Below are 114,557 nucleotides of genomic sequence, written 5' to 3' on the forward strand. Positions count from 1 at the left end.
CCGGCGAGCGCATGTACCGCACGGGCGATCTCGCGCGTTATCGTGCCGATGGCAACATCGAGTTCCTCGGCCGCAACGATCACCAGGTGAAGGTGCGCGGCTTCCGTATCGAACTCGGCGAGATCGAAGCGCAACTCGTGGATCATGCCGCCGTGCGTGAAGCGGTGGTCATCGCGCGGGCCCGAAGCGAAGCCTCGCAGGATCAGCAACTCATCGCTTATGTCACGCTGCTTGCCGATGTCGATGCCAGTGTCTTGCGCGAGCATCTCGCGGAGCGCCTGCCCGATTACATGGTGCCATCGGCGATCGTCATGCTCGATGCACTGCCGCTCACGCCTAACGGCAAGCTCGACCGTCACGCGCTGCCCGATCCGCACGCCGATGCCTTTGCGCTGCGTCCCTTCGAAGCGCCTTTGGGTGAGACCGAATCATCGCTCGCCGATCTGTGGGCCGAGTTGCTGGGCCTCGATCGCGTGGGCCGGCAGGATAACTTCTTCGCGCTCGGCGGCCATTCGCTGCTGGCCGTGACGCTCATCGAACGCATGCGCCGCATCGGCCTGCACGCCAACGTGCGCGATCTCTTCGCGACGCCCGTCCTCAGTACGCTCGCGGCATCGATCGAGCGCGGTGCGATTCCGGACGATATCGTCGTGCCGCCCAATGTCATCACGCGCGACACGACTGCGCTCACGCCTGCCATGCTGCCGCTCATCGCCTTGACGCAAGCGGATATCGATCACATCGTCGGGCAAGTGCCTGGTGGTCTCGCCAACGTGCAAGACATTTACGCGCTTGCACCGCTTCAGGAAGGCATTCTGTTCCATCACATGCTGACCACCGAGGGCGACCCGTATCTGCAAACCGCGCGTATCGCCTTCGATAGCCGCGCGCGTCTCGATGCCTGGCTCGATGCGCTGCAACGGATCATCGCACGGCACGACATCCTGCGCACCGCCTTCATTCACGATGGCATCAGCACGCCCGCGCAAGTCGTCTGTCGCGAAGCGCCTGTCACCATCGACGAGATCGAGCTCGATCCCGCGCACGGTCCGGCAGCCGATCAACTCGCGCGTCTGTTCGATGCGCGCTCTCAACGCCTGCCTTTGCATCAGGCGCCCCTGCTTCGGCTCACCATCGCGAAGGAGCACGATTCGCCGCGCTGGCTCGCGCTGCTCGTGTGGCATCACCTGATCGGCGACCACGTTACGCTCGAAGTAATTCAGAAGGAGATCAGCGCACTGCTCGAGGGTCGTGCGGATGCTCTCAATGTGGCGCAACCGTTTCGCGATCTGGTTGCGCAGGCTCGGCTCGGCGCCACTCAGCAGGAGCATGAAGCGTTCTTCCGCGACATGCTCGCCGATGTCAGCGAGCCCACGCTGCCCTTTGGCTTCACCGATGTACATCACGACGGCTCCGCTGTTGCCGAAGCTCGCGTGACGTTGCCCGCGGCGTTGAACACGCGTCTGCGCACGCAGGCGCGAGAACTCGGCGTCAGTCTCGCCAGTCTCTGTCATCTCGCATGGGCGCGTGTGCTCGACGCGGCAAGCGCCAGCGATGGCCGCATCGTCTTCGGCACCGTGCTGCTCGGACGCATGCAGGCAGGTGTCGATCAGGCGCTCGGGCTGCTCATCAACACCTTGCCGATTCGTCTCGATGTGAACGATGCCTCTGTTGTCGATAGCGTGCGTGACACGCACCGACGTCTGGCGGCCTTGCTGCAGCATCAGCATGCCCCGCTCGCGCTCGCTCAGCGATGCAGTGGCGTGGCCGCGCCCGCGCCGCTCTTTAGCGCGCTGCTGAACTATCGGCACAATCAGGCCGTCGCCGATGAACAGTACGCCTTCGAGGGCATCGAACTGCTCGGCGCCGAAGAGCGCACCAACTATCCGCTCATGCTCGCTGTCGAAGACAACGGCGAGAGCCTTGGTTTGACCGCGCAAACGCTCGCGCCGCTGTCGCCCGATCAGTTGTGCGGGTACATGGAGCAAGCGTTATCGAGTCTCGTGCAGGCGCTCGAGCAGGCACCGCAGACGCCCGTCGATCAACTCGATGTGCTGCCGCCCGACACGCGTCAGTTACTGGTCCAGACGTGGAACGATACCGCCGCGCCTTACCCTGTCGAGCTGTGCATTCATCAGTTGTTCGAGCAGCAGGTCGAGCGCACACCCGATGCGATCGCGCTCGTCTTCGACGATCAAACGCTCACGTACGCGCAACTCAATGCGCGTGCCAATCGGCTCGCGCGTCGTCTGCTCGCGCTCGGGGTCGAGCCGGAAGATCGCGTGGCGCTGTGCGTGGAGCGTGGCATCGGCATGGTGGTGTCATTGCTCGCGATACTCAAAGCGGGCGGCGCCTATGTGCCGCTCGATCCGGCCTATCCCGGCGAGCGCCTGACTCACATCCTCACCGACTCGACACCTCGGCTGCTAATCGCCGATGCCACCGGCCGCGAAGCGCTCGGTGATACGGGTACGTTGAGCGTGCTCGATCCGAACGCATCGCTCGATGAATCGGCAGGCAATCCGCAAACAAGGCTCGCGCCGCATCATCTCGCTTACGTGCTCTTCACTTCGGGCTCCACAGGCAAGCCCAAAGGCGTGATGGTCGAGCATCGCGAGATGCTGAACTTCCTGTGCTCGATGCGCGATATCACCTCGATGAGCGCCGCCGACAAACTGCTCGCCGTCACGACGATATCCTTCGATATCGCGGGGCTGGAGTTGTATTTGCCCTTGAGCACCGGCGCGTGCATCGTGCTCGCGTCCCGCAGCGACGCGGCCGATCCGCTCGCGTTGCAAGCGCTCATCGATGCGCACGCCATCAGCTTCATGCAGGCGACGCCGGCCACCTGGCGCATGCTGCTCGATACGCAGTGGAGCGGCAGCGCGAAGCTTACCGCGCTGTGCGGCGGCGAAGCGTTGTCCGCGAACCTCGCGGCGCGTCTGAACGAGAAGGTCAAGGCGCTGTGGAATCTCTACGGTCCGACTGAAACAACGGTCTGGTCGTCGTGCTATCGCACGGGCCCCGAAGCGCATAGGTCATCGACGATATCGGTCGGTCGGCCGATCGCCAACACGCGTCTGTACGTGCTCGATGCGCACTACCGGCTCGTGCCGCCCGGTGCCGTGGGCGAGTTGTATATCGGTGGCGCGGGTGTGGCGCGCGGTTATCTCAATCGTCCCGATCTCACCGCCGAACGCTTCCTCGACGATCCATTCATTGCCGATGCCCGCATCTATCGCACGGGCGATCTCGCGCGTTATCGCGCCGATGGCAATCTCGAGTTCCTCGGACGCAACGATCATCAGGTCAAGATTCGCGGCTTCCGCATCGAACTCGGCGAGATCGAAGCGCAGCTCGCCAGTCATCCGGCCGTGCGCGAAGCCGTCGTAATCGCACGGGCACGGCGTGAAGCGACACAAGACCAGCAACTCATCGCCTATGTCACGGGACTTGCCGATGTCGATACGAACGCGCTTCGCGAGCATGTGAGTGCGCGCTTGCCCGATTACATGGTGCCATCTGCGTTCGTGACGCTCGATGCGCTGCCGCTCACGCCCAACGGCAAGCTCGATCGCCGCGCATTGCCCGATCCGCAGTGGCAGGATCTTGGCGCTTATGTCGCGCCGCGCACCTCGCTCGAACACACGCTCGCGCAGTGCTTCGCCAGCGTCCTCGGCCTCGAGCGCGTGAGTGTCTTCGACAACTTCTTCGCGCTTGGGGGGCATTCGCTGCTGGCCACGCAACTCGTATCGCGCTTGCGTCAGGCGCTTTCCATCGAATTGCCCTTGCGAACGTTGTTCGATGCGCCGACCGTGGCTTCGCTCGCCGAAACGTTGCAGCAGGAAACGGGTCACGTCAGCGCAATCCCGACACTGCAAGCGCGCACGCGGCCGCGGCATTTACCGCTGTCTTTCGCGCAGGAACGATTGTGGTTCCTCGAACAGCTCAACCCCGGACAATCCACCTATAACATTCCGGTAGCCGTGCGCCTGAGCGGGTCGCTCGATGTTCGGTCGCTCGAAACTGCTTTGAATGCCCTCCTGGAGCGTCACGAAAGCCTGCGTACTTCTTTCGTGCAACAAGGTGGTCAGGCCGTTCAATGCATCGCGGCGCAATTGCAAATCGCACTGCCCCTCGTCGAACTCGACACGCTCGCCACCGATGCGCAAGCCGCCGAAGTCCGCCGGATCACGCAAGCCGAAGCCACGCGAGCGTTCGATCTTCAGCACGGGCCGCTTCTTCGCGCGCAACTGCTTCGCCTCGCGCAAGACGAGCATATGCTGCTCTTCACGATGCATCACATCATCTCCGATGGCTGGTCCATCGGCGTGCTCGTGCGGGAACTCGGCGCCTGCTATAAGGCCATGTTGCATGACGAACCGCTCGCTTTGCCGCGCCTGGTCGTGCAGTATGCCGACTTCACATTGTGGCAGCGGGATTGGCTCGCCGGTGCGGAACTCGATCGACAGACGCAATACTGGTGCACTCAGCTCGCCGAACTCGCACCGCTCGATCTGCCGACCGATCGTCCTCGCCCTGCACGAATCAGCGGACGTGGCGCGACGTTGCCCTTTTCGCTGAGTCCTGACTTGTCGGAGCGCGTGAACACGCTCGCGCATCGCGAAGGCGTAACGCCGTACATGGTGGTGCTCGCCGCGTTCCAGACGCTTCTTGCTCGCCTGTCCGGGCAATCGCAAGTGGCAGTCGGCTCGCCGATCGCCAATCGCACGCATGCGCAGATCGAACCGCTCATCGGGCTGTTCGTTAATACGCTCGTATTGCGTGCGGATCTCTCGGGCGAGCCCTGCTTGCGTGAATTGCTCGCGCAAGTGCGCGATACGACGCTCGCCGCTTACGCGCATCAGGACCTGCCCTTCGAAAAACTCGTCGAAGCGCTCGCGCCGGTGCGTGACATGAGCCGCACGCCGCTGTTTCAAGTGATGCTCGTCTTGCAGAACGCGCCGCTCGAGGCACTTGCTTTGCCGGGCCTCACGCTGGAACTCCTGCCTCCGGCCGAAGCCGGCGCCAAGTTCGACCTCACGCTGAACCTGACTCATACGCACGACCGCTTCACAGGCAGCATCAGCTACGCGACCGATCTTTTCGATAAGCACACTATCGTTCGTTTCGGTGAACGCTTCACGCGATTGCTCGATCAGGCGCTCGCGCGGCCGGATGCACCGCTGCATGCGCTCGAGCTCGTGTTGCCTGAAGAGCATGCGCTGTTCAATCAATGGAACGATACGGCGTGCGCCTACCCCGACCACCTCTGCATGCATCAGCTCTTCGAGCAACAGGTTCGACGCACGCCCGATGCGACGGCGCTCGTCTTCGAAGACGAATCCCTTACGTATGCGGAGCTGAATGCGCGTGCGAATCGGCTTGCGCATCGACTGATCGCGCTGCGCGTGCAGCCGGAAGATCGCGTCGCGTTATGCATGGAGCGGCGCATCGGCATGATCGTCTCGTTGATAGCAACGCTCAAGGCGGGCGGCGCATACATGCCGCTCGATCCTGCCTATCCCGGTGAACGGCTGAATCACATTCTTGCCGATGCCGAGCCGCGACTGCTGATCGCCGATGCAGTCGGCCGTGATGCGTTGGGCGACACAGGCCCGCTAACGGTACTCGATCTTCATGCATCCGACGAGGAAGCGCTCTCGCCGGCCGATCCGCAGGCACCTGTCGCGCCGCATAACCTCGCGTATGTGATCTATACGTCGGGATCGACGGGCAAGCCGAAGGGCGTCGCCATCGAACATCGAAATGCCGTCAACTTCCTCAGCTGGGCGCTGAACGCCTTCACATCGAAAGAGCTTTCACACACGCTGTTTGCCACATCGGTCAACTTCGATCTTTCGGTCTATGAATGCTTCGCACCGTTGACCTGCGGGGCCACAGTGCATCTCGTCGACAACGTCCTGGCACTTTCTAGAAAGCCGCACGATGTGAGCCTCGTCAACACGGTGCCATCGGCGATCACTTCGCTACTCGATGCGGGCGCATCGCTGGCGTCTGTCAAGACGATCAACCTTGCCGGCGAGCCGCTCAAGCTCGCACTGATGAAACGCATCTTCGCCGAGACCGATATCGAACGATTGTGCAATCTGTATGGGCCGTCCGAGACGACCACTTACTCGACGTGGATCGAGATGCATAAGGGCGATCGCGTGACGGAGACCATCGGCAAGCCGATCGGCAACACGCGCGTCTATCTGCTCGATGCTCGATGCAAGCCGGTGCCGCTCGGCACGGTGGGCGAAGTGTATATCGGCGGCGCGGGCGTGGCGCGTGGTTATCTCAACCGGCCTGAACTCACCGCCGAACGCTTCCTCGACGATCCGTTCATGCCCGGCGAGCGCATGTACCGCACGGGCGATCTCGCGCGTTATCGTGCCGATGGCAACATCGAGTTCCTCGGCCGCAACGATCACCAGGTGAAGGTGCGCGGCTTCCGTATCGAACTCGGCGAGATCGAAGCGCAACTCGTGGATCATGCCGCCGTGCGTGAAGCGGTGGTCATCGCGCGGGCCCGAAGCGAAGCCTCGCAGGATCAGCAACTCATCGCTTATGTCACGCTGCTTGCCGATGTCGATGCCAGTGTCTTGCGCGAGCATCTCGCGGAGCGCCTGCCCGATTACATGGTGCCATCGGCGATCGTCATGCTCGATGCACTGCCGCTCACGCCTAACGGCAAGCTCGACCGTCACGCGCTGCCCGATCCGCACGCCGATGCCTTTGCGCTGCGTCCCTTCGAAGCGCCTTTGGGTGAGACCGAATCATCGCTCGCCGATCTGTGGGCCGAGTTGCTGGGCCTCGATCGCGTGGGCCGGCAGGATAACTTCTTCGCGCTCGGCGGCCATTCGCTGCTGGCCGTGACGCTCATCGAACGCATGCGCCGCATCGGCCTGCACGCCAACGTGCGCGATCTCTTCGCGACGCCCGTCCTCAGTACGCTCGCGGCATCGATCGAGCGCGGTGCGATTCCGGACGATATCGTCGTGCCGCCCAATGTCATCACGCGCGACACGACTGCGCTCACGCCTGCCATGCTGCCGCTCATCGCCTTGACGCAAGCGGATATCGATCACATCGTCGGGCAAGTGCCTGGTGGTCTCGCCAACGTGCAAGACATTTACGCGCTTGCACCGCTTCAGGAAGGCATTCTGTTCCATCACATGCTGACCACCGAGGGCGACCCGTATCTGCAAACCGCGCGTATCGCCTTCGATAGCCGCGCGCGTCTCGATGCCTGGCTCGATGCGCTGCAACGGATCATCGCACGGCACGACATCCTGCGCACCGCCTTCATTCACGATGGCATCAGCACGCCCGCGCAAGTCGTCTGTCGCGAAGCGCCTGTCACCATCGACGAGATCGAGCTCGATCCCGCGCACGGTCCGGCAGCCGATCAACTCGCGCGTCTGTTCGATGCGCGCTCTCAACGCCTGCCTTTGCATCAGGCGCCCCTGCTTCGGCTCACCATCGCGAAGGAGCACGATTCGCCGCGCTGGCTCGCGCTGCTCGTGTGGCATCACCTGATCGGCGACCACGTTACGCTCGAAGTAATTCAGAAGGAGATCAGCGCACTGCTCGAGGGTCGTGCGGATGCTCTCAATGTGGCGCAACCGTTTCGCGATCTGGTTGCGCAGGCTCGGCTCGGCGCCACTCAGCAGGAGCATGAAGCGTTCTTCCGCGACATGCTCGCCGATGTCAGCGAGCCCACGCTGCCCTTTGGCTTCACCGATGTACATCACGACGGCTCCGCTGTTGCCGAAGCTCGCGTGACGTTGCCCGCGGCGTTGAACACGCGTCTGCGCACGCAGGCGCGAGAACTCGGCGTCAGTCTCGCCAGTCTCTGTCATCTCGCATGGGCGCGTGTGCTCGACGCGGCAAGCGCCAGCGATGGCCGCATCGTCTTCGGCACCGTGCTGCTCGGACGCATGCAGGCAGGTGTCGATCAGGCGCTCGGGCTGCTCATCAACACCTTGCCGATTCGTCTCGATGTGAACGATGCCTCTGTTGTCGATAGCGTGCGTGACACGCACCGACGTCTGGCGGCCTTGCTGCAGCATCAGCATGCCCCGCTCGCGCTCGCTCAGCGATGCAGTGGCGTGGCCGCGCCCGCGCCGCTCTTTAGCGCGCTGCTGAACTATCGGCACAATCAGGCCGTCGCCGATGAACAGTACGCCTTCGAGGGCATCGAACTGCTCGGCGCCGAAGAGCGCACCAACTATCCGCTCATGCTCGCTGTCGAAGACAACGGCGAGAGCCTTGGTTTGACCGCGCAAACGCTCGCGCCGCTGTCGCCCGATCAGTTGTGCGGGTACATGGAGCAAGCGTTATCGAGTCTCGTGCAGGCGCTCGAGCAGGCACCGCAGACGCCCGTCGATCAACTCGATGTGCTGCCGCCCGACACGCGTCAGTTACTGGTCCAGACGTGGAACGATACCGCCGCGCCTTACCCTGTCGAGCTGTGCATTCATCAGTTGTTCGAGCAGCAGGTCGAGCGCACACCCGATGCGATCGCGCTCGTCTTCGACGATCAAACGCTCACGTACGCGCAACTCAATGCGCGTGCCAATCGGCTCGCGCGTCGTCTGCTCGCGCTCGGGGTCGAGCCGGAAGATCGCGTGGCGCTGTGCGTGGAGCGTGGCATCGGCATGGTGGTGTCATTGCTCGCGATACTCAAAGCGGGCGGCGCCTATGTGCCGCTCGATCCGGCCTATCCCGGCGAGCGCCTGACTCACATCCTCACCGACTCGACACCTCGGCTGCTAATCGCCGATGCCACCGGCCGCGAAGCGCTCGGTGATACGGGTACGTTGAGCGTGCTCGATCCGAACGCATCGCTCGATGAATCGGCAGGCAATCCGCAAACAAGGCTCGCGCCGCATCATCTCGCTTACGTGCTCTTCACTTCGGGCTCCACAGGCAAGCCCAAAGGCGTGATGGTCGAGCATCGCGAGATGCTGAACTTCCTGTGCTCGATGCGCGATATCACCTCGATGAGCGCCGCCGACAAACTGCTCGCCGTCACGACGATATCCTTCGATATCGCGGGGCTGGAGTTGTATTTGCCCTTGAGCACCGGCGCGTGCATCGTGCTCGCGTCCCGCAGCGACGCGGCCGATCCGCTCGCGTTGCAAGCGCTCATCGATGCGCACGCCATCAGCTTCATGCAGGCGACGCCGGCCACCTGGCGCATGCTGCTCGATACGCAGTGGAGCGGCAGCGCGAAGCTTACCGCGCTGTGCGGCGGCGAAGCGTTGTCCGCGAACCTCGCGGCGCGTCTGAACGAGAAGGTCAAGGCGCTGTGGAATCTCTACGGTCCGACTGAAACAACGGTCTGGTCGTCGTGCTATCGCACGGGCCCCGAAGCGCATAGGTCATCGACGATATCGGTCGGTCGGCCGATCGCCAACACGCGTCTGTACGTGCTCGATGCGCACTACCGGCTCGTGCCGCCCGGTGCCGTGGGCGAGTTGTATATCGGTGGCGCGGGTGTGGCGCGCGGTTATCTCAATCGTCCCGATCTCACCGCCGAACGCTTCCTCGACGATCCATTCATTGCCGATGCCCGCATCTATCGCACGGGCGATCTCGCGCGTTATCGCGCCGATGGCAATCTCGAGTTCCTCGGACGCAACGATCATCAGGTCAAGATTCGCGGCTTCCGCATCGAACTCGGCGAGATCGAAGCGCAGCTCGCCAGTCATCCGGCCGTGCGCGAAGCCGTCGTAATCGCACGGGCACGGCGTGAAGCGACACAAGACCAGCAACTCATCGCCTATGTCACGGGACTTGCCGATGTCGATACGAACGCGCTTCGCGAGCATGTGAGTGCGCGCTTGCCCGATTACATGGTGCCATCTGCGTTCGTGACGCTCGATGCGCTGCCGCTCACGCCCAACGGCAAGCTCGATCGCCGCGCATTGCCCGATCCGCAGTGGCAGGATCTTGGCGCTTATGTCGCGCCGCGCACCTCGCTCGAACACACGCTCGCGCAGTGCTTCGCCAGCGTGCTCGGCCTCGAGCGCGTGAGTGTCTTCGACAACTTCTTCGCGCTTGGGGGGCATTCATTGCTGGCCGTTCAGTTGATGGCATCGATTCACGCGAAGCTCGGCCAGGACATTTCGATTCGCGTTCTCTTCAATGCGCCATCGGTGGCGGAACTGGCAAATCAACTGAACGCCGCACCTTCAAACAACGAATTCGATCCGATTCTGCCGATCCGCACACCGGGCGATGGCGCACCGCTCTTCTGCATTCATCCGGTCGGCGGATTGGCGTGGAGTTATGCGGGTCTCGCGAAGATCATCGATGGCGACCGGCCGATCTATGCGGTCCAGACGCCGGCGTTAAAGCACCCCGGTTACGGTCCCGCTAGCATCGCCGAGATGGCGGCCGACTACATCGCGCGCATCCGCACGATCCAGCCTCACGGTCCGTATCACCTCCTCGGCTGGTCATTTGGCGGACTGCTTGCGTACGAAATGGCGACGCAACTGCAAAGCCTCGGCGAGAAGGTCGGCGAACTCGTATTGCTGGATTCGCGTCTGCCTGACGGACTCGCTGCACCCGAAGTCGATGAATGCGCGCTGTTCGCAGCCACGTTCCCGAGCATGTCGCCCGATCTGATGCTCACGCTTCAGGCGATGCGATCGACCAACGAGCGCGTGGTCGCGCTGCGTGAGCATCGGCTGATACCCGCGTATATCACGGACGACCACATTACGACGCTGATAGGTACAACGCAGCGGAACATGCAGTTGCAATCGATGTTCACGCCCAAGTCGTTCCATGGCGATATCGTCTATTTCACGGCGACGCGCTCCGAAGCGCCCGGACAACCCCGACGTATCGCGCAATGGCGAGACTGCGTGAATGGTTCGATAGCGAATTACGACATCGATTGCATGCATACCGAGATGTGCCTGCCATCGTCGCTCGCGATGATCGGACAGAACCTTGCATCGATGAATGTGATCGGCGCGTCGGCGAAGTAGAGAACCAGCATCGCCACCGCTCAAGAGGCCGTGGCGATGCTATCGAACGAAGGCATGGAAGGAGTCAAACGAGTGCGCCGAGCCCGCCAATATGACGATCGCTCAACCTTCGCGCCGCTGCTTGCGATCGCTGTGCTTGCGCACGTTGCTGGCGAGTTCAGAAATGATTTCGGTGGCCGCGCCGATGATCTGATTGAAGTCGAATCCCGCGCGCGTCATCTCTCGATAGAACGATCGTGCAAGCATCTTGGAGAGCTGGCTCGGGTTCTGGACGGATTGCGCGACGATGTCGCCGATCGTCTGATCCGACGATCGCCTGATCGTTGCCTGGGCGAACGGCGAGGCGACGAGCTTCTCCAGCCGGTCCGCCTCGACGGATCGCGTGACGAACGTACCGAGAATCTGGAGCAGCTTCAGATCATGTTCATCGAATTGCCGTCCGAGCCGCGGTCCCGATACTTGCACGACGCCTATCGTCTTTCCATTCAGCGCGAGGACGGCGAACATCTTGTCGTGCGCGTCCGAGTATTCGACGATGGCCGTCTTCTCGCCAATATGGACTTCGCCGAATGCCTCGGTGTGCGCGGAGCACAACTCGGCGACGCGATCATCGACGGGTATCGAAACGACGCATCGCTTCACGTGCATTGCCTCGGCGACCATCGCTGCGAGGGCTTCCGGCGAGACGTCGACCCTCTCGGTGTCTGCAAACTCGACGAGCTGAGAATCCTGCTCTTCATAGGCATGTTCGGCGCTTTTCATGAGGACTCCACCGGTAGGTTGCGATGTGCGTCAGGTTATGCGTCGAAAGTTAGTTCGCCCTTAGCCCATGACCACGATTCGAAACGACCCGCGCCCTCATCGCCCGCTAACTTTCGAAAGACACACTAAGCCTGGTTCCAGATAGGTGCTCAAGATGAAACGTCCCTTATTCATGCAGCGGCGCAGTATCAAGGTTCGCGACGGCCGTTTTGATATCTCCGTTGAAGAGTCCGGAAGTATCGGCACGCCCTGCGTCTTGCTGCACGGCCGCGGCGAGTGCAGCGGCGTATGGCGAACGTTGACCGACGTAGCGTCGGCCGAACATCGCTTCGTGTCGATCGATTTAAGGGGCCACGGCGATTCGAGCTGGGACCCGGAGCGCGCTTACGATTCACCAACCCTTGCTGGCGACGTGTTACAGGTTCTGCTTGCAATGAACATAAGAAAGCCCGTTCTTATCGGTCATTCGCTCGGCGGCAGTGTCGCGTTGCAATTGGATGCCCTGCTCGGGCACCATGTTTCCGGACTGGTCATGGTGGACTTTGGACCGGAATCCGACGCATCGGGTTCACAACGCGTTCGTGCCGACATACGCGAGACGCCGGCTACGTTCGACACGATCGACGGATACGTATCGTGGTTGCTCGACCGGCGTCCGCTGGCGAACGGCCGTGCACTTCGCAATCTCGCCCTGCATGCGTTGCGCCGAACGCCGGCCGGCATGTTCGAGCCGAAGCTAGACCGGCGCGTCGCTGATGAGTCGCCGCAAAACATGGAGCCGCGCGCGGAACAGCTGTGGCAGATGATGGCGTCCGTGCGCTGCCCGACGCTCGTCGTGAGAGGCGTCGGGTCAGCGGTGCTCAAACCGCAGGATGCACAGCGCATGGCGCATCACGCGCTGCGCGAAGGACAGCTCGCCACGATATCCCGCGCCGGCCATGCGGTGATGACCGATAACCCCGATGAATTCAATCGCACGATCGAGGCATTCCTTGCTTCCCTGCCGCATGCCGCAAGCGGAGGTCAGTGATGTTCTCCATCATTCCCGCGCAGCTTCGCCGACAGTCCATGCCGCGACTGGTCATCGCAGTCATCGCCGGGTTCGCCGGGGCGCTGTGCAGTGCGGAGATCGCGCGTCTAATCAGCAAAGTCGCCGCCGGTCAGATCGAAACGCGCGGACTGGTGATCGTTTTCTTCGCGGTGTGCGCGGCGCAACTGCTGTTCAGAACGAGTTCGCAGATCATCGTGCTGGATTTCGGTCAGCAGGTGATATGCAGTCTTCGAATCGAGCTATGCCGCAAGATTCTGCGCACGCCCTACAAGAAGCTGCAAACGCTTGGCAAGCCGCGCCTGCTCGCCATTCTTACCACAGACATCAACACGTTCGCGCAAGCTTCGCAAATGCTGCCGCTCGCGTTCGGCAACGTGGTGCTCATCGCCGTATGCCTCGTGTATATGGCGTGGCTTTCGTGGCAGGCGTTCGCGTGCTTTTTCGTCTTTCTCGTCGTCGGAGGGGCGATTTATCATGTTATCGAGCGCTGGCCCTTGCGCGAAATGCAAGCGGTGAGAGATCAGCTCGATGTCATCTTCAGGCACTTTCGTTCCTTGCTGGAAGGCACGCGGGAATTGCAACTCAACGACGCGCGAGCCCGATACTTCACCGAGCACGTCGTTCATTCGACCGCACACGCATTCCGCCGATCGTTCACCCGCGCGATGCTCGTCTATTCGCTCGTCGCCAACGCGGGTGGCATGCTCTTCTATGTGGCGATCGGCCTGATTCTGCTCGTCGTGCCGCATTGGTTTCCACAATCGCACGGCGTGCTCGTGACGCTCACCCTCTTGCTTCTCTTCCTGATCCAGCCGGTCAGCGAAGTCATGACGACTTTGCCGATTCTTCGTCAGGCGTCGATTGCGCTGGGGCGCATCCGCATTCTCGATGCCGAGCTCACGCAGCAACCGGATGATGATGCTCATGTCACGCCAGACGATCCCTTCGGGGACGCAGCCGAAGGCGTGCCGCTGATCCGGTTCTCCGCCGTATCGCATCGATATCCGGGGCTGACGGAAGATCATCCGTTCACATTGGGGCCGATTGATCTATCGATTCGTCAGGGCGAAGTGGTCTACTTGATCGGCGGCAACGGCAGCGGCAAGACTACGCTCGCGATGCTGCTGCTCGGACTGTACGAACCCGAGCAAGGGCATATGGAATTGAACGGCGTAAGAGTCGAGCGGGAGAACCTTGCGCATTATCGCGAGCGCTTCTCGGCCGTGTTCGCCGACTTTCATCTGTTCGATGAGGTGCTGTGTGAAGACCAGTCGCAGATTGCGAAGCAGGCGGCGCAGTATCTTCACAAGCTCGAACTCGATCACAAGGTCAGCATGAAGGGCAACCGGTTCAGCACGGTCAATCTCTCTTCCGGACAACGCAAGCGCATGGCGCTCATAGCGTCGTATCTGGAAGATCGCCCAATCTATCTGTTCGACGAATGGGCCGCCGATCAGGATCCCGTATTCAGGCGCGTGTTCTACACGCAGTTGATTCCCGAGCTCAAGCGCAAGGGGAAGACAGTCATCGTCATCTCTCACGACGATGCCTATTTCGAATGCGCCGATCGTCTCGTTCAGGTTGCGAACGGGCGCCTTACCGACGTATCCTCGGAAGCACTGAAAGAAGGCCTGTTCGCCGGACGCGGTGGCTCGGCAGTGGCGGAATGAGCTTGCCGTTCACTCGAACACCGCGTCTCCGCCCACGGCGTTGTGTCGCGACGCCTGCTGAATGCGGTGGCTACTAACGACACCGTGAGCCGCCCAGGCGGTGATGAGTTCACGGTACTGCTCGACGGCGTCGGTCACGCCAGCGAAGTCTGGAATAGCGGGATCGATGACGGGCTATGCCGACAAACTCGAACGCGCGAAACATGTCGGCGTGACGATTCTTTCCAAGCCGTTCAATATCGGCGACTTGCAGGCGCTGCTGCAGAGCGTGAAACTGTCGCGGCCGGCGGGTGCATAGCGTTGCGATCGTCCGTTATGGAATGCTGTGCTCGGAACCACATGGCTAAAGGAAGCGAATATGGACTTTGATGTAATGGTGCTCGGCGCGGGTATCGTCGGAACCTCGATAGCCGTTCACTTGCAGCGCCGTGGAGCGAAGGTCGCGCTGATCGACCGAAAGGCGCCCGGTAACGAGACATCGCTGGGCAATGCCGGCATCATCCAGCGAGAAGGCGTCTACCCGTATGCCTTTCCGCGCGACCTTGCCACGATCTCGCGATACGCGTCGAACCGCGCAACCGACGTCAGATACCATGCGGCCGCCATGCCGAAGCTGCTGCCGTTCCTGCTTCGCTACTGGCATCATTCCCGACCCGACCGTCACGCGAAGATCGCGCGTGCTTATTCGGCGCTGATCGGACATAGCGTTTCCGAACATCGGGAACTGATCGACGCAGCCGGTGCTGACGCGCTGCTGAGAACCGGAGGATGGATCAACGCTTTCCGGACAACCAAAGCGTTCGACATTGCCGTGAACGAGGCTTCGCGCTGGAAAGACGAATATGGCATTCCGTTCGATGCCCTTTCCTACGAGGCCCTGCATGACGCGGAGCCTTCGCTCGGCCGCGCACTCAAAGCGGCTCTCCGATACACATCCGCAGATTCGGTGAGCGATCCGTCGGGCCTCGTGCGGGCGTATGCGAAGCTGTTCGAGACGCTTGGCGGCACCGTATTGATCGGCGATGCATCGACGCTCGAAACCGGATGGCGGTTGACTACCGCATCAGGCGTCGTATCGGCGAAACAGGCCGTCGTCGCGCTGGGACCGTGGTCGACTGATGCGATTGCGAAGCTGGGCTATCGCTTTCCGCTCGAGGTCAAACGCGGCTATCACATGCACTACGCGGCGAAGCCCGGTGCAACGCTTAATCAACCTGTGCTCGATGCGGAAGTCGGCTATGTCATCACGCCCATGACACGCGGCATCCGCTTGACGACAGGCGTCGAGCTCGGCCTCAGGGATTCGCCGAAGACGCCCGTGCAACTGGCGGCGGTGGAGCCTTTCGCTCGCGAAACGTTTCCGCTCGGCGAGCGCCTCGATGCGCAACCCTGGCTCGGGCGCCGACCGTGCACGCCCGACATGATGCCCGTGATCGGCCCGGCGCCGCGCCATGCAAATCTGTGGTTCGCCTTCGGTCATGCGCATCATGGGCTCACGCTCGGCCCGGTCACCGGACGCATCATCGCCGAGATGATGACCGGCGAGACTCCGCTCGTGGACCCTCGCCCGTTTCGTGCGGACCGGTTCTGATCGAGCGATGCGCTAAGCGCGATTCGCCATCAGCAACAGCGTTTGCCCGTCCTGCAGCACAGCTCCGTGCTGGTTCAGCACGGTCAGCCTCAACGTCGCGATGCCGCGGTCGGTTCGTTTGGTGACGCGCTTCTCCACGACTTCGATACGCACCTGGATTCGATCGCCGATCATCAGCGGCGCGCGAAACGCCCAGTTCCAGCTCAACGTCGCGAGTGCGCTGAAGCGGACGTCGCTGCGCGTCTTGAGGCCGTCGGCCAGCGCGAGTCCCAGAAGTCCATGCGCGATGCGCCCGGGAAAGCCCGCCTCCTGCGCGGCGACATCGTCCATATGCAGGTCGTACAGATCGCCCGAGACGCCCGCGTAGTTGACGACGTGCGACTCCGTGACCGTCATCCCCGAGGTGACGTAGTGATCGCCGGGTTCGATGTCGTTGAGGTCGTATTTGCCCGCCGGAAGCAGACGTCCCGTGCGCGCGTCTTCGTTGATTGCCTGGCTCATGTCCTGTCTCTTGTCTCTGTTGTCTCTGTTGCGTCAGCAAACCGATTGCAGGCGCTGCGCGCATACGGCCAGCACTTCGTCCGGCGCGACCTTCCACCACCGGTCGCGCGAAAAGATTTCCACTTCCATCATGCCGGCGTAGCCCGCGTCTTCCATCTCGCGCCGAAAGCCCGCCAGATCGATGACGCCATCGCCCATCATGCCGCGATCCATCAGCATGTCCTTCGTGTCGGCGTGCCAGTCGCACACGTGATACGCGAGAATCCGCCGCGCGCGGCCCGCCGCCGCGATGGATGCCGACAGCAGCGGGTCCCACCAGCAGTGATACACGTCGATGGCGATGCCCAGCATCGACGGATCGTCCGGCGCGATGCGTTCGCACATCGCGAGCGCCTGCCCGATCGTGTTGACGACGGAACGGTCCGCCGCGTACATCGGATGCAAAGGCTCGATGGCAAGCGGCACCTTCAGCTTGCGCGCCTCTTCGAGCAGGCGCGCGATGCTCTCGTCGACCCGAGCGCGCGCGCCCGCCAGATCGCGGCCGTTCGCATTCACGCCGCCCACGACGAGCACGAAACAGCGCGCGTCGAGCTCGGCGGCATCGTGCAGCGCCGCGATATTGCCGTCGATGCTCGCGCGCCGGTCCGCTGGCGTCGCGCCGGTCAGATACGCCGAACGGCAATAGCCGGTGACCGTGAGTTGCAGCGCGCGAAGCCGGCGCGCGACCGCTTGCGCGCCGATCGCCTCGACCTCGTGCCGCCACGGCGCGACGCCGCCGAAGCCCGCGCGCGCGATCCGCTCCAGCGTCACATCGAGCGATTCGCGATGCCCGAGCGTCGCGGTATTGATGGCGCATCGTTTCAGTGAATCCATCTCGCGCTCCCTTGCATCGTTCACAAGCCGAAGGTCTGCATGACGAGCCGCATCCGGTGCACCGCGAGTTCCGGATCGCGCAGAAGGTTGGCGGCATCGGCGAGACGGAACACGTCCGCGAGATAGAGCGGCGGACGCGCGCCGTGATGGCCGCCCGGCATGAAGAAGTGCGGCTGGAATCCGTTCAGGTACGCGAGAAAGACGACGCCCGTCTTGTAGTACTGCGTCGGCGCGCGGAAGATGTGCCGCGAGAGCGCGACCGTGGGTTCGAGCACGCGCTCGTATCGCCCGATATCGCCGCTGGCGAGCGCGGCGAGCGCCTTCGACGCGGCGGGCGCGATCGCATCGAAGATGCCGAGCAGCGCGTGCGAGAAGCCCGCTTCGTCGCCCTTGATGAGCGACGGATAGTTGAAGTCGTCGCCCGTGTACATCTTCACGCCTTCGGGCAGACGGCGGCGGAACGCGATCTCGCGCGCGTCGTCGAGCAGCGAAATCTTGATGCCGTCGATTTTGTGCGCGTTCTCCGCGATCACCGCGAGGCAGGCATCGGCGGCTTCGTCGAGATTGTCGCTGCCCCAGTAGCCTTTCAGCTCGGGATCGAACATGTCACCGAGCCAGTGCAGGATCACGGGCCGTTCGCACATCGCGAGCACTTCGCGGTAAACGCGCCGATAGTCGTCGCGATGCCGCGCGACGCGTGCGAGCGCGCGGCTCGCCATCAGGATCACGCGGCTGCCGGTGCGCTGGATGGCGTCGAGCTGCATCGCATAGGCGCGAATCACGTCATCGCACGATGTCACCGCGTGCGCGCTCAGATGGTCGGTGCCGCAGCCCGACGCGATGAGCGCCTGAGGCATGTCGCGCGTTTCGGCCATCGTGCGTTGCACGAGTTCGAGCGCGATTTCCCACGACAGACCCATGCCGCGCTGCGCGGTGTCCATCGCTTCGGCAATGCCGAGGCCCTGCCCGATCAGATAACGCCGGTACTCGATGGTGCGCGGCCAGTCGAGCGCGGCGGGCTGATTCAGTTCGCCGCTGCGATGCGGATCGGCGACGACGTGCGCCGCCGAATACGCGATGCGGTTGAACGTTGCGCCCGCCGGCGCACCGCTGATCGGATCGCCTGTGAGCGTGTAGGTGTCGAACTGGCCGGAAGCGGCCGGAAGAACGATTTGCATGATGGTGGTTGCGCGCTCAGGCGTGCTCGTCGGAGAAACATGAAAACGAGGCGGGCATTTCGATGCCGAAGAACGTCGCGAACGCCGCGAGTTGCCCTTCGATCATCGGCCGGCCGTTGGTCGCGCGGCAGCCGCACTGCCGCGCATGTTCGAGCAGCGGGGTTTCGGCGGGCGTCATGATGATGTCGACCACCTGAAGCGCCGGCGCAAACGCGCCGAACGCCGCGGGCATGCCGTCACCCGGCCGCATGCCGACCGGCGAGCAGTTGACGAGCAGATCGATGCCCGCGAGATTCGCCGGATCGATATCGACGCTCGCCGGGCAGTCCGGATAGAACCGGTTCAGCCGCGCCGCCAGTTGCTCGGGCAACTCGCGCTGCGGATCGGCAAGCGCGATGCTCGCCGCGCCCGCTTCCGCCAGCGCATGCGCCACCGCCGCGCCCGCGCCGCCCGCGCCGAGCTGCTTCACATGCTTGCCGCGCACCTCGAAACCGATGCGCTTTAAGCCCAGCACGAGGCCGGTGCCGTCGAACATGTCGCCGAACCAGCTTCCGTCGGGACGCTCACGCATGACGTTGATCGCGCCGACACGGCGGGCGGTGTCGGAGACTTCATCGACCATCGACATGGCGCGCACCTTGTGCGGCACCGTGACGACGAGCCCGTCGACGTTGCCGAGCGCCTGAAGCCCGGCCATGACCGGCTGGAACACGTTGACGGGGACATCGAACGGCAGGCAGACCGCATCGATGCCGCCCGCTTCGAACAGCGCGTTCATCAGTTGCGGCGTTTTCACCTGCGTCACCGGATTGCCGACAATGCCGAACAAGCGCGTCGCCCCGCCGATGCGATATCTGCGCGTGGCTGGCTGCGTCACCGCTGTCCCTCCGCCAAACCAGCGAGGCGCGCATGACGCGGCCACGGTTGCGTGTCCATCGCGGCATCGAGGCCTATCGGCTCGGGGCGGAACAGGCGTTCGTCCATCAGCTTGAGATCGGGCGAGATGACTGGCCTGAACGCCATGTGCGCGAGCACGTCGCGTTCGAGATCGATGCCCGGCGCGATCTCGATCAGTTCCAGCGCACCCTCGATGGCGCGAAACACCGCGCGCTCGGTGACGAAGAGCGTCGTCTGATTGCGTTCCTGCGCGTACGGCCCGCTGTACGACACCTGCTGGAGCTTCGACACGAACTTGCGGTGCGCGCCTTCCTTGAGAATCTGCAACTGCCCGCCTTCGCACGACACTTGCAGGCTGCCCGCCGTGAACGTGCCGCCGAATACCATCTTGCGCGCGTTCTGGCTGATGTTGATGAACCCGCCCACGCCGATCAGCTTGTTCGCGAAGCGGCTGATGTTCACGCTGCCCTGCGAATCGATTTCCACGGCCGAAAGAAACGCGATGTCGATGCCGCCGCCATCGTAGAAATCGAACTGTGACGGCATGTCCACGATGGCGCTGTAGTTGCGCGCCGCGCCCGCGTCGAGACCCGCGGCAGGCGCGCCGCCGATCAGCCCTTGCTCGTTGGTCAGAACGATGTGATGCAGCACGTCCTCTTCCGCCGCGACGAGCCCGATGCCCGTGCATACGCCCGAACCCACGTTGCACACCACGCCGACGCGCAGTTCCATCGCGAGACGCCGCGCGATGATCTTGCGTTCGTCGAGCGGCAGCCGCGGAAAACCGCCGAGCGGAATGCGCAGTTCGCCGCTGAACGCGGGATCGTAGGCGGTCTGGTAGGTCACCGGCTGATCCGGCTCGACGACCACCGCATCCACCAACATGCCGGGAATCTTCACCGTCTTGGCGGGCAGCGTACCGCGCCGCGCGAGCCGCTTGACCTGCACGATCACGAGGCCGCCGTTGCGCCGGGTCGCCTGCGCCATCGAAAGCATGTCGCCGAACACGGCTTCGCCTTCCATCGATACATTGCCATCTTCGTCGGCCGTCGTGCCGCGCAGGAACGCGACATCGACTTCGAAAGGCTTGTAGAACAGCCACTCGCGCCCTTCGATTTCGATCAGGCTCACGAGCTTGTCGTCGCTCGGCGCACCTTGCAGGCCGCCGCCGTTACGCGGATCGACGAAGGTATGCAGGCCGACGTGGCTGACGAGTCCCGGCCTACCCGCCGCCATTTCGCGCGTGAGTTGCGACAGCGCGCCCTGCGGCAACGTCCACGCTTCGAGTTCCTTGTTCAGCGCCATCTGCGCGAGCGGGGGCGAATCGACCAGCGTGCCGCACACGACGCGCTTGAGCAGCCCAGGATGCGCGAGCCGCGATGCGCCGCGCTCGCCGCGATCGCCGAGACCGACCGGATGCACGGACGTAATCCGGCGCGGCGCGCCCTGCGCGAGAAAGCGGCGCTCGAGCGCCTCGATGAGCGATTCGGGCACGGCATGTCCGCTTCCCGATCCTCCGATCATCAACGTGTCGCCGTCCTTCAGTAGGGATGCAGCCTGGTCGGCGGTCAAAATTTGCATGTTCTGTGCTCCGGTGTTTTCTGTGTCTGTCGATGCGTGCCTCTGCTACGCCGCCGAGCGCGATTCCGCAAATACCTGCTCGTCATCGCGGTGACGCGAAAGATGCTTGCCGAGCAGCGCGGCGATCAGCGTGAACAGGCAAAACGCGGCGAGGTACAGCATCACGTAGGTCGGCTTGCCGTCGGCATAGGCGACCAGCGCCGTGGCGATGAACGGCGTCGGCCCGCCGATGAACGCGCCCGAAAACTCGCGGCACATGGCGATGCCGGAGAAGCGGTACTGCGTCGGAAAGAGGTTGGAGAGGAACGCGCCCTGCGCGCCGCACGTGCAGCCCCAGCTGATGCCGTAGACCGCGCTCATCGCGATCGTGGCGAGCACGACGTCCTTCGAATCGATCGCATGAAAGAGCGGCCACACGAGCGCGAGCGCGATCATCGCGCCGGCGGCGAACACGTTGCCGCTGCCGTACTTGTCCGCGAGCATGCCGCCGACTGGCGCGCAGAAGAGCGAAAAGCCGAGCGCGATGATGAGCACGACCAGACTGTCCGCCTTCGCCATGCCGACGGTGTTCGTCATGTAGCTCAGCGCGAAGGTGTTGAGCACGTACGACAGCGCCTGATGGCCGCCCATCGCGAAGAAGCCGCACAGCAGTTCGCGCCGGCTCTTGCGAAACAGTTCGGCCACGGGCACTTTCGCGCCCTTGGCCTTTTCGCTCGCCTTCTCCATCGCCGCTACGTATTCGGGCGTCTCGTCGAGTTTCGAACGGATGTAGATGGCGACGCCGAACAGCGCGAGCGACAGCAGGAACGGCACGCGCCACACCCACGAGAAGAGGATGTCCTCGGGCACGTACGAAATCATCAGGAAGGTGGCGATGGCGATCATCACGCCGAAGTTGGTTGCGGCGTTCGGAATCGACGTGAAGAATGCGCGGCGGCTCGGCGGCGTGTATTCGGCGATCAGCGTGATCGCGCCCGCGAGTTCCGCGCCCGCGCCGAAGCCCTGCATCATGCGCAGGAGCACGAGCAGAATCGGCGCGAGGATGCCCGCCTGCTGCCAGGTCGGCAACAAACCGAGGCCGACGGTCGCCGCGCCCATGATCGTCACGCAGAAGACGAGCGCGGGCTTGCGGCCGTATTTATCGCCGATGTGGGAAATGACGATGCCGCCCAGCGGCCGGATGATGAAGCCCACGGCAAACGTCGCGAACGCGGCGAGCGTGCCCGCCAGCGACGACAAATGCGGAAAAAACAGCTTGTTGATGATGAGGCCCGATGCCGCCGCGTAAAGCCCATAGTCGTACCATTCGATGATGGTTCCGAGCGTGGACGCGAATACGGCGCGCCGGATGTTCCTGCGGTCTGCCCGCGCGAGTGCTGGTTGCATGGCGCCGTCTCCTGCTTCTCTTGTCTGATCTCGTGTGCGATGCCGCGCGCCTGAAGGTCGCGGCATCCGTTGACGGTTTCGCTGCTGATCGTGTCGATCGTGTCGATCTCGTGAATCAGGTCCGGCCGCGATTGCCGAACGCGTTGGCGCCCTCCTCGTAATTGCCCGAGGCGAAGCAGAGCGAGGTCAGCTCGTTCTCGTAGCGGATGCCTTCGTCCACGCTCATCGAGAGCGCCGCGCGCACCGCCGCCTTCACCGACTGCGTGGCGATCGGGCTGAAACCGGCCATCTTGCGGCACAGCGCCATGGCGTGATCGACGACGGCCTCGTCGTCCACCACCATCTCGACCAGGCCGATGCTGCGCGCCTCGTCCGCATCGATGGTGTCGCCGGTCAACAGAAGGCGCATCGCCTGTCCGTAGCCGACCAGACGCGGCAGCATCTGCGAGGCGCCGCCGCCGCCCACCCATCCGCGCAGCACTTCGGGCGCGCCGAACTTCGCGCTCCGGCCGGCCACGCGGATATCGGCGCCGAGCATCATTTCCAGTCCGCCTCCGAGCACCCAGCCCTTCAATGCGGCGACGACGGGCTTGCTGAAATCGCGCACGACCATCGCGTAATCGGTGCGCGCGCGGAACTCCCACGCGGTCCGGTACGTCTTGAGCGAATGCAAGTCGCTGCCCGCGCTGAACGCGCGCTCGCCTTCGCCGCGCAGCAGCACCACGTGAACCGTCTCGTCGCGCTCGATGTCCTGCCGGATGCCGACGAGCGCCTGCGTCATCTCGGGTGTGATCGCGTTCATCTTTTCCGGCCGGTTGATGACGATCTCCGCCACCGCGCCGTGCTTGCGCATCAGTATCTGTTCCTGCATCGCGCCTCCTTTTTGCCGACTGCCGGAGCAGTCATGTCCCTTTGCGTTTTCCCTTATACTTACTTACTAGTAAGTAGCTTGAGCGGACATTAACATCTATCCCGAACGTCGCGCAACGGGAATTTCGAGGACGGAGAAATGGAGGCTACACAGTGGATGCGAAGACGCTCGAAGCACACGGAGGAACGCGGCCGGCCGATAGGGGTCGTGTAAAATCAGCCGTTGCTTCGCCCCGTATGAGGCTTAGTCACCACACCGATCCTCACCGAGGGAAAACCTTGAGTCAGACCGAGAAGACCGCAAGAACCGACAAGACGGCTCCAGCTACCCGGCAGCGGTCGTCCATGTACGACAGCATCAAGGACGTGGCCAAACGGCTTCTGATCGCGCACGGTTATCACAAGACGACGTTCGGCGTGATCGCGAAGGAGCTCGGCATCACGACGACCAACATCCACTATCACTTCGGCAACAAGAACAGTCTCGTCGAGGAGGTGGTGAAGGATTACGTGGCAGGCGCAACGGAAGGTCAGAAGAATATCTGGCTCGACGAAACCATGTCCTTGCAGGAAAAGGTGCAGGCGGAAATCGCCTTCAACCGCAATCTCTTTCGCAAGTACAACCCCAACGGCAAGACGCGCAAGCCGTGGAGCCTGATCGGCCGGCTGCGCCTCGAAAGCGACGTCCTCACCGACGAAGCGCGCGCCGCGCTCGCGGGCTTCACTACCGAAATCCACGGCGCGGTGGAGTTCGCGGTAGCGCATGCGAGCCGCAGCGGCGAGCTTAAGCGCGACACGCCCAAGGAAGACCTGATCTTCCTGCTCACGCATCTGATCGACAGCCTGTCGGTGTTCGCACAGGACGCGGGCGGCTTCGAGCGTGTCGAGCAGTTCATGAACTCGTTCTCGCGCGTCGTCCTCGCGAAATACACGAAGTAATGTTCGGGCATAGCAAGCATCTGCAGTACACAGTCCGCGTCGCCGCTCCCAATCCGGGTCTGGCGAATCTGCGGCTCGAGCAATTCGGCGGTCCGCAGGAGTTGCATAACAACCGCGTATGATCGGAAGGTTGACACGACTCTCGACTTTCTTGTCATCGGATTAATCGAGTTCACTCACAGTATCGAACAAGGATGAACCTGATTGAACGCGTTCCGCTGATCGGGTCCGCGCTTTGCTCTACATCGTGACACCTGACAATCCGAAATGGAGAACACGATGCCCCGCCCGACCCCCACCCAGGACACGACTGCCGCGACTTCCGCCGTCACGCAAAGTCAGGATGCCATTCAATTGCTGACGGATGATCATCGCGCCGTCGAAAAGCTGTTCGATGCGTTCGAGAAAACCCAGAAGGACGATCTGGATGCCAAGTCCACACTCGTGCGACGCGCCTGTGAAGAGCTCACGGTTCACGCGATGATCGAGGAAGAACTGCTTTATCCCGCAGCGCAGGAAGCGCTAGAAGAAGACGACCGCCCCGATGTCGAGGAAGCCTATGTCGAACACTTTCTCGTGAAGGTGCTGATCGACAAATTCACGAAGCTCAAAGCAGGCGAACCCGGTTTCGATGCCACCTTCAAGGTGATGAGCGAGATGGTGCGTCATCACATCGAAGAAGAAGAGTCAGACTTGTTTCCCAAGCTGCGAAAGTCCGGCGCCGATCTCGGTGCGCTCGGCAAGAAGCTGATTCAGCGCAAGGAAAAGCTGGAGGCGAAGATCCCGAAAGATGCTGGCGATAACACGATGCGCCTGCATTGATTCTGGCCAATATAAAGAAGAAGCGGCGCGCCCGACGTTGGGCGCGCGCATCCGCTGGTCATCCGCGCAGCGCGTCGAGCACATCGGAGAACGCACGATGTGTCGATGCGCTCAATCCCGCGCCGACCGCCGTCTGCACCGTTCGGCGCACACCGAGAATGGTGATGCCGACGAGCGCGAGTGCAATCAACTCGGCGTTGGGAGAGCGCAGAAACCACGGCACGGGGCGCGTCGTCGGCAGCGCACGCGGAACGCGCGTGACACGCAAGGGTCCGTCCGCAGTGTGCGCGGCAATCAGCTCCGCGCGCGATTCCGCCATGCGCGCGAGCACGGCTCCCTGAGCTTCGGCATGCTTCATTGCGCTGCCTCCCTGATGGCATCCGCGTCGCGTTGCAATTGTTCGCGCAGCATTTGAAACGGCTGCGCCGGCTTGCGCGACATCATCACAATGACGGCGATCACCGCAACCGCGAACCAGGCGCCCGCGACGCACCACGCCGTCAGCACGAGATACGGCGTGCTCGCCGCGGTCACGATTACGGCGATCGACACGAAAGACAACGTGAACAGCGCACCGATCGTGAGCGCCACGAGCGCGACCACTTCGTGCAATACGCGCTTCTTGGTTTCAGCGAGTTCGATCGGAATCAGCTCGCCATAGTCGACGAGGCGTCTCGTGCAGAAGTGGCCGATCCTGCGCCAGTTGGCGATCTTTCTCTGGATTGTCATCGTTGCTGCTCCAGCGAGGTTTCAGTCGAGACGGAGTGTCCTGTCACCACCTGGAGCACCGCGCATGCCTGCGATACCCACCCGCGCAACGTGAACGCATTGGCCCGAGAGCTGCGGCCGAAATGAGAATCGGTGGCACAGCCGTTGCTGAAATGTGATGCGCCGACCTCGCTTTTCGTCGACGATTTTTTTGGCCCTTTAGCACTTTATCCACGACGTGGTCGATTCAGGCCGCGTCTTCGCCAGCGCAAGACCTCGCGCTGAGACTCGCGGTACCAGACTGCAAGTGACGTAATCCCGCTCCTCTCAGTCGCTGCGAGCCCAACGACATGTGCAACCCAGACGAGCGCTGGTTCAAGGCAGGGACCCCGCTCGCCTTACACAAGGAAACGTCATCATGTTTGTTCATAACAAGCGCCTGCAATACACCGTGCGCGTCGCCGGTCCGAATCCCGGCCTCGCCAATCTCATGCTGGAACAGTTCGGCGGCCCGCAAGGCGAACTCGCCGCGGCCTGTCGTTATTTCACTCAGGCAGTTGCGGAAGACGATCCGGGCCGCAAGGACCTGCTTTTCGATATCGCCACCGAGGAGTTGAGCCATCTCGAAGTGATCGGCTCCATCGTCGCGATGCTGAACAAGGGCGCGAAGGGTCAGCTCGCGGAAGCGGTGGAATCGGAAGCGGAGTTGTACCGGTCACTCACGGGCGGCGGCAACGACTCGCACACCACCGCGCTGCTTTACGGCGGCGGCCCCGCGCTCACCAACTCCGCGGGCGTGCCGTGGACCGCAGCCTACATCGACACCATCGGTGAACCGACCGCCGATCTGCGCTCGAACATCGCGGCCGAGGCCCGCGCGAAGATCGTCTATGAGCGTCTCATCAATGTGACCGACGATCCCGGCATCAGGGACGCGCTCGGCTTTCTGATGACGCGCGAGATCGCACATCAGAAGTCGTTCGAGAAGGCCTTGCACGCCATTCAGCCAAACTTCCCGCAAGGCAAGTTGCCGGGCAATCCGGAGTTCACGAGCGTCTACTTCAACATGTCGAAGGACGGCGATGCACGCGGTCCGTGGAATGAAGGCGGCGACTGGAAGTTCGTCGAAGATCCGCAGCCGGCCGTGGATGGCGGCGACGGCACCGCGACGGTGAGCGTATCGGAGCAGGACGTAGAGACGCTCCAGGCGATGGTCTCGCGCACCGCATCCGATCCGTCGAGCGATCCGACAACGGGCGCGGATCTCGGCGCAGGCAAGGCGAGCTGACGCGCGACCCGCGCCTTGCGCGGCGATGGCGAACCATCGTTCGGTTTGCCATCGCCGCGATGCGGGACTGTTACTTCAAATCATCAGGTACTTTGCCGCCGTTTTCCGCGAGCTTCTGCATGACCTGCTTGTGAAGCCATATATTCATCGCGGCCGAGTCCTCCGTATTTCCCGTGTAATGCAATTCCGCCGCGAGTTCCTTGCGCGCAGACAGGCTGCTGTCGAGGCCGAGCAGCTTCATCAGATCGACGATCGACGTTCGCCAGTTGAGTCGTTCGCCGTGACTTGCCTGCATCTTGGTCAGCACCGCTTCGACATCGACTTCCTGCATAGGCGCGGCGGCCTGCGTCGGCGCGGACTGCGCAGGCGCGGAACCAGGCGCGGCAGCGGGCGTTGATGAAGCCGGCGCGGCCGGCGCGGCCGGCTGTCCGGCGGCTGGGCTCGCGTTGGCGGGCGCGCTGTCGTGGTGAAAGATCTTGTTCAGGATATTGGAAAAGATACTCATGACGTCTCCTTTGGAAGTGAGCCCTCGGTACGTGCAAGTGTCATGCCGCAGCGCTGCCGACACATCCGTCATTCGACGCAGCGATAATCCGACGCGGAATAACGCTTGCTGTATGAGTGTCGTGCCGTAAAAGCACGGTAGCGCGAATTCCCCACAATAAAGTAGCCCCGCAATGCGGCGAGGAGTCATCGTGGACATGTCATCCTGTTCCCCTTCCATCACGACCATGATCCGCATGGATCACACGCACGTGATGGCGGCCTTTCATCGCTATCACGCGCAAACGCCTTGGTGGAGAAAACGCGCCATCGTCGAGCTTGCCTGCACGGCACTGGAAATTCATGCACAACTGGAAGAAGAAATCTTCTATCCCGCGCTCAGCGAGGTCATGGCCGGCGACGAGCGTCTCACGAAGAGCAAGCCCGAGCACGACGCGATGAGGGAAGAGATCGCCAAGCTGCGTGCAATGGGTCCGCAAGACGCCGCGTACGATGCGCGCTTCATGCAGCTCATGCGCGAAGTGATGCATCACGTCGCGGACGAAGAAACTGTCTTGCTGCCGACCGCCGAGCGCGCGCTCGCGTCACAGCTATCCGAACTCGGCATGCGCATGACGAAGCGCCGCATGCAACTCGTCGCTCAACATCATCCGTCTGCGATCGCGGCGAATACGGCCGGCACGTTTCCGCTCGCGTCGCTTGCCGTCATCTCGCTGGGCGCGCTCGCTATCGCGCGTTGTCTGCGGCCCGCAGGCGCGCGCCGCATCGCACGTGATGCGTGATTCACGTCACGCTTCGCGGCGTGCCGTTGACCTCGACGATCAACACCGGAATCGACTTGGCCGCCGGCACTTTGCTTTCCTTCGCGTGATGCCATAGCGGCAGCAGCGGGTTGCACTCCGGGTAATAACCCGCGATGCATCCCTGCGGTATGTCGTAGGGCTGTATGCGCAAGCCTGCGACGCGTCGCTCGAAACCATCGTCGGAAATCGTGCGCAACGTCACGCGGTCGTCTTTCTTGAGCCCGTGGCGCGTCATGTCGGCCTCGCACATGAAGATCACCATGCGCTCGCCGCGGATGCCGCGAAATCGGTCGTCGAGACTATAGATCGTCGTGTTGAACTGGCTGTCGCTGCGCAGCGTCATGAGACGCAACGATTGCGGCTCGCGCTCGGGCATGTCGGGATCTTCGATAAGAGTCTCGGGCACGAAGAACTCCGCCTTGCCGCTCTTCGTCTTCCACTTGCGTTCGCGCGCCGGCAGATCGCGCGGGAAGCCACCCGGCGTCCACATTCTTTCGTTGAAGTCGTGAAAGGTCTCGGGATAGGTCTTCGCGATCTCGTCGCGCACCAGCGCATAGTCGTTGCGCCACCGGTCCCAGTCCACGGTCGAGCGTGCGCCGAGCGTGTGCTTTGCCAGTTCCGCGACGATATACGGCTCCGAGCGCGCATCGTGCGATGCAGGTTCTGCCACACCGCGCGAGCCATGAATGCAGCCAGTGCTGTCTTCCATCGACACGGCCTGCGCCCCGCTTGCCTGCGTGTCGATTTCGATGCGGCTCAGGCAAGGCAAGATGTACGACTTCTCGCCGTGCACGAGATGACTTCGATTCAGTTTCGTCGCAACATTGACCGTGAGCTTCAGGTTGCGCCAGGCCGGTTCGATCCGCATGCGGTCCGGAACCGAACGCACGAGATTGCCGCCGAGATTGATGATCGCGCTGACTTTGCCGTCGAGCATCGCCTCGAAAGTTTCAACGATGTTCATGCCCTTCTCGCGCGGCGGCTCGAATCCGAACTGGCTTGCGAGCTTGTCGAGCGGCGCGAGTTCTGGCTTCTCGGTAATGCCCACTGTGCGTTGCCCCTGCACGTTCGAATGTCCGCGCACCGGCGACGGCCCCGCGCCCGGCTTGCCGATGTTGCCGCGCAAAAACAGGAGATTGCACAGCATGCGCACGTTCTGCACGCCCTCTCTGTGTTGCGTGATCCCCATGCCGTAGTGCGCCATCACCGCGTTCGCACGCATGTATTCCGCGGCCGCGGCTTCGAGGTCCGCACGCGGCAGTCCCGCCACGCGCTCGATCTCGCTCCACGACGCGGCGCGCACATAGTCCGCGAAGGCTTCGAACCCCACGGTGTGCGTATCGATGAAATCGACATCGAGCACGCGCGGCTCGCCGCGTTCCTTCGCGCGATCGTCGGCATCGATGACGGTCTTGCAGATGCCCAGCAACGCCGCCGTGTCGCCGCCCGTCTTCACCTGATGGTATTGCGTGCTGATCTGCGTATGCGCAGGCGTCATCATCTCGAGCGGCGATTGCGGATTGGCGAACTTCAAAAGGCCCGGCTCGCGCAACGGGTTGAACGTGATGATCGGCACGCCGCGTTTTCTGGCGTCTTGAAGCTGATGCAGCATGCGCGGGCTATTGGTCCCGACGTTCTGCCCGAAAAAGAACATGAGATCGGTCTTCTCGAAGTCGTCGAGCGTAACCGTGCCGACGCCCACGCCAATGGCTTCCTTCAGTCCGACGCTCGTGCTTTCGTGACACATGTTCGAGCTGTCCGGCAGATTGTTGGTGCCGTACATGCGTGCGAAAAGCTGGTACATGTACGACGTTTCCAGCGATGCGCGCCCCGACGCATAGAACGCGACGCCCTTCGGATCGAACGCGCGCAACTCGCGGCCGATATCCTCGAACGCTTCTTCCCAGGTGACGCTCACGTACTTGTCCGTAGTGGCGTAATAGCGCAATGGCGCGGTCAGACGTCCTGCGTCTTCGAGATCGTGGTCATGCCACGCGCACAGCTCCGCGACGGTGTGAAGCTCGAAGAACTGCGGCGTCATGCGCTTCGCCGTGAGATCCCACGCAGTCGCCTTCGCGCCGCTTTCGCAGAACTCGAACGTGTGCGGATCGGCCGGCTTCGCCCATGAGCAGCTCACGCACGCGAAGCCTTCGGGCTTGTTCTGCTTGAGCAGCACAGTGCTGAGTTTGAGCGGCACCTTCTCGTGAATGAGCGCACCCGTGACCGCCCTGAGCGATCCCCATCCGCCCGACGAATACGGGTATGCGCCGTTCTTGCGAGCGGCATTGTCTGATTCGGCCATGTCTTTGCCTCGAGCGTCGTCTTAATGCTTCTATGCGAGGCTCAAGCAAACCGCATTCCCTTTCCGATAGCCTTCGCTTTCGTGGCACAGCGATTGCTCCCTAGTCTGAACGTCCGCCTTCTGTCCAGCGAGCGATCATGCAGAGCGCACTGAGCCCGGCAGGCATTCAGGCCAGCCGTATCCTAGATCTTTGGCATCTGACACTGGCCGTCTGCTGCATCGTTTTCGCAGCGATCCTGCTCGCCTGCCTGATCGCAATGATCCGCGCGCCACGTGCCGATCACGCGACGCCTGCGGACCTGTCCGCCATCGGCCGCCGCGAGCCGCAGGTGCGCTTCTGGGTCGTCGCTTCGACAGCCGTTTCCACATTTCTCCTCTTCGGGCTGGTGCTCGCGGACGTACTTACGGATCGAGCGCTCTCGCGCCTTCCGGTCGACAACGCGCTGCGTATAGAGATGACGGGTTATCAATGGTGGTGGCAGGCGCGCTATCTTCCCGATGGCGAGGCGCCCGGTTTCGTGCTCGCAAACGAGCTGCACGTCCCGGTCGGGCGGCCAGTCGTCGTATCGTTAAAGGCCGCCGATGTCATCCACACGTTCTGGGTGCCGAACCTGCACGGCAAGAGGGACATGATTCCCGGGCGCGATGCGACCATCGAATTCCGCGCCGATAAAGCAGGCGTTTATCGCGGGCAATGCGCCGAGTTCTGCGGCTACGAACACGCGCTGATGGCCTTCTCGATCACAGCCGATCCACCCGCGCAGTACGAAGCATGGGCCGCGCAACAGCGCAAGGCTGCGCAAACGCCTTCGGACGAAATCGCCGTGCGTGGCCGCGACGTGTTCATGAGCCAGGATTGCGCGCGCTGTCACACCGTCCGCGGCAGCGGAGCGCAAGGCACGCTCGGCCCGGATCTTACGCACATCGCGAGCCGCCGGACGCTCGCCGCCGGCACGCTGGCGAACAATCGCGACAACCTGACTGGATGGATAGTCGATCCGCGCGCGCTCAAGCCCGGCACGGTCATGCCGCCCACGCGCCTGCCGCCCGCCGACCTGAATGCGCTGCTCACGTGGATGGAGACGCTCAAATGAGCAACGAGCCGAACGCCCCCAGTCTCGTCGACGGCCCGCACGCATCGCCCGAAGTGCGCGCGGCGCTCGCGGCGACGTGGAGCGACCCGCCCGGGTTCATCGGCATGTTGTGCGCGGTCAATCACAAGACGATCGCAAGGCGCTTCATCGTCACGACATTTGTGTTCTTCCTGCTTGCGGGACTGCTCGCGCTCGTCATGCGCGCGCAGCTCGCGCGTGCCGATCAGCGCCTGATCGGGCCGAATCTCTATAACGAACTCTTCACGATGCACGGCACGACGATGATGTTCCTCTTCGCCGTGCCCGTGATGCAGGCGGTCGCCACATTCCTCGTGCCGCTGATGATCGGCGCGCGCAGCATCGCCTTTCCGCGCGTGAACGCCTATGCCTACTGGGTTTTTCTGTTCGGCGGGCTGCTGCTCTTCGCGTCGCTCGCCGTGAACACCGCGCCGAACGCGGGCTGGTTCAGCTATGTGCCGCTTGCCGGTCCCGATTACTCGCCGAACAAGGGCGCCGATATCTGGGCGCAGATGATCACGTTCACCGAGTTGTCGGGCCTGCTCGAAGCGGTCGTGCTCATCACGACGATCTTCAAGCTGCGCGCGCCCGGCATGTCGCTTAACCGCATGCCGCTGTTCGTGTGGGCCACGCTCGTCACGCAGTTCATGGTCATCTTCGCGATGCCTGCTGTCATGTTGTGCAGCACCGCGCTGATTCTCGACCGCCTCGTCGGCACGCATTTCTATAACCCGGCCAAGGGCGGCGACGTGCTCTTGTGGCAACACCTTTTCTGGTTCTTCGGTCATCCCGAGGTCTATCTGATCTTCATTCCGCCGCTCGGCTTCATCTCGTCGATCATTCCGACTTTCGCGCGCCGCCCGATGTTCGGCTATCCCGCGATGGTGCTGTCACTCATAGCCACTGCGTTTCTTGCGTTCGGACTGTGGGTGCACCACATGTTCGCGACCAACATCCCGGAGCTGGGCAAGAGCTTCTTCACCGCCGCGAGCCTGATGATCGCGATTCCATCGGCCATTCAGATCTTTTGCTGGATCGGCACACTGTGGACAGGAAAGCTCAATCTGCGCGTGCCGTTGCTCTTCGTGCTCGCATTCTTCTTCATCCTCGTGATGGGCGGGATGACCGGCATTATGGTGGCATCCGTGCCGCTCGACCTGCAGGTGCATGACACGTACTTCGTCGTCGCGCATCTGCATTATGTGTTGCTGGGCGGCGCCGTGTTTCCGTTGTTCGGCGCGTTCTATTACTGGTTCCCGAAGTTCGCGGGCCGCATGCTCGGCGAGCGGCTCGGCAAATGGCAGTTCTGGCTGTTCTTCATCGGCTTCAACGTAACGTTCTTTCCGATGCATCTGCTCGGCCTCGAAGGCATGCCGCGGCGCGTGTGGACTTATCCGCACGGGCTCGGCTGGGACGCCATGAACATGACGGCGACCATCGGCGCATATGTGATCGCGTTGAGCGTGCTGCTTTTCATCGTCAATGTCGTGCAGAGCGCGCGCAGTCAAGTGCCGGCGAGGGCCGATCCTTGGGGCGCGGGCACGCTCGAATGGAGCGTGCCGTCTCCGCCGCCGCCCCATAACTTCGATGCGATTCCCGTCGTGCATGGCCGCGATCCGCTGTGGGAGCCTTCCGCGCAACCGAGGTTCGTCGCGGGCCTCGCCGCCGATGCGCGCGAAGTGCTCGTGACGAGCGTGCTCGATGCGCAGCCCGATCATCGGCCGCTGTTTCCGAGGCCGTCGATCTGGCCATTCGTCAGCGCCGTCGCGACGACCGTGCTCTTCATCGGCTCGATCTATACGCCGTGGGCGATCGTGTGGGCGTCGCTGCCGGTCGCGGTCGCCATGATCCTCTGGTTCTGGCCGAGCCGCAGCGAGAACCGCGTGGCGCTCGAGCGGGAGCAAAGTCCATGAATCACACTCGCCCCGACGATATCGACACGAGCGATCTCGTGCTCGACGTGCGTACGCTGCCGACCTTCGCGTTCAGCCATCGCAGCCTGATGTGGTGGAGCACGACGGGCCTGATGCTGATCGAAGGCACGGTCTTCGCGATCGCAGTCATCATGTACTTCTATCTGCGCACGCGCGCCCCGGCCTGGCCAATGGCCGCCGATGCGCCCGGCCTGCTCTGGGGCTCACTCAATACGGCTGTGCTGATCGCGAGCCTGTGGCCGAATCAGCTTGCAAAAAACGCTGCGGAACGTGGCGAGCGCCGCAAGGCTGCGATATGGCTCGTCGTTTGCCTTGTGGCATCGCTCGCGTTTCTCGTGATACGCGGGTTCGAGTTCGCCTCGCTGAACGTGAGCTGGTACGCCAATGCGTATGGCTCCGTCGTCTGGCTGCTGCTCGGGCTGCATACGACGCACCTGATCACCGACACCATCGATACCGCCGTGCTCACCGTGCTGCTTTTCACGGGGCCATTCGAAGGCAAACGTCTCGTCGATGTCAGCGAGAACGCGCTCTATTGGTACTTCGTCGTGTTGACCTGGCTGCCGATCTACGCCGTGATCTATTGGGCCGCTCGCTTATGAAAACCTGGCTTGCGCTGCTCGGCGCGCCTTCGATCGTGCTCGGATGCCTCAGCGTGAACTACGCGCTGGTGACGCCCGCGTGCCGCCTGGGCGGCCATGCCTTGCTCGACGGCGTGAGCGGCGCGAGCCTGCTCGTCTGCGTCGCCGCGACGCTCCTCGCGTGGCAGCGCTGGCGCGACGCGCGGCGCACGCTCGGCCTGCCGACGCCCGATGCCGGCGATCGTCCCGCGCGCGCAGGATTCATCGCGGCGGTGGCGGCGGGCGTGGGCGCGCTGTCGGTCTTGTCCGTGATCGCGATTTCGATACCGCAATGGCTACTGTCCGCCTGTTGAAACGCGCGCTGCCTTGCGCCCTCGCCGCATGCGCCGATGTCCATGCCCATGGCGTGACGACGGACGCTTCGCCGCTCGCGTGGACGTTCGAGCCGTGGGTCGTCGGCGTGCTGGTGCTAAGCGCGGCGCTCTACATCGCCGGATACCTGAGGCTGCGCACGCGAGGCGCGCAAGGTCGCTCGCAACGCACCGGCAGACTCCTTGCGTTTTTAGCGGGCTGGCTCACGCTCGTCGGTGCGCTCGTATCGCCGCTGCATGCGCTGAGCGACTGGCTTTTCTCGGCGCATATGCTTCAGCACGAGCTTCTGATGCTCGTGGCCGCGCCGCTTCTCGTGATCGGCCGGCCGCTCGCGGTGTGGCTTTGGGCTTTTCCTGCGAATGCGCGAACGCGCATCGGCGTGGCGACGCGCTCGCGCTGGATCAGACATCCATGGCGCTTGCTCACGCTGCCCGCCGTCGCCTGGACCCTGCACGCCGCAGCGCTCTGGTGCTGGCATGCGCCGCGCTTTTTCGAAGCGGCGCTCGCGCGCCCCGGCATCCACACGCTTCAGCATGCGAGCTTTCTCGCGAGCGCGCTGCTTTTCTGGTGGTCGGTGTTCGGCCGCGCATCGGAGGCGCATGGCGCGCCCAATGCACACGCGATGCTTTCGCTCTTCACGACGATGGTCCATACCGGCGCGCTCGGCGCACTGCTCACGCTCGCGCCGGGCGTCTGGTATCCGTCGTGCATCGAGACGACGCTCGCGCTCGGCTTCGATCCGCTTCAGGATCAGCAACTCGGCGGCCTCGTGATGTGGGTGCCGGGCGGGCTCGCGTATCTGGTGGGCGCACTGCTCGTCGGCGCCCGCTGGCTCGCGCGGCGGCCGCCACGCATCGGGAGCGGCGCGCGATGACGATGAAATCCATGCGTGCGCTTGCGCACTTCGCCATGCTCGCGCTGCTATCGCCTGTTGCGGTCATGGCAAACGATGCGGCGCCATCGCCCGACTTAATCGCGCGCGGCGCGTATCTCGCGAAAGCGGCCGACTGCGCGGGCTGCCATACTGCGACGCCGGACGGCGCGCCCTATGCGGGCGGGCTCGAAATGACCTCGCCGTTCGGCACTATCGTAAGCAGCAACATCACCCCGGATCGCGAGACGGGCATCGGTGCTTATAGCTATGAGGATTTCGCGAAGGCGCTGCGGGAAGGCGTCGCGCGCGGCGGCAAGGGACTGTATCCCGCGATGCCCTATCCCGCCTTCGTCAAGATCACCGACGCCGACATGCGTGCGCTCTACGCCTACATGATGCACGGCGTGCCGCCCATTAGGTATCGGCCGCCGGAAAGCAAGGTGCCGTTTCCGTTCAATCAGCGCTGGGCGCTGCGCGTGTGGCGGATGGCGTTCGCGCCGAAGGACACGTTCGAGCCGAACGCCGCGCGGGATGCGTCATGGAATCGCGGGGCGTATCTGGTGCAGTCGCTCGGACACTGCGGGTCGTGTCATACGCCGCGCGGTATCGCCTATCAGGAACGGGGCTATGACGAGTCATCGAAGACGTATCTGTCGGGCGGCATCAATGACAACTGGTTTGCGCCGAACCTGCGCGCGGACATGGGCTCGGGGCTCGGGCGCCTGTCCGCGGAGGATATCGCCGCGTTTCTCGGGACCGGCCACGGCGCGGGCATCGTCGCGTATGGAAGCATGGTCCAGACGGTGGAAGACAGCCTGCAATATCTCAGCGATGACGACTTGCGCGCGATCGCCGTCTATCTCAAGAGCCTGCCCGCGACGGGCGCCGCAGATGGCGCATATGATCCCGCGCTCGCAGCGAGGGGCCGTCTCAAGACGCGCGCACCCGATGTCCCGCCCGAGCAAGGCGCCGCAGTATACGCGGGTTTCTGCGCGCAATGCCATCGCGATGACGGCAAAGGCGTCCCGAAAGCGTTCCCTTCGCTCGCGGGCAATCCCTCGGTCCTCAGTGAGGACACGACTTCGCTGATACGGCTCGTCGTCGAAGGCGGTAACAGCCCGGCGACGATCCACGGTCCGCCGCGCCAGCCGATGCCCGCCTTCGCCGGCCGCCTGACCGACGTGCAGATCGCGCAAGTGCTGACCTACGTGCGTGCATCGTGGGGCAACGACGCGCGCCCCGTTACGACGAATGACGTCGCCTCGATGCGCAGCAAGTTGCACAAATAACGCAGGCAATCATCGGGCGGCGTGCCGCGGGAGATCGAGCTTCAACGCGCCGTGCACAGAGGCGCATTGACCTGAATGGGCGGCGCCTTGTCATCGAATGGCGGCTGACGCACGAAGCTTTCGATCACGCCGGGCCTGAAAATCAGGCAGTAAGTAGAGCCGCCATATTGAAAGTAGCCGAGCTCTTCGCCCTTGCGCACACGCTGTCCGGGCAGCGCATCGATCATGCATGACGAGACTTCCGCCATGCCGCCGAAGACGCACGCCACTTCGCCGATGGCCGGATCGTCGCAATCGATGACGATCACCGCACGCGCGGCAACCGCCGTGATATAGCCTTGCGAATCGTTGAGGCTGCTCGGGTCGTAACCTTCGGCATCGGCGTCGGAGTAATACGTGCCATCGACGAGATACGCCTTCACGATCGTTCCGCTCACCGGCGCATGCCAGCGATGATAGAAAAAGGCACTGAGAAAGGCCTGATACACCGTTCCGCCGACGAAGCGACGCGCGAGATCCGCTACATGCCTTGCCGCTGCCGCGCGATTACTTCTGCACGCCCGGTTGCAGCGCCGCTGCATCGCGCCCCGCGCGCGGCGTCATGCGCGCGAAAAACACGACACCCGCAGCCACGACCGACATCACCGCGAGCCCCGTCAAGCCGCCCTGAATCGAACCCGTCTTCTGTTCGAGGAAGCCGAACGTGGCCGGCGCGACGAAGCCGCCGAGATTGCCGATCGAGTTGATCAGCGCGAGCACGGGCGCCGCGATGCGCGCATCGAGATAACCTTGTGGAATCGGCCAGAAGCATGACGATGCAGCCTTGAAACCGATCGCCGCGAAGCAGATCGCGACAAACGAGAAGACCGGACTGCCGAGACCCGCGGCATACATGCCGGCCGCCGCGATCAGCAGTACGCACGCGACCCACGCCTGCTGAAACTTGAAGCGTGCCGCGAGCGCCGCGAACAGATACATCGCGACGATGGAGATAAGCCACGGAATCGAGTTGAAGAGGCCGACCTGGAAATCGTTGAGATGCCCCATCTTGCGGATGATGCTCGGCAGCCAGAACGTCGCGCCGTAGATCGTCAGCGAGACCGAGAAATAGATCAGGCAGAAGATCAGGATCTGCGGATCGCGCAGCAGACTCCACGACGATGGCTTCTTCGTGTGCGCGGCATCGCGACGGCGCTGCTCGTCCTCGATTTCGGCGACGACCGCATCCTGCTCGGCGGGCGTGAGCCATTTCGCGTCGCGCGGCTTCGAATCGAGCCAGAACCATACGAAGCCGGCGAGCACGACCGACGCCATGCCTTCGATGATGAACATCCACTGCCAGCCGCGCAGCCCCACGCCCTCGATCAGCATCAGCCCGCCCGAGATCGGGCCGGAGAATACCGAAGCCAGCGCCGAGCCGCTCAGAAAGACGGCCATCGCCTTGCCGCGTTCATCGCGCGGCAGCCATTGCGTGAAATAGAGCACGACGCCCGGGAAGAAGCCCGCTTCGGCCGCGCCGAGCAGAAGCCGCATCGCATAGAAGGAGGTCTCGCCCTTCACGAAGGCCATGCCCACGGCCGCGAGCCCCCACGTGATCATGATGCGTGTGAGCCACGCCTTCGCGCCGAAGCGCTGCATCAGCATGTTCGACGGCACCTCGAACACCGCGTAGCTCACGAAGAACAAGCCCGCGCCGAGTCCATAGGCCGCCGCGCCGATGCCGAGATCCGCGCTCAGATGCTGGCGCACGAAACCAATGTTCACGCGGTCGATGTAATTGACGATGAACATCACGACGAAAAGCGGCAGCACATGCCACTTGATCTTGCGGACGGCGCTCGACAGCGCGCTGGAACTGCTCATGAAGTTGTCTCCTGGAATGCGCGTGTACTTGTTCTATGACTCAGAAGCGCGGGTTCTTGCCGGTGAAGTCCGGCTGATACTTGCGCATCTGCGAGAGGTCGTCGCGATTGCGCACGCCGCACGTCAGGTATTGCTCGTGCAATGCGGCGAGCTGCTCGCGATCGAGCTCGACACCGAGACCCGGCGTCGTCGGCACGCGCACCGCGCCGTTATCGAATTTGACGCGGCCGCCCTTGATCACTTCTTCCTCCTGCCACGGGTAATGTGTGTCGCACGCATACGTGAGGTTCGGCACGCTCGCCGCGACATGCGTCATCGCCATCAGGCTGATGCCGAGGTGCGAGTTCGAATGCATCGACATGCCGAAGCCCCACAGCCGGGCCATGCGCGCGAGGGTCTGCGTTGCGCGCAGCCCGCCCCAGTAGTGGTGATCGGAGAGCAGCACCTTGATCGAGCCCATGTTGCAGCCGCGACGGAAGTCGTCCATCGTGGTGATGACCATGTTGGTCGCGAGCGGCAGCTTCGTGTGCTTTTGCAGTTCGGCCATGCCTTCGAGGCCGGGGCATGGGTCCTCGTAGTATTCGAGAATCTCGTCGAGCTCGGGCGCGGCCGCGATGCTCGTCTCGAGTGTCCAGTTCGCGTTCGGATCGAGGCGCAGCGGCACGCCGGGAAACGCCTTCGCGAGCGCCTGCATGCAGGCGATTTCATGCGCGGGCTCGAACACGCCGCCCTTTAGCTTGATGCTCTGGAAACCGTACAGGTCGATCATGCGCTGCGCCTGCGCGACGATCTGCTCCGGGCTGATGCCCTCGCCCCACGCGTCGGGTGCATAGGGCTCGCCGATATGTTCCGCGTACTTGAAAAACAGATATGCGCTGTACGGCACGGCGTCGCGGACCTTGCCGCCGAGGAGATCGACGACCGGCGCACCGACGATCTGCCCTTGCAGATCGAGCATCGCCACTTCGAACGTGCTGATGACCTTCGGCGCATTTTTCGCGGCATGCGAGCCGGGGGCGAGTTCGAACTCGACGGCGCCGGGCGTCGCCTTGATCGTCGCGCGCACACGCTCTTCCATCCGGTTCAGGTCGAACGGCGACAGGCCGATCACAAGCTCTCTGGCCTGATCGAGCACGCGCAGCATCGGCTCGTCGCCATACGTTTCGGAGATGCCGACACGCCCGTCGCTCGTCTCCAGCTCGACGATAGCGCGCAACGCCCAAGGCTCATGGATGCCCGCGGCGTTAAGCAACGGGCCGTCGCGAAAGGCGATCGGCGTGATTCGAACCTGGGTGATGGCGATATCGCGGGTCATGTCGGGCATCTTCGAAAGTTGCAGGAGTTCCGGCATCGTAAAGCACTAATACATTAGTGTGTCAGTCGGGTATACGCTCATCGTCCTTTTCGAAGTTGCCCCGCCACATGCCGCCGAGCGCGGCTATAGTACTAATGTTTCAGTCGCGAACCGCTTTCCCTCTGACATGAAAAACGCCGCTTCCGCCACGGTCCATCGCCTCGACCGCTCCCGCCATGCCGCGCCGCAGGTTTTCGAGCGGCTGCGCGAAATGATCCTTTCGCTCGAACTGGAGCCCGGTACGGTGCTGTCGCGCACAGAACTCGCAACGCGCTACGGCCTCAGCCAGACGCCTGTGCGCGATGCGCTGATGAAGCTCGGCGAAGAAGGACTCGTCGACATCTTTCCGCAACACGCGACGGTCGTAAGCCAGATCAGCGTGGCGTCGGCGATGCAGGCGCATTTTCTGCGCCGCTCGATCGAACTCGAAGTCGTGCGCACGCTGGCGCGGGACCACAGGGCGTCGCTGGTCGCGCGGCTGCGCGCGACGATCGCGGAACAGACGGAGTGGCTCGATCCGAAGGACGTCGAGCAGTTTTCAGCGCTCGACCAGGCTTTCCATCGGCAAATGTATGAGGCCGCGGGCGTACCGCAACTCTGGGACCTCGTGCGCAGACTGAGCGGCCATATCGACCGCCTGCGCCGTCTGCATTTGCCGGTCGAGGGCAAGACGATGGCCGTGGTGCGAGATCACACGGAAATCGTCGATGCCATTGAAAAAGGCGATGCCGACGCAGCCGATGCCGCGCTGCGCAGGCATTTATCCGGCACGCTCAGTCAGGTGGACGAGATTCGCACACGCCACCCGACTTTCGTGACCGATCACTGAGCGGGGGCGTCATTCAGACGCCGTGGGCGCGCAGGCGAGCCGAGTACCAGCGCGAAAACTGCTCCACATAGCTCTCCGTGAACGGCGAGAACACAGCGGGCCGATAGGCGGGATCCTGCGTGCCTTCATGCGTGATCTCGACCAGATGCTTGTCCTGCGCGTTGGTCGCGACCCACACTTCCGTCAGATCCTGAATCTGATAATCGACGCCCTCGACCGCATCCGCGTGCACGAGCCATTTCGAGCGCACGAGCGTTTTATCCGGCGCGAGCGGGATGATGTACGAGATGACCGCGTGGTCGCTCATCACGTGCGTCCATGCGTTGTGCGTCCAGAGATGCGTGTCGCCCAGATCGCGCCGCTGCAGATTGCCGAGCAGCTTTTGACTCGCGACCTTCGTGCTGATGGTCTGCGATTCGCCGTGTCCCGCGATGACGAGTTGCTGCGTTCTGAACTGCGTGATGGCATCCTCGTCCAGCCATTCGACGGTCGCGCTCGTGAAGCCGTCGCGCTCCCAGCTTGCCTGACATGCCGCGTTCCGGGCCTTGTAGGCCTCGATTTCCCCGAGCGCTTCCTCCGTGAGATTTTCCGTGCTGAAGCCGAAATCCTCGGGCAGAAACGAAGCGGTCAGTTCCGGATGCGTCGCCGCGCAGTGATAGCACTCGCGGTTGTTCTCGATCACGAGCTTCCAGTTGCCGTTCTCGATGATCTCAGATTCGAACGCGATCTTCGTGTTGCGCAGGTCGAACGGCGCGAACCGCGGCGCCATCGTGTCTTCGAGCTTCGCGATGTCCGTCGGCGGTTCGTCGGCAAGGCACACGAAGATATGCGTGCCGACGATGCGCGTATGCACCGGCAGCAGGCTGCGGCACTTCGGATCGAAATCTCGGCCCATGTGCGCGGCGTGGCGCAGGCTGCCGTCGAGATCGTAGGTCCACTGGTGATACGGGCACACCAGCATGCCGACCGTCGATTTCCCGGCCTCCTTCAGGCGCGCGCCGCGATGACGGCAGACGTTGCGATAAGTGCGGATGTTCTCCTCGTCGTCGCGAACGATGATGATCGAAGCCCGGCCGATATCCACCGTGGAGACATCACCCGGTTCCGGCACGTCCGCCGTCACGCCGACCAGAATCCAGTGCTTATGGAAAAAGACCTCGACATCCTTCTCGAACACGTCCTGCCGCCCGAACAGCTCGCCGGGCAATCCGTGGCCGGGCTCGCGGCTGCGGATCAGTTCGCCAAGAGTCTTGCATTGCACTTCGGACATCGTCGCTCTCCATCGTTCAGGGATCGGGACTTCGAGTGGTCCCGCGATAACCCGAGTATTGGATCGCTGAAAAATAGCGTCAATACGCTTTATTTTCCGTGACAGATGACTTTGGGTTATGCGTGCGCATCGCCGCGCAGCCACTTGATCAGAGCGTCGATAGCGGGCGTGATGGCGCGGCCGTGCGGCACCACGGCGAAGTAGCAATCGTCCGGCTTGAACGACGCCACTTGCAGCCTGACCAGTTCGCCGCTTTCGAGGAAATCGTGAACGAGCCGGCCCCATCCGAGCGCGACGCCCTGGCCGTAACGCGCGGCCTGGATCGCGTCCGTGTAGAGGCTGCAACGCAGCGCGAAATTCAGGCGCATCGGCCTGAAGCCGACCGCGTGAAACCATTCTTCCCAGCCCATCCAGCCTTCCGAAGTCGAATCCGATTCGACGAGCACGGTGCCCGCGAGCGCTTCCAGCGACATCGGCTCTGCCTGCGCCTCGAGCCATGATGGCGAACAGACCGGAAATACCTCCTCGTCGAAGAGCAGCGTCGCCGTGCCGTCCGGCCAGACGCCGTTGCCGAAGCGCACCGCGACATCGATCTCCTTGTGCCGCAGATCCGCCGTGAACATTTGCGTGGACAGGCGCAGTTGCAGATCGGGCTGCGCGGCCTTGAGCGACGCGAGCCGCGGCAAGAGACGGAAGTGCGAGAACGCGGAAGTAGCGGCCAGCACGAGCTCCTGCTGCACGGGGCCGCGCGCGATGCGGTCGAACACGCTCGCGATCTTCTGCATGGATTCGGCGACGACGCGATACAGCGCCTCGCCTTCGCCGGTCAGTTCGATCGCGCGATGCAGGCGGCGAAACAGCCGCGTGCCCAGGGTTTCTTCGAGGAACCGCACCTGCCGGCTCACGGCGGCCTGCGTGACGCCCAGTTCGTGCGCCGCGAGTGTGAAGCTGCCGAGCCGCGCGACAGCTTCGAACTCGACCAGCGCAGTCACCGACGGAATGAGCCGCCGATACCCTTTCGTTTTTTCGGTTGCAGGTTTCATGCGTCGCTCAGAGAACGGCCTTCGATTCGGCCGCGGGCCATTGCTGCATCATCGTGCCGATTTCCTCGTCGAGCCATTCGCGAAACTGCATGTATTCCGGGCGCGATTTCGCGTTGCGATGCGTGATCAGATAGTGATGACGGTCATGGAACACGAGCGCGTCGTCGACGGGACGGACCAGCTTCTTTTGTTCGACCTGACGATGCACGAGATGATGCCAGCCGAGCAACGTCCCTTCGCCTGCTTCGGCCTGCGCGACGAGCAGCCGATAGTCGTTGCTTTCGAAATTGTCGTGCTGATCGAGGCGTTCGGAACCGTCGCCTTGCTGATACCAGTTCTTCCACACGCGCCAGTCGACGTGCTCGCACACTTGCGCGCGACCGAGCAGCGAAAGGCTCAGCGTGGGATGCGCGAGCAGATCGAGCGGCTTGAGCGTGCGCCCACGGAAATAGCGCTCATGAAAAGGCGCGCTGCACACCGGATACACGATGTCGTGAAAGAGCGGTTCGACTTCATACTCCGCCTCGCGCGGCGGATTCTTCGTGATGATGACATCGGGCTGCATGAGCTCGTCGAGCTCCATGAAGTGCTCGGTCACCATCACATGCAGGCGGATGTCCGGAAAGCGCTGGCGAAACGCGGGCAGCCTGAACGAAAGCCAGAGCGCCGAAAAGGTATGAGAGATGCAGAGCGTCAACGCGTGGCGATCGACGCGCCGCACCGCCTGCGCCGCCTCCGCGATGTTCATGATCGAGAGATACGACGCGTTGTAGAGAATGCGGCCCGCGTCGGTCAGCGCGATGTGCCGGCCAGTGCGCTCGAAAAGCGCCACTTCGAGCGTGTCTTCGAGTTCCTTGATCTGCCGGCTTACCGCCGCCTGCGTGACGCACAGCACTTCCGCGGCTTGCGTGAAGCTTTCGTAGCGCGCCGCGGTGACGAAACACCGGAGCGCGCGCAGCGACGGCATCTGGGCGAGTAGCCGGTCCGCGAACTGCTGTTTCTTCTGCATGTGAATCACCTTCGAGGGGCGCGATGATCGCCTGACCTCGTTATCCACGCCCTTTCACGCGGCGCATGATGTTGTCGAGCGCCTCCGCATAATGCGCGTACGTGCCCCGCTCCGACAACTCACGGTTGAACTGCTCGTTGAGGCCGCCGGGCGTGCTCGCGTGCCCGATCATCGCGGAGAAAGGCTCGGTGCCAGAGGTCGCTTCATGTGCAAGCCCCACATGATAGCCCGACAAAAACGAACGGGCCGACGCATACGGCACGCCTTGCGCCACGAGCCACGACGCCTGTTCCTCGAGCAGCGCGAAGAAGGCGGCCATCGTCGCGGTCGCGGCGGACAGGGCATCGAACTGATGCTCGTCGTCGACTTCGACCGCTTCGCCGAGCGGCGCGAACAGCGTCCGTGCGATGTCGTCGTGCGGGCAGATCGCCGTGCTGCCCTTGCCCGCCGCTACGGCGGGCAGCGGCACCGCGCGCACGATTCTCGCCGAACGGCGCACCAAAGCCCGGATCTGATCGAGGGATTTCCCCGCGATAAAGCTGATGACGTGATGCCGCGCATCGAATGTAAGCTCGCTCAAAACGTCCTGTGCGATCTGCGGCACGACCGCAAGACAGACGACGTCCGACGTATCGAGCACGCGCTGATTGCTTTCGCAGACTTCGATACGCGCGTCGAGCGCGGCCAAGCGCGCCGCAGTTTTCGCATTGCGTGGCGACAGCGCCACGCGCTCGAAAGAAACGCCGAAGCGGATCATGCCGGTCACGACCGCGCCGTGATCGTGCCGGTGCCGATGAAGCCAATGCGCATGTTGCCTCGTCCGATGATCAGTCGAGCTTCAGCCAGGTCGTCTTCAGCTCGCAATATTGGTCGTGCGCGTAGACCGACTTGTCGCGTCCGCCGAAACCGGACTGCTTGAAGCCGCCGAAGGGTGTCGAGAGATCGCCCTCGCCGAAGCAGTTCACGGTCACGGTGCCCGCGCGGATGCGCGCCGCGACTTTATGCGCCTGGTTCACGTTGTCGGTCCATAGCGATGCCGCGAGTCCGTAGCACGTATCGTTCGCGATGCGCACGGCCTCGTCGACGTCAGCATATTCGATAAAGCAGACGACCGGGCCGAAGACCTCGTCGCGCGCGATGCTCATTTCCGGCGTGACGTTGTCGAAGATCGTCGGCTCGACGAACCAGCCGCCCGTTTCAATCAGCGTCGCGTTTCCGCCGCTCGCGACACGCGCACCCTCGGCCTTCGCCTTCTCGATGTGGCCAAGCACCTTGCGATAATGCGCCTCCTCGATGAGCGAGCCGAGCTTGACATCGGGATCGAGCGGATCGCCGGTTTTCCAGCCTTCGAGCACGGCCTGCACCTTTTGCAGCAGTTCGGCCTTCTGGCTCGTGTGAACAAGAATGCGCGAGCCCGCGCTGCAGTTCTCGCCCATGTTCCAGAACGCGGCGGCGACAGCCTGCTCCGCGACGGCATCGAGATTCGCGACGTCGGGCAATACGACTTGCGGATTCTTTCCGCCGCATTCGAGCACGACGCGCTTCAGGTTCGTATCGGCGGAATAGCGCAGGAAGCGCTTGCCCGTTTCGGTCGAGCCCGTGAAGGCGATGAGATCGACATCCGCGTGCGTGCCGAGCGCCTGACCCGCGCTTTCGCCGAAGCCCGTCACGACGCTGAACACGCCGGGCGGCACGCCCGCTTCCAGTGCGAGATCGGCGATGCGCAGCGTCGAGAGCGAGGTCTGCTCCGCAGGCTTCACGATGACGCTGTTGCCCACGGACAGCGCCGGCCCGATCTTCCACGCCAGCATCAGCGCCGGAAAATTCCACGGCAGCACTGCGCCGACGACACCGATCGGCTCACGCGTGATCATGCTCACGACGTTCGGACCGGACGGCGACAGCGCGTCGTAACGCTTGTCCGTCACCTCGGCATGCCAGCGGATGCACGCCGCCGACTCGGGAATGTCGAGCCCCATGCATTCGCTGATCGGCTTGCCGGCTTCGAGCGCTTCGAGGAGCGCGAGCTCTTCGGCGTTTTCATCGATCAGTTGCGCAAGGCGCCGCAGGACCGCCTTTCTCTGCGATGGCGCGGCCTTCGACCACACGCCCGATTCGAACGCCTCACGCGCCGCGACGACCGCGCGGTCGATGTCCTTGGCGTCGCACTTCGCGACCTCCGCGAGCACCTTGCCGGTCGAAGGATTCAGCGTGCCGAACGTTTCATTCGATGCGGCATTGCAGCGTGCTCCCGCGATGAATGCGCGGCCGTCGAGCGACAGGTGTTCCGCCTGACGTTTCCATTCCTGATACGTCGTCATGTCATGTCCTCAGAGATTCAAAGCTCGGCGCCCGCCGAGAATTCCTTCATCCAGATCGCCGCCGATACCGCGACGTCCGCGATCGGCCGCATCGGCAGCGAACGCGGATGCGGCTGTTTCAGCAGTTGATCGATCAGTTCGTTCGATTGCCCGAGCGCGTGTTCGGCGATGAGCTTGCCCGCCGCCGATCCGCGACTCAGGCCGAGCCCGTTGCAGCCGACGGCCTCGTACACGCCGTCGTCGCGTTGCCCGAATAGCGCGCCGTTATTTGCCGAAAGGCACAACGCGCCGCCCCATGTGTATTGCAGCTCGACGTCCGCGAGCATCGGAAAGCGCCGGTCGAACGAGCGTTGATGCAGATGTTTCGCTTTCGCGAGGTCGCCTTCCGACACCGAAAGATTGGGCCGGAACGCGAAATGGTTGCGCACGCAAATACGGTTCGTGGCGAGACGGCGCACGGTGGTGCCCATCGGATCGGCCGGAATGAGCGCCCAGGAATTCGTGCCGCCGAGTTTTGCGATCTCGTCGTCGGTCATGACACGCGACATCGACGCGAACGTATAGACCGGCAGCAAGCCGTTCGGATGGCCGCCAAAGGTGGCTGCATACGCATTGGTGCACAGCACGACGCGCTTCGCCTCGATACTGCCGTTCGCGAAGCTCAGCAGCTTCGTCTGGCCGCGCGTATCCATGCCCTTTACCGCGCTCATTTCGAACACGGTTACGTTCGACGGTTGCGTCGCAGCGAGGCCGCGCATAAGCGCCGCCGGCTGAACCGTGCTGCATCCCGGCGTGAAGAGCGCGCTCTGATAGAAGCGCGTGCCCGTCACGCCGGCGATCGCGGCCTCGTCGAGCCACTCGCATGGCTCGTCGATACGCGCGAGCCCATCCGCGAAATGAGTCAGCGCCGCATGGCCCTTCTTGTTCACCGAGGCGTGATACTTTCCGTCGTCGCGCCAGTCGCAATCGATACCGTTCGCCTTGACCGTGCTGCGCACATAGCCGATGCCATGCCGTTGCAGGCGCACGTCCGCCTTGTCGGCCTCGACACTGCGCGAATAACTCTCGCTGCTGATGTCATGCGGCAAATCGACGAAAAAGCCGGAATTGCGCCCCGCTGTCGAACGCCCGATGCGATCAGCCTCCACGAGCGCGATCGAGGCATCCGGTGCAAGTTCGGCAAGCCGGCGCGCCGCACACAAACCGGTGATACCCCCGCCGACCACGACGAAGTCGAAGCGCGCTTCGCCCGTCACACTTCTGGCGGGCGCGACGGGTGGCAGGCTCTCCCACCAGCCGTTCACGCCGTCAGGCGCGGGAAACCGCATGAAGTCCAGTTTCGAGGCCATTCACGTTACTGAGCGTTGCGCAGCAAGGGTTGAACGATCTTGGCGAAGGCACTGCGCTCTTCGTCGTTGAGCGTGCCGAGCGGCGCACGTGCGTTGCCGACGCGCGTGCCCGCGAGTTCGCATCCGTAACGCACATACTGGATGAATTTCCCGCTGCGCTCGAGCAGTTCGAGCACGGGGAGCAATTGCGCCATCAGCTTGCGGCCAGCATTGAAATCACCGCGCTTCACGCATGCTTCGAGCAACTCGCCATGCGCTTCAGGCAGAAAGTTCGATGCCCCCGCGACCCAGCTTCGCGCGCCCCATGCGAAGAACTCGAGCGCCTGATCGTCCATGCCGCAACTGAGAACGAAGCGCTCGGGCAGATGCGTGGCGAGATGATGCAGATGCGCAATATCGCCCGTGCTCTCCTTCATCGCCGCGAAGTTGGGGCGCGCGAGCAGCTTGTCGAGGACTTCATCGCCGATAGCCGTGCCGGTGCGTGCCGGGAAGTTGTAGAGCATGATCGGCATGTCGAGCGCGTCATCGACCTTCAGCAGATGATCGAGCAACTCTTCCTGCGTCGGCTGCACGTAATACGGCGCTGCGATGAGCAACGCGTCATAGCCCGCGCGTTTCGCCTCCTGTCCGATACGCAGGACTTCTTTCGTCGTGGTCGCGTTGATGCCCGCCGTGAGATACGTCTTTCCGCCGACGGTGGAGGCCACCGTATCGAACGTCTTTACGCGCTCGTCGAAGCTGAGCGCGTAGTACTCGCCGGTAGTGCCGCCGACGCCCATGCCCGATACGCGGCCCACGAGACTGGCGGCGTGCTGACCGAGCATTTCATGATCGATTTCGCCGTCGTCCTTGAACGGGGTGACGAGCGGAGTGTGTACGCCTTCGAAGCTCATGTTTGTCTCTCGATGAATGGAGGGTGTGTGCTCATGCGCGGTGCGCGTCAGGCGTCACTGCGCGAGCCACGCCTTTACCTTGTCCGGATGCGCGTCGACGAACTTCTTCGCGGCGGTTGCGTAATCGTTGGTCGAATTGCCTTCGAACTCGATCGCCTCGACATCCGCGAGCGTCAGCTTGTAGTGTTTGAAGAATACATCCGCGCGTGGAAACTTGGTCGCGAACTGCTTCGATGCGAAGGCGTGAATCTGTTCCTCGCCGCCGAGCGTGCCCTTCGGGTCCTTCAGATAGCGCATCTGCCACTTCTGAAACAGCCAGTGCGGGCTCCATACGGTCGCGACGATCCATTGCTTCGATCCATACGCACGCTGCACCGATGCGAGCATGCCCGCCTCGCTCGACGATTGCAGCTTGTAGCCGGACAGGTCATAAGCCTTGATTGTCCGCTCCGACGCCTGCATGAGACCGCCGCCCGGTTCGATGCCCTGGATCACGCCGTTGAGTTGCTTCTGCACCTCGGGCTTCTTCAGGTCTTCGATCGACGAAAGCTGCGACTCGGGCACATACGCTGGCACCGCCCAGCCGTTCTTGCCGCCCGTGTAAATGATGCCGACATCATCGAGCGTGTCCTTGTAGCGCGCCACATACTGACCGTGCGTCACCGGCAGCCATCCGCCGACCATGATGTCGAGATCGCCGCGCGACACGCCCTGATACTGGATGCCGATATCCGCCTGGACGAACTGCACCGGCTGCTGGAGCTTCGTTTCGAGCACGTACTTCGCGACATTCGCGACCGCGAGCACATCGGCCCAGTTCGTGACGGCGATCTTGATCGGCTCGGCCGAGATCGCCGGGCTCGAGCCGGCCCCGAACGCCACGATGGCCGGCGTCACGATCTTGACGATGAGGGATTTGATGAAGCTGTTTTTCATTTCGGACTCCGTAACTGACAATGCAGTATTAATGTGTAGTCGACGCTGTGATGCTCAGGTCTGAGCGGTGCTTCCGGCCGCGGCGGGCTTGGCCGGCGTGGAGATGACTTTCTTCTTCGACTTCTTCGACTTCACGCCGAAACTCTCCGTCAAACGATCCAGAATGATTGCGAGCAGAACTACGCCGAGCCCGCCTTCGAAGCCGATGCCGATATCGAGCCGCTGAATCCCGCTCAGGACGTATTCGCCGAGGCCGCCCGCGCCGATCATCGAAGCGACCACCACCATCGACAACGCCATCATGATCGTCTGGTTCACGCCCGCCATGATCGAAGGCAATGCATTCGGCAACTGGATCTTCCAAAGCAGTTGCGCATCCGTGCTGCCGAAGGACCGGCCCGCTTCGAGCAGTTCCTCCCGCACCTGGCGAATGCCGAGCGTGGTCAGACGCACGACCGGCGGCATTGCGAACACGATCGTCGCGATCACCGCGGGCACGCGCCCGAGACCGAACAGAATGACCGCGGGAATCAGATAGACGAACGCGGGCATCGTCTGCATGAAATCGAGCAAGGAACGCAGCACGACTTCCACACGTCTGTTGCGTGCGCCCCAGATGCCGAGCGGCACGCCGATCACGAGGCTGAAGAACGTCGCCGCGATGACGAGCGCGAGCGTCGAAACCGTCTGCGCCCAGAGGCCCATGTAATTGATCACGTAGAGCGCCGCGCCGACGAACACCGCGAATACGACACCCCTTCTCCACAGCGCAAGTCCCATGAGAATCACGAGCATCGCGATGAACGGCACCGCGCCCAGGCCATCTTCGAGCAGCTTGATGACCGCGCCGAGCGCGGCCGAGAACGCGTCGAAGCCGCCGCGAAAGTGCGAGAAGAGAAAGTTGACTGCGTCGTCGGCGAACTTTCCAAAGATCGAGGAATTCATGCTGCCCTCCGCTCCATGACCTGCTTGAGAATCGTGCGGCACGACACCACGCCCGCGAGTCTGCCCTGTTCATCGGTGACCGGCACGTCGTGCTCCTGACCGAGCGCGATGGTCGCGAGTTGATGCAAATCGGCTGTCAGCGGGACCGCCGCGACGTCGCGGAGCAAGGCGTCGGCGATGGGCCGTTTGCCGCTCTTGTGCAGCGATGCAGGCGTCACGCAGCCCTGATAGCGCCCCGCCTCGTCGCAGACGTATCCGCACTCGGCGCCGCTGTCGATCAGGCTGTTCAGATAGCGCTCCGACGGCGCGCTCGTGCTGCACGCGATGAGACCGCGTTCGACCTTCGTCATCAGACTCGATGCTTCGAGGAAGCGCGATACATCGACATTGCGGAAGAAGTCGCGCACGTAATCGTCGGCGGGCGACTGGATGAGCTCGGCCGGCGTGCCAACCTGAATCAGGCGGCCGTCCTTCATGATGCCGATGCGCCCGCCGATCTTCACCGCTTCTTCGATATCGTGCGAGATGAAGACAATCGTGCGCTGTTCTTCCTTTTGCAAGCGCAGCAGTTCGTTCTGCATTTCGAAGCGGATGAGCGGATCGAGCGCAGAGAATGCCTCGTCCATCAACAGTACCGAAGGGTTCACCGCGAGCGCGCGAGCAAGGCCGACGCGCTGCTGCATGCCGCCGGACAGTTCGCTCGGCAACAGCTTTTCGTAGGAAGCGAGGCCGACGCGCGTCAGTGCCGCGCGTGCGATGTCATAACGATCCGCCTTCTTCCTGCCCGCGACTTCGAGGCCGTAGGCAATGTTGTCGATGACGGAGCGATTCGGCAGCAGCGCGAAAGACTGGAACACCATCGCCATTTTTTCGCGGCGCACGGCGCGCAGTTCGGGCGTGCTCATCGGCGCGATGTCGCGGCCTTCGAGGATCACTTGTCCCGACGTCGGCTCGATCAGGCGGTTGAGCAGACGCACGAGCGTCGACTTGCCCGAGCCCGACAAGCCCATGATGACAAAGATCTCGCCCGCGTTGACGGCGAGGCTGACATCATCGACGGCGACCATGTTGCCTGTTTGCGCGAAGATTTCGTTGCGGCCGAGGCCTTGCTTCAACAGCGCCTGAGCGCGCTCCGGCTTCGCGCCGAAGATCTTCGAAAGATTCTTGACCGTGAGGATCTCGGTCTGGGATGCCGCAACCGTTCGGGCCGGCGAAGCGATTCCCGGCTGCGAGGAAATCGGATTCGTGACGTCGTTCGGTGCGAGCGTCAGGTTGGGAATCATCGGGTCATTCCACCTAGCAAGTTCGAAAAAGGGATATGTCGCTGCCGGAACTTCCCGGCGTTCTTTGCGTTGAATGAAGCGTACATGGCCAATTTCGATCACCCACCGACATTTTGTGAGCACTTTCCGATACTTCTGGTAATGCATCGGCGCATCGCACAAGGTGCCCGAGAATGGTGCAGCGTTGCGCGAATATCGCAGCGCCATGGCGGACGCGGCTTTGCGGGCGAAAGCCCTACGCGTGGACGATGAGCGCCACGCGGCCGTTCGCAAAAGACGCTAGGGAATGTCCCTAGCCTGGGTCGTCTGGATAACTTTTTCTGCTGGTAAAGGCGATAACGCCGCGCATCGGGCGCGGCGTCGAAGGAGAAAGTCAGCAAGCGAATTACCCGAAGGTAAAGCTATACGCCTGCGCACCCGGGTCGAGAAACTCGATTTCGAAAGTGCGATCAACGATCGGACCCGTCTGACGCACGAGCTGATAAAGACGCGCGCTCGTCACGACGCCGCTGCCATCGGCGGCGATGTCCGCGCCATGCGATGCGCCCGGCGCCGCACCATCGATCGTCACGCGAAATCGGACTGGCTTGCCATCCGGCGACGGTCCGAGCACGAGATGCAGATCGCGCGCATGAAAGCGATACGCGATGCGCGCGTGCGGCGCGGCCGGCGCCGCAGCCTCTTCTCCCACGTTCCACTGTCCTTCGAGCGCCCAGTCGTTAAGCGATAGTCGCGCGGGCAGCGTGTAGGTCTCGATGCCATCGGGCATCACGCGTTGCGGCGATGCGAAGCCTTGCGCCTGTTTGTAGCCCACATAGGTCTCGCCTGAGCCGATGTTCGCCGGATCGGCCGCGGCCTGCGCCCCGTTGGCCTGCACGGTGTGTACATCGCGCACGTTCATCGTCGCGCCGCTATCGGCGAGCAACTCGCGAATCGCGTTCTCGGCCTCGCGGTATCCGCCTTCGCCGAAATGATGAAAGCGCACGCGCCCTTGCGCATCGACGATATAGAACGCCGGCCAGTACTGATTGCCGAACGCGCGCCAGATGGCGTAATCGTTGTCGATAGCAACCGGGTACGTGATGTTCAGGTTCGCGAGCGCGCGCTTCACGTTGCCGGTGTCGCGCTCGAAGCCGAACTCGGGCGTATGCACGCCGACGACGACGAGCCCGTCATCGCCATAACGTTGCGCCCACGTCTTGAGATACGGCAAGGTGCGCAGGCAGTTGATGCACGAGTACGTCCAGAAGTTGACCACGACGACCTTGCCGCGCAATGCGTCGGTGGAAAGCGGCTTGGCGTTGAGCCAGGTCGTCGCGCCGTCGAGCGATGGCAGTCTGCCCTGAACCGGCAGCGCGGCCGGCATCGATACGCGCATGACGCGCGCACCTTGCTGTGCATCGCGCGAAGTCTGCTTCGCCTTCAGCATGCCGACGAGCTTGCTCTCGATGCCGGTCGTCGGCGCGCCGGGGATATGCGCGAGCAAGCGCGTGTCGAAGCCCGTTGCTATCGCGGCCACGGTCAATACGACGAGCGCGCCCATTGCACGCCGCAGATGCTCGCCCACGCCGAGCGAGCGCTTGACGACATCCAGCGCGCGCTTGCCGAGGCTCGACGCGATCGCAAGCGAACTGGCCGCGCCGACGCCATAGGCAACGAGTGCCGCAGCCGTGTGCCAGCTCGCGCCATGCAAGGCGGCGCCCGTGAGGATCACGCCGAGAATCGGCCCTGCGCACGGCGCCCACAGCAGCCCGGTCGCCGCGCCGAGCAGCATGGACGACGCGACACGGCGCGTCGTCCCCTGGGTTTGCGAACGCGCGACGAGGCGATCCGCAAGCGCCGACAACGGACGCGTGAGCCGCGCGGCAATCGACGGAAACAGGAGCGCTGCGCCGAACAGCGCGAGCGTCGCGAGCGCGATCCAGCGGCCGTACTGATTCAGTTGCGCGGCGCCCGCGAGACCCGCGACGCCGAGGCCGGTCACGAGCGCGAACGTGCCCGCGAGTCCGATGAGAAGCGGCAGGCGGTCGGTGATGAAGGGCCTGTCCGAACGCGCGAATACGAACGGAACGACCGGCAGAATGCATGGGCTCAATACGGTGAACACGCCGCCGAGCAATGCGATGACGATGAGTGACATGAGATCGGTGTTCCGTGAAAAGCGGTTGGACGGACCGGCATCGAACGCCGGGAATACGGCACAACAAGCATGTGTCGTATTCCAGCGCCTTCATGTATCGCGGGAATGTCAGAAACGGCGCGCCGTGCAACGCCGTGTATCGGCCGCGCCGCCGGATACATGGCGATACAAACGGGACACGCGCCCGATACATCGGCGCGCTTCAATACGCTTTAACGCATCACCGAAAAGGAGAACCGTCATGTTCGCTCGACTCAAGATCGCCGCCGTCGCCACCGCGATGGTCGCAGCGCTCGGCGCCGTCGCGGCGCTCGCCGCTTTCTCATCGACCGGCTCCGCGGCCGGCATGAAAACGACGCAGCAGACCGGCGCGCAGGCGCCCGACTTCACCGGCATCGATAACTGGTTCAACAGCGCGCCGCTCGATCTCGCGCAGTTGCGCGGCAAAGTCGTGCTCGTCGATTTCTGGACTTTCGATTGCATCAACTGCGCACATACGCTGCCGCACGTGAAGGACTGGTACGCGCGCTATCGGGACAAAGGACTCGTCGTGGTCGGCGTGCATACGCCCGAGTATTCCTTCGAGCGCGATGCCGGCAACCTCAGGAAAGCGATCGCCAAATATGGAATCGAATATCCCGTCGCGCAGGACAATCGATACGCAACCTGGAATGCGTATGACAACCAGTACTGGCCCGCGCTCTATCTGATCGATCAGAACGGCAAGATCGTGTACACGCACTTCGGGGAAGGGCGCTATGCGCAGACCGAAGAAACGATTCGCAAGCTGCTCGGCTTGAGCTAAAAAAAACGCGCCAGCAAAGGCGCGTTTTTTCATTCGATTGCGCGCGAACGCTCAACCCTGTCGCGCAACGACGCCCTCTGCATCGGTATCGCGCGTCGAGCCTTTCGCCGGGCGCCCTGCCCAATAGCCCGCGAGCATCGATCCCGACAGGTTGTGCCACACCGAGAACAGCGCGCCGGGCAACGCTGCAATCGGCGTGAAATACAGCTTGCCGAGCGTCGCCGCGAGCCCCGAGTTCTGCATGCCGACTTCGATTGCAAGCGTGCGGCAGACGGCTTCGTCGAAGCCGAGCAGGCGGCCGCCCCAGTAGCCGCCCAGTAAGCCGATGCCGTTGTGCAGCACCACGCCCACCGCGACGACCATGCCCACCGACGCGATGCTCTTCTGCGTGCCGCCGACGACCGCCGCGATGATCAGCAGAATCGACACCATCGACACGAGCGGCAGCGCCCATTCGATCTTGCGCACGAGCTTGCCGAACAGATGATTCACGACGAGGCCGATGACGATCGGCAACGCGACGATCTGCACGATGCTCATCAGCATCCCGTACACGTCGACGGAAATCGATGCATCGACATAAAAACGCGTGAGTCAACTGGTCTGAAGGAGATGAACATGACACCGATCGCCATCATTCAAGGCACGCCGACATGGGTCTGGGTGCTGCTCGCGTTTCTGCTGTATCGCGGCATCAAGGCAATGCAGGCCAGCACTACGCCGCTTTCGAAGCTCGCGATCATCCCGCTGGTTTTTGCGGGCATGGGTATCGCGCATCTGATTTCGTCGCCGCTCACGGGCGTGGCCGCCGTCGCCGCGTGGATCCTCGCGCTTGCCGCGGGCGTCATCGCTGGCGTGTTCAACGCGAGCCGGAGCCGCTTCATTGTCGATCCGATCGCTCGCACCGTGATGCTGCCGGGGTCGATCGTGCCCTTGCTGCTGATCGCCACTACGTTTATCGCGAAGTTCTGGCTCGGCTTCGAGATGGCGACCGCGACGAATCTCTCCGCGCTCGCGACGTATGGGGTCATCGATGCCGCCGTGTCGGGTGTCGTCGCGGGCATGTTCGCCGGACGCTTCTTCACGTACTGGAAAACGATGCACGCTCTGGGCGCGTCGTGGGCCTGATCGATGCTGGCTCGCCGAACGTGGAACGCACGAGGTCCGCAGCATGAGCGTCAAATGCAGCCTCCAAGGAAATGCCGTCACACTTGTTACTCCCGGCCATTCGCTTTCGAGTTCAGACTGATTTCACGGACAACAACTCAAGAGGTTGCACAAGCCATGACTACATCAGACGAAAAAGGAACAGCGGGCGCACGCACTGAAATGCGTACGCCACCCGTCGTGTCGGAGCAAGCGTGGGAAGCGGCGCGACAGCAGTTGCTCGTGAAGGAAAAAGCTCACACGCGCGCCCGCGATGCGCTCGCTGCCGAGCGGCGCCGCATGCCGTGGATGGCCGTGAAAACGGACTATATGTTCGAGGGCCCCGACGGCAAAATCGGCTTTGTCGATCTGTTCGACGGACGGCGTCAGTTGATTGTGTATCGCGCGTTTTATGAGCCCGGCGTGTTCGGCTGGCCCGAGCATGCGTGCCGTGGCTGCTCGCTCGTCGCCGATCAGGTCGCTCATCTTGCGCATCTGAATGCACGCGATACGACATTGGTATTCGTATCGCGTGCGCCGCAAGAGGACATCGCTCGGCTGAAGCAACGCATGGGCTGGAACATTCCGTGGTTCACGCTGACGGATCGTTTCGATGCCGATTTCGGGGTCGACGAATGGCACGGCACGAACGTGTTTTTCCGTGATGGAGATAACGTATTCCGCACGTATTTCCTCAACAATCGCGGCGACGAGCAGATGGGCAATACGTGGAACTATCTCGACATCACGCCGCTTGGACGTCAGGAGCTGTGGGAAGACTCGCCTGAAGGCTATCCGCAGACACCGACCTACAAGTGGTGGAACTGGCACGATAGCTATATCGACGATGCGCCGCCCGACAAGAAATGGGTCGAGGTATCCGACGCGGGCGAAGCGGCATTTCGCGCCGAGAGCGCTAAAAACAAGGGGTGAAATCAGTCACGGTTCGATCGCGCCCACGAACGTCAGCCATTCGCCGACGATCGCCTCGGGCGCGTCTTCCTGCATCAGATGTCCTGATCCGGGCACACGCGTGAAGCGCGCCTTTGGAATCAGCGATGCGAGTTCGATACCGCGCTCGACCGGTATCCATGCGTCTTCTTCGCCCCAAAGAATCGACACGGGACACGTCAATTCACGGTAGCGCGATTGCACTTCATCCGTGTAACGCTGATCCATCTGCGCGATCTGCCGATAGAACGCGGCCTGCCCCTTCTCGCCCGTCCACGGCTGCGTATAAACGCACAACGTCTCTTCGGATAACTTTCGATGCGCCGCGCCTTGCAGATACGCATCGAGCATCGCTTGATGCATGTACGGCGGCACGCCTGCGAACGCGGCTTCATGTTGCCGCACATGAGCCACGAAAGGCGATCCCCAGGGCGCGACGGCAACGGGATCGACGAGCATCAACGAGCGATACGCGCAACCGTTCAGCAACGCTGCCCTGAGCGATGTCGCACCGCCAAAGTCGTGCGCGAGCACATCGGGTAATGCGCCATTCCAGTCGGCGCTCCAGTACCCGATGAGCGCCGCGAGCACGCGATTCTGCACGCCGAGCGAAACGTCCTGTCCATCGCGCATTTCCGAAGCGCCGTAACCGAGCAGATCGAAGTAATGCACGCGGCGCGAACGGGCCGCAATCGGCGCGATACGCCGCCATACCTGGGATGAAAACGGCGTCCCATGCACGAGCACGAGCGGCGCACCCTCGCCGATCACGCCGTAGTGCACAGCCTGCCCTTCGAAGTCGAACACATGATCGACCGGCAGGCGATCTTTCGTTTCGCTCATGACGCTGTCTCGCTCAACGCAGGTTCGTGCGCGCGAGTTCGACGATTTCATCGCCGCGCCCGCTCAGAATCGCTCGCAACATGTAGAGGCTGAAGCCTTTTGCCTGCGACAACTCGATGGTCGGCGGCATTGCGAGTTCGTGCTTCGACGTGACGACATCGACGACCGCCGGTCCCTTGTGCGCGAACGCTTCCCGCAACGCGTTTTCGAGTTGCTCCGACTCTTCCACGCGTACCGACCAGATGCCCGCGCCCTTCGCGATCTGCGAGAAATCGGTCTTGCTCAGATCGACGTTGGTGTCGAGATAGCCGCCCGCCTTCAACTCCATCGACACGAAGCCGAGCAGACTGTTGTTGAACACGACGACCTTGATCGGCAACTCGAGCTGCACGGCGGAGAGCAGATCGCCCAGCAACATCGACAAGCCGCCGTCGCCCGATAGCGACACGACTTGCCGTTGCGGTTGCGCGGCCTGCGCGCCGAGCGCCTGCGGCATCGCGTTGGCCATCGAGCCGTGATTGAACGAGCCGTGCAACTGGCGCTTGCCGTTCATCGTCAGATAGCGCGCGGCCCATAGCGTCGGCGTGCCGACATCGACGGTGAAGATCGCATCCTCGGCGGCGATTTCATCGACGAGCTTCGTGAGGTATTGCGGATGGATCGGACGTCCCGGCGCGGACGGCGTCGCGAGATCGTCGAGGTCCTTGCGCGCGGTGGCATAGTGCCTGAGCGCGTTCTCAAGAAAACGCCGCTCGTCCTTGCGCTTAAGCTTGGGCAAAAGTGCCGCGAGCGTTTCCTTGATGGTGCCGACGAGCCCCATTTCCAGCGGCGCGCGGCGTCCCAGTTGCGAGCCGCGCCAGTCGATCTGCACGATCTTCGCCTGCGGGGGATAGAACGGGCGATACGGAAAATCGCAACCGAGCAGGAGCAGCGTGTCGCAGGACATCATCGCGTGATAGCCCGAGCTGAAGCCGATGAGCCCGGTCATGCCGACATCGAATGGATTGTCGTACTCGATGAACTGCTTGCCGCGCAGCGCATGCACAATGGGCGCGCCGAGCGTGTCGGCAAGCGCGATGACTTCGTCATGCGAGCCGGCGACGCCGCTGCCGCACATGATCGTCACCGCTTCGCAGCCGTTCAGAAGGTCGGCGAGTCTGCCGAGGTCCGCATCGGCCGGCACGATCGCGCCCGGGGCGCTCGCGGTCCAGCGCGGCTCGACACCCGGGCCGTCGCTCAATGCAACATCGCCCGGCAGCACGATGACCGCGACGCCGCGCTGATCGAGCGCCGCGCGCATCGCGCGTTCGAGCACGCGTGGAAACTGCGATGCATTGGACACCAGTTCCACGAAGTGACTGCATTCCTTGAACAAGTCCTGCGGATGCGTTTCCTGAAAGTAGTTCAGGCCGATTTCGGTCGACGGAATATGCGCGGCGATGGCGAGCACGGGTTGATGATTGCGATGGCAGTCGTAGAGCCCGTTGATGAGATGCAGATTGCCCGGTCCGCAACTCCCGGCGCATACGGCGAGCTTGCCCGTAGCGGCTGCATCCGCGCCCGCTGCGAAAGCGGCCGCTTCTTCATGACGCGTATGCATCCAGCGGATCGAGCCCACGCGATCGAGGCTGAATGCAAGTCCGTTCAGGCTGTCGCCCGTGACCCCCCAGATGCGTTCCACGCCCGCTGCCGCAAGCGTCTTCGCGAGATAGTCCGCTACCGTGTTCCTGGCCATGATGGTTCCTGTGACGAAGAGAGGGAGTCCAATGAGTGGCGGATCGCGGGCAGAGCGGCGCCGCGCATCCGCTATGGCTCAATGCATGCTGGATTCAAAACGCAAAGCGAGTGTACGCCGGGTTACTGTGGATTGTCTTGAACGGGGGGCGAGGCCGCATGGCGCGGCTGTGACATGGCTTACCCAGGCTTTCCGGTACGGCAATACCGGCATTTCGAATGCATTATTCGCCGGTGAATTTCGTATGCGGAATGCAAATAGAAACGGGGCCCAGTCGCGATCTACGTCGAATCTGTTGCTTACGAGGCGCAGCATTGAAGCAGGGCCGGCGTCATCGAAGGAGACCGACGCCGGCCATAGCTCAGCCCTTGCGCACGGTCTCCGGCAAATCGCGCCCGTGGTACTTCTTATAGATCGTATTCAGGTTCCCGTTCTTCATGTTCGTGCCGACCCAGTTGTTCACCCATTCCTTCAGTCGCGGCTGGTCTTTGTTCATCGCAATGCCGAGATCGAAGGTCTTCTGCTCGAACTTCATCTCGATGTTGCGTTGCGGCGCGCGGTCCTGCATTTCCTTCAGGTTCGAAGGCGTGCTCGAAAAGAGCTCGACCTGACCCGTGACCATCGACGTAATGAGCGTCGCGTCGTCCTCATAGCGCTGGATCTGCGCGCCCTTCGCCTGTTGCGTCGTGAGCGTGTCGTTCACGGTGGCACGCGTGAGACCGATGGTCTTGCCGTCGAGGTCCGCGTAATCCTTCACCTTGATCGTCTTTACGCCGCCGACGATGATCGAGATCACCGCATACGGGTTCGAGAAATCGACCACTTTGGCGCGCTCCGGCGTGACCGACAGCGACGAGATGACGAGGTCCGCGCGCTTCGCCTGCAGCGTCGGAATGCGTGCGGCATTGGTGATCTGCACGAGTTCGAGCTTTACGCCGAGATCTTTTGCGAGTGCGGTGGCGGTATCGACGTCCGATCCCGCGGGCTTCAGGTTCTGATCCGCGTAGCTGAAGAGCGGCGTGCCGATCGCGATCGCGACGCGCACGACGCCCGCTTTCTTGATGTCGTCAAGCTGATCGGCCATCGCGCTGTGCACGGCGGCCGCCATCATCAGGGTTGCCACGGCCGCGCGTGCAATGATTGTCTTTGCTTTCAAGTCGAGTCTCCGTCGTTATTGATGTTGCTGGATGGGATGCTGCGGATATCAAAGTCCGTTATCGAGAAATGCGCGCAATTCGGGCGTGCGCGGCGCATCGAGCATGCTGCCGTCGCCCACTTCCCACACCTTGCCCTGATGCATGTAGATGATGCGATCCGCGACGCGCTTGGCGAACGCCATCTCGTGCGTGACGAGTAGCATCGTCATGCCGTCCGCCGCGAGGTCTTCCATCACGCGCAGTACTTCGCCCGTCAGTTGCGGATCGAGCGCCGACGTCACTTCGTCGAAGAGCATTACCTTCGGCGACATCGCGAGCGAGCGCGCAATCGCCACGCGCTGCTGCTGTCCGCCTGACAATTGTTCGGGGTACGCGTCGGCCTTCTGTGCCAGACCGACCTGCTCCAGCACATTCATCGCGATACGACGTGCTTCGTCGCTCGACATCTTCTTCACGTGACGCAGTGCGAGCATGATGTTCTCTTCCACCGTCAGATGCGGAAAGAGGTTATAGCTTTGAAACACGATGCCCACTTCGCGGCGCAACAGATGCAGATCGACTTTCGGATCGTCGACGCGAATGCCGCACACTTCGATCTGCCCCTGGTCGATCGTCTCGAGCCTGTCGATGCAGCGCAGCGCCGTGCTCTTGCCCGAGCCGCTCGCGCCGATCACGGCGATCATCTCGCCCTTGTTGACTTCGAACGACACGCCCTTGAGAACATGATTGGAGCCGAAGCTCTTGTGAATATCGCCGACCTTAACGATTGCTGACATTGAGCTTGTTCTCCATCGATTGGCTCCAGCGCGAAAGCGGATAGCACAGGACGAAATAGAAGGCGCCGACCAGCCCGAAGATGAGGAACGGCTGGAAGATCGAGTTGTTGATGATCTGCCCCGCGCGCGTCAGCTCGACGAAGCCGATCACCGAAGCAAGCGACGTCATCTTGATGAGCTGTACGAGAAAGCCGACCGTCGGTGGCAGCGCGAGACGCATCGCCTGCGGGATGATCACGAGGCGCAGCGTCTGCCAGCGCGTGAGCGACAGACACTCCGACGCTTCCCATTGCGGCTTCGGCATGGCTTCGATGCAGCCGCGCCAGATGTCGCCGAGATATGCACTCGAATAGACCATCAGCGCAAGGCCGGCCGCGACGAGCGCGGGCACCTGATAGCCATAAACCGACAAGCCGAAGTACACGATGAAAAGCAGGATCAGCAGCGGAATGCCCTGAATCGCTTCGATATAGACGAGCGCAGCACGCGAAAGCCACGCGCGCGGCGAAATGCGCGCGAGCATCACGCAGAAGCCGCCGATGCCGCCGAGCACGAACGCGAGCACGGAGAGCACGAGCGTCCAGCCGATCGATTGCACCAGATAGACGAGGTGCGATGACGTGAATCCGCCGCTCATGCCGCACCTCCGGGAATGACGGTATCGATGCGTTGCGAGTCGGGCGGGGTCGTGCCCGCGCGCTTCGCGGCGAGACGGATCGCCCGGCGGCGCTTGAAGAGATGCTCGCCCACTGCCCACGCAATCAGCTTGATGATCAGCGACAACACGAGATACAGCCCCGCCACCACGATGTACGTTTCGAGTGAGCGGAATGTATCGGACTGCACGGTATTGGCGACCGCCGCGAGTTCTTCAGCGGAAATCTGCGACGCTATCGCCGAGGCCTGCATCATCAGCAGGAACTGGCTCGTCAGGGCGGGATAGACCTTTTCGATCGACGGCTGCAGCATCACGTGCCAGCCGATGCGCCACTTCGAAAGCCCAAGGCATTCGGCCGCTTCGATCTGTCCGCGCGGCACCGATTCCAGACCGGCGCGAATGATCTCGGCTGCATAGGCGCCGATGTTGATCGTCATGGCGAGCGCGGCGGCCGCGAAGGTCGGCATGCGCAAGCCGATGCTCGCAAGACCGAAGTACAGAAGAAAGATCTGCACCAGAAACGGCGTGTTGCGCACGGCCTCGATATAGAGGATGCAGACGCGCGTGAGCACCGGCACCTTCGCGCGCTTGGCGAACGCGACGAGCATGCCGAGGATCAGGCCGAAGAACACGGCCACGCACGTCATCTTGAGCGTGAGCCAGGCGCCCAGCAGGAACGTCGGCCAGTACGGCAACAGCGGGGTGAAATCGAGAGAAAACATGGCGGCAAATGTTCCTGTGATGCCCGGGTGCCTGCTCCATGACGCCCGTGCTGGATGTATGACGACATACTACGAATGTCGTGATACCGCATGCTGCATGCATTAAACCGGGTCGAACGGGCCCGTCGTGGTGAACGTGCCGCCTTGCAGTACGGCCACGGGATCGGTGGGCGCGGGCGGCGGCGTCGCTTCGATCTTTTGGCGGAACTGCTCGGACGAGTCGCGCGGCTCGAAGCGCAGATGCGCAGCGCAGCGGTTGTCCCACCATGTGTGCGCGTTCGCGGACATGCCGAACACGATCGTATGGCCGACGTCCTCCGTGAACAGGCTGCGGCGCAGCAATTCATGGAAGTCGTCGTAGCTCATCCAGCTCGCCATCATGCGGCGATCCTTCGGCTCCGGAAACACGGAGCCGATGCGGATGCTGACGGTTTCGATGCCGTAGCGATCGAAATACATCTGCGCCATGTCTTCGCCGAACGATTTCGACAACCCGTAGTAGCCGTCAGGACGCTTGCGCGCGGTGGCGTCGATTCGTTCGTCCTGCCGATAGAAACCCGTGACGTGATTCGAGCTCGCGAACACGATGCGCCTGACACCCTGACGGCGAGCCGCTTCATAGAGGTTGAACACGCCCTTGATGTTGGCTTCGAGAATCTCCTCGAAGGGTCGCTCCACCGACACGCCGCCGAGGTGGATGATCGCATCGCAGTCGGCCGCGAGCGCATCGACGGCCTGGCGGTCGGCCAGATCACAAGGAACGAGTTCCTCGTGAGGCGCCGAATCGCCCGGCAGCACACCGGGCAAGTCGGAAATGCGCACATGTTGCGCGAATTCCGCGACGCGATGACGGATCGCCCGTCCGATACCGCCTGCGGCACCCGTCAGCAGCAGCCGATCGAATCGCGCGACGTCGTTGGTTTGTTGTTCCATCAACCTTGTCTCCTGAAGGCTGTCGTGGCTAGGAATTACCCTGCACGCGTCTTATTGTACGTTGTCATATCACTACATGACGCATATCATCATTTGCCGACCGATTTGTCAATGTGTGTAAAACCCACGCCAACGAGAACGCCGTGACGCTATCGCCCGATCCGCATGCCGAGTCGCTCCATGCTTCTTCGACAGATCCATCCATTGCGCTGCCTGCCGCGCGACGCAGCCTCACCGCGCAACTGGTCGATGCGTTGCGCGCGCAAATCGATGCGAGGACATTGAAGGCCGGCGCCCGCCTCGCGACCGAAGCGGAGATGGTGCAGCGTTTCGGCGTGAGCCGTACTGTCGTGCGTGAGGCGCTATCGCGTCTGCAGGCTGCGGGGCTCGTGGAGACGCGGCATGGCATCGGCACCTTCGTGTGCGAAGCGGGTATGTCGCCGTTGTTGCAGCTCGATCCAGCCGATGTCGCGGGCTCCATCGACGCGCTCGCGATCCTCGAATTGCGCATCAGCCTCGAAACGGAGAGCGCGGGACTCGCGGCCATGCGATGCGATGCCGCCCGCCTCGCGACGATGCGCTCGGCGCTCGCCGATTTTTCACGAAGCGTCGGCGCGGCATCGGATACGGTCTCGCCCGATTTGCGTTTTCACATGGAGATAGCGCACGCGACGGGCAATCGATATTTCGTCGAGATCATGGAGCATCTCGGCACGCGGATGATTCCGCGCACGCGTATCACGGCCACGCCCATTCCGCGCGAACAATACGCGGAGTATCTGATGCGCGTGAACCGAGAGCATGAACAGATCGCGGATGCCATCGAACGCGGCGATGCGGATTCCGCGCGCACCGCCATGCGCCTGCATTTGATCAATAGCCGCGAGAGATTGCGGCGCGCGCAGGCTGCTTCGGCGTGAATGCGCGGCAAGGACCGCATATCACGCGATCCTTGCCGCCGATACGACGGCTGGCGTTAGCGAGCCGCCATGTTCGGCTCGCCGTCCTCGATATCGTGCTCGCCGGAAATCGTCTCCAGCGCCGCATCGTGATGCAGCAGCAACACGGCAGCCACACCGACCATGCCCGCCCCTGCAAGACACAGCAAGCCCGCGCCGAAGCCGCCCGTGCTGTCCTTGATCCAGCCCATCGCATAGGGACCGAAGAAGCCCGCGAGGTTGCCGAGCGAGTTGATCGCAGCGATACCGCCGGCAGCGGCCGCGCCCGACAGGAACGAAGCCGGCAGCGTCCAGATCACGGGCAGGCAACCGAAGATGCCGAAGCCCGCGATCGAGAGCGCGATCATCTTCATCACCGGGTTATCGAGCCCCGCCGAAGCCGCGATGCCGCCCGCCGCCACCATCAAGGCAATCGCAACGTGCCAGCGGCGTTCGAGCTTGCGATCCGAATGCCGACTCCACAACACCATACTGATCGCGCCCACGGCATAAGGCAACGACGTCACGAAGCCCGTCTGCAGGTTGGTCAGGCCGAACGCCTTGACGATCTGTGGCAGAAAGAAGCTCAGGCCATAGTTGGTCGCATTCGCGCCGAAGTAGATCAACGCAATGGCCAGCACGCGCGGATTGAAAATGGCCTCCTTCACGCTGAACGCATGCACCGATTCACGATGCGCCCGCTCCTGCGCCTGACGATTGACGAGCCAGTCGCGTTCGTCCTTCGCGAGCCAGTGCGCATCGGCGGGCTTGTCCGTCAGATAGAAGAACACGACGAACGCGAGCAACAGCGCGGGCAATGCCTCGATCAGATAGAGCCATTGCCAGCCTTGCATGCCGCCGATGCCGTCCATCTGCAGCAGCGCGCCGGAAATGGGTCCGCCGATTACGGTGGACAGCGGAATCGCCGCCATGAAGTACCCGACGACACGGCCCCGATACTTCGCGGGAAACCACAATGTCAGCAAAAAGATGATGCCGGGAAAGAACCCTGCTTCCGCGATGCCGAGCAGAATGCGCAAGCCATAGAACACATAAGCGTTCGACAAGCCCGTCGCTTGCGCGATGTGCGGAATGTAGGCCATCGCCGCTGCGAGGATGCCCCACGTGAACATGATCCGCGCGATCCAGCGGCGCGCGCCGAATCGTTCGAGCAGCAGGTTGGACGGAACCTCGAAAAAGAAATACGCGATAAAGAAAATGCCGGCACCGAAGCCGAACATGCTGGCGGTAAAGCCGAGCGCCTTGTTCATCTGCAACGCGGCGAAGCCGACGTTGACGCGGTCCAGATACGCGATGAAGTAACACAAGATCAGGAACGGCACGAGGCGAACCATCACGCGTTTCATGGTACGAGCTTCAAGGTCCATCAAGGTCTCCTCCGGATTAGAGAATCGGTAGATCGCTGAGTACTTGAGATACCTGCGGAGACTACTCTTTACGGAGGAACAACAGCATTGGTGTTTGTTCTTGGTATCGGTTCCGGAGCGGGACGTGTTGTTGATTTGATCGCGCCAATGCGGTGCACCGAATCGTTTGCGTCCCGAAGAATGCGAAAAAAAATGCGAACGGGGCGTGCAATCCGCCCCGTTTGGTCACTGTTATGCGACCGGTAACAGACCGGCATAATCCGGTTCCGGTAAGCCTTGCACACCGGGAACCACTGCGAACACGTAACCGTCGTCGTCAGTGGCATTCTTTGCCGGACGAATCGTCGTGACATAGAGCGTTCTCAGATCGCCCCCGCCGAACGCGCACATCGACGGCTTGCTCGCGGGCAATGCAATCTCCCGATCCAGCTTCCCCTGGGGCGTGAAGCGCAACAAGCGCCCCCCGTCGTTCGCGCAGGTCCAGTAGCAGCCGTCCGCGTCGACCGCGGCGCCATCCGGGCGTCCCGCGTAGTGGTGCAGATCGGCGAATACGCGCTGCGCACGGGGCGTGCCCGTGTCGGGGTCGAAGTCGAACGCCCACACGAGGCGGCGCTGCGGATGCGAGTCGGACAGATACATCGTTCTGCCATCCGGCGACCACGCGAGACCGTTCTGGGTGATCAGACCATCGACAACGGGGGCCGAGAGCGTGCCGTGCTCGTCATAGCGATACAGCGCGCCGGCAGTACTCGCGAGTGACATGTCCTGCACCATCGTCCCCGCCCAAAACCGCCCTTGCCTGTCGCAGCGGCCATCGTTGAAGCGCATGCCCGGCGCGGGAAACGCCGGCGCGGCGAGCTTCACGACGCGTCCTTCATTCACTTCGCTCGCACCGGAGAGCGTCACGCCGAAGATGCCGCTCTCCATGCCCGCGACGACACGCCCCGCCGCATCGAACGCAAAGCATGCGACCTGTTCGCCAAACGCCCATTCCGTACGACGCGCGCTTTCGATCTCGAGGCGAACGATGCGGCGCGCCGGAATATCGACCCAGTAAAGCGCGCCCTCTTGCGCGCGCCATACCGGACATTCGCCGACAGCCGCGCGGCCGCCCGCATCCAACCGTTCGGCACGCACGACGGCGCTCATCGCTTGCGCTCCATCGGCTCGCCCAGGACGAACGCGCCGCCCTGGAAGCGCTGCGCGGGGTCGTCGCGCTCGGCGGTCGGTCGGGTCACCGGAAAGAGCCCGTCGAACTTCGCGGAGCTGTCCTTCGGATTGAAGCCGAGGAAACCGGCCTTCGAGTTGTCCCACCACTTCACCGGATTGTCGGACGCGCCATACACCACGGCATGTCCGACGCGGTTCGTGAACAGCGAGCAGCGCACGAGCTCGATGAAATCGCGGTAGCTCAAATAAGTGACGAGCATGCGCGGATTCTTCGGCTCCTCGAACGACGAACCGATGCGCAGGTTCACCGTCTCGATGCCGAAGCGGTCGAAGTAATAGCGCGACAGCGATTCGCCGAAGCACTTCGTCACGCCGTAGAGGCTGTCCGGACGATGCGGCGCATCCGCGTCGAGCACTTCGGTGACCGGATGAAAGCCGATTGCATGGTTCGAGCTCGCGAACACGATGCGCTTCACGCCATGACGGCGCGCCGCTTCATAGATGTTGTACGTGCCGCGGATATTCGCCTCGATCAGATCATCGAACGGTGCGTCGATCGAAATGCCGCCGAGATGCACGACCGCATCCACGCCTTCGACGAGTTGCATCACCTTCTCGCGATCCGCGAGATCGACGGCGCTGATTTCTTCATGGCTCGCCGCGTCGTCGAGCGGCGCGATGTCGGAGAGCCGCACGATGTCGGCCCATTGCGCAAGCGCTGCGCGCAACTGACGACCCAGATTGCCGGCGGCGCCGGTCAAAAGCAGGCGCTTGAACGGTTTGCCCGCTGCGTTTGGCTGATTCATCGAGACTCCTGTTTGATACGTTTAATGCGTCGAAGGAAATATTTGAGAAAACGTTTTCTGGACTATAGCGGCGGCATGGAGCGGGCGTCAATTGACGCTTGGCATCAAAACTCCGCATGCAAAATGCAGAAGCAACGTCATTGTTTCCCAAATTTCTGCGACAATCCGTAAACATTGCGAAAACGTTACCTTCCGAATGAAAAAAATTTCCCCGACCATTCGCGACGTCGCCGCCGCAGCCGGCGTATCCGTCGCGACGGTGTCCAAGTACATCAACGGCGCACAACGCTTTTCCGCGCCGGTCGAAGCCCGGCTCAAGGAAGCGATCGATACGCTCGGCTACCGGTCGAACCCGCTCGCGCGCTCGATGATCACGGGCAAGACACGCACCATCGGCATCACGATCCTCGACATCAGCAACCCGCACTTCACCAACGTCGTTAAGGGCGCGAACCGGATCGCGCTCCGGCACGACTACACGCTGCTGCTCGTCGATATCGACGAGAACCAGGCGCGCGAGCGTCCGCTCATCGAAGCCCTCGCGCAGCGCGTCGACGGGCTGCTCGTGAGCTCGCGTCTCGCCGATGAAAACGCGCAATGGATGCTCGATCTCGACAAGCCCGTCGTACTGCTGCGCAATGCCGAGCTGCCGATTCCGAGCGTCGGCATCAACAGCCGCCTCGCAACCTATATGCTCGCGCGCCATCTGCTCGATCTCGGGCATCGGCGTATCGCGTATCTCGGTTTCGAGCATGCGCGCATCAACGATGAGCGGATTCGCGGCGCACGCGAATGTCTCGCCGAAGCGGGCCTCGAACTCGACATCTACGAGGCGCACGCGCCGACTTCGCTCGCGGGCGAACAGGCCTGCTCGCGCGTGATGCTCGGACCGAAGCGGCCGCAGGCGGTGATCTGCTACAACGACCTGATCGCGCTCGGCTTCATGAAGGAAGCCGCGTCGCTCGGCATTCGCGTGCCGCAGGACGTGTCCGTGACCGGCATCGACAACGTGCCTTACGGCGCGTACGCCGCTCCGGGTCTCACCACTGTCGACATTCAAAGCGAAAAGATGGGCGAACTCGCGATGCAGAAGCTCATCGACGCCCTCGCCGGTCATCCCGATCCCGGCAACTCCATGTTCGAGCCGCGGCTCATCGTGCGTGAATCGACCGCCGCGGTTGCCGCAGTTGCGTAAAGCGCGCCGCGCCGCCTGCAGGTCGTGAGCGCTGGCGGCGCGGCGCATGGTGATGCGTTTGCGGTCGACGCGTATTACGCTTCGAGCTTCGCCGGCGTCATCTTCGGCGTGAGCATGTGCATGATCGCGAAGGCGATCAGATACGCCGATGCGCCGATCGCGAACAGCACCCAGTAGTGACCCGTGCGTTGCAGAACCTGGCCGATCACTTCCGAGAACAGCACGCCGCCGATCGAACCGGCCATGCCGCCGATACCGACCACCGCGCCCACCGCACGACGCGGGAACAGGTCCGATGCCGTCGTGAAGAGGTTCGCCGACCAGCCCTGATGCGCGGCCGCCGCGAGACCGACGATCGCCACTGCGACCCACAAATTATCGGCCTGCGATACGAACGCGATCGGCAGCACGGCGCATGCGCAGATCAGCATCGCGGTCTTGCGCGCCGCATTCACGGTCCAGCCCGCACGCAGCAGCGCCGATGAAATCCACCCGCCGCCGATACTGCCGACCGTGGTGATCGCGTAGATCACGACGAGCGGCAAGCCGATGTGCTGCATATCCATGCCGCGCGACTCGTTGAGCCACTTCGGCAGCCAGAACAGATAGAACCACCATACCGGGTCCGTCAGGAACTTGCCGACGATGAACGCCCACGTCTCGCGCTTCTTGATGAGCACCTTGAAGCCGGGCGCGCCTGCCTTCGCGTGGGCGGCATCGGCGGCACGGGTTTCATCGCCTTCGTTCGCGAGATCGTCCTCATGCGCGCTGCCGTCCGGCTGGCGGTACATGAAGAACCACACGACGAGCCACACAAGACCAATTGCGCCGACGATCACGAATGCCGCGCGCCAGCCGAAGGCCACCGCGATGGCCGGAATGAGCGCCGGTGCGAACACCGCACCGATATTCGCGCCTGAATTAAAAATGCCCGTTGCGAGCGCGCGTTCACGGCGCGGGAACCACTCGGCGGTCGTCTTGATGGCGGCCGGGAAGTTGCCGCCCTCGCCGATGCCGAGCAGCGCACGGACCATCGCGAAGCCCATCACGGAGCCGACGGCCGCATGCAGCATCGCGGCGATGCTCCATACGAACATCGCGAGCGCGTAGGAGATGCGCGTGCCGAGCCAGTCGACGATGCGCCCGAAGCAAAGCAGACCGACCGCGTAGAACGCCGAGAACGCGATCACGATGCGGCCGTACTGCACCTGCGTCCAGCCGATGTCGTGCTGCAGCATCGGGGCAAGCAGACCGAGGATCTGCCGGTCCATGTAGTTGATGACCGTGGCAAAGAAGAGCAGCGCGCACACGGTCCAGCGATAGCGGCTGGCGGTACGCACGACGCCGGCAACGACAGTGTTCATGAATGTCTCCGGACGCGGCGGCGCTCGTCGTGCCGCGTTCTTTGTTGGATGAGCGGCGACGAGCGCCGGGGCGATGGCCTGCATCGGTGGTCGAGCAGTACGCTAGCCTTGGATTGGGAAAACGTTTTTCGAAGGATAGTGGTTTGGTGCGCGTCTGGCTATCCTGGTATTTGCCCTAGTTCGCTCTGAAACGCCGTTATTCCGCCGCTCAGTGGACCATTCCGGCGCATGAATTCATAACCAACCAGCAGTTAATCGTTTTCTGCGGCGTCGTCCTAACCTCCCGCGGCCCGCGTTTCGTGCGAGCGGCATGCAGCGTTCTGAATGCACCTCTGCGTTTTGCATGTCGCCTCATGCATTCAAAATGCCGCCGCCGGCTCCTGCACTTGTACCGATACTGCTGATGGCATCGGCGATCGTCGCGGCAGCGCGCCCGCTCGGCGATCTGCTCGGCGATCTGCTCGGCGAACCGCTCGGCGCGCGCGAAGCTATCGCGATGGCGCTCGCGCTGTCGGGTGTCGCGCTCGCCATGAGGCAACGCCGCTAGCGCACGGCGCAATCGACAATTAAAGAATTGGCAAGAATGTGCCGATAAGGGTTATTACAACTCTTATCGTTCTGTCATTCCCCATGCTTCGCAAAACGCTGGCCCGCATGAACGTCGGGACCAAATTCGCCGTGCTCGCCTGCGCGCTCACGGCAGTCGTCGTTGCCTTTTTTACTGTCGCCGTCACCCGAAGCGCGGGCGAGCAAGTCGACGCGCACGCGCTCGCACGCGTCGAAAGCGAGAATCGCTCGATCGCGACGATGATCGGACTGTTCGACAAAGCCGTGAGCGCCGAAGTCACGCGCTTCATGACGATCTTCGCGCACCGCCTGCCCGCAACGTTCACGCTCGATGAAACGCGTACCGTGGACATCGGCGGTGTCGCGACGCCGGTCTTCCTCGCGGGCGACAAGCCGCTGAACAACGACTTCGCGATCCCCGACGCTTTCCTCGAGGAAAGCGGCGCGATCGCGACGATCTTCGCCCGCACCGGCGACGATTTCGTGCGCGTGACGACGTCGCTCAAGAAGCAGGACGGCACCCGCGCGATCGGCACGCTGCTCGACCGCAAGGGCCCCGCGTACGCACCGATGATCGCGGGCAAACCGTATATCGGCGTGGCGACGCTCTTCGGCAAGCAGTACATCACCGAGTACAAGCCCGTCACCGATGCATCGGGCAGCGTGATCGGCGCGCTCTTCGTGGGTGTGGACGTGACATCCGAATTCGCCGCGTTGCAGGACACGATCGCGAAGCTCGTGATCGGCACGAGCGGCTATCACTTCGTCGTGGATGCCTCGAATGGAGCGACTCGCGGCAAGCTGCTCGTGCATCCCGGCGCGAAAGGCGAACTGGCCGATGAGCGCCTCGCACCCTTCAGGCAGATGCTCGATTCGCACGAAGGCAGGCTCATATTCGACGGCGCCGACATCGCGGGCGCGGATGCGCGCGTGCACGCCGGCACGAAGGAAATCGTCTACATGACGGTGCCGCAGTGGCAATGGATGATCGGCGGCATCGCATATCGCGACGAACTGCTCGCGGATGTACACGCTAGCCGCAACCACTTCCTGATGCTCGGTCTCGTCGTGGTGGCGCTGCTCGTCGGCGTGCTGCTCCATGCGGTCGCCAAGCTCGTGGGCAGGCCCATCGACGACGTGACGCGCGCCTCTGAGCGCATCGCCGCGGGTGATCTCACCGTGCGCATCGACAGCACACGCGAGGACGATATCGGCCGCCTGATGCGTGCGATCGATGGCATTGCGCGCGGCCTCGCGGGGATCGTCGCGCAAGTGCGCAGCGCATCGGCGGACATGAACGAAGGCACGGCGCGCATCGCGTCGGGCAGCAGCGATATCGCGACGCGCATCGCCACACAAGCGGCGAGTGTCGAAGAAACCGCCGCGAGCATGGAAGAAATCACGAGCACCGTGCAGCAGAATGCGGCAAACACGGCGCAGGCGGGCGCGCTCGTCGCATCGGCTTCCGATGCGGCGCGCGCCGGCGGTCATGCGGTAGGACGCGTCGTGGAAACGATGGGCGAGATCGATGCATCGGCACGACGCATCGCCGATATCACCGCGACCATTGAAGGCATCGCGTTCCAGACGAACATCCTGGCTTTGAACGCCGCCGTCGAAGCGGCGCGCGCGGGCGAGCATGGAAAGGGCTTTGCGGTCGTCGCATCGGAAGTGCGCGCGCTCGCTCAACGCAGTGCGGGCGCCGTGAAGGAGATCGAAGTGCTGATCGCCGAATCGGCCGAGAAGGTCTCGCGCGGTTACAAGATCGCCGAGGAAGCCAGCAGCACGATGGGCGGCATCGTCGAGCGCGTCTCGCGCGTGAACGCGATCGTCGATGAAATCGGCGTGGCGTCGCGCGAACAGGCGTCGGGCATCGAGCAGGTGAACAGCGCGGTCATGCTGATCGGCGAAGCGACGCAGCAGAACGCCGCGCTCGTGGGCGAAGCGGAACACTCCACGGCCGAACTGCGCGATCAGGCCGAGCGCCTCGCGCACGCCGTCAGCATGTTTCGTGTCTGAGTCATCGACGATTGAAAGCGGCTTATGAGGATGTGGCGCGTCGTCCCGCACTCGCATGCTTACCGCAATCGCGGCGTCAGATCTCGATGAAAATGCGCCCGCCCTCGACTTTCGCGGGATACGTCTGCAATTTTTCGCAAACGGGCGCGCACAGCGGCCGGCCATCGCGGATATCGAAGCGTCCGTTGTGCTTCGGACATTCGATGACGTGGTCCATCACGAAACCTTCGCTCAGATGGACGTGCTCGTGCGTGCATAGGCCGTCGCTGGCGTACACGGCATCGTTCACGCGATAGATTGCGAAGGTGCGGCCATCGTGATCGAAGCGCATCACGTCTTCATCTTCGATATCGTCCATCGCGGCTGCATCGATCCATTGGGGCATGGCGAGTCGTCTCCTTTCTCTTGAAGTCGCTTATGTCTGCGTCGCGGCGGGCACGGGCCGCTCGACGTGATACGACGGGTCGCGCCGCTGGCGCGCGAGCGCCGGAATGATCTCCGCGTAGGCCGCGATCGTGCTCGTATAGGGTGGCGGCATGTCGTGCTTCACCGTCTCGTGCAGTCGCGGCAGCGCGTGATAAGGCACCATCGGAAACATGTGATGTTCGACGTGATAGTTCATGTTCAGATATAGGAACCGGAACACGGGATTCATCATCACTGTGCGACAGTTCTTGCGATGATCGAGCACGTTCTCGGGCATGCCCGCATGCTGCGTGAGACCGAAGAAGAGATAAAGCCATGCGCCGTAGAGGCTCGGCAAGCCGATATAGAGCAGCGGCAAGATGGAATGGAACACGAGGCAAGCACCTGTTACCACGGCATAGATTGCGAGCGTGATACGCGCCTCCAGAATCGCCTTCGCCCATTCCGACTTCGGCACGTAGGTCTTTTCTTCTTCACCGATATTGCCGAACGCGGACGAGATGATCTTCGGCACTTCGGACGCAGCATGCTTCAGCGCAAACACATTCAACGCGAGACTTAGCCAGTCCGTGGGTAGCGGCACTGCAATCTCTCGATCGCGCCCGACGACGAGCGTATCCGTGTGATGCCGCGCGTGGCTCCACCGCCAGATCGTCGGGCGGCGAAACACCTGAAACGACGCGACCTGATAAAGAATCTTGTTCATCCACGATGTCTTGAATGCGGTGCCGTGACCGCTTTCGTGCCAGCGCGAATCCGCGGGACTGCAGTACAGCGTGCCGTAGAGCAAAAACGCCGGAATCGCCCAGAGCGAATGCGCGCGCCACGCGAACCATGCAAGGACGCCGCTCGCGATGATCGCGGCATACCAGAGCAACGTATCGCGGATAGCGCGCGCGTCACCGCGCTGCATGAGGCTTTTCATCACGGATCGAGGCACCGCGCACTTGTACCACTCCGCATTGACGAGACCCGCCGCTCTAGCACGCTCGCCAGCGCCGCCGATCAACCGGTAATCGCGATAGTCGTTCCGCGCGCCTGCGCAATCCGATTGCCCGGTTTCCATCATGTCACCTCATCCGATGATTGAAACTACATCATTCATTATTTTCGAGTCGATGATAGGAGCGGACGCGTTCATTGTGCAACGTTCAGGCGCATTTGCTATCTTTACGCATCATCGCGCGATTTTGAAATCCATCATTTCCATCAAAGATGAGCAAGCGTCCCACTCTTCAGTCCGTGGCCGACGCTGCGGGCGTGAGCCCCGCAACGGTCGATCGCGTGTTCAATGGCCGCATCAGCGTGCGCGAGGGTACTGCGTTACGTGTGATCGAAGCGGCCGAGCGCATCGGCTATCACGGCGCGGGATTGATGCGCGAGCGCCTGCGCGCGAAGCGCGGCGAGCGTCATGAACGCTACACGTTAGGTTTTTGCCTGCAAAAACGTGCCGATCCGTTCTATCAGACGTTCGCGCGCATTCTCAACGATGCGGCCGCGCGTCACGAACCCGAGCATTGCACCGCCATCATCGAGTACATGGATGAACTGGACCCGGCTTCCATCGCGCGCACGCTGCTTTCGCTCGGCGAGCAGGCACACGCGCTCGGCGTGGTAGCGGTGGATCATCCGCATGTGACAGCCGCCATCGAAACGCTCCACGAACAGGGAAAACCCACGGTCACGTTGTTGTCGGACCTGAGCGCGCCCTTGCGAGCGGGCTATATCGGCGTCGATCCGCGCAAGAGCGGACGCACGGCAGCGTGGGCGGTGAGTCGTCTCACGCGTCGCGACGAAGGCACGGTCGGTGTATTCGTCGGCACACCGCGTTATCTGGGTCAGGAAAGCTGCGAGATCAGCTTTCGCTCGTATCTGCGTGAGCACGCGCCCGGATTGCGCGTGCTCGACACGCAAATCAATCTCGAAGACAAGCAACTCGCCTATGAAGCGACACTCGCGATGCTCGCGCGCCATGCCGATCTCGCCGGCCTCTATATTCCCGGCGGGGGTGTAGGTGGCGTGATTCGCGCGCTGCGCGAAGAAGCCGCAGGACGGCGCATCGTGACGGTATGCAGCGACCTGATGCCCGACCGGTACGAAGCGCTCGTCGAAGGTGTCATCGATCTCGTGATCGATACACCGCTTCAGCGCATCGCTCAGACCGCCGTTCAGACGATGCTGCGCAGTTTGCAGGCGCTGCCGGGGGAAGCCGCGCAAGCGAGCCAGTATCCGCTGCCGGCGCAGCTCTATACGCCGGAGAATGTCTGAGCGCGGCCGACGCACTCACGATGGACCCAGCACGAAGCGTGGCACCGCGGTGTACGCCGATGCGAACTTTTTTCGTCTCGGCCCGTTCTTATGCGCAAAGGGGAAGAAAAATTTGCTGATATCACCCCGGCACGAAGCGGTTGTCACGCTTCATAGCTCTCCATGAACCTTGCATGTGGCCGAGCGCACCGAAATTACTGTCACAAGCCTGGACGATAACGTTGTGAGACTTCGTCTGTCACCGATGTGGCGAGCGCCAATGATCACTTCAAATCGGGAGCTCGCATCTTTGTTTTTCTATTAGTATGTCGCGGAGGAGTCGGCTTCGCCGTTCCAATCGCATATCACGCGCAGATGCGGCGTCATTGTTCCGTTGTTTTTATCGGCTAACATGCAGGCCGCCGGGGAACGACACCCTGCGAAGCTGCTCTATTGAAGTTTGTTCCATCGACATGCACGTCAGGCTGGGGCATCCGGGGCCCGCCATATGATGTGGCATGCTCCAACAACAATAACGTCACGCGGTATTCGAATGGCCGTTCCCCGTCTTGTACGGTCGTCGAGCCAACCGCATCCATCAGACCAACTGCGTGTCTTGCTGTGCCGCGATTCTCGTGATTGCGCACCATCGCGTGTGGCACATCCAGACATCGACCAAGGCTCTTCGCATCGAGCGTGCGGAGAGACACAGCCCAATCATCCGATGGAGAGCGTCATCCATGCCGTTTGAGAGTGACTCATTGCGAGACACCGGTCCGCTGCTCAGCATCGTCGTGGCGGCGTATAACATCGAGGGATATATCGAGGAAGCGCTCGATTCCCTCCTGTCCCAACCTCATATCGATGCGATGAAAATCATCGTCGTCGATGACGGTTCTCGCGACGAGACCTATGCGGCAGCGCGCGCCATCGTGGAGCGCGATCGAGGCGTACACGTCGAACTGCTGCACCAGGAAAATCGCGGCCTGAGCGCCGCGCGCAATACGGGCCTGGCGGCAGTGCGCACGCCTTATGTCGGCTTCCTGGACGGCGACGATATTTATCTGAAGGGTTTCACCGACGCGGTCATTCCGGTCCTCGCCGAGCGCAAGTGGGATGTGGTCGAATACAACGTCAAGATCATCGACGATAACGGGCGAGAGCTCGATGAAATCGAAATCGCCGACGAAGCGACGAGCGGCGGCCACCCGATGGACCGCGCAGCGTTGCAGCAATTCGCCGATCGATTCCACACGTTCGCGTGGGCGCGTATCTATCGCACCGACCTCTTCGACGAAGCGCCGTTTCCCGTGGGACGAAATTACGAGGACATGGCGCTCGTGCCCGCGACCTATCTTCGCGCAAACAGCATCTACCGTATTGCGAGGCCGCTGATCGGCTATCGCCGGCGCTTCGGCAGCATCACGCAAACCGCCAAGCTGAGCGACATGCACGATCTTCGCGTCTCCGGTCAGGAAGCGCTCGCGCGTTGCGACGGCAGCGAGATCGACGATTACTGGCTCACCGTGTTCGACAAGCTATTTCATCGCGCACGTCATGTTTGCGCGCGCGTCGATCGCGCATCGTTCAGGCAGGCATCGGAGACGCTCACGGCCATGGCCGTCGATCATCGCAAGATGCGCGAGAAACGCACCGAGGACGGCGGGCGTAAGGTCGTCGAGCTTGCGCCTTTCGATCTGAACGTGCGCGCGGATCGCTCGATTCACTTCCTCAAAGGTCTTGTGAAGAAAGTATTGCGGCGCAGTCTCGATCATCATCAGCGCGAGCGGCGACCGAGCACTTCAAACCAAATGAGCGGCTGAACAGTACGGACCGCGGCAAGGACGTCTGACGCGCGTGAGGTGAACGGAGGCACGCAAAACCCGGCATTGTTTCGCGGTAGACTTTGAGGATGGAAAAATGTCCCTACTGTGAGCGAATCCGTGACGAATGGGATTGTCACGGTCAGGAGTGCCGCACCGCCATCGCCCGCGCGCTGCGCAGACAGCGCATGGGTTTGCCGATGGTACCGAAGGTCATCCGCAATGAAATTCCGCCGGGCGCGTCGACGGGCGAAGTGATCGCCCAGTTGTCGCGCCAGCGCTTGCGCGCGCGCCGCGCGAACGAGGAACGCCGCGCGCGCAAGGAAGCCGACGACCTCGATCTCTAGCGGCACTCCACTCATCGAGCGCGCGCCGGAGGATCTACGTTCGATCCGCCGCTCTGCGCAAGCGACCCTTCCTCGTTCCATGCACGCCGCGATTCGCGCATCTTCGCGAGCGCCATGCGGGCGACCTTGAGCCACCCATAAGAACGGGGATCGGCGACCCTGCTGAGCGCGCGCGTGCATAGTCGAGCGTGAGGCCAAGCGTCCAGGCCATGGTCACCGCGCGCTTGCACCGCATCAAGATCGCCGCGCGGGACATACTTTGCACTGCCCATCCCTCAAGCGACGGAGACGCCATGTTCGAGCAATGCCGATGGATCAACGAGCCTGCGCAATGGCGCATCGAGCACGACACGCTCATCGTCACCACTGACACGAACACGGACTTCTGGCGCAAAACCCACTACGGTTTCGTCCGCGACAACGGCCACGTTTTCGCGGCGACCGTAAACGGCGACTTCTCGGCCGAAGTCGCCGTCGATGGCGATTTCTCCGCGCTATACGACCAGGCGGGCCTGATGGTGCGTGAAAGCGCCGAGCGCTGGATCAAGGCCGGCGCCGAATACAACGACGGTGCGCTCACTTTTAGCACCGTTCTCACGAACGATCTCTCCGACTGGTCGCTCAGCTCACGCGCCGATACGAACCGCTTCCGGCTGCGCATGACGATCGCGCAAGGCGTGCTGAAAGTGCAATGCAGCGCCGATGAACGCAGCTGGACCCTCATGCGCCTCGCGCCTTTCGCGCCGAGCGGTGCGAACGCGCAGTGGCTCGTCGGCCCGATGTGCTGCACGCCTGAGCGCGGCGGTCTCGACGTGCGCTTCTCAGACTTCACGATAGGGCCGCCCATCGCGAAAGACTTGCACGACATCTCGATGTGAAGCGACGCAGGGCGGCTCGGTAAAAACACTCACTTGCTCCGTTCGCGTGGGCTCTCTTATTAGCTGGGGCTCATCGTGCTGCTCGTGGTCGGCGCGCTGGAGCTCGCCGCACGCGGCGAACGGCGGCAACATCTTTCTGTCGAGTGCCAATATCTTCGACGTGTTTCGTCAGGTGGCGAACGTCGGCGTGATTTCCATCGGCATGACGCTCGTGATCATCACGGGGGGCATCGATCTGTCGGTCGGCGCGATCATGGGTCTCGGCAGCGTGCTCACCGCAATGCTGCTCACGACCGATGGCTTCAATCGCGCGACATACGCATCGCTCGTGCTCGATGCGGTCGCCGTGTTCGCGATCGTGTTCGCCGCGCTCGGCGTCATGCGCGGCATCATGCGTGCCCGCGACACGCAGACCGTGCGCGTCGCGGACCGTTCATCGTTTGCGATACGTGCGGTCGTTGCGTTGCTCTTCGCGCCGTTGGCTTGTGGATATATCTTTCGGGTGGCGTCGGACGCGTGTCGGGCACGGTGGCCGGCGTGCTGATCTTCGGCTTTCTGAGCAATATCCTGCTGCTCAACGATATCGACAGTAATACGCAGCTCGTGCTGAAGGGATTGATCATCGTTATTGCCGTACTCCTGCAGCAGACCGACATGGCCAAGCGCGCATGGCTCAAGCGCTTCGGTGCGCGGAAGTAATCACGACTCGAAATCGATCCCTCGCGCGCGCAACTGCCGCATGCCGCTTGCGAGATGCGCCCGCGCGCTCTCGGCGTCGCCCGCGCGCATCTGCTCGTACGTGCGCTGCGCGATGTCGTGCGGCACCGGCTTGAGCGGACGGTTCGCGCTCATCGCCCGCAATTGCACTTGCGCCGCGCGCTCCAGATAGTAGAGATCGTCCCACGCCTGCGCGATAGTTGCGCCTGCAACCATCACGCCGTGATTCTTGAGGAAGAGGATATCGGCCTCGCCCATCGCGCCGGCGATGCGATCGCCTTCGGCATCGTCGAGCGCAAGACCATTGTAATGCTCGTCGACCGCAGTGCGTCCGTAGAACTTCAGCGAGGTCTGCCCCAGCCAAAGGAGCGGCGGGCCGTCGAGCAGGCATAGCGCGGTCGCGTTCGGCATATGCGTGTGAAAAGCGGCCTTCACGCGCGGCAGCAGCTTGTGCACGCGCGCGTGAATGTAGAACGCGGTCGCCTCGGGCTCGCCGTCACCGTCGACGACATTGCCGTCGAAATCGCAGATCAGCAGACGCGACGCCGTGATCTCGCCGAACGCGTAGCCGTAGGGGTTCACGAAGAACAGATCGTCGCGGCCCGGCACCATCGCCGAGAAGTGGTTGCAGACACCTTCTTCGAAGCCGTGCAGCGCAGCGAGCCGGAAACACGCCGCGAGCTGACGGCGCGCCTCGGCAATCGCGGGCGCATCGAGCGCGGCTAAAACCGACGCGGACCGCCGCGCGGCACTGGAGAGCGTGTGAGCCATATGAAGTCTGCCTTGGGGTCGTCTGCCCGATCGGAATGTCGAGGATAATCGAACAGGCGGGCGAATTACGTCCGAACAAAAAAATTTCCGCGGTAACGGCGCTGGCGGCGCGAAGTATGACGCGCTTATGTCGTGTCTCTTAGCAGAAACGCTTATTTGAACTCCGCATTCTGGCATGGTAAAACTCAATGCCGCTCGAAAATTCGAAGCGCAAACTTCAACGTAATTCGTCTCAATAGGGTTTGGAAAAATGGCAACAGGTACTGTGAAGTGGTTCAACGATGCGAAGGGTTTCGGTTTCATCACGCCGGACGACGGTGGTGAAGACCTGTTTGCACATTTCTCCGAAATCCAGTCAAAGGGTTTCAAATCGCTCCAGGAGAACCAGAAGGTGAGCTTCGAAGTCAAGCAAGGCCCGAAGGGCAAGCAAGCTTCGACGATCCAGCCGCTGTAAGTAACTTCAGCGCTGTCGCCTCAGGCACGAAACGGCCCATCCGGGCCGTTTTGTATTGGCGCGCCCGGGCATTCATCACTCTCTCCAATGACCGAGTTCGCGCACCGCGTCATGTTGGACGCAGCAGCCGCTTAATATAAATAAAATCAGTAGAATCGCTGCATTATTCAAGCGGCATCCATTCGCGGCGACGCGAAATTATTTCCACTGATTCGTGTGAACTCGACAAGCAATCGGAAAAAATGCCGTACGCTCGTACGACATAAAACAAAGGCATTGCTCGTCTCCATATGGTTCCTGACTTGCGATGCGCACGCGCAATCGTTCGCGGTGAACCGGAACGCGGCGCGCTTCGTCACGGAAGTCGTGATGAACGACTTTCATACGGCGCAGGCAGGCGGCGGTTATGTCTTCTCTTACGATAGCCACGAAACGGAAGCGTCCCTCGCAGACAGGCTCGACCACTGGTTCTCCGGTGACGACCCGCACGCGATCGTCATGGAGCCCGCCGAAAAGCAGGCGCTCTTCGGCTTCTACTGGGCCGCGACCATGATGCCGGCGAATTCGCCGTGTTTCCGCGACATCGCCGATCCCGGCTGCGGCGCGGATCTGTCGAAGTGGATGGCGCGCGAACTCGACGACGATCCGCGCTTCATCCGGGCCTACGAGGCCGCGAAAAAGCCGCTCGGCCTGCCGCCACTCGAACGCAACGCGCATTGAGCGTAAGGCGTTGGCGTCGCGCTTCTCGCCGCTCCCTGCACCGGCAACACACGGCTCGCGCAGGTGCGATCGACGTGGCTTCCGGCGTCTCGGGCACGTCCTCGTCACATGCCCGGCGCAATAACGCGATCTTCGCCGCGACGCTCACGAGCAGCGAAAGCGCGCCGATTGTTTCGAGCAAGGCGGGAATCATGAAGGTCTCCCTAAGCGCCGACGTGCGCGCGCATCATCGATGCAACAGCATCGGCCCGTAGGTCTTGACGAAGAATGCAATCGTGATGCCGGCGCTGACAACCAGCGTGCCCGCACGAATCCAGTGCGGCGGCGCGCGCCGGCCGAGTTGCGCGCCGCTATAACCGCCGGCGATCGCTGCGAGCAGCATCGCGATCGTTTCCGGCCAGCGCACGGCCTGCGCCGCCGCGAAGGTGAGAACGGCGACCGAGTTGGCCGCGCTCACGAGCAGCGTGCGCGGTGCGTTCAGGCTCTTCAAGTCGCGCGAATCGAGCAGGCCCCAGACGGCCATCATCATGATGCCAACCGCGCCGCCGAAGTAGCCGCCATACACGCCGAGCAGCAACTGGATCGACAGCACCGATGCCACGCCGATATGCCAGCGCCGCCGCAGCGCTTCGCCGAGCTTGCGGCCGAACGCAAGCGTGAAGCTCGCGCACAGGAGAAGCCAGGGCAGCACGAAAGAAAATGTCTTGGACGACGTAGACAGCAAAAGCGCCGCGCCGACGAAGCCGCCTATGAGCGTCGTCACCAGCATCTTGCGGATCGACACCGAACCGACGGGTCCGAGCCCGTCGCGATAGGCCCACGCGCTCACCACGCCGCCGGGAAACAGCGCGACGGTGCTCGAAGCGTTCGCCTGAACCGGTGGCAAACCGGCTGCGATCATCGCCGGCAGGCTCACGAACGAGCCGCCGCCCGCGAGCGCGTTCATCGCGCCCGCGATAAAACCGGCGCCGATGACGAGAATGAAGGGTTCCATGCGACAGATGCTAACGACGCCGCGCGCCGCTTACAATCTGGCATTTCCAATGCGAGGCTTCGGCTAAACCGAAGGATGCAGCATGCGATTCGACCTGACCGACATGCGGCTTTTCCTGACTGTGGTCGAACGCGGCAGCATCACGGCGGGCGCGCAGGCGATGCATCTCGCGCTCGCATCGGCGAGTGAGCGCATCGCCGGGATGGAAGCCGCGCTCGGCGCGCCGCTCCTCGAACGCAACCGGCGTGGCGTGCAGACGACCGCCGCCGGCGACGCCTTCGTGCGCCACGCACGCGCGATCCTCGGTCAGGTCGAGCAGATGCGCGGCGAACTGCGCTCGTTTGCGACCGGCCTCAAAGGCCGAATCCGGATGATGTCGAACACGGCCGCGCTGGCCGCCTTCCTGCCGCCGAGGCTCTCGCATTTTCTCGCCGCTCATCCCGATCTTTCGATCGATCTCGACGAGCGCCCGAGCGTCGATATCGTGCTGGCGATCGCGGAAAGCCGCGCCGATCTGGGCGTCGTTTCAGATACGGCGGACCTCGGACAGCTCGAGACGCATCTGCTCGCACAGGATCAACTGGTGGTCGTGGCGAACCGCGCGCATCGCATCGCGGGGGAAAGCGCGGTGGCGTTCGCGGAGATCGTCGGGGAGGCGTTCGTCGGCCTGTCGGATGCCGCGCTCGAATTGCATCTGGCCGAGCGCGCGTCGCGGCTTGGCCGGCAGATGAGCTATCGAATTCGCATGCGCAGTATCGACAACGTCGGGATGCTGGCCGCGGCGGGCATCGGGCTCGTGATTTTGTCGGAGGCGTCGGCACGCATGCTGGAGCGGCCGGAACTCGCCATCGTGCCGCTCTCGGAGCCATGGGCGACGCGCCGTCTGCATCTGTGCGCCCGCGACTTCGACGCGCTCACGCCCCACGCGCGCCTGCTCGCAGAGACGTTGATGGACGGCGCGAGCGCCAGCTAGAACGGCCGCCCGACGATGAACGGATCGACCGCGCCGATCGCCTTCAGGTCGCGATTCGCGTACGGCAGCCTGTGCAGCACGTAGCGCATCGCGTTGAGCCGCGCGCGTTTCTTGCAATCGGAGCGCACGACGGTCCAGGGCGTGTCAGCGCTATCGGTGTGCGCGAACATCGCTTCCTTGGCCTCGGTATAGGCGTCCCATTTGTCGAGCGATGCGAGATCGACAGGACTCAGCTTCCACTGCTTGAGCGGATGAATCTCGCGCTCCTTGAAGCGGCGGCGCTGCTCGGCGCGGCTCACGGAAAACCACAGCTTGATGACGTGCGTGCCGCCCTGAGACAAATGCCGTTCGAACGCGGGCACCTGCTGCATGAATTCGTCGTACTCACGCTGCGAGCAGAAGCCCATCACGCGTTCCACGCCCGCGCGGTTGTACCACGAGCGGTCGAAGAGAACGATCTCGCCGGCCGTCGGCAAGTGCTCGACATAGCGCTGGAAGTACCATTGCCCCCGCTCGCGCTCGGACGGCTTTTCCAGCGCGACCACGCGCGCGCCGCGCGGATTGAGATGTTCCATGAAGCGTTTGATGGTGCCGCCCTTGCCTGCCGCATCGCGCCCTTCGAAGAGAATCACGAGGCGCTGGCCGGTCTCTCGCACCCATGCCTGCAACTTCAGCAGTTCGACCTGAAGGCGATACTTCTGCTTCTCGTACGCGCGCCGCGACATGAGGTTGCGATACGGATAGCCGCCTTCGCGCCACGACGGCGACAGTTCGTCGTCGGGATCGGCCGACGCGCCGGCCGATCGCAGCACGGCATCCCCATCGAAAAGATGAGCCCGCAGCATGGATACTTCATCCGGCGACATGCCGCCGATCAGCGTTCTCACCGTATCGACCAGCGATTCCGTCTCCTCGCGGCTCTGGAGTATGTCGCCGACACTGTTCGTCAGCAGCGCGTGCGCCGCTTCGACCGCGCCGCCCGTCGCTTCCTGCTCGATGCGGTCCGGCATCGTTCGTACCGCGATGTCGCCATCATTCGATTCGACAGCCTTTTCTGGCGATATCAACTTCATTCCTTCCCCTTCGTTGTTGCTCTCGTGTCTCTGTCTCTGGCGGCGTCTCATCAGGCGGCTTCGTGCGCCTTTCTCAAGACGGCATAGAGCTTGTCCTTCAGCAGCAGCTTTTCCTTTTTCAGCGATTCGATCGTGAACGAGTCGGCAGGCGTGACGCCCGTCTCCATGTTGTCAATCCGATGATCGAGTTCGTTGTGACGCTCGAAGAGCCGCGAGAAATGAGCGTCTTCGGTTTTCAAGCGTGAGATGAGATCGCGATATTCGGGAAACATGCGGTGATCCTCCGGTGCGTTCATATTGAGTACTTCGAAGTACATAGTACCGACCGGGCACCGCTATTAGTTAGACATTTATCAAACGCCACTGCGCCGTAACGTCGCAGCGCGTGCGTCGACACTTACCTAGGCAAAACCCTCCTATGGCCGGGCATCGTCCTTGCACACAATGAGATGCCGCTGCGCATCCGCGTGGCGAGCGTGAACCAGGGAGGCCGTCATGAAGAAGAGCCGCAATCGCGCGCAACATCGCGCACTGCATATTGCGTTGATCGCCGGCGTTGCCGGCATGTGCTTCGCCACGGCAGCCAGCGCGGACAGTCAGGCCGCGAAGAAGTTGGGGCAGATGGGCGTCATCAATCAGACGCTTCAGCCCAAGCCCGTCAGGCCGCCGCCCACCGCGAACGCGCCCGCACCGAACGCCCCCACTACCAACCCGAATTACAACGCAAATTCGACCTATAAGCCCAACACGGCCAACAATGCGAATGCCGTGAACCCCGGGGCCGCCGCGGCTGCGGGCGGGGGACAAAAGAAGTAATTTCCGCACGGCGTGCCGATGCCGCCTGCCCGATACCGGGCAGCGGCGTCGCGTTCACGCGCCCTTCCCCGACGAATCAGCACGCGCGCATGCGTACATTCGCGCGCATTCGATCTTTTATACTTGGCTCACGGTCCAGCGTCCCAGGCGCACACTCCTGAGTCCATGAAAAAGATCAAGCCCGGTCTCGTGCTCGAACTCGCCGCCAATCTGCTGCTGCCGTGGCTCGCGTATCGCCTTGCGCTGCCCTATTGGGGCGATGTCGGCGCGCTTTACGCGTCGGCCGCGCCGCCGCTCGCCTGGAGCATCGGCGAGTTCGCCCGTTCGCGCCGTGTCGATGCGCTCTCCGCGCTCGTGCTGTTCGGCATTGCGCTGTCGATCGTATTGCTCGCGATGGGCGGTAGCGCCCGCATCCTGCTCGTGCGCGAATCGCTCGCGGCGGGCGCGACAGGCCTCGTCTTTTTGATCTCGCTTCTTTTCCAGCGTCCGCTCATCTTCTATCTCGCCCGCGCGACCGTCACGCGCGAGCAGGAAGACGGCGCCGAGCGCTTCGAGGCCTACTGGCGCGAAAGCGCGTCATTGCGCGCGTCGTTGCGGCTCATGACGTTCGTGTGGGGCGTCGGGTTGTCGGTCGAAACCGTGCTGCGCTTCTGGTTCGCGTGGACGTGGCCCGTCGAGCGCTATCTCGTCGTATCGCCGGTGGTCAGTTACGTCATCTACGGCGGATTGCTCGCGTGGACGTTCTGGTTTCGCGCGCGGCTCATCGAGCGTCAAGGCGAAAGCGCCCCCTCGCGCGACGGGCTCCTCGGCTAGCTGACGGGCCGCGCATCGCAGGCGGCGATGTGACGCGCGATCGCCTCATTCACCGCCGGCGCATGCGTGAGCGGCCCCATGTGGCCCGCATCGGGCACGACGATCAGCTTCGCCGCCGGCATCAGATCGGGCAGCGTCTCCGCGATCAGTCGGGTCGGCACGGGCGCATGCTCGCCGCGCATCACGAGCGTGGGAATGCGCAGCTTCGCATACGCGCTCGCCGGCGTGGGCTCATGAATCAGCGCGCGAAAATCGAGCGGCGCTTTCGGCACCCAACGCGTGAGCATCGCCTGCACGGACGGCCGCAGCGCGGTCCACGCACCGTGTCCTCCCCAATAATCGACGAACGCGCGCGCCGCGCCGCGCAGATCGCCTGCGACGACGCCCTCCGCCGTGCGCGCCGCGATCGCGAGAATCTCCGCGAACGCCGCCGCGCCGTGCGCGCCCATGCTCTTCAGCAGATGAAACGCGGATGGCTCGTACAGCGTGATGCTCGCGACATCGTGCGGCCGCTCGAGCGCCGCGCGCAGCGCGACGCCGCCGCCATATGAATGCCCGACGAGATGCACCTTGCCGCGCTGGCGATCGATGATGCCGACCGTGCGCGCAGCTTCATCCGCGAGCGTGAAGGCTCGCTCGCCGCTCCACGGGCCGACGCTGTCGCAGCCGTAGTGCTCGGGCGCGATCAGCGAATAGCGGGTGTTGTCCGTATTGAGCGTGTCGAGGGTTTCGCCCAACTGACGCCATTGATTCGCGCCAGCGCCCGAGCAATGCAGCGCGATGACCGGCGCACCGATGTGTTCGTCGTTGAAAGCCATATCGTTCTTTCTCGCGTCGTGAATGATCAGCTTTCGCTGTCGCATGCGCGCATGCGGCGCTCGAGTTCACCGATATCCGCGCACGATTCGAGATAGTTATCGCGGCGGCAATGCTCCGCACGGTCGAGCAGCATCCCTGTCCAGCAGATCAGATGCGGCAGCATGATGTCCTTTCCAACATTGATTAGGTATCCCAACATGATTCGCTCCACTTGCACCGATATTTCCTTGATGAAATGCCGCTGAGCGATCGACTAAAAACGATGATTCGAAAGAGTCGCTGGGGCGGCGGGTGCGGATGTAATGCAGCCACCGTGCCAGCGATGCGAATCCCTTGTGCCACAAGGCTCGGCGCGAGTGCGGCCACGCGCCGTCCGACACGAGTGTCGGGCGCGAGCCAACGCTTTCAGTCTTGAAAGATGGCAAACTTCGAACACGTCTGCCGAGCCGAATCCCTGCTTGAGATACGGAAAAAGCCGCCAAAATATTCCCGTCGCGCGGGGTCAAGTTTGTGCGCCGTCGCGCCGTAGACATGTTTGATGCCCGGGCAAACGCGGCAATTCGCCTTGCCCGCCCGTCGAACGGTCGCCGCCGAACGACGCGATAAGATACGGCAGCGTTCGATCTTCGCGCCCGGTGCGGCGCCCGGCAATCGCTCATTGGAGACACGGCGTGCTCAGTCGCCATTCGCTCACGTTCCGGATGACGGTGTTCATCGTCATCGTCTGCATGCTTTTGATCGGCACCGATATCGGGCGCAGCGCCGCCGCCCGCCGCGTGCAGCTCGAGGAAATGACGACGGCGACATCCAATCTCGCGCGCGCAATGGCGCAGCACGCGAACGACACCTTCAAGGAAGCCGACACGACGCTCATCGGCATGGTGGAACGCGTCGAGGAAGACGGCACGTCGCCGCAAGCGCTCGCGCGCCTGCATCGCTCGCTCGTCGCGCGCGTCCAACAACTGCCGCAACTGAACGGCCTCTTCATCTACGACAAGACCGGCGCCTGGCTCGTCAACTCACAGCCACAACTCGACTCGCGCTTCAACAACTCGGACCGCGAGTACTTCGAATATCACCGCACACATACCGATCAAGGCTCGCATATCGGCCCGCCGGTCAGGAGCCGCTCGACCGGCAAGTGGATCGTGCCGATATCGCGTCGCATCGATGCGCCCGACAGCAGCTTTGCGGGCGTCGCCCTCGCGACCATCGACATCGACTTCTTCTCGCGCTTCTACGACAGCCTCGATCTCGGACAATCGGGCGCGGCGGCGCTCGTCCTGAACTCAGGCGTGATGGTCGTGCGCCGTCCGTTCGAGGACCGCTTCGTCGGCAAGAACGTGACCGACACGGCGCTTTATCGCGCGCATCTGGAGCTGGGCCGCTCCGGGGTGTTCACGACGCGCTCTTCGCAGGATCACATCACGCGCCTGAACAGCCTGCGCGAATTGCAGGACTATCCGCTCTTCGTCGCGGCGGCGCTCTCGGAGGATGAGATCCTCGCGCCGTGGTGGCGCGACACACTCTGGCACGCTTCGGTTACGACCGTCCTCGCGCTCGTGCTGGCGATGTTCGGTGCGCGCCTCGTGCGCCAGGTCACCGCACGCACGCGCATCGAGCAGGAACTCGCCCGCAGCCTCGCGACGACGCAAACCGTGCTCGACACCGCGATCAGTCCGATCATCACCGTGGACGAGCGCGGCGCCGTGCGCTCGTTCAACTCGGCCGGCGAAAAGGTGTTCGGCTACAAGGCGGACGAGGTCATCGGGCAGAACATCCGGATGCTGGTGCCGCCGCCACATCTGGATGCGTATAACGAATACATTATGCAATTCAAGGGCGAAAACGGTGTCGCGACCGCCGATTGCGAGCTGGCGGGCCAGCGCAAGGACGGCACATCGTTTCCCGCGCACGTGTCCACGGGCGCGATGCGGCTCGATGGCGCTTTGCATTTTGTATCCGTCATCACGGATATTTCCCGGCAGAGAAAGGAGCGGACCGAACTGGCTCACGCGCGCGACCAGTTGCTGCTCGCTGCGGACATCGCCGAGCTGGGCATCTGGTCCTGGAATCTGGCAACGGGCAAGCTGCACTGGAACGCCCGCATGTTCGAGCTGTACCAATACCCGCCGGAACTGCTCGACAACGGCCTGCACTTCGAGCACTGGCGTCTGCGCATTCATGCCGACGATCACGACGCGATCATGGCGGGCCTGCGCGCCGCCGCCGCGGGTGAAACCGAGACCTTGCCGCCGTTTCGCATCGTGCTGCCGGATGGCACGACGCGTCGTATCCAGAGCGGCCTGCGCACGCAGCGCAACGCGAGCGGCACGCCTGTCGTGATGACCGGCGTGAACTACGACGTCACCGATCAATACGAGCTGGAATTCCATCTGCGCAATGCGAAGGAACAGGCAGATGCGGCGAGCGCGGCGAAGTCGTCGTTTCTCGCGAACATGAGCCACGAAATCCGCACCCCGATGAACGCGGTGCTCGGCATGCTGCATCTCGTGCAACTGACGGCGCTCAATGCGCGCCAGCAGGAGTATGTGAGCAAGGCCGAAACCGCGGCGAAATCACTGCTGAACCTGCTCAACGACATCCTCGACTATTCGAAGATCGAGGCGGGCAAGCTGCAACTCGACAGCCATCCATTCGAGCCCGAGAAGCTGATGCAGGAGCTCGGCATCGTGCTCGCCGGCAATCAGGGCGCGAAAGATGTCGAAGTGCTATTCGACCTCGATCCATCCTTGCCCACGGTGCTCGTCGGCGACAGCTTCCGGCTTCAGCAGGTGCTCATCAACCTTGCGGGCAACGCGCTCAAGTTCACGTCGACGGGACAGATCGTCGTGAGCGTGCATCGATGCGAAGACCCGAACGAGACAGCGGGCGATGCGGTGCGCGTGCGCATCGCCGTGAGCGACAGCGGCATCGGCATCAGCGAGGAACAACTGGAGCGTATCTTCGAGGGCTTTACGCAGGCGGAAGCATCGACGTCGCGGCGTTACGGCGGCTCCGGCCTCGGACTCGTCATCAGCAAGCGGCTCGTCGCCATGATGGGCAGCCAGCTCGAAGTCGAAAGCCGCGTCGGCGAAGGCAGCCGCTTCTGGTTCGACATCACGCTCGGCGTGGACACGTCCGGTGCGGCGACGCATGACATCGTCGCTATCCCCGAACATGGCGCGCGTATTCTCATCGCCGACGACAACGCGGTTGCGGGCGAGATCATGTCGCGCACGGTGCGCGCGCTTGGCTGGCAGGCGGACATCGTGACGAGCGGCTCCGAGGCGGTCGAGCGCGTCGGCAATGCTGCGCTCGGCGATGCGCCCTATGACATCGCCCTGCTCGACTGGCGTATGCCGGGACTCGACGGCCTGAACACCGCAAGGCAGATCAGCACGATGAAGGGCCGCGCGACGCCGCCGCTCGTGCTGCTCGTCACTGCTTTCGGACGAGAGGTGTTGAAAGAATCGCAGGACGGCGGCGCCGCTCCCTTCGCCGGTTTTCTCACGAAGCCCGTGACACCGCGACAGCTCGCCGCCGCAATCCGCGCCGCGCTGCCTCGCAATAACGAAGCGATCCCGCGCGACACCCGGCCGCCTGCGAAGAAAACGCGCCGCCTCGCGGGACTTTCGTTACTCGTGGTCGAGGACAACGCGCTCAACCGTCAGGTCGCCGAAGGCCTGCTGCTTGCGGAAGGCGCGTCCGTGACGCTCACGGATGGCGGGCGCGAAGGCGTCGATCGGATCGTGACGGCGAATGGCCGCTTCGATGCCGTGCTGATGGACGTGCAGATGCCCGATCTCGACGGCCTCGAAGCGACGCGCCTGATTCGCGTAGATGGCCGTTTCGCCACGCTGCCGATCATTGCGATGACGGCGAATGCATCGGGCGCGGATCGCGACGCCTGCTTGCAGGCCGGCATGAACGATCACGTCGGCAAGCCGATCGATGTCGAACGGCTCGTAGCGGTGCTGCGCGCGCACACGGGACGAGCGCACATGGAGGCGGATACGCACGAGGCTAGTGCCGAGTCGATCATCGAGCCGCGCGATTCGATCATCGCGCGCTTCGGCGGAAATATTGATTTGATCCGCAATGCGCTCGGCCGCTTCAGCGCGCAGACGGACAAGCAACTGGCGCAGCTTGCGAAGGCGCTCGCGGCACACGACGCGCAAAGCGCCGCATCGATGCTGCATGCGATCAAGGGCAGCGCAGGCACGATCGGCGCGGCGGCGCTCGCGAAACTCGCAGGCACGCTCGAAACCGATGCGCATTTGCTCGACGCAGCGCGCGTGAAACTGCCGCATATGCAGGCTTTGCTTGCATCGAGCGTCACGCAACTCGTCGATGAATTCGGTCAGCCGTCGTCGTCCGTGAAGCCGGAGACCAACACGTCGCCGATCGATGATGAAAACTGGCGCGCTCGTCTCACCACGATCATCGAATTGCTCGATGCATCGAATCTGCAAGCGATCGCACTATCCGAGAAGCTGTCGCCGCATGCGCCGGGCGTGTACCGCGCAGACTTCGAGCAATTCCTCGCGCGCGTGCGTGCGCTCGATTTCGCGCGCGCCTCGGAGATCGCGCGCGATATGCTGGAACAGGTGTGAGATAAAGACGACGCTATAACCTAGCCCCCGCGCGTGTCGCGAGCGAATACAGGGAACGCGTGCACGCTTGCGCCACCGGCCGATTCCAGTTGCGCGCGCAATTCTTCCCGCGCTTGGCGCGCCGAGGTCAGCGCGCCTTGCACGCGCGCCTGCAGCACGGCAGATTTGACGGACCTTGCGATGACATCCGCCGCGCCGGCATCGAGCGTACATTGCTCCGTTTCGACATCGCGCGCATCGGCCAGCACGACGATGGGCACGTGAGCCAGTTCCGCAAGCAATGTACGCACGGCTTCGCAAGGGTTATGGCAGCAACGCGCATCAAGCACGATCGCGTCCGGCTCCTTGCTTTGTGCAAGACGCAGCGCGGCTTCGCAATCCTTCACCCGATCGAGTGCGCCGATGGCTTCGAGCGCGTGGCGATGCGCCTCGAGCATGTCGTCCTCGAGGATGCCGAGCACGCGCACGCCCGTGGGTTTCGTCATGGCGGGCTTCGCTGCCTGCGCCTCCATCACGCGATGCCTCAAGCGAAGCTGCGCGCGCACGCGCGCGCGCAGGCGTGGCGCGACAAGCGGCTTGATCACGTAATCGGCGGCGCCCATGCGAAACGCATCGACTTCGAGCGCAGGCGCGTCGTGACTCGTGATGAATATGACTGGCACGCGCGCGAGGTTCGTGTCGCTCTTCAATATCTCGCAGACATCGAAGCCCGTCATGGTGGGCAGATTCGCGTCGAGAAGAATCAGGTCCGGCGTCGATTCGCGCGCCAGGGCCAGCGCGGCCTCGCCGGTCGTGGCGAAGCGCTGGTTGGGAAATTCCGCGAGCATTTCGCCGATGATGCGGATCATCGCCGGATCGTCGTCGACCAGAAGCAAACGCGGCTGATGTGTTGAAGTGCGGTTCTCTGCTTTTTCCATATTCGAACGAGTATTCATCAGACGATGACGCGCTCACGAACTCTACGCCCGCAATGTGTGCGCCGCAAATTCAAAAAATGCATGAAGGAAATAATTATCTGATATTTCAGCGCGGGCCAGTTTCGACTGCACAAATACTTTCATAGCTAAACATATTCATAAGCGAATAAGTAATTCGTTCCGGCCGCCGCATGCGATGGAAGCCATACCGCATATGACCCAGTCGATAAAGCACGCACGTACAATAAATTTCAGCACGGCCGTAATGCAAAAAATGCTCTGACAATTTCAATCGATTCCACCGATCAATGTAAACATTCAAAATCGGGTTATCGTTTGCGAGGCGTTCTACATTGCGGCAACCGGGAGCATACTGGCCGCTACACCTAAAAAAGCCGGGAAAAGCCATGCACGGGGAAGCCAGAACACTCTACTTCGTGGGTCGCGCCGTATCGGAGGATTTGTCCGGGCGCTTGCATGATCGCGGCTGGACCATCGAGCGCATCGATCCGGCGAAGCCGCCCAAATCCGCCAAACACGGCAAACGTGCCGCCGCCGGCATCGTCGATCTGACGACGCGCGGCTTTTCCGCGGAAGCCGCCGCGCTCACCGCACTGCTTGCAAGTTATCAGATCGGCTGGGTCGCGACCGTCGACGCCGAGCATGTCGACAACCCCGAGATTTGCAGGCTGATTCGCGATTTCTGCTTCGACTATGTGACGGTGCCCTCTTCCGCGGACCGTATCGTCGACGCAGTCGGGCATGCATACGGGATGGTTTCACTGCACGACACTGCCAGCAATGATCCACGCAAGGACGATTGCAGGGAAGGCAGCATGGTCGGCTCTTGCGATGCGATGCAGGCGCTCTATCGCTCGATTCGCAAAGTCGCAATGACCGATGCGCCCGTTTTCATCTCCGGCGAATCGGGGACCGGCAAGGAACTCACGGCAGTTGCGATTCACGAGCGCTCAGTGCGGCGCGAGCAGCCGTTCGTCGCGATCAACTGCGGCGCGATACCGGCGCATCTTCTGCAATCGGAACTTTTCGGCTACGAGCGCGGCGCGTTCACCGGCGCGAATCAACGCAAGATCGGACGTGTAGAAGCAGCTGACGGCGGCACGCTCTTTCTCGATGAAATCGGCGATTTGCCGCTCGAAAGCCAGGCGAGCCTGTTGCGCTTCCTGCAGGAGCGCAAGATCGAGCGTCTGGGCGGGCAAGGCACGACGGACGTCGATGTGCGCATCATCTCCGCGACGCACGTCGATATGCAAACGGCGATGCTGGAAGGACGCTTCCGCGCGGACTTGTACCATCGCCTGTGCGTGTTGCAGATCGACGAGCCGCCGCTGCGCGTGCGCGGAAAAGACATCGAACTGCTCGCGAATCACATGCTCGATCGCTTCAGAAAGGATGCGAGCCGGCGGCTGCGCGGCTTTGCACCGTGCGCAATCGCGGCGCTTCATAACTATGGCTGGCCCGGCAATGTGCGCGAGTTGATCAATCGCGTGCGGCGCGCAATCGTCATGTCCGAAGGACGGCAGATTCTCGCGAGCGATCTCGAACTGGGCGAATATGCGGAGGCCGCGCCTATGACGCTCGCGCAAGCACGCGAGGCGGCAGAGCGGCAAGCCATCGAAGTGGCGCTGTTGCGTCACCGCGGACGTCTCGGTGAAGCCGCGGATGAATTGGGGATTTCTCGTGTCACGCTGTATCGCATGCTCACCGCCTATGGCTTGCGCGCGAAAACGGATCGGCCCCTGGAGGCATCCGGAACCTAGCTTTTAACGATCCTGTGCGAATCATGATTCGCTTAAGAGCACGCGAAGGAACCTTCATTCGCGCTCGCCACTCCAATCACCGCATCGCATTCGATGCATGGTGAAAACCTGAAGCGGCATACGCGCATCATGCGCCGTCAGGCCCGTCACGTCTTTCCTCTCTAGCCCGCTGGCGTTTTCTCGCGCCGCCAGACCGCGCGCTACGCAGTCTCGTTTCATTCATATGCGGCCCGCCTGAGCTTCATCGGCGCGCTCATACAGCGCTCATGCGCCATGCCATAAGCTTTTGCCTCGCACGTCGAATGCGTCGCGCTCGTATTGGCGTGTCTGCGAGTTATCTCGGGTAGTCAGTCATGGTTTCGCTCAACAACAACATTTCGCTCGTTCGTCAATATTCGAACTTCGCCGTACCCACCGTGCTTGCCGCATGGGTGTACTGCATGCATTCGGTCATCAGCGGCATCTTCATCGGACGTCATGTCGGCGCCGATGCGCTTGCCGCGTTGAATCTGCTCGTCCCTTTGCTTTATCTGCCCTACGCGTTCAGCGTGATGATCGGTGTCGGCGGATCGACGCTCGTCTCGCGATTGCTCGGCGAGCAGCGCGAACGCGAGGCCGCGGAAGCGTTCACGCAGGCGCTCTGGCTGTTGGGGTTCTCCGGCGTGGCGTTCGCACTCGCGACTCATTCTTATGCCGATACCTTCGTGCAATGGACAGGCGCTCGCGGCGAACTCGCGCGACTCGCAAACGATTTCCTGCATGCCTATGCGCCTTTCGTTCTCTTTCCGACAGCATGTTATGCACTCGAACTCTTCTTGCGCATCGAGGGTGCGGCGAGTTTCGGGCTCGTCTGCCTGATCGCGGGCGGCATCGCCGACGTCGCGTTGACATGGTGGATGGTGAGTCACATGCAATGGGGCATGCGCGGCGCGGCGCTTGCTTCGGGCATCAGTCAGGCGCTTGCTTGCATCCCCATGCTGGCCTATCACTTCGTGAGGGCGCAACACGTTCGTCCCGTCGCCCGTGCATTCGCACGCCTCGACCATGCGTGGCGCATGGCCTATAACGGCGGATCAGAGTTTCTCGGCGAGATCGCGCCGAGCGTCACGCTCTTCGCATTCAATCACGCGGTGTTGCGCTGGCTGGGCGAAACGGGTCTCGTCGCGTTCGCAGTCGTCGAATACATGACGATGATCGCGTCGGTCACGATGGTCGCGCTCGTGCAGAGCATGCAACCGATCGTGAGCTTTCAGCGCGGCGCGGGCAACGCGCACGCCGTATCGCGCGCATTTTCGATCGGCATCCTGGTTACCGCCGGTTTCGCGCTCGCCGCCGCCTTCGCGCTTCTCACGCTTGCACAACCGCTGGGCGCGCTCTTCGTGCCCGATAGTGCGGCGGCGCAAGCGCTTCTGCGCGACGCCTTGCCGTGGTGTGCACTCGCGTTCCTGCCGGCCGCAATCAATGTCGCGATCAGCGGCTATCTGACTGCCATCGAGGCGCCGCTCGCTTCGATGATCGTCGCGCTGCTGCGTAGCTGGGTGTTGCTGTTGACGATGCTGTGGCTACTCACTCAATGGTTCGGGCCTAATGGCATCTGGATGACCGTCGCCGTCACAGAACTCGCGACGCTCGCCGCGAGCATGGTGTTGTATCGCACGCGTGGACACGGCGTGAAATCACTACATTCGATGCGAAGCCCGCACACCGTTCGCGGCGCATCGCATCCTCACGGCTAGGCGTCACGCGTCAGGTGAAAACGTCGATCGACCCATGCGAGCAGGCGTCTCGACAAGCGTGTTGCACGCCCTTGAATCAGTCGATCCGACACGCGTGACAGTACATAGGAGACGACGAGCACAGCGATCAGCGTCGCGCCGAATAGGGCGAGTGAAGTCTCGCCATTCTTCTCTCCGAACGTGCGGTCGAAGAAATGAAACGTCATGTAGACGCATATGAAGTGCCAGAGATAAATACCATAACTTTCGCGTCCGAGCGCGGCGGCGCAGTGTCGGACGAACCGGGCGCGCGGCGCTGCCGGCGCGCTATCGCGACGTTTGCGGGCGTGATGTGAACACACGAACAGCAGAAACGCCACGGCACTGCATGCGGCGAATACGGGCGCGAGCGCATGCGCCTTGTCGAGCCATACGCCGAGCGCAGCGGTCGCGAGTGCGAAACCCAGTGCAAGCGAAAAATAAAGCCACGATACGCGCCGCGTGACATCGGATGCGCCGAGCAAATGCGGGCGGAATGCATACCAGCCCCACATGCCGACGATGAAGCACGGTCCTTGCACGGGCGGCCAAAAGTAGCTGAAGGTGTTATTGGCGACATTGCAGTCGAGGCCGCCGTTGCAATCGCTCATCGACATCGCCGCATACGAGAGACACAGCAGCAAGACCGTAGCGACCAACAGGCGCGCGCGATTCATCGCGAGGAAAAACAGCAGCGGCGCAATCATGTAGAACAGCATTTCGACACCGATCGACCATCCTCCAGGCACGACGTTATTGATTGCGGTCGGCGAAAGCGCATGCAGAAAGAGCATGTTGAGCAACACGTCCATCGGGCCATGCGCACCGAGAACCCATGCACGCTCGATGCCCGAGCGCGTCGCGCCATAGCTGATGAGGCCATATACCGCAATCGCCGCGTAATACAGCGGTGCTATGCGAAAGAAGCGCTTGATATAGAAGCGCAGCGTGACATGACGCGCATCCGCGCAGCGCGCGTGATCCATTTCGAGCGTCATGAAGATCGTGATCGCGCTGATCACGAAAAATAACTGCACGCCATATTGGCCCATGCGCGCAATGAGCGTCACTGCACCGGGCAGATTGGGGAACTGAAACGACAGGTGTACTGCAACTACCCCGACGATCGCGAGCGCCCGGCCTGCGTCGAGCGCGGCAACACGTCCTTTATCCATCGATACTCTCCTCGCGGTTGATGCCGACCTTCAAAGGCCGCGAGGCTCGTGGACAATCGCGCTTTTGATGAAGTTCCTGAAAATCGCCGACGCATCGGCAGCTCTTACATCAAGAAACGTCATACACGTCTCGATACAACTTTCAGGCACACACGCTAGATGGCGGGCGCATCCTGCCGCAGAAAGCGCAGAATGCGACTGGCGACTGTACTCGGTTGTTCCTGTTGCACCCAATGCCCCGCGCCTTCAATCAGATGCGTCGCGCGAAAATCGGTGCACGCCAGGACGCGCATCGCTTCGAAGTCGCCCGGACGCTGGTAGCAGCCCCAATCGCTAGCGCCCGCGATGAAGCATGAGGGCACGTCGATCGTGCGTCCCGACCAGGTCCGTAAATCGGCCGCATAGCGCGGGTCGGTGCCGCAGCGATACCAGTTCAATCCGCCCTGAAATCCGGTGCGCGCATATTCGCTTGCATAGACGTTCAAATCCCGATCGGGCAGCCACGCGCAGGTCGCGATATGATCCGCAGCGGGCATATGTTCCGCGACGGTCTGCGGCATCGTTGCATCCGCATGCATGACGTAATACGTCGGCAGCATCGCGAGTTGATCCGGTGTCACCGACCCAAGCGGATGAGGATGATTGCCCGGCCAGTCCGCGCTCTTGACGTGGTAATACGCGCGCAAGAATGCGGCGAGCCCTTGCGGCGCGTGCCGCATATCGTCATTGGCCTGCGCGCCCGAGTAATACCATTGATAGTGCTTGCGCGGCGGATCGAGCGATGCGAGCCCGGCCACGGCCTCCGCCATCACCGATGGAGCCGTTTCGACGCGCGCGAGCCTCGCGTCGTTCTTCGCGGTATTGAACGCGAATGCGGGCGGCCCCGCGAAGGGCGCGCTCATCATGACGACGGACGCGAACACATCCGGGCGAATCAATGCACACCACGCGGCGACGGGCGAGCCGAAATCATGACCGATTACCGATGCAACCCTGCGATAACCGAGTGCCGATACGAGACCGAGTACATCGCGCACGAGGTTCGGAAAGTTGAACTCGTCGAGATCGGCATCGAATAAGGTAGCGCCGCCCATCGTGCGTCCATAACCTCGCTGATCGGGTGCGATGACATAAAACCCCGCATCCGCGAGCGGCTTCATGACCTTTCGCCAGCTATAGGCGAGTTCCGGAAAGCCGTGCAGTAGCACGATGCATGGCCTCCCAGGCGCGTCGAACCCGGCTTCGAGCACGTGCATCGAAAGGCCATTGCCGTTCTCGATCATGCGCGCGCGAATGCCATCCGGCAGCGGCAGATCGTTCGGAATCTCGTTCATGCATGTCTCCTCATGCTTCGAGCAAGGCTGCGAAGCGATCCGCGAGTGTAGGACGCGAGCGCGTCGGCCATATTGCGCTGAGTTCGAATTGCGGCAGGTTATCCCCGTCGCGCACATCGCAAAAGCGCACGCCGGCAAATTGCAGCGCGGTTACCGATTGCGGCAAAAGCGATGCGCCGCATCCCGCCGCAACGCAGGCAAGCACGGTCAGCGAGCGATTCGCGTCCTGCACGACATTCGCCTCGCAGCCCGCTTTACGAAAAGCACTCAGGATGCCCGCGCGCACGACCGGCAACTGATCGCCGGGGAACCACACCAGCCCCGCATCGGATAGGTCCTTCAGGCCTACTTTTCCATCTTCGCCGACTGCAAAAGCGCGCGGCAGCACGGCCAGCAAGCGTTCTCTTACGATCAGCTTCTCGCGCATGCGTCCGCCCACCGCGACGGGCGTATGCAGCAAACCGATATCGATGGTGCCTTTCTCCAGCGCCCTCGCCTGCTCCGCATTGCTCATTTCCCTAAGCATGAGCTCGACGTTGGGCACTTCCTCGCGCAGCGCGGCAATCGCGCGAGGCAAGAGACTAAAAAGCGCCGCCGATGCAAAGCCGATCGTCAGGCGCCCACCACGCTGCGCGCCGATTTCCCGCGCGCGATGCGAGGCGGCATCGATGCGCGCGACGCTCAATCGTATGTCTTCGACGATCGCCTCGCCTGCCGGTGTCAATTGCGCGCCGCGGCGCGTGCGCTCGAATAGCTTGACGCCCAGATCGCGTTCCATGCGGGAAAGCGCCTGACTCAAAGCAGGTTGCGCGATGTCGAGCACGTCAGCCGCGCGCGTCACGCTGCCGGCATCGACTACGGCGAGAAAGTATTTGAGGTTGCGCGTCTCCATGCGGCCAGCATATCAAAATGCTATGAAAAACGAACGTATCCATAGTATGCGAGGCCGGCATTCGTTTCTAGAATGCAGTGGCATATTGAACAAGAGCCGGCCCGAGGCCAGCACAGGAGACGCAAGATGAATTGGTACCGTGAAATTTCCACGGCGGAGAGACGCACGCTGTGGGGATGCTTCGCAGGCTGGGCGCTCGATGGCGTCGATACGCAGGTATTCAGTCTCGTCATCCCGACCCTCATCGCGACATGGGGCATCGGTAAAGGACAAGCTGGCTTGATCGGTGGGGCGACGCTCGTCGCGGGCGCATTGGGCGGCCTGCTGGCGGGCGTGCTGTCCGATCGCATCGGGCGCGTCAAAGCTTTGCAGGTGACCGTTCTCTGGTTTTCGCTATTTACGTTTCTCAGCGCCTTTGCGCAGAATTTCGAGCAGTTGCTCGTGCTCAAATCGCTTCAGGGACTCGGCTTCGGCGGCGAATGGACGGCAGGCGCAGTATTGCTCAGCGAAACGATTCGCGCGAAACATCGCGGCAAGGCTATGGGCATTGTGCAAAGCGCGTGGGGCTTCGGCTGGGCCGGCGCGGTATTGCTCTATACCGTCGTGTTCTCGTGGGTTTCGCCCGATTGGGCCTGGCGCGTGCTGTTCGCGGTCGGCCTCCTTCCGGCGCTGCTGGTTGTTTATATGCGCCGCAATATCGAAGAACCGCCGCGCGAATCGAAACCCGCCGGACAGGATCATGCGCAACGTCAGGGCACATTCGCGATCCTCGCCGGCATCTTTCATCCTTCGGTATTGCGCACGACGATCGTAGGCGGATTGATTGGACTCGGCGCGCATGGCGGTTATCACGCCATCACCACATGGCTTCCCACTTACCTCAAAACGGAGCGCCATTTGTCGGTGCTCGGCACGGGCGGCTATCTGGCCGTCGTGATTACCGCGTTCATCATCGGATGCTTTGTGAGTGCGTGGCTGCAGGACAAGATCGGCCGCCGGAAAAACGTGATTCTTTTCGCGATCTGCTGCGCGGTCACGGTCAATGTCTATGTATTTCTGCCCATCGGCGATGTTGCGATGCTCATGCTGAGCTTTCCGCTCGGCCTTTTCTCCGCAGGCATTCCGGCGACGCTCGGCGCGCTCTTCAACGAGTTGTATCCACAAGGTGTGCGCGGCACGGGCGTCGGCTTCTGCTACAACTTCGGGCGCGTGGTGTCTGCTGTTTTTCCGGTGCTCGTCGGGCACATGGGCAATTCGATGCCGATAGGACAGGCGCTCGGCATCGACGCGGGCATCGCGTATGGACTCGTCGTCGTGGCCGCGTTGCTGTTGCCCGAAACGAAGGGCCGTCGCATCGCAACCGTGCCCGCTCAAACCGCATCGAGCGAGCGCTCGCCCACGCATGTCTGATCTATCCATGACGCCTTCACTTCACTCCACGCTCGCCGACGCGCAATGGCTCGCATCGACGCCCGCCGCAATCGAAGCGATCGACAGTCACGCGCATGTCTTCGTGCGCGGGCTTCCGCTTGCACCGCATCGTCGTCACGCACCCGACTACGATGCGACGCTCGATGCCTACGCGGAACATTTGCGCGCGAACGGCATATCGCATTCAGTGCTCGTGCAGCCCAGTTTCCTGGGCACGGACAATTCATTTTTCCTCGATGTGTTGCAGCGCTATCCGCAGCGCTTTCGCGGCGTGGCCGTCATCGATTCTTCGATCAGCGATGGCGAATTGCAGCGTCTCGCGGCGCGTGGTGTCGTCGGCATGCGGCTGAATCTTATCGGCCTTGCGCTGCCCGACCTGCGCGCGGCGCATTGGCGCGAATTGTTCGGGCGCATCAATGCGCTCGGCTGGCATGTCGAGATTCATCGCGATGCGGTGGATCTGCCGATGCTCATCACGCCGCTGCTCGAACAAGGCTGCACGATCGTGGTCGATCATTTCGGCCGTCCCGATCCCGCATTCGGCATCGACGATCCGGGCTTTCGCTATCTTCTGACGACGGCGAAGAGCGGGCGCGTGTGGGTCAAGTTATCGGCGGCCTATCGCAGCGTCCGTAGCGAAAACGGCATCGCGCTCGGGCAAACGCTCACGTCCGCCTTGCTCGGTTCATTCGGCGCCGCACGGCTCGTCTGGGGCAGCGACTGGCCGCACACGCAACATCAAAGGCTGATCGACTACGAGGCGTCGCGCGATGCGCTCGACCGCTGGATTCCGGACGCATCGCTGCGTACCATCGTGTTGCGCGATTCCGGGCGTGCACTGTTCCGCTTCGCGTAATAGCCGCGCAAGCGCCCAAGTGCATCGCGGGTTAGCATTGCAGACGCGGGCGAAACGTCGACGCGAGACACGAATTCACTTTCCGGAACCGAAACCATGACCACTTCCTCTTCACGCCGCCGTGCCGCCTTTCGCGAACGGGTGAACGCACGCAGCGCCCTGCTCTTGCCCGGCGCATTCAATGCAATGAGCGCGCGCGTCGCGGCCGATCTGGGTTTCGAAGCGATCTACATCACCGGCGCGGGCGTGACGAACATGTCGCTCGGCATGCCGGATCTCGGCTTCATCGGCCTCGCGGAAATCGCGGAGCATACGTCGCGCATTCGCGATGCCGTGGACGTGCCGCTCATCGTCGATGCGGATACGGGCTTCGGCAACGCGCTCAACGTGCGTCATACGGTGCGCACGCTGGAACGCGCGGGCGCCGATGCAATTCAACTCGAAGATCAGGTAACGCCGAAGAAATGCGGCCATTTCGCGGGCAAGGCCGTGATCTCGACGAATGAAATGACAGGCAAGATACGCGCGGCGGTGGATGCGCGCGAAGATGATAACTTTCTGATCATCGCACGCACCGATGCATGCGCGGTGGAAGGCTTCGATGCGGCGATCGAACGCGCGCGTGCATTCGTCGAAGCGGGCGCCGACATTCTATTTGTCGAAGCTATCGAAACCCCGGAGCAAATCGCCTCGCTTCCCAAGCTGCTCGATGCACCGCAACTCATCAACATCGTAATCGGCGGCAAGACGCCCGTGACGGATCAGGCAGATCTTGCGCGGATGGGCTTCAGTCTCGTGCTCTATGCGAATGCAGCATTGCAAAGCGCCGTGCGCGGCATGCAGACTGCGCTCGGCGCATTGAAATCGCAGGGACGGCTCGATGAAGATCCGGCAGTCGTCGCGCCGTTCGCCGAACGTCAACGGCTCGTGAACAAGCCGCTCTTCGATGAACTCGACCGCAAATACGCCGCGGACTGAATCCTTCGCCTGAAGCGGCCATGAAAGACCGCTTCGGGCATTCACGCCTCAGCGCGAGTACATCGCATTCCAGTCCGATTGCGATACGCGTGCACCCCCCGATTGCGACGTGCCGTTAGCGGCGCCACCATAAGCCGTCGCGCCATCGCGTGCTGCGAGTTTCGCTTCGGCTGCCTGGATCGCTTCCGGATAATGCGCCTGATCGCCGTCGCCCGCGTGATAACCGACGCTCTGCAATTCTGCGAGTTCGGCACGAACTTGCGCCCGAGTGATTTGGCTTTGGGCGAACGAAGCGACGGGAATGACGAGAGCGGTTGCGACGATGGCTGCGCGAATGATCGACTTCATGATGAAACTCCAGTGTTATGAGGTGCCTGGCTTCGAACGCGGTGTCGTTCGAAAGCAGTGATAGCAGTCTATGACGCTGGTTATTCCGGGTTAACCCCTAGCACAGGAAAGCACCTTTCCCGGAAACACGCAGAATCGACGGCGCGAGTCGCACGGGGCATTAACGCCCGAGAATTTGTTATGCTGGCCGCCGGACTGAACGCACATGCGCGTTGCGTTCGCCTCATGGCGCAAAGCGCCCGTCAAACACTGGAGATACAGATGGCAAAAGGATATTGGGTCAGCGTGTACAAGAAGATCATGAAGCCCGAGCAGGCCGCCGAATACGCGAAGATCGCAACTCAAGCCATCGCGGAAGGCGGTGGCCGTCCGCTCGTCCGCGGCGTCGCGGCGATGGTGCAAGGCGAAGGCGTCATCGAGCGCACGGTGGTCATCGAATTCGATTCGCTCGATGCAGCCGTCGCCGCCTATAACAGCGCGACCTATCAGCACGCACTGGAAGTACTTGGCGATTCCGTCGTGCGCGATTTCCGCATCGTCGAAGGTGCCGCATAACATCCCTTACAGGCCGATGCTTGCGGCGCTCAGGCGCCCACGGCGTCGGCCAGTTCGTTCATGTCGTTCGCGACGACATCCCAATCGCTCTCAGCTTCCAAATCGACTGACTGACCCGGGCCGCGCTCATACGGACGCGAGACGAACGCAGTGCGCAAGCCGCACTTTCTTGCCGCTGCGAGATCGTCGTTATGCGCGGCGACGAGGCAGACTTCTTCTGGCTTCAGCATCAAAACGTCTGCGGTGCGCAGATAAGCCTGCGGATCGGGCTTGTAAATCTGCGCGATCTCCGCGCCGAGAATCGCATCCCAGGGCAAGCCTGCGCGCTTCGCCATATCCACCATCAGCCTGATATTGCCGTTCGAAAGCGGCGCAATGATATGGCGTGCCTTGAGCCGTTGCAAACCCGCGATCGAATCGGGCCACGGATCGAGTCGATGCCACGCGAGGTTCAGTTCGTCCAGCGCCTCCGAAGGAACCGCTTCAGGATTGATGCCAAATTCCGGCAGGAGGTCCACGAGATTCTCGCGATGCAGCACATCGAGCCGCACGAACGATCGCTCGCCGCTGATGATCTTGCGCATCGCGGGCACGTAGCGGCTGCGCCATGCATCCGCGAAGGCCTCAGGCTTCAAGCCGGTCGCGCCGTAGCGCTGCAGGAACGGCGCGGCCTCGCGGGCAATCCCGCCGCGCCAGTCCACGACGGTTCCGAATACATCGAATACGAATGCCTTTACGTTTTGCAAGCTCATGTCATTGCTCCCGTTGAGTCATTCATCTGATCGATTTCTCCTGCGATGCATTTGTTCCTCGCGCGCAAGACTGATTGTCCACCGCGTGTGTACGCAACGAATCTCGAAGAGCCTACATTACAAGCCATCGGAGCCTTCGGTCCGATCCGCAACAGGCCCACATCAACATCTATCGAGGTTCATCATGAGCAACGCAAACAAAGTCGCTATCGTCACCGGCGCGTCGCAAGGCATCGGCGCTGAAATCGTCAATGCCTTTCGCGCGCAAGGTTATCGCGTCGTCGCAACCGCCCGTTCCATTCGGCAGCCGGACGATCCGAACGTCGTGGCTGTCGCGGGCGATATCGGCGATCGCGCCACCGCGCAACGCGTCGTCGATGCGGCGATCGCCAAGTTCGGCCGCATCGATACGCTCGTCAACAACGCGGGCATCTTCATCGCCAAACCCTTCACGCAATATACGCAGGAAGACTATGCGGCCGTCCTGAACGTGAATCTGAACGGCTTCTTCCATGTCACTCAACTCGCCATCGAGCAAATGGAGAAGAACAAGAGCGGGCATATCGTCAGCATCACGACGACGCTCGCCGATCATGCGGTAAGCGGCGTGCCTTCGGTGCTGGCGTCGCTGACGAAGGGCGGCCTGAATTCTGCGACGAAGTCCCTCGCCATCGAATATGCGAAGTCCGGCATTCGCGCGAATGCAGTGTCTCCCGGCATCATCAAGTCGCCGATGCACGCGCCCGAAACGCACGAAGCACTCGGCGCTCTGCATCCGATGGGACACATGGGCGAAATGAGCGACATCGTGAACGCCGTTCTGTATCTTGATTCCGCGCCGTTCGTGACGGGTGAGATCCTGCACGTCGACGGCGGCCAAAGCGCGGGACATTGATCGATCCTTCACCGGTTGTGTATGCGCCCTTCGCGGGCGCGTCGCTGTTTTTCACTCAAGGAGATCGCCATGCCGATGGTTACGATTCAGGTGACACGCGAAGGCAACAAGGCAGGCACGAACGCCGTCACCGCCGACGAGAAAGCGCAACTCATCGAAGGTGTCAGCCAGTTGTTGCTCGACGTGTTGAACAAACCGCTCGACTCTACGTTCGTCGTGATCCAGGAAGTCGACATGGAGAACTGGGGCGTGGGCGGCGTGCCGGTGCAGGAATATCGGCGGCGGAAGCAGGAAAAGGAAAGTTGACGTGCATTGTTATGCAGGCATCGCCGCATGAAGAGCCGCGGCGATGCCGTCGTTTCGCTGTCTTATTGCCCCGGCGCGTAGAGGTCGAGTAGCTTGAGCGTGACGCCGTTGGTCCATCCGAAGCCATCTTGCAGCGGATATTCGCCGCCTCCGCCGCCGCCCGTTCCCTCGCCTTCGACGATGTATTTCTCGACGAGCTTCTGCTGCGTCTTGTAGACGTTATTCACGTCGGCAAGAAAGCGCGTACCGATCTGCTGCGCGAGATCGCTGCGCCCATATCGCTTCAAGCCTTGCACCGCGATCCAGTGCAATGGCGCCCATCCGTTCGGCGCATCCCACTGTTGCGTCGTGTTGTAAGTGGTCGTCGTGAGGCCGCCGGGCTTCAGCAACATCGCTTCGACCGTCTCTGCTGTCTTGTGCGCACGATCCGGCCACGCCGCATTCGCGAAGAGCGGATAAAGCATCGCCGCTGATGGATTATTGCGCGGTTGCCCGAGCTTCCAGTCGTAATCGCCGTAATAGCCGTTCTTGTTCCAGAGATACTTGTTGATGGCGATCGCGCGCTTGGCCGCGCGCCCGATGTACTCGCCGACGCATCCGAAATCGCGCGCCTCGCCGCAACCGATCGCGATGCTCGTTTCGAGGTGGAACATCAGGCTATTCAGATCGACGGGAATGATCGATGTCGTGCGGATCGTCGCGAGCGTCGTGTTGTCGCCGAACCAGCGCGAGCTGAAGTCCCAGCCGCTCTCGGCTGCCGCGCGCAGATCGCGATACACCTCGTTCGCCGGACGGCTCGTGACCTGTTTGGCGGTGGCTACATCTTCCGAGTAAGACTCGTCACGCGGCGTGTCGCGTTCGTCCCAATAGCGATTGAGCACGGTCTTGTCGGGCAGCATCACGACGTTGCGCACCGCACCGCCCGGCTGCAGCGTATTCGCGCCTTGCATCCAGTAGCTATGCTCCTTGCGCAATTGTGGCAAATACTTCTGATAAACCCGGCCGCCTTCTTTGTGCGCGGCAAGTTCGACCATATACGAGAAGAACGGCGGTTGCGACCGGCTTACATAGTACGTGCGATTGCCATTTGGAATATGTCCGATCGTATCGATCAGATACGCGAAGTTATCGAGCATGTCGTCGACGAGATCTTCGCGGCCGGCCTCCTGAAGGCCGAGCATCGTGAAATACGTGTCCCAGTAATAGCCCTCGCGAAAGCGCCCGCCCGGCACCACATATTGCTTGGGCATCGGAATCAGTGAGCTATTCGGCGGCACGTTGGCGGTGGTCGTCAAACGCGTGAGTTCGGGCCACAGCCAGTCGATATGTTCTCGCAATGTCTGATTCGGCGGCGGCGTGATGACCTGATCCGTCGGAGGCGTGAAGTACTGCCCGACGAAGTTCTTGAGCGAAAAGCCCGGCACCGACATCTGCTGATGATAGGCCTGCACGATCTGCGCGGGATCGATCTTCGGTACCGCATCGACGAAGGTTTTTTGATCGGGATAGATGCCCTGCGTCTGCACGGCGACGAAAAGATCGCCGTATAACTCGCTCGGCGGAGGCGGCAGCGTATAACCGGTTTGCGCGTCCGCATACGCGAGGTTCGCAGCCGCGCTCATGACGAGCCAGCCGCATAACGCTGTGCGTGCCTTGAACTGGAAACGCCGCGACGCCTCGTGCGCCGCGCGATACGATGACAGTGCGATCATGCTCCCTCCTCATCAGGATGAGTGAACCGGACTGGTCTCGCTCGTGCCGTTCTTGTTTTGACTGAATCACAGCACGGCGAAGCATCGCATGCTTGCACCGCGGTGGCAACCCTCCGGGATTGGGGCGACGCCGCTATTGCGTCGGCTATTGAATGGCGAGCGCCTTATGCGCCTGAGCCTGAAACTGCGTCGGCGTGACGCCGGTCTGCTTGCGGAAATAACGGCTGAAATAGGCGATATCGGCAAAGCCCAATCCATGCGCGATCTGCTTGACCGACATGCTCGAATAAACGAGATCGCGCTGCGCCTCACGCACGAGATGCTCGTTGATCATTGCAAGCGGCGAGCTCGATATTTCCTCGCGGCAAATACGTCCAAGCTGCGTGACGGTCATGCCGAGCCTTTGCGCATAGAAATCCACCGCGCGATGCTCGCGAAAGTGTGCGGCCACCAGCTCCCTGAAGCGCCTGATCTGTTGCGCGCGTCTTTCCGTCGATGCGACGTTCGGCGCGGACGTGCTCTCGCATAGCCGCGAGACATGCACGAAAAGTGCAATCAGGAGCGACATGCCCGCCGCCATGTGCCCGCGGTTCGTCGCGCGAAATTCCTTTTCCAGCAATTCGACGATCGTCATGAATGCGCTTTCCTTGACGGACTGCGCGCTCACACGGGAGAGGCCCGCGCGCTGCAGCACCGGAATGAGCCCCGGGGCTGCGATCGATGCGAGGGCCTCGATCGATCTTTGCGCGACGGTAACAACGAGACCATCGACGTTCGGCGCGAAGTTGAATCCATGCACCGTTTGCGCGGGCAGCACGATGACGCAGGGCGGCAAGATATCGATCACGCTGTTCTCGATCAGCACTTGCCCGCCGCCGCCGCGAATGTACAGAAATTGCAAGAGCGCGTCGTGACGATGCGCGTCGATATGCCAGTCGTTCGGCGCGCTGCGCTCGGCGATCCACTCGAAATTGAACGCGTCATACCACGGCGGGCGCGCCGACTCTCCATACAGGTTGTAGTTAGGGATTTTCCTCATGTCATGCGTCTCCTCATGCACAAATTGTCCTGTCGTCTGCTGCCTTTGTCCAATTTTTTGTGCATGACCGTGAATATACTTTTTTCACAGGCAAGGCCATCGTCGCCTTCGCATCGAATGGACTCAGGAGACAAGCATGACTAATCACCTCGCGCATGATCACAATACGCCGCATTGGCTCGGGCTCGAATCGAACGTGTGTGTGGTGACGGGTGCGGCGGGCGGCATAGGCCGCGCCATCGCATCGACATTCGCCGATGCGGGCGCTCGTCTCGCATTGCTGGATCGCGATGAAGCGGGCTGCATGGAAGTGGCCGACACGCTGCGCGCAAGCGGAGTCGATGCGCTTGCCATCGCGTGTGATATTGCCGATGCGGCGAGCGTGAACCGCGCGCGCGATCAGGTCGAGCGGAAGTTCGGTCATGTCGATGTGCTTGTGAACAACGCGGGCTTGTTGAGGGCGGGCGGCATCGAAGATATCGGCCTCGATGGGTGGAATGCGATGCTTGCCGTCAATCTCACCGGTTACATGTTATGCGCGCAGGCATTCGGTCGCGGCATGCTCGCGCGTGGCGCCGGCAGCATCGTGCATATCGCATCGGTGGCGGCACATCATCCGCAAACCTGGAGCGGCGCATATAGCCCGAGCAAGGCCGGCATCGCAATGCTGTCGCGTCAGATCGCCGCCGAATGGGGTGCGCGTGGCGTGCGCAGCAACACCGTGTGCCCCGGCATGATCCGCACGCCGCTCTCGAAAGCGTTCTATGAACAAGGCGATGTCGAAGCGCGCCGCAGCGCGATGACCGCGAGCAGGCGCATCGGCGAGCCGCGCGATATCGCCGAGGTAGTTGCATTTCTCGCGAGCCGGCGCGCGGCCTACGTGAACGGGGCGGAGCTTGCCGTCGATGGCGGCTTCGAATGCATGTTGATGGACCTCGTTCCGCGTCCCGGCTTCGAGGCGCCGCGCACCGCCTGAAACACGGCCTTTCATCTCACGGGTGCGCGACGCGCCCGCTTCCAATCAAAGGACTTCACCATGACTACCGTAACGCGGTCGTCCGATCTCGCTTGCGATGTGCTCGTGATCGGCTCGGGCGCAGGCGGCCTTTCGACGGCCATTACAGCGAAGAAACAAGGACTCGACGTGATCGTCGTCGAGAAGGAGGAATACTTCGGCGGCACGACCGCATTCTCCGGCGGCGTGCTGTGGATTCCCGGTAATCGCCACGCGAAGGAAGCGGGTGTTCAGGATACGCGCGAAGCGGCGCTTCGGTACATGCGTGGCGAAACGGGCGCGATGTACGACAAAGCAGCCGTCGATGCATTTCTCGACAACGGCCCGCGCATGATTGAGTTCTTCGAGCGCGAGACGTCGGTGAAATTCCTGCCGACGCTTTACCCCGACTACCATCCAGATGCGCCGGGCGGCGTCGACGTGGGTCGCTCCGTCGTCGCAAAGCCTTTCGATGCGCGCGAGCTGGGCAGGGACATCGCACGCCTGCGTCCGCCACTCAAGACGATCACGTTCATCGGCATGATGTTCAATTCGTCGAGCGCGGATCTCAAGCACTTCTTCAACGCGACTAGATCGCTTGCGTCGGCGTGGTATGTCGCCAAGCGGCTCGCGAGCCATATCATGGAACTCGCGCTGCATAAGCGCGGCGTGCAGATCACGAGCGGCAATGCCCTCGCCGCGCGCCTCGCCAAGTCCGCACTCGATCTCGGCATTCCAATTCATACACGCACGGGCGCGAAGGAACTCAGTACGGTCAAGGGCCGCGTGACGGGCGCGATCGTGATGGCGAATGGAAGCGAAACGCGCATCACCGCGCGGCGTGGGGTCGTACTTGCGTGCGGCGGCTTCTCGCATGATGTCGCACGCATTGCAAAGGCGTATCCCCATGTGCGACGCGGCAGCGAGCATGTATCGCCGGTTCCCGCGGGCAATACCGGGGACGGCGCACGCATGGCCGAACGCGTGGGCGGCCGCGTCGATATCCGCTATCCGCAGCCCGCCGCGTGGATGCCCGTCTCGCGCGTGCCGCTGAAAGGCGGCAAATACGGCGTGTTTCCGCATCTGCTCGATCGCTACAAGCCGGGCGTGATCGGCGTGACGCGCGACGGCGTTCGTTTCACCAACGAATCGAACTCTTATCACGATGTCGGCGCGGCGATGATCGAAGCGTGCCGCGATGATAAAGAAACGTCGATGTGGCTCGTCTGCGATCACAAGACGATTCGCAAATACGGTCTCGGTTTCGCGAAGCCCGCGCCGATTCCGCTCGGTCCTCATCTGAAGAGCGGCTATCTCGTCAAAGGCCGCACGCTTGCAGAACTCGCGCGGCGCGCAGGCATCGATGCAACTGCGCTGGAAGCCACCGTGCGCGACTACAACCGCGACGCCGTGGCAGGCCAGGACACCGCATTCGGCCGCGGCACGACTTCGTTCAACCGCTATCTCGGCGATCCCTCGCACAAGCCGAATCCTTGCGTCGCGCCCATCGGCGATGGCCCGTATTACGCGCTCAAGATCGTGATGGGCGACCTCGGCACGTTCGACGGAATCGCGACCAATCCTCACGGTCAGGTACTCAAAGGCAGCGAGCCGATTCCGGGGCTTTATGCCGTCGGCAACGATCGCGCGAGCGTCATGGGCGGCAACTATCCGGGCGCCGGCATCACGCTCGGCCCGATCATGACCTTCGGTTATCTCACCGGACTACATCTCGCGGGCCGCATCGACGAGCGCGCTAATTCCAGCGAATTGAGGAGCGCAGCATGAGCAAGCCATTCATCGATCACCGCATCTACACTATCAAGCCGCGCGGAATGGCTGAATTCATCGACGTGTTCGATCATCTGGCGATGCCGATTCAGCTCAGGTACCTCGGCGTGCCTGTGGGCTTCTACATGAGCGACATCGGTGCGTTGAATCAGGTCGTGCATTTATGGGGATACGAGAGCATCGCAGATTACGACGAGCGGCGCACCGCTCGCGACAACGATCCCGAATGGCCTGCTTATCTGCAAGCGTCCGCGCATCTGATCGTCGCACAGGAGAGCCGCATCATCAGGCGCGTCGAGTTCAAGAGTCTCTCGCCCGCTGTGCGTTGAAGCGCGGCATTGCGGCACGAAGAAGGCCGCATCCTCGCGACTGCTTTTAGATAAATGAATGGAGACATACCGGCATGGAAAAGAACTTCGGGACCATCGAGGTCCAGAGCTTCATCGACGGCGAACGCTTTTCGCCGTATCAATGGGTCATTCTGATCCTGTGCTTTCTGGTCGTCGCGGCCGATGGCTTCGACACGGCGGCGGTCGGCTTCATCGCGCCTTCGTTGATTGGCGATTGGGGCATCACGCGCGCCGCGTTGGGACCCGTGATGAGCGCGGCGCTCGTGGGTCTCGGTATCGGCGCGCTCGCGGCAGGACCGGTTGCCGATCGCATCGGGCGCAAGGCGGTGCTCGCGCTTTCCGTGTTCTTCTTTGGCGTGTGGAGTCTCGCGTCGGCGCAAGCAAGCTCGGTCGAAACGCTGACCGCGTGGCGCTTTCTCACCGGCCTGGGCCTCGGTGCGGCAATGCCCAACGCCGTCACGCTGATGGCGGAATATGCGCCCGCACGCATTCGCGCGGTCGTCGTCAACACGATGTTCTGCGGCTTCTCAGTGGGCCTTTCGATCGGCGGACTGTGCGCCGCGTGGCTCATTCCGCATTTCGGCTGGCAGAGCGTGCTCGTCGCCGGCGGCCTCGGCCCGATCGTGCTCACGGTGCTGCTGCTCTTTCTGCTGCCCGAGTCCGCGCAATTCATGGTCGTGAGAAGACACTCCGCGCAGAAAATCGCACGCGTCTTGCGGCGTATCTCGAACGATGCACGTCTTGCCGAAGGCGAGCGCGTCACATTCACTGCCGCCGATACGCGCACCGGCGGCGCGGACCAGTCCGCGCTTGGACTCATCGTTTCGCGGCCCTATCGCTTCGGCACATCCATGTTATGGCTCGCCTATTTCATGGGCTTGCTGATCTTCTATCTGCTGACCAACTGGCTGCCGACGCTCTTCAAAGACGCAGGCTTCTCCGCCGAACGCGCGGCGCTCACGACGTCGCTATTTCCGCTCGGCGGCATTCTCGGCAACCTGTCTCTCGGCTGGGTGATGGACAAGGCCAATCCGCGACGCGTCAACGCATGCGCCTATGTGCTCGCGGCGGCACTCGTGCTGACGATCGGACGCGGCGTCGCGGATCAGTTCTGGCTCGCGGTGCTCATCTTCCTGACGGGAACAGCGGTGACGAGCGCGGTCACGTCGATGTCTGCACTCGCGGCATCGTTCTATCCGACGCGAAGCCGCGCAACGGGCGTGGCATGGATGCTCGGCATAGGACGCATGGGCGCGGTCGCGGGCGCGATGACCGGCGGTCTTCTCATGAGCATGGGCCTGCAATTCGGCGCGGTCTTCACGCTGCTCGCCGTTCCGGCAGCCGTTGCCGCGTTGGCATTGGGCGCGTTGAGCCGGCGCGATGCGTCGCGTCAGGCAAGCGAAATGGATCAGACGGCGCGCGTGCCGGCAGAATGAGTCGTGGCATCGCTTTCGGTTGCAAGCGCAACTATATTGACGATGCCCTTATGCGCCATCTTCGTATAAGGGCAAAAGCGCTCTGTGTTGCACACGAGTTCCTCCGCCGTCGTGCGGTCGATAGCGGGCATCTGAACGCGCGCGTGCGCGGTGAGCACGAAGAGGCCGTCCATTGGATCGCGGCCGAATTCGACCGTGACCGACACGCTTGCGCCCTCCACCGCGATGCCCGCGCGCGCCGCGAGCAATACGAGCGCGCCATGAAAGCACGCGGCATAGCCTGCGGCGAACAATTGCTCGGGGTTCGTACCGCCGCCGGGCCCGCCAAGCGTTTTCGACATGCGCAAGTCGAGGTCGAGATTGCCGTCGTCGAATAAAGCGGCTGCACGTCGCGCCCTTCATACTTGTCGAGCAGGCCAACGGGCGGCGGATGCAGTGGCTCCATGACGACCTCTTCTATCAGCGATGACGACAGAGATCGCTCAATGCGCCGTTTGCGTCCGACTCTGGCTTCGCTCGAACCAGGCATCGAAATACATTGTGCCGAGATGCGCTTGTCCGCCTGGCAGCAGCGTGTCCGCTGCGAGTTGCGCGCCGAAGTAGAGCGCGCTCTCGTCGGCGAAGACCGTTCTTGCATCGCCCGTTACTTTGAAATAGCGCTGCATCAGATCGGACAGACGCGACCTGTCCGGACCCGCGATCTCGACAACACCGTTCACCGACGAACCTCCCGCGCGTGATGCACCGTAGGTGTGCGCGCACGCGTCCGCTAGCGCCGTCACCGTACGCGCAGTGTTGCCTCCGTTGCATCAATCGGCGATCGCGAGCGCCGAGGCGTTTGTGTTCGTCATGCTCGTCGTGAGGCAATGCAGATCGAGCGTGCGCGTATGCTCGGTCATGTAATCGACGAATACACGCACCCGTGCGGGCAAATGCTTGCGGCTGAGATAGCAGAGATAGTGGCCGCCGTCATCGGGCGCATGTTGCGCGAGACAGATGACGAGGCGCCCCGCCTTGAGCGAATCGCACACGAGATAGGCAGGCAGTTGCGCGATGCCCTGCCCGTAGAGCACCGCTTGCAACATCAGGTCGATGTCGTTGAACGTTTGCCTCGCGGCGGGCGAGCGTTTGTGCGTAAAGCCGTCTACCTTGAATTCCCAGTCGGCGATACGTCCTGCCGACGTACGGAAGTTGATGCAGCGATGGTTTTCGAGTTCCTCGACATGACGGGGCAAGCCGTGCTCACGCGCATACTCGGGCGATGCGCACACGACCATCTGCATCGGAATCAATTGCTTCGCGACGACTTCGCTGTCTTCCATATGACCATCGCGAAATGCGACGTCGACACGGTCGGCCGTGAAATCGCAAGGGCGATCGTTCAGGACGAGTTCCAGAGCAATCTCCGGATAGCGCGCATTGAAGCCTGACAGAAGCGGCGCGACGACTCTGCGGCCGAACCCCGG

At 62.5% G+C, this 114,557-nt stretch carries 99 protein-coding genes and 6 pseudogenes (1 of these 105 running past the window's edge); 48 read left to right on the forward strand and 57 right to left on the reverse strand.

Annotated elements, in window-relative coordinates:
* Positions 1-8 precede the first annotated feature (8 nt).
* A pseudogene (locus NCS58_RS22775) lies at positions 9-11,012 on the forward strand (amino acid adenylation domain-containing protein); the annotation flags it as partial.
* Between the two features lie 102 nt (positions 11,013-11,114).
* On the opposite strand, the gene NCS58_RS22780 reads toward NCS58_RS22775, so the two are convergent.
* A complete protein-coding gene (locus NCS58_RS22780) occupies positions 11,115-11,774 on the reverse strand; it encodes a hypothetical protein (protein ID WP_061117035.1) in 660 nt (219 codons plus the stop codon).
* Between the two features lie 154 nt (positions 11,775-11,928).
* On the opposite strand from NCS58_RS22780, the gene NCS58_RS22785 reads away from it, so the two are divergent.
* The 4 genes from NCS58_RS22785 (at position 11,929) to NCS58_RS22795 (ending at position 16,086) form a co-directional block, all read left to right on the forward strand.
* Positions 11,929-12,804: an alpha/beta fold hydrolase gene (locus NCS58_RS22785; RefSeq protein ID WP_250477714.1), complete on the forward strand. Its 876-nt coding sequence runs from the start codon at positions 11,929-11,931 to the stop codon at positions 12,802-12,804.
* Positions 12,804-14,495 carry a cyclic peptide export ABC transporter gene (locus NCS58_RS22790; RefSeq protein WP_250538888.1) on the forward strand — a complete coding sequence of 564 codons (1,692 nt, stop codon included), beginning with the start codon at positions 12,804-12,806 and terminating at the stop codon, positions 14,493-14,495. The genes NCS58_RS22785 and NCS58_RS22790 overlap by 1 nt, the downstream gene beginning before the upstream one ends.
* A 166-nt stretch (positions 14,496-14,661) precedes the next feature.
* Entirely contained in the window at positions 14,662-14,793 is a 132-nt protein-coding gene (locus NCS58_RS34210) for a hypothetical protein (protein ID WP_284502358.1), read from the forward strand.
* A 60-nt stretch (positions 14,794-14,853) separates the two neighbouring features.
* Positions 14,854-16,086 carry an FAD-binding oxidoreductase gene (locus tag NCS58_RS22795; RefSeq protein ID WP_061117037.1) on the forward strand — a complete coding sequence of 411 codons (1,233 nt, stop codon included), beginning with the start codon at positions 14,854-14,856 and terminating at the stop codon, positions 16,084-16,086.
* A 12-nt stretch (positions 16,087-16,098) separates the two neighbouring features.
* Here NCS58_RS22795 and NCS58_RS22800 read toward each other — a convergent pair whose 3' ends face one another.
* The 7 genes from NCS58_RS22800 to NCS58_RS22830 form a co-directional block, all read right to left on the reverse strand.
* Positions 16,099-16,587: a MaoC/PaaZ C-terminal domain-containing protein gene (locus NCS58_RS22800; RefSeq protein WP_061117038.1), complete on the reverse strand. Its 489-nt coding sequence runs from the start codon at positions 16,585-16,587 to the stop codon at positions 16,099-16,101.
* A gap of 33 nt (positions 16,588-16,620) precedes the next feature.
* Complete coding sequence (locus tag NCS58_RS22805) at positions 16,621-17,460, reverse strand: sugar phosphate isomerase/epimerase (protein ID WP_061117039.1); 840 nt, start codon at positions 17,458-17,460, stop codon at positions 16,621-16,623.
* Positions 17,461-17,480: 20 nt separating this feature from the next.
* Entirely contained in the window at positions 17,481-18,638 is a 1,158-nt protein-coding gene (locus tag NCS58_RS22810; protein ID WP_061117040.1) for a dihydrodipicolinate synthase family protein, read from the reverse strand.
* Positions 18,639-18,654: 16 nt separating this feature from the next.
* Complete coding sequence (locus NCS58_RS22815) at positions 18,655-19,515, reverse strand: shikimate dehydrogenase (RefSeq protein WP_061117041.1); 861 nt, start codon at positions 19,513-19,515, stop codon at positions 18,655-18,657.
* Complete coding sequence (locus tag NCS58_RS22820) at positions 19,512-21,116, reverse strand: acyl CoA:acetate/3-ketoacid CoA transferase (protein WP_061117042.1); 1,605 nt, start codon at positions 21,114-21,116, stop codon at positions 19,512-19,514. Before NCS58_RS22820 ends, NCS58_RS22815 begins: the two co-directional genes overlap by 4 nt.
* A gap of 45 nt (positions 21,117-21,161) precedes the next feature.
* Positions 21,162-22,502, reverse strand: a complete 1,341-nt coding sequence (locus NCS58_RS22825; RefSeq protein ID WP_061117043.1) for an MFS transporter — start codon at positions 22,500-22,502, stop codon at positions 21,162-21,164.
* A 115-nt stretch (positions 22,503-22,617) separates the two neighbouring features.
* Complete coding sequence (locus NCS58_RS22830; RefSeq protein ID WP_061117044.1) at positions 22,618-23,373, reverse strand: enoyl-CoA hydratase/isomerase family protein; 756 nt, start codon at positions 23,371-23,373, stop codon at positions 22,618-22,620.
* 344 nt (positions 23,374-23,717) lie between these two features.
* On the opposite strand from NCS58_RS22830, the gene NCS58_RS22835 reads away from it, so the two are divergent.
* The 3 genes and pseudogenes from NCS58_RS22835 to NCS58_RS22845 all read left to right on the forward strand — a co-directional run bounded on the left by NCS58_RS22835 (position 23,718) and on the right by NCS58_RS22845 (position 25,133).
* Positions 23,718-24,311, forward strand: a complete 594-nt coding sequence (locus NCS58_RS22835; RefSeq protein ID WP_061117045.1) for a TetR/AcrR family transcriptional regulator — start codon at positions 23,718-23,720, stop codon at positions 24,309-24,311.
* Positions 24,311-24,409, forward strand: a pseudogene (locus tag NCS58_RS22840) (manganese catalase family protein); the annotation flags it as partial. The gene NCS58_RS22835 and the pseudogene NCS58_RS22840, both read left to right, overlap by 1 nt.
* Positions 24,410-24,590: 181 nt before the next feature.
* Entirely contained in the window at positions 24,591-25,133 is a 543-nt protein-coding gene (locus tag NCS58_RS22845; protein ID WP_061117264.1) for a hemerythrin domain-containing protein, read from the forward strand.
* A gap of 58 nt (positions 25,134-25,191) precedes the next feature.
* Here the strand turns inward: NCS58_RS22845 and NCS58_RS22850 are convergent, their stop codons facing one another.
* Positions 25,192-25,491, reverse strand: coding sequence for a hypothetical protein (locus NCS58_RS22850; protein ID WP_250538889.1), 300 nt, complete (start codon positions 25,489-25,491; stop codon positions 25,192-25,194).
* Entirely contained in the window at positions 25,488-25,862 is a 375-nt protein-coding gene (locus tag NCS58_RS22855; RefSeq protein ID WP_061117047.1) for a phage holin family protein, read from the reverse strand. Before NCS58_RS22855 ends, NCS58_RS22850 begins: the two co-directional genes overlap by 4 nt.
* Positions 25,863-26,259: 397 nt before the next feature.
* On the opposite strand from NCS58_RS22855, the gene NCS58_RS22860 reads away from it, so the two are divergent.
* The gene (locus NCS58_RS22860; RefSeq protein WP_061117048.1) at positions 26,260-27,129 is read left to right on the forward strand and encodes a manganese catalase family protein; all 870 of its coding nucleotides are present in this window, start codon (positions 26,260-26,262) and stop codon (positions 27,127-27,129) included.
* A 70-nt stretch (positions 27,130-27,199) separates the two neighbouring features.
* On the opposite strand, the gene NCS58_RS22865 is transcribed toward NCS58_RS22860, so the two are convergent.
* A complete protein-coding gene (locus tag NCS58_RS22865) occupies positions 27,200-27,634 on the reverse strand; it encodes a DUF3597 domain-containing protein (protein WP_061117049.1) in 435 nt (144 codons plus the stop codon).
* 196 nt (positions 27,635-27,830) lie between these two features.
* Between NCS58_RS22865 and NCS58_RS22870 the strand changes: the two genes are divergently transcribed.
* Positions 27,831-28,415, forward strand: coding sequence for a hemerythrin domain-containing protein (locus tag NCS58_RS22870; RefSeq protein ID WP_086960847.1), 585 nt, complete (start codon positions 27,831-27,833; stop codon positions 28,413-28,415).
* 1 nt (position 28,416) lies between these two features.
* Here the strand turns inward: NCS58_RS22870 and NCS58_RS22875 are convergent, their stop codons facing one another.
* Positions 28,417-30,738 (reverse strand): FdhF/YdeP family oxidoreductase, encoded by a 2,322-nt coding sequence (locus NCS58_RS22875; protein ID WP_061117051.1) that lies wholly within the window; start codon positions 30,736-30,738, stop codon positions 28,417-28,419.
* A 137-nt stretch (positions 30,739-30,875) separates the two neighbouring features.
* On the opposite strand from NCS58_RS22875, the gene NCS58_RS22880 reads away from it, so the two are divergent.
* The 6 genes from NCS58_RS22880 to NCS58_RS22905 are packed head-to-tail and all read left to right on the forward strand — an operon-like array spanning position 30,876 to position 36,900.
* Entirely contained in the window at positions 30,876-31,832 is a 957-nt protein-coding gene (locus NCS58_RS22880; protein WP_061117052.1) for a cytochrome c oxidase subunit II, read from the forward strand.
* Positions 31,829-33,763 (forward strand): cytochrome c oxidase subunit I, encoded by a 1,935-nt coding sequence (gene ctaD / locus NCS58_RS22885; protein ID WP_061117053.1) that lies wholly within the window; start codon positions 31,829-31,831, stop codon positions 33,761-33,763. The genes NCS58_RS22880 and ctaD overlap by 4 nt, the downstream gene beginning before the upstream one ends.
* Complete coding sequence (locus tag NCS58_RS22890; protein WP_061117054.1) at positions 33,760-34,386, forward strand: cytochrome c oxidase subunit 3; 627 nt, start codon at positions 33,760-33,762, stop codon at positions 34,384-34,386. The genes ctaD and NCS58_RS22890 overlap by 4 nt, the downstream gene beginning before the upstream one ends.
* Positions 34,383-34,718 (forward strand): hypothetical protein, encoded by a 336-nt coding sequence (locus NCS58_RS22895; protein WP_061117055.1) that lies wholly within the window; start codon positions 34,383-34,385, stop codon positions 34,716-34,718. The genes NCS58_RS22890 and NCS58_RS22895 overlap by 4 nt, the downstream gene beginning before the upstream one ends.
* Positions 34,697-35,611 (forward strand): cytochrome c oxidase assembly protein, encoded by a 915-nt coding sequence (locus NCS58_RS22900; protein ID WP_061117056.1) that lies wholly within the window; start codon positions 34,697-34,699, stop codon positions 35,609-35,611. Before NCS58_RS22895 ends, NCS58_RS22900 begins: the two co-directional genes overlap by 22 nt.
* Positions 35,608-36,900 carry a cytochrome c gene (locus tag NCS58_RS22905; RefSeq protein ID WP_086960849.1) on the forward strand — a complete coding sequence of 431 codons (1,293 nt, stop codon included), beginning with the start codon at positions 35,608-35,610 and terminating at the stop codon, positions 36,898-36,900. Before NCS58_RS22900 ends, NCS58_RS22905 begins: the two co-directional genes overlap by 4 nt.
* Positions 36,901-36,941: 41 nt before the next feature.
* Here NCS58_RS22905 and NCS58_RS22910 read toward each other — a convergent pair.
* The 3 genes and pseudogenes from NCS58_RS22910 to NCS58_RS22920 form a co-directional block, all read right to left on the reverse strand.
* A pseudogene (locus NCS58_RS22910) lies at positions 36,942-37,418 on the reverse strand (phosphatidylserine decarboxylase); the annotation flags it as partial.
* A gap of 28 nt (positions 37,419-37,446) precedes the next feature.
* Positions 37,447-38,763, reverse strand: a complete 1,317-nt coding sequence (locus NCS58_RS22915) for an MFS transporter (RefSeq protein WP_061117057.1) — start codon at positions 38,761-38,763, stop codon at positions 37,447-37,449.
* Positions 38,764-38,803: 40 nt separating this feature from the next.
* Complete coding sequence (locus tag NCS58_RS22920; protein ID WP_250477673.1) at positions 38,804-40,078, reverse strand: glucarate dehydratase family protein; 1,275 nt, start codon at positions 40,076-40,078, stop codon at positions 38,804-38,806.
* Between the two features lie 166 nt (positions 40,079-40,244).
* On the opposite strand from NCS58_RS22920, the gene NCS58_RS22925 reads away from it, so the two are divergent.
* A complete protein-coding gene (locus NCS58_RS22925) occupies positions 40,245-40,946 on the forward strand; it encodes a GntR family transcriptional regulator (RefSeq protein ID WP_061117058.1) in 702 nt (233 codons plus the stop codon).
* Between the two features lie 13 nt (positions 40,947-40,959).
* Here the strand turns inward: NCS58_RS22925 and NCS58_RS22930 are convergent, their stop codons facing one another.
* From NCS58_RS22930 to NCS58_RS22980, 11 genes and pseudogenes are all read right to left on the reverse strand, one after another.
* Positions 40,960-42,216 carry an SRPBCC family protein gene (locus tag NCS58_RS22930; protein WP_250477674.1) on the reverse strand — a complete coding sequence of 419 codons (1,257 nt, stop codon included), beginning with the start codon at positions 42,214-42,216 and terminating at the stop codon, positions 40,960-40,962.
* 116 nt (positions 42,217-42,332) lie between these two features.
* On the reverse strand, positions 42,333-43,259 hold the full coding sequence (locus NCS58_RS22935) for a LysR substrate-binding domain-containing protein (RefSeq protein WP_061117060.1): 927 nt from the start codon (positions 43,257-43,259) through the stop codon (positions 42,333-42,335).
* A 7-nt stretch (positions 43,260-43,266) separates the two neighbouring features.
* Positions 43,267-44,268 (reverse strand): LysR family transcriptional regulator, encoded by a 1,002-nt coding sequence (locus NCS58_RS22940; RefSeq protein ID WP_061117061.1) that lies wholly within the window; start codon positions 44,266-44,268, stop codon positions 43,267-43,269.
* 40 nt (positions 44,269-44,308) lie between these two features.
* Positions 44,309-45,078 (reverse strand): annotated as a pseudogene (locus NCS58_RS22945) (pyrroline-5-carboxylate reductase).
* 17 nt (positions 45,079-45,095) lie between these two features.
* On the reverse strand, positions 45,096-46,589 hold the full coding sequence (locus tag NCS58_RS22950) for an aldehyde dehydrogenase (protein WP_061117063.1): 1,494 nt from the start codon (positions 46,587-46,589) through the stop codon (positions 45,096-45,098).
* Between the two features lie 17 nt (positions 46,590-46,606).
* Positions 46,607-47,938: an FAD-binding oxidoreductase gene (locus NCS58_RS22955; RefSeq protein ID WP_061117064.1), complete on the reverse strand. Its 1,332-nt coding sequence runs from the start codon at positions 47,936-47,938 to the stop codon at positions 46,607-46,609.
* Positions 47,939-47,943: 5 nt separating this feature from the next.
* Positions 47,944-48,831, reverse strand: a complete 888-nt coding sequence (locus NCS58_RS22960; RefSeq protein ID WP_061117065.1) for a dihydrodipicolinate synthase family protein — start codon at positions 48,829-48,831, stop codon at positions 47,944-47,946.
* Between the two features lie 54 nt (positions 48,832-48,885).
* Complete coding sequence (locus NCS58_RS22965; RefSeq protein ID WP_061117066.1) at positions 48,886-49,767, reverse strand: glycine betaine ABC transporter substrate-binding protein; 882 nt, start codon at positions 49,765-49,767, stop codon at positions 48,886-48,888.
* Between the two features lie 54 nt (positions 49,768-49,821).
* The gene (locus tag NCS58_RS22970) at positions 49,822-50,712 is read right to left on the reverse strand and encodes a proline/glycine betaine ABC transporter permease (RefSeq protein ID WP_061117067.1); all 891 of its coding nucleotides are present in this window, start codon (positions 50,710-50,712) and stop codon (positions 49,822-49,824) included.
* Entirely contained in the window at positions 50,709-51,995 is a 1,287-nt protein-coding gene (locus NCS58_RS22975) for a glycine betaine/L-proline ABC transporter ATP-binding protein (RefSeq protein WP_061117267.1), read from the reverse strand. Before NCS58_RS22975 ends, NCS58_RS22970 begins: the two co-directional genes overlap by 4 nt.
* A 385-nt stretch (positions 51,996-52,380) precedes the next feature.
* Positions 52,381-54,135 carry a cytochrome c biogenesis protein DipZ gene (locus NCS58_RS22980; RefSeq protein ID WP_061117068.1) on the reverse strand — a complete coding sequence of 585 codons (1,755 nt, stop codon included), beginning with the start codon at positions 54,133-54,135 and terminating at the stop codon, positions 52,381-52,383.
* A gap of 241 nt (positions 54,136-54,376) precedes the next feature.
* Between NCS58_RS22980 and NCS58_RS22985 the strand changes: the two genes are divergently transcribed.
* On the forward strand, positions 54,377-54,940 hold the full coding sequence (locus NCS58_RS22985) for a thioredoxin family protein (RefSeq protein ID WP_061117069.1): 564 nt from the start codon (positions 54,377-54,379) through the stop codon (positions 54,938-54,940).
* 51 nt (positions 54,941-54,991) lie between these two features.
* Here the strand turns inward: NCS58_RS22985 and NCS58_RS22990 are convergent.
* Positions 54,992-55,534 (reverse strand): annotated as a pseudogene (locus tag NCS58_RS22990) (bile acid:sodium symporter family protein); the annotation flags it as partial.
* Positions 55,535-55,558: 24 nt separating this feature from the next.
* Between NCS58_RS22990 and NCS58_RS22995 the strand changes: the two are divergent.
* Both NCS58_RS22995 and NCS58_RS23000 read left to right on the forward strand, forming a co-directional pair.
* Positions 55,559-56,068, forward strand: a complete 510-nt coding sequence (locus tag NCS58_RS22995) for a DUF6622 family protein (RefSeq protein ID WP_061117268.1) — start codon at positions 55,559-55,561, stop codon at positions 56,066-56,068.
* Between the two features lie 156 nt (positions 56,069-56,224).
* Positions 56,225-57,019 (forward strand): DUF899 domain-containing protein, encoded by a 795-nt coding sequence (locus tag NCS58_RS23000; protein ID WP_061117071.1) that lies wholly within the window; start codon positions 56,225-56,227, stop codon positions 57,017-57,019.
* Between the two features lie 6 nt (positions 57,020-57,025).
* On the opposite strand, the gene NCS58_RS23005 is transcribed toward NCS58_RS23000, so the two are convergent.
* From NCS58_RS23005 to NCS58_RS23035, 7 genes are all read right to left on the reverse strand, one after another.
* The gene (locus NCS58_RS23005) at positions 57,026-57,880 is read right to left on the reverse strand and encodes an alpha/beta fold hydrolase (protein ID WP_061117072.1); all 855 of its coding nucleotides are present in this window, start codon (positions 57,878-57,880) and stop codon (positions 57,026-57,028) included.
* 13 nt (positions 57,881-57,893) lie between these two features.
* Positions 57,894-59,615 (reverse strand): ubiquinone-dependent pyruvate dehydrogenase, encoded by a 1,722-nt coding sequence (gene poxB, locus NCS58_RS23010; RefSeq protein WP_061117073.1) that lies wholly within the window; start codon positions 59,613-59,615, stop codon positions 57,894-57,896.
* 361 nt (positions 59,616-59,976) lie between these two features.
* Complete coding sequence (locus tag NCS58_RS23015; RefSeq protein ID WP_061117074.1) at positions 59,977-60,771, reverse strand: transporter substrate-binding domain-containing protein; 795 nt, start codon at positions 60,769-60,771, stop codon at positions 59,977-59,979.
* Between the two features lie 48 nt (positions 60,772-60,819).
* Entirely contained in the window at positions 60,820-61,548 is a 729-nt protein-coding gene (locus NCS58_RS23020; RefSeq protein ID WP_061117075.1) for an amino acid ABC transporter ATP-binding protein, read from the reverse strand.
* On the reverse strand, positions 61,532-62,185 hold the full coding sequence (locus NCS58_RS23025) for an amino acid ABC transporter permease (protein WP_061117076.1): 654 nt from the start codon (positions 62,183-62,185) through the stop codon (positions 61,532-61,534). The genes NCS58_RS23020 and NCS58_RS23025 overlap by 17 nt, the downstream gene beginning before the upstream one ends.
* Complete coding sequence (locus NCS58_RS23030; RefSeq protein WP_250538890.1) at positions 62,182-62,928, reverse strand: amino acid ABC transporter permease; 747 nt, start codon at positions 62,926-62,928, stop codon at positions 62,182-62,184. Before NCS58_RS23030 ends, NCS58_RS23025 begins: the two co-directional genes overlap by 4 nt.
* A 102-nt stretch (positions 62,929-63,030) precedes the next feature.
* The gene (locus NCS58_RS23035) at positions 63,031-63,861 is read right to left on the reverse strand and encodes an NAD(P)-dependent oxidoreductase (RefSeq protein ID WP_061117078.1); all 831 of its coding nucleotides are present in this window, start codon (positions 63,859-63,861) and stop codon (positions 63,031-63,033) included.
* A 143-nt stretch (positions 63,862-64,004) separates the two neighbouring features.
* Here NCS58_RS23035 and NCS58_RS23040 point away from each other — a divergent pair, with 143 nt between their 5' ends.
* The gene (locus tag NCS58_RS23040) at positions 64,005-64,781 is read left to right on the forward strand and encodes a FadR/GntR family transcriptional regulator (RefSeq protein ID WP_061117079.1); all 777 of its coding nucleotides are present in this window, start codon (positions 64,005-64,007) and stop codon (positions 64,779-64,781) included.
* Positions 64,782-64,837: 56 nt separating this feature from the next.
* Here the strand turns inward: NCS58_RS23040 and NCS58_RS23045 are convergent, their stop codons facing one another.
* From NCS58_RS23045 to NCS58_RS23055, 3 genes are all read right to left on the reverse strand, one after another.
* A complete protein-coding gene (locus tag NCS58_RS23045) occupies positions 64,838-66,187 on the reverse strand; it encodes an MFS transporter (protein WP_061117080.1) in 1,350 nt (449 codons plus the stop codon).
* 231 nt (positions 66,188-66,418) lie between these two features.
* A complete protein-coding gene (locus NCS58_RS23050; protein WP_061117081.1) occupies positions 66,419-67,336 on the reverse strand; it encodes an SMP-30/gluconolactonase/LRE family protein in 918 nt (305 codons plus the stop codon).
* Entirely contained in the window at positions 67,333-68,163 is an 831-nt protein-coding gene (locus NCS58_RS23055) for an NAD(P)-dependent oxidoreductase (protein WP_061117082.1), read from the reverse strand. Before NCS58_RS23055 ends, NCS58_RS23050 begins: the two co-directional genes overlap by 4 nt.
* Positions 68,164-68,359: 196 nt before the next feature.
* Here NCS58_RS23055 and NCS58_RS23060 point away from each other — a divergent pair, with 196 nt between their 5' ends.
* Complete coding sequence (locus tag NCS58_RS23060) at positions 68,360-69,358, forward strand: LacI family DNA-binding transcriptional regulator (protein ID WP_061117083.1); 999 nt, start codon at positions 68,360-68,362, stop codon at positions 69,356-69,358.
* A gap of 74 nt (positions 69,359-69,432) precedes the next feature.
* Here the strand turns inward: NCS58_RS23060 and NCS58_RS23065 are convergent, their stop codons facing one another.
* Entirely contained in the window at positions 69,433-70,722 is a 1,290-nt protein-coding gene (locus NCS58_RS23065; protein WP_061117269.1) for an MFS transporter, read from the reverse strand.
* Positions 70,723-71,125: 403 nt separating this feature from the next.
* Between NCS58_RS23065 and NCS58_RS23070 the strand changes: the two genes are divergently transcribed.
* Both NCS58_RS23070 and NCS58_RS23075 read left to right on the forward strand, forming a co-directional pair.
* A complete protein-coding gene (locus tag NCS58_RS23070; RefSeq protein ID WP_250477675.1) occupies positions 71,126-71,269 on the forward strand; it encodes a hypothetical protein in 144 nt (47 codons plus the stop codon).
* Positions 71,270-71,352: 83 nt separating this feature from the next.
* Positions 71,353-73,308: a methyl-accepting chemotaxis protein gene (locus NCS58_RS23075; protein ID WP_061117084.1), complete on the forward strand. Its 1,956-nt coding sequence runs from the start codon at positions 71,353-71,355 to the stop codon at positions 73,306-73,308.
* Between the two features lie 76 nt (positions 73,309-73,384).
* On the opposite strand, the gene NCS58_RS23080 is transcribed toward NCS58_RS23075, so the two are convergent.
* Both NCS58_RS23080 and NCS58_RS23085 read right to left on the reverse strand, forming a co-directional pair.
* A complete protein-coding gene (locus NCS58_RS23080) occupies positions 73,385-73,693 on the reverse strand; it encodes a non-heme iron oxygenase ferredoxin subunit (RefSeq protein ID WP_061117085.1) in 309 nt (102 codons plus the stop codon).
* A gap of 30 nt (positions 73,694-73,723) precedes the next feature.
* Positions 73,724-74,803, reverse strand: coding sequence for a fatty acid desaturase family protein (locus tag NCS58_RS23085; RefSeq protein ID WP_061117086.1), 1,080 nt, complete (start codon positions 74,801-74,803; stop codon positions 73,724-73,726).
* Between the two features lie 146 nt (positions 74,804-74,949).
* On the opposite strand from NCS58_RS23085, the gene NCS58_RS23090 reads away from it, so the two are divergent.
* From NCS58_RS23090 to NCS58_RS23115, 6 genes are all read left to right on the forward strand, one after another.
* Positions 74,950-76,002: a LacI family DNA-binding transcriptional regulator gene (locus NCS58_RS23090; RefSeq protein WP_061117087.1), complete on the forward strand. Its 1,053-nt coding sequence runs from the start codon at positions 74,950-74,952 to the stop codon at positions 76,000-76,002.
* A gap of 719 nt (positions 76,003-76,721) precedes the next feature.
* Positions 76,722-77,804 carry a glycosyltransferase family 2 protein gene (locus NCS58_RS23095; RefSeq protein ID WP_061117088.1) on the forward strand — a complete coding sequence of 361 codons (1,083 nt, stop codon included), beginning with the start codon at positions 76,722-76,724 and terminating at the stop codon, positions 77,802-77,804.
* 89 nt (positions 77,805-77,893) lie between these two features.
* Entirely contained in the window at positions 77,894-78,151 is a 258-nt protein-coding gene (locus NCS58_RS23100) for a hypothetical protein (RefSeq protein ID WP_061117089.1), read from the forward strand.
* Positions 78,152-78,444: 293 nt separating this feature from the next.
* Positions 78,445-79,029 (forward strand): DUF1349 domain-containing protein, encoded by a 585-nt coding sequence (locus tag NCS58_RS23105; RefSeq protein WP_061117090.1) that lies wholly within the window; start codon positions 78,445-78,447, stop codon positions 79,027-79,029.
* Between the two features lie 46 nt (positions 79,030-79,075).
* Complete coding sequence (locus tag NCS58_RS23110) at positions 79,076-79,573, forward strand: ABC transporter permease subunit (RefSeq protein WP_061117091.1); 498 nt, start codon at positions 79,076-79,078, stop codon at positions 79,571-79,573.
* Positions 79,567-79,728, forward strand: a complete 162-nt coding sequence (locus NCS58_RS23115) for a hypothetical protein (RefSeq protein ID WP_250477676.1) — start codon at positions 79,567-79,569, stop codon at positions 79,726-79,728. Before NCS58_RS23110 ends, NCS58_RS23115 begins: the two co-directional genes overlap by 7 nt.
* Here the strand turns inward: NCS58_RS23115 and NCS58_RS23120 are convergent, their stop codons facing one another.
* The gene (locus tag NCS58_RS23120; protein ID WP_061117092.1) at positions 79,729-80,517 is read right to left on the reverse strand and encodes an aldolase; all 789 of its coding nucleotides are present in this window, start codon (positions 80,515-80,517) and stop codon (positions 79,729-79,731) included.
* 250 nt (positions 80,518-80,767) lie between these two features.
* Here NCS58_RS23120 and NCS58_RS23125 point away from each other — a divergent pair, with 250 nt between their 5' ends.
* Complete coding sequence (locus tag NCS58_RS23125) at positions 80,768-80,971, forward strand: cold-shock protein (protein ID WP_008347993.1); 204 nt, start codon at positions 80,768-80,770, stop codon at positions 80,969-80,971.
* Positions 80,972-81,247: 276 nt separating this feature from the next.
* A complete protein-coding gene (locus NCS58_RS23130; protein ID WP_061117093.1) occupies positions 81,248-81,691 on the forward strand; it encodes a hypothetical protein in 444 nt (147 codons plus the stop codon).
* A 226-nt stretch (positions 81,692-81,917) separates the two neighbouring features.
* On the opposite strand, the gene NCS58_RS23135 is transcribed toward NCS58_RS23130, so the two are convergent.
* Complete coding sequence (locus NCS58_RS23135; protein WP_061117095.1) at positions 81,918-82,685, reverse strand: sulfite exporter TauE/SafE family protein; 768 nt, start codon at positions 82,683-82,685, stop codon at positions 81,918-81,920.
* 82 nt (positions 82,686-82,767) lie between these two features.
* Between NCS58_RS23135 and NCS58_RS23140 the strand changes: the two genes are divergently transcribed.
* Positions 82,768-83,658, forward strand: a complete 891-nt coding sequence (locus NCS58_RS23140; protein WP_061117096.1) for a LysR family transcriptional regulator — start codon at positions 82,768-82,770, stop codon at positions 83,656-83,658.
* Here NCS58_RS23140 and ppk2 read toward each other — a convergent pair.
* Positions 83,655-84,731 (reverse strand): polyphosphate kinase 2, encoded by a 1,077-nt coding sequence (gene ppk2 / locus NCS58_RS23145; RefSeq protein WP_061117097.1) that lies wholly within the window; start codon positions 84,729-84,731, stop codon positions 83,655-83,657. The genes NCS58_RS23140 and ppk2 overlap by 4 nt on opposite strands.
* 50 nt (positions 84,732-84,781) lie before the next feature.
* Positions 84,782-85,003: a YdcH family protein gene (locus NCS58_RS23150; protein WP_061117270.1), complete on the reverse strand. Its 222-nt coding sequence runs from the start codon at positions 85,001-85,003 to the stop codon at positions 84,782-84,784.
* A gap of 223 nt (positions 85,004-85,226) precedes the next feature.
* Between NCS58_RS23150 and NCS58_RS23155 the strand changes: the two genes are divergently transcribed.
* Together NCS58_RS23155 and NCS58_RS23160 are read left to right on the forward strand one after the other, a co-directional pair.
* Entirely contained in the window at positions 85,227-85,547 is a 321-nt protein-coding gene (locus NCS58_RS23155; protein WP_250477677.1) for a hypothetical protein, read from the forward strand.
* Positions 85,548-85,712: 165 nt separating this feature from the next.
* Positions 85,713-86,360 carry a VC0807 family protein gene (locus NCS58_RS23160; RefSeq protein ID WP_061117099.1) on the forward strand — a complete coding sequence of 216 codons (648 nt, stop codon included), beginning with the start codon at positions 85,713-85,715 and terminating at the stop codon, positions 86,358-86,360.
* Here the strand turns inward: NCS58_RS23160 and NCS58_RS23165 are convergent.
* Both NCS58_RS23165 and NCS58_RS23170 read right to left on the reverse strand, forming a co-directional pair.
* Complete coding sequence (locus NCS58_RS23165) at positions 86,357-87,178, reverse strand: alpha/beta fold hydrolase (protein WP_061117271.1); 822 nt, start codon at positions 87,176-87,178, stop codon at positions 86,357-86,359. The two genes, NCS58_RS23160 and NCS58_RS23165, sit on opposite strands and share 4 nt — an antisense overlap.
* Positions 87,179-87,204: 26 nt before the next feature.
* The gene (locus tag NCS58_RS23170) at positions 87,205-87,378 is read right to left on the reverse strand and encodes a hypothetical protein (RefSeq protein ID WP_250477678.1); all 174 of its coding nucleotides are present in this window, start codon (positions 87,376-87,378) and stop codon (positions 87,205-87,207) included.
* 472 nt (positions 87,379-87,850) lie between these two features.
* Between NCS58_RS23170 and NCS58_RS23175 the strand changes: the two genes are divergently transcribed.
* A complete protein-coding gene (locus NCS58_RS23175; RefSeq protein WP_250477679.1) occupies positions 87,851-91,795 on the forward strand; it encodes a response regulator in 3,945 nt (1,314 codons plus the stop codon).
* Between the two features lie 20 nt (positions 91,796-91,815).
* Here NCS58_RS23175 and NCS58_RS23180 read toward each other — a convergent pair whose 3' ends face one another.
* Positions 91,816-92,730, reverse strand: coding sequence for a response regulator (locus NCS58_RS23180; RefSeq protein ID WP_284502363.1), 915 nt, complete (start codon positions 92,728-92,730; stop codon positions 91,816-91,818).
* A 389-nt stretch (positions 92,731-93,119) separates the two neighbouring features.
* Between NCS58_RS23180 and NCS58_RS23185 the strand changes: the two genes are divergently transcribed.
* The gene (locus tag NCS58_RS23185) at positions 93,120-94,493 is read left to right on the forward strand and encodes a sigma-54 dependent transcriptional regulator (protein WP_061117102.1); all 1,374 of its coding nucleotides are present in this window, start codon (positions 93,120-93,122) and stop codon (positions 94,491-94,493) included.
* A gap of 353 nt (positions 94,494-94,846) precedes the next feature.
* A complete protein-coding gene (locus tag NCS58_RS23190; protein WP_061117103.1) occupies positions 94,847-96,229 on the forward strand; it encodes an MATE family efflux transporter in 1,383 nt (460 codons plus the stop codon).
* Here NCS58_RS23190 and NCS58_RS23195 read toward each other — a convergent pair.
* The 3 genes from NCS58_RS23195 to NCS58_RS23205 all read right to left on the reverse strand — a co-directional run bounded on the left by NCS58_RS23195 (position 96,226) and on the right by NCS58_RS23205 (position 99,648).
* A complete protein-coding gene (locus tag NCS58_RS23195; protein ID WP_061117104.1) occupies positions 96,226-97,422 on the reverse strand; it encodes an acyltransferase in 1,197 nt (398 codons plus the stop codon). The genes NCS58_RS23190 and NCS58_RS23195 overlap by 4 nt on opposite strands.
* Before the next feature lie 155 nt (positions 97,423-97,577).
* Positions 97,578-98,756, reverse strand: coding sequence for an alpha/beta fold hydrolase (locus tag NCS58_RS23200; RefSeq protein WP_061117105.1), 1,179 nt, complete (start codon positions 98,754-98,756; stop codon positions 97,578-97,580).
* Between the two features lie 10 nt (positions 98,757-98,766).
* Positions 98,767-99,648, reverse strand: coding sequence for a LysR family transcriptional regulator (locus NCS58_RS23205; protein WP_061117106.1), 882 nt, complete (start codon positions 99,646-99,648; stop codon positions 98,767-98,769).
* Positions 99,649-99,774: 126 nt separating this feature from the next.
* Between NCS58_RS23205 and NCS58_RS23210 the strand changes: the two genes are divergently transcribed.
* From NCS58_RS23210 to NCS58_RS23220, 3 genes are all read left to right on the forward strand, one after another.
* Positions 99,775-101,058, forward strand: a complete 1,284-nt coding sequence (locus NCS58_RS23210) for an MFS transporter (RefSeq protein ID WP_061117107.1) — start codon at positions 99,775-99,777, stop codon at positions 101,056-101,058.
* Positions 101,051-101,935 carry an amidohydrolase family protein gene (locus NCS58_RS23215; protein ID WP_409241438.1) on the forward strand — a complete coding sequence of 295 codons (885 nt, stop codon included), beginning with the start codon at positions 101,051-101,053 and terminating at the stop codon, positions 101,933-101,935. Before NCS58_RS23210 ends, NCS58_RS23215 begins: the two co-directional genes overlap by 8 nt.
* 96 nt (positions 101,936-102,031) lie before the next feature.
* Positions 102,032-102,913 carry an oxaloacetate decarboxylase gene (locus NCS58_RS23220; RefSeq protein ID WP_061117109.1) on the forward strand — a complete coding sequence of 294 codons (882 nt, stop codon included), beginning with the start codon at positions 102,032-102,034 and terminating at the stop codon, positions 102,911-102,913.
* Positions 102,914-102,961: 48 nt separating this feature from the next.
* On the opposite strand, the gene NCS58_RS23225 is transcribed toward NCS58_RS23220, so the two are convergent.
* Positions 102,962-103,261: a DUF4148 domain-containing protein gene (locus NCS58_RS23225; RefSeq protein ID WP_250477682.1), complete on the reverse strand. Its 300-nt coding sequence runs from the start codon at positions 103,259-103,261 to the stop codon at positions 102,962-102,964.
* A gap of 261 nt (positions 103,262-103,522) precedes the next feature.
* On the opposite strand from NCS58_RS23225, the gene NCS58_RS23230 reads away from it, so the two are divergent.
* Complete coding sequence (locus NCS58_RS23230) at positions 103,523-103,816, forward strand: DUF1330 domain-containing protein (protein WP_061117272.1); 294 nt, start codon at positions 103,523-103,525, stop codon at positions 103,814-103,816.
* 29 nt (positions 103,817-103,845) lie between these two features.
* Here the strand turns inward: NCS58_RS23230 and NCS58_RS23235 are convergent, their stop codons facing one another.
* On the reverse strand, positions 103,846-104,568 hold the full coding sequence (locus NCS58_RS23235; RefSeq protein WP_061117111.1) for a haloacid dehalogenase type II: 723 nt from the start codon (positions 104,566-104,568) through the stop codon (positions 103,846-103,848).
* A 184-nt stretch (positions 104,569-104,752) separates the two neighbouring features.
* Here NCS58_RS23235 and NCS58_RS23240 point away from each other — a divergent pair, with 184 nt between their 5' ends.
* Together NCS58_RS23240 and NCS58_RS23245 are read left to right on the forward strand one after the other, a co-directional pair.
* Positions 104,753-105,463 (forward strand): SDR family NAD(P)-dependent oxidoreductase, encoded by a 711-nt coding sequence (locus NCS58_RS23240; protein ID WP_061117112.1) that lies wholly within the window; start codon positions 104,753-104,755, stop codon positions 105,461-105,463.
* Positions 105,464-105,532: 69 nt separating this feature from the next.
* Complete coding sequence (locus NCS58_RS23245) at positions 105,533-105,769, forward strand: 4-oxalocrotonate tautomerase family protein (protein ID WP_061117273.1); 237 nt, start codon at positions 105,533-105,535, stop codon at positions 105,767-105,769.
* A 62-nt stretch (positions 105,770-105,831) separates the two neighbouring features.
* Here NCS58_RS23245 and treA read toward each other — a convergent pair whose 3' ends face one another.
* The gene (gene treA / locus NCS58_RS23250; RefSeq protein WP_061117113.1) at positions 105,832-107,481 is read right to left on the reverse strand and encodes an alpha,alpha-trehalase TreA; all 1,650 of its coding nucleotides are present in this window, start codon (positions 107,479-107,481) and stop codon (positions 105,832-105,834) included.
* A gap of 145 nt (positions 107,482-107,626) precedes the next feature.
* Positions 107,627-108,520, reverse strand: coding sequence for a helix-turn-helix domain-containing protein (locus NCS58_RS23255; protein ID WP_061117114.1), 894 nt, complete (start codon positions 108,518-108,520; stop codon positions 107,627-107,629).
* Positions 108,521-108,656: 136 nt separating this feature from the next.
* Between NCS58_RS23255 and NCS58_RS23260 the strand changes: the two genes are divergently transcribed.
* From NCS58_RS23260 to NCS58_RS23275, 4 genes are all read left to right on the forward strand, one after another.
* On the forward strand, positions 108,657-109,496 hold the full coding sequence (locus NCS58_RS23260) for an SDR family NAD(P)-dependent oxidoreductase (RefSeq protein ID WP_061117115.1): 840 nt from the start codon (positions 108,657-108,659) through the stop codon (positions 109,494-109,496).
* Positions 109,497-109,556: 60 nt separating this feature from the next.
* A complete protein-coding gene (locus tag NCS58_RS23265; protein WP_061117116.1) occupies positions 109,557-111,302 on the forward strand; it encodes an FAD-dependent oxidoreductase in 1,746 nt (581 codons plus the stop codon).
* A complete protein-coding gene (locus NCS58_RS23270; RefSeq protein WP_061117117.1) occupies positions 111,299-111,634 on the forward strand; it encodes an NIPSNAP family protein in 336 nt (111 codons plus the stop codon). The genes NCS58_RS23265 and NCS58_RS23270 overlap by 4 nt, the downstream gene beginning before the upstream one ends.
* Positions 111,635-111,708: 74 nt before the next feature.
* Positions 111,709-113,091 (forward strand): aromatic acid/H+ symport family MFS transporter, encoded by a 1,383-nt coding sequence (locus tag NCS58_RS23275; RefSeq protein ID WP_061117118.1) that lies wholly within the window; start codon positions 111,709-111,711, stop codon positions 113,089-113,091.
* On the opposite strand, the pseudogene NCS58_RS23280 reads toward NCS58_RS23275, so the two are convergent.
* The 3 genes and pseudogenes from NCS58_RS23280 to NCS58_RS23290 all read right to left on the reverse strand — a co-directional run.
* Positions 113,064-113,536: pseudogene (locus NCS58_RS23280) on the reverse strand (Ohr family peroxiredoxin). The gene NCS58_RS23275 and the pseudogene NCS58_RS23280 sit on opposite strands and share 28 nt — an antisense overlap.
* Before the next feature lie 37 nt (positions 113,537-113,573).
* Complete coding sequence (locus tag NCS58_RS23285; RefSeq protein WP_061117119.1) at positions 113,574-113,810, reverse strand: hypothetical protein; 237 nt, start codon at positions 113,808-113,810, stop codon at positions 113,574-113,576.
* A gap of 90 nt (positions 113,811-113,900) precedes the next feature.
* Positions 113,901-114,557 carry the 3' portion of a LysR family transcriptional regulator gene (locus NCS58_RS23290; RefSeq protein WP_061117120.1) on the reverse strand. It continues 351 nt past the right edge of the window, so the window shows 657 of its 1,008 coding nt (coding positions 352-1,008); the start codon falls outside the window, past its right edge — the gene reads right to left on this strand; its stop codon occupies positions 113,901-113,903.

This window comes from Caballeronia sp. INML3B, from assembly GCF_023631305.1.
Taxonomy (GTDB): domain Bacteria; phylum Pseudomonadota; class Gammaproteobacteria; order Burkholderiales; family Burkholderiaceae; genus Caballeronia; species Caballeronia turbans.

What these genes read in the sequence shown, in the direction of transcription:
- NCS58_RS22805 (WP_061117039.1), bottom strand. Translation starts at nt 17,460, where the DNA reads ATGGATTCACTGAAACGATGCGCCATCAATACCGCGACGCTCGGGCAT.
- NCS58_RS22870 (WP_086960847.1), top strand. Translation starts at nt 27,831, where the DNA reads ATGTCATCCTGTTCCCCTTCCATCACGACCATGATCCGCATGGATCAC.
- NCS58_RS22895 (WP_061117055.1), top strand. Translation starts at nt 34,383, where the DNA reads ATGAAAACCTGGCTTGCGCTGCTCGGCGCGCCTTCGATCGTGCTCGGA.
- NCS58_RS22915 (WP_061117057.1), bottom strand. Translation starts at nt 38,763, where the DNA reads ATGAGCAGTTCCAGCGCGCTGTCGAGCGCCGTCCGCAAGATCAAGTGG.
- NCS58_RS23230 (WP_061117272.1), top strand. Translation starts at nt 103,523, where the DNA reads ATGGCAAAAGGATATTGGGTCAGCGTGTACAAGAAGATCATGAAGCCC.
- NCS58_RS22975 (WP_061117267.1), bottom strand. Translation starts at nt 51,995, where the DNA reads ATGATTCCCAACCTGACGCTCGCACCGAACGACGTCACGAATCCGATT.
- NCS58_RS23100 (WP_061117089.1), top strand. Translation starts at nt 77,894, where the DNA reads ATGGAAAAATGTCCCTACTGTGAGCGAATCCGTGACGAATGGGATTGT.
- NCS58_RS22905 (WP_086960849.1), top strand. Translation starts at nt 35,608, where the DNA reads ATGACGATGAAATCCATGCGTGCGCTTGCGCACTTCGCCATGCTCGCG.
- NCS58_RS23085 (WP_061117086.1), bottom strand. Translation starts at nt 74,803, where the DNA reads ATGATGGAAACCGGGCAATCGGATTGCGCAGGCGCGCGGAACGACTAT.
- NCS58_RS22850 (WP_250538889.1), bottom strand. Translation starts at nt 25,491, where the DNA reads ATGAAGCATGCCGAAGCTCAGGGAGCCGTGCTCGCGCGCATGGCGGAA.
- NCS58_RS23165 (WP_061117271.1), bottom strand. Translation starts at nt 87,178, where the DNA reads ATGGCTTTCAACGACGAACACATCGGTGCGCCGGTCATCGCGCTGCAT.
- NCS58_RS23245 (WP_061117273.1), top strand. Translation starts at nt 105,533, where the DNA reads ATGCCGATGGTTACGATTCAGGTGACACGCGAAGGCAACAAGGCAGGC.
- NCS58_RS23265 (WP_061117116.1), top strand. Translation starts at nt 109,557, where the DNA reads ATGACTACCGTAACGCGGTCGTCCGATCTCGCTTGCGATGTGCTCGTG.
- NCS58_RS23120 (WP_061117092.1), bottom strand. Translation starts at nt 80,517, where the DNA reads ATGGCTCACACGCTCTCCAGTGCCGCGCGGCGGTCCGCGTCGGTTTTA.
- NCS58_RS22800 (WP_061117038.1), bottom strand. Translation starts at nt 16,587, where the DNA reads ATGAGCCAGGCAATCAACGAAGACGCGCGCACGGGACGTCTGCTTCCG.
- NCS58_RS23275 (WP_061117118.1), top strand. Translation starts at nt 111,709, where the DNA reads ATGGAAAAGAACTTCGGGACCATCGAGGTCCAGAGCTTCATCGACGGC.
- NCS58_RS23235 (WP_061117111.1), bottom strand. Translation starts at nt 104,568, where the DNA reads ATGAGCTTGCAAAACGTAAAGGCATTCGTATTCGATGTATTCGGAACC.
- NCS58_RS23035 (WP_061117078.1), bottom strand. Translation starts at nt 63,861, where the DNA reads ATGGAACAACAAACCAACGACGTCGCGCGATTCGATCGGCTGCTGCTG.
- ppk2 (WP_061117097.1), bottom strand. Translation starts at nt 84,731, where the DNA reads ATGAAGTTGATATCGCCAGAAAAGGCTGTCGAATCGAATGATGGCGAC.
- NCS58_RS22960 (WP_061117065.1), bottom strand. Translation starts at nt 48,831, where the DNA reads ATGAGCTTCGAAGGCGTACACACTCCGCTCGTCACCCCGTTCAAGGAC.
- NCS58_RS23210 (WP_061117107.1), top strand. Translation starts at nt 99,775, where the DNA reads ATGAATTGGTACCGTGAAATTTCCACGGCGGAGAGACGCACGCTGTGG.
- NCS58_RS22855 (WP_061117047.1), bottom strand. Translation starts at nt 25,862, where the DNA reads ATGACAATCCAGAGAAAGATCGCCAACTGGCGCAGGATCGGCCACTTC.
- NCS58_RS23160 (WP_061117099.1), top strand. Translation starts at nt 85,713, where the DNA reads ATGAAAAAGATCAAGCCCGGTCTCGTGCTCGAACTCGCCGCCAATCTG.
- NCS58_RS23005 (WP_061117072.1), bottom strand. Translation starts at nt 57,880, where the DNA reads ATGAGCGAAACGAAAGATCGCCTGCCGGTCGATCATGTGTTCGACTTC.
- NCS58_RS22865 (WP_061117049.1), bottom strand. Translation starts at nt 27,634, where the DNA reads ATGAGTATCTTTTCCAATATCCTGAACAAGATCTTTCACCACGACAGC.
- NCS58_RS23225 (WP_250477682.1), bottom strand. Translation starts at nt 103,261, where the DNA reads ATGAAGTCGATCATTCGCGCAGCCATCGTCGCAACCGCTCTCGTCATT.
- NCS58_RS23045 (WP_061117080.1), bottom strand. Translation starts at nt 66,187, where the DNA reads ATGGACCTTGAAGCTCGTACCATGAAACGCGTGATGGTTCGCCTCGTG.
- NCS58_RS22875 (WP_061117051.1), bottom strand. Translation starts at nt 30,738, where the DNA reads ATGGCCGAATCAGACAATGCCGCTCGCAAGAACGGCGCATACCCGTAT.
- NCS58_RS23055 (WP_061117082.1), bottom strand. Translation starts at nt 68,163, where the DNA reads ATGAATCAGCCAAACGCAGCGGGCAAACCGTTCAAGCGCCTGCTTTTG.
- NCS58_RS22970 (WP_061117067.1), bottom strand. Translation starts at nt 50,712, where the DNA reads ATGAATTCCTCGATCTTTGGAAAGTTCGCCGACGACGCAGTCAACTTT.
- NCS58_RS22995 (WP_061117268.1), top strand. Translation starts at nt 55,559, where the DNA reads ATGACACCGATCGCCATCATTCAAGGCACGCCGACATGGGTCTGGGTG.
- NCS58_RS22955 (WP_061117064.1), bottom strand. Translation starts at nt 47,938, where the DNA reads ATGGCCTCGAAACTGGACTTCATGCGGTTTCCCGCGCCTGACGGCGTG.
- NCS58_RS23260 (WP_061117115.1), top strand. Translation starts at nt 108,657, where the DNA reads ATGACTAATCACCTCGCGCATGATCACAATACGCCGCATTGGCTCGGG.
- NCS58_RS22880 (WP_061117052.1), top strand. Translation starts at nt 30,876, where the DNA reads ATGCAGAGCGCACTGAGCCCGGCAGGCATTCAGGCCAGCCGTATCCTA.
- NCS58_RS23150 (WP_061117270.1), bottom strand. Translation starts at nt 85,003, where the DNA reads ATGTTTCCCGAATATCGCGATCTCATCTCACGCTTGAAAACCGAAGAC.
- NCS58_RS23190 (WP_061117103.1), top strand. Translation starts at nt 94,847, where the DNA reads ATGGTTTCGCTCAACAACAACATTTCGCTCGTTCGTCAATATTCGAAC.
- NCS58_RS22940 (WP_061117061.1), bottom strand. Translation starts at nt 44,268, where the DNA reads ATGCAGAAGAAACAGCAGTTCGCGGACCGGCTACTCGCCCAGATGCCG.
- NCS58_RS23215 (WP_409241438.1), top strand. Translation starts at nt 101,051, where the DNA reads ATGTCTGATCTATCCATGACGCCTTCACTTCACTCCACGCTCGCCGAC.
- poxB (WP_061117073.1), bottom strand. Translation starts at nt 59,615, where the DNA reads ATGGCCAGGAACACGGTAGCGGACTATCTCGCGAAGACGCTTGCGGCA.
- NCS58_RS23050 (WP_061117081.1), bottom strand. Translation starts at nt 67,336, where the DNA reads ATGAGCGCCGTCGTGCGTGCCGAACGGTTGGATGCGGGCGGCCGCGCG.
- NCS58_RS23155 (WP_250477677.1), top strand. Translation starts at nt 85,227, where the DNA reads ATGAAGAAGAGCCGCAATCGCGCGCAACATCGCGCACTGCATATTGCG.
- NCS58_RS22890 (WP_061117054.1), top strand. Translation starts at nt 33,760, where the DNA reads ATGAATCACACTCGCCCCGACGATATCGACACGAGCGATCTCGTGCTC.
- NCS58_RS22825 (WP_061117043.1), bottom strand. Translation starts at nt 22,502, where the DNA reads ATGCAACCAGCACTCGCGCGGGCAGACCGCAGGAACATCCGGCGCGCC.
- NCS58_RS22820 (WP_061117042.1), bottom strand. Translation starts at nt 21,116, where the DNA reads ATGCAAATTTTGACCGCCGACCAGGCTGCATCCCTACTGAAGGACGGC.
- NCS58_RS23205 (WP_061117106.1), bottom strand. Translation starts at nt 99,648, where the DNA reads ATGGAGACGCGCAACCTCAAATACTTTCTCGCCGTAGTCGATGCCGGC.
- NCS58_RS23000 (WP_061117071.1), top strand. Translation starts at nt 56,225, where the DNA reads ATGACTACATCAGACGAAAAAGGAACAGCGGGCGCACGCACTGAAATG.
- NCS58_RS22965 (WP_061117066.1), bottom strand. Translation starts at nt 49,767, where the DNA reads ATGAAAAACAGCTTCATCAAATCCCTCATCGTCAAGATCGTGACGCCG.
- NCS58_RS23070 (WP_250477675.1), top strand. Translation starts at nt 71,126, where the DNA reads ATGGCATCGGCGATCGTCGCGGCAGCGCGCCCGCTCGGCGATCTGCTC.
- NCS58_RS23090 (WP_061117087.1), top strand. Translation starts at nt 74,950, where the DNA reads ATGAGCAAGCGTCCCACTCTTCAGTCCGTGGCCGACGCTGCGGGCGTG.
- NCS58_RS23270 (WP_061117117.1), top strand. Translation starts at nt 111,299, where the DNA reads ATGAGCAAGCCATTCATCGATCACCGCATCTACACTATCAAGCCGCGC.
- NCS58_RS23240 (WP_061117112.1), top strand. Translation starts at nt 104,753, where the DNA reads ATGAGCAACGCAAACAAAGTCGCTATCGTCACCGGCGCGTCGCAAGGC.
- NCS58_RS23135 (WP_061117095.1), bottom strand. Translation starts at nt 82,685, where the DNA reads ATGGAACCCTTCATTCTCGTCATCGGCGCCGGTTTTATCGCGGGCGCG.
- NCS58_RS22835 (WP_061117045.1), top strand. Translation starts at nt 23,718, where the DNA reads ATGTACGACAGCATCAAGGACGTGGCCAAACGGCTTCTGATCGCGCAC.
- NCS58_RS22790 (WP_250538888.1), top strand. Translation starts at nt 12,804, where the DNA reads ATGTTCTCCATCATTCCCGCGCAGCTTCGCCGACAGTCCATGCCGCGA.
- NCS58_RS22950 (WP_061117063.1), bottom strand. Translation starts at nt 46,589, where the DNA reads ATGACGACGTATCAGGAATGGAAACGTCAGGCGGAACACCTGTCGCTC.
- NCS58_RS23125 (WP_008347993.1), top strand. Translation starts at nt 80,768, where the DNA reads ATGGCAACAGGTACTGTGAAGTGGTTCAACGATGCGAAGGGTTTCGGT.
- NCS58_RS23195 (WP_061117104.1), bottom strand. Translation starts at nt 97,422, where the DNA reads ATGGATAAAGGACGTGTTGCCGCGCTCGACGCAGGCCGGGCGCTCGCG.
- NCS58_RS22795 (WP_061117037.1), top strand. Translation starts at nt 14,854, where the DNA reads ATGGACTTTGATGTAATGGTGCTCGGCGCGGGTATCGTCGGAACCTCG.
- NCS58_RS23080 (WP_061117085.1), bottom strand. Translation starts at nt 73,693, where the DNA reads ATGCCCCAATGGATCGATGCAGCCGCGATGGACGATATCGAAGATGAA.
- NCS58_RS22900 (WP_061117056.1), top strand. Translation starts at nt 34,697, where the DNA reads ATGGCTACTGTCCGCCTGTTGAAACGCGCGCTGCCTTGCGCCCTCGCC.
- NCS58_RS23020 (WP_061117075.1), bottom strand. Translation starts at nt 61,548, where the DNA reads ATGTCAGCAATCGTTAAGGTCGGCGATATTCACAAGAGCTTCGGCTCC.
- NCS58_RS22930 (WP_250477674.1), bottom strand. Translation starts at nt 42,216, where the DNA reads ATGTCCGAAGTGCAATGCAAGACTCTTGGCGAACTGATCCGCAGCCGC.
- NCS58_RS23075 (WP_061117084.1), top strand. Translation starts at nt 71,353, where the DNA reads ATGCTTCGCAAAACGCTGGCCCGCATGAACGTCGGGACCAAATTCGCC.
- NCS58_RS22860 (WP_061117048.1), top strand. Translation starts at nt 26,260, where the DNA reads ATGTTTGTTCATAACAAGCGCCTGCAATACACCGTGCGCGTCGCCGGT.
- NCS58_RS23185 (WP_061117102.1), top strand. Translation starts at nt 93,120, where the DNA reads ATGCACGGGGAAGCCAGAACACTCTACTTCGTGGGTCGCGCCGTATCG.
- NCS58_RS22845 (WP_061117264.1), top strand. Translation starts at nt 24,591, where the DNA reads ATGCCCCGCCCGACCCCCACCCAGGACACGACTGCCGCGACTTCCGCC.
- NCS58_RS23030 (WP_250538890.1), bottom strand. Translation starts at nt 62,928, where the DNA reads ATGTTTTCTCTCGATTTCACCCCGCTGTTGCCGTACTGGCCGACGTTC.
- NCS58_RS23255 (WP_061117114.1), bottom strand. Translation starts at nt 108,520, where the DNA reads ATGAGGAAAATCCCTAACTACAACCTGTATGGAGAGTCGGCGCGCCCG.
- NCS58_RS22980 (WP_061117068.1), bottom strand. Translation starts at nt 54,135, where the DNA reads ATGTCACTCATCGTCATCGCATTGCTCGGCGGCGTGTTCACCGTATTG.
- ctaD (WP_061117053.1), top strand. Translation starts at nt 31,829, where the DNA reads ATGAGCAACGAGCCGAACGCCCCCAGTCTCGTCGACGGCCCGCACGCA.
- NCS58_RS22810 (WP_061117040.1), bottom strand. Translation starts at nt 18,638, where the DNA reads ATGCAAATCGTTCTTCCGGCCGCTTCCGGCCAGTTCGACACCTACACG.
- NCS58_RS23065 (WP_061117269.1), bottom strand. Translation starts at nt 70,722, where the DNA reads ATGAACACTGTCGTTGCCGGCGTCGTGCGTACCGCCAGCCGCTATCGC.
- NCS58_RS23180 (WP_284502363.1), bottom strand. Translation starts at nt 92,730, where the DNA reads ATGAATACTCGTTCGAATATGGAAAAAGCAGAGAACCGCACTTCAACA.
- NCS58_RS23170 (WP_250477678.1), bottom strand. Translation starts at nt 87,378, where the DNA reads ATGTTGGGATACCTAATCAATGTTGGAAAGGACATCATGCTGCCGCAT.
- NCS58_RS22785 (WP_250477714.1), top strand. Translation starts at nt 11,929, where the DNA reads ATGAAACGTCCCTTATTCATGCAGCGGCGCAGTATCAAGGTTCGCGAC.
- NCS58_RS23220 (WP_061117109.1), top strand. Translation starts at nt 102,032, where the DNA reads ATGACCACTTCCTCTTCACGCCGCCGTGCCGCCTTTCGCGAACGGGTG.
- NCS58_RS22935 (WP_061117060.1), bottom strand. Translation starts at nt 43,259, where the DNA reads ATGAAACCTGCAACCGAAAAAACGAAAGGGTATCGGCGGCTCATTCCG.
- treA (WP_061117113.1), bottom strand. Translation starts at nt 107,481, where the DNA reads ATGATCGCACTGTCATCGTATCGCGCGGCGCACGAGGCGTCGCGGCGT.
- NCS58_RS23200 (WP_061117105.1), bottom strand. Translation starts at nt 98,756, where the DNA reads ATGAACGAGATTCCGAACGATCTGCCGCTGCCGGATGGCATTCGCGCG.
- NCS58_RS22925 (WP_061117058.1), top strand. Translation starts at nt 40,245, where the DNA reads ATGAAAAACGCCGCTTCCGCCACGGTCCATCGCCTCGACCGCTCCCGC.
- NCS58_RS23140 (WP_061117096.1), top strand. Translation starts at nt 82,768, where the DNA reads ATGCGATTCGACCTGACCGACATGCGGCTTTTCCTGACTGTGGTCGAA.
- NCS58_RS22830 (WP_061117044.1), bottom strand. Translation starts at nt 23,373, where the DNA reads ATGCAGGAACAGATACTGATGCGCAAGCACGGCGCGGTGGCGGAGATC.
- NCS58_RS22985 (WP_061117069.1), top strand. Translation starts at nt 54,377, where the DNA reads ATGTTCGCTCGACTCAAGATCGCCGCCGTCGCCACCGCGATGGTCGCA.
- NCS58_RS23060 (WP_061117083.1), top strand. Translation starts at nt 68,360, where the DNA reads ATGAAAAAAATTTCCCCGACCATTCGCGACGTCGCCGCCGCAGCCGGC.
- NCS58_RS23105 (WP_061117090.1), top strand. Translation starts at nt 78,445, where the DNA reads ATGTTCGAGCAATGCCGATGGATCAACGAGCCTGCGCAATGGCGCATC.
- NCS58_RS23025 (WP_061117076.1), bottom strand. Translation starts at nt 62,185, where the DNA reads ATGAGCGGCGGATTCACGTCATCGCACCTCGTCTATCTGGTGCAATCG.
- NCS58_RS22920 (WP_250477673.1), bottom strand. Translation starts at nt 40,078, where the DNA reads ATGACCCGCGATATCGCCATCACCCAGGTTCGAATCACGCCGATCGCC.
- NCS58_RS34210 (WP_284502358.1), top strand. Translation starts at nt 14,662, where the DNA reads ATGACGGGCTATGCCGACAAACTCGAACGCGCGAAACATGTCGGCGTG.
- NCS58_RS23095 (WP_061117088.1), top strand. Translation starts at nt 76,722, where the DNA reads ATGCCGTTTGAGAGTGACTCATTGCGAGACACCGGTCCGCTGCTCAGC.
- NCS58_RS22780 (WP_061117035.1), bottom strand. Translation starts at nt 11,774, where the DNA reads ATGAAAAGCGCCGAACATGCCTATGAAGAGCAGGATTCTCAGCTCGTC.